Raw genomic sequence first — 110,290 nt, 5'->3', positions numbered from 1 at the left:
TCGTCGATAGCGATGCGACGCGTTTACGCGTATTGCAGGACAAATTTGATCTGCGCGTCGTGCATGGTCACGGATCACATCCGCGTATTTTGCGTGAAGCCGGTGCTGAAGATGCGGATATGTTGGTGGCGGTAACCAACTCCGATGAAACCAACATGGTGGCTTGTCAGATTGCGTATTCCCTTTTCAATACGCCCAATCGTATCGCGCGTATTCGCGCCGCTGAATACTTACGCGATGCTGAGAAGCTGTTTGTACCTGATGCCGTACCAATTGATCATCTGATCTCTCCTGAGCAGTTGGTGATCGACAATATCTACCGCCTGATTCAGTATCCTGGCGCACTTCAGGTAGTGAATTTTGCCGAAGGCAAAGTGAGCCTCGCAGTGGTTAAAGCCTATTATGGCGGACCGCTGGTCGGGAATCCTTTGTCGATCATGCGTGAACATATGCCGCATATTGATACGCGAGTCGCGGCGATTTTTCGTCAGGATCGCCCCATTCGTCCCCAGGGTTCTACGATTGTGGAAGCCGGCGATGAAGTGTTCTTTATTGCCGCGAGCCAACACATCCGCGCGGTGATGAGTGAAATGCAGCGTCTGGAAAAACCGTATAAGCGCATCATGTTAGTTGGCGGCGGCAATATCGGCTTTGGATTGGCGCAGCGCCTGGAAAAACAGTACAGCGTGAAGTTGATTGAACGTAATCAACAGCGCGCGGCAGAACTAGCAGAACGCTTGCACGATACTATCGTGTTTTACGGTGATGCCTCGGATCAGGAATTGCTGGCCGAAGAGCATGTCGATCAAGTGGATCTCTTCATCGCGGTCACTAACGACGATGAAGCCAATATTATGTCGGCCATGCTGGCTAAGAAAATGGGCGCGAAAAAAGTAATGGTGCTGATCCAGCGACGCGCCTACGTCGATCTTGTTCAAGGCAGCGTGATCGATATTGCGATCTCGCCGCAACAAGCCACGATCTCGGCGCTGCTAAGTCACGTACGTAAAGCCGATATAGTGGGCGTGTCCTCACTGCGTCGCGGTATTGCAGAAGCAATCGAAGCGATCGCACACGGCGATGAAACCACCTCACGCGTGGTTGGGCGTTTAATAGAAGATATTAAGTTGCCGCCGGGAACCATTATCGGTGCTGTGGTGCGCGGTGATGAGGTGATCATCGCCAATGATAACGTGCGCGTCGAACAGGGCGATCACGTAATTATGTTCCTGACGGATAAGAAGTTTGTGCCCGATGTTGAGCGCCTGTTCCAGCCAAGTCCATTCTTCCTGTAAAAGCTGCGGGCGAAAGCCCGCCGTGAAAATTTCGCTTAATCCATTGTTCTAATGGCAATTGCACAAAGGTTTGTTAGACTTTAGCCATTGGTCAAGGCAAGGAGATAACAATGAGTTTATTCAAAGAGTTTCGTGATTTTGCAATGCGCGGGAACGTGGTTGATCTGGCGGTAGGTGTCATCATCGGTGCCGCTTTTGGTAAGATTGTTTCTTCACTGGTCGCCAATATCATCATGCCGCCACTTGGCTTGCTGATTGGTGGCGTCGATTTCAAACAGTTTAAATGGATATTAAAACCGGCAGAAGGTGATATTCCTGCTGTGGTAATGGAGTACGGTAACTTTATTCAGACCGTGTTCGATTTCGTTATTGTTGCCTTCGCGATATTCCTGGCAATTAAAGTAATGAACAAGCTGTATCAGAAAAAAGAAGTTGAGAAAGCGGCACCTAAGCCGACGAATGAAGAGTTACTGCTCACTGAAATCCGTGACCTGTTAAAACAACAAAATCACGATAAATTATAATAAAAAAGCCGCCCAAGTAAGGCGGCTTTTTTATCTTTAAAGAAGAAGGCCTGTGATAAACTTTTATGCTTATCACAGGCCTCCCAGTTACGTCCTTTGCCATGTTTGTCTTTACGTTGATAGCTGCCCCTTCCTTTCTGATTCTTCTCAATGCGCTGCCTAAACAGTGGATCATGTAATAATGCTTCCAGTGCATTATCGTTGATTTTACCTTTTTGGTGCTGATAGCGAGTCATCTCGTCCTCCGGTTATTAACGGCGCAACTATATTCCTTCCAGCGCAAAATTCAATCCTTACTACAACAAATTTCAGGCTGCGGCTCCTCACCTCTCTCCAGAGCTTCAAGTATTGAACAGCAAGCGCTGCTATGTATGTCGCCGCAGCAGGTTTCAGCTAAACGATGCAATGAACGTTGAATCGTCTGTAGTTCGGCAATCATGCCATTCACTTCATCCAATCTTTTCGCCACTATGGCTTTGGATTCCTGGCAAGTATGATGTTCAGGATCGATGCGGATCGACAATAAACCACGGATTGACTCTAGGCTAAAGCCAAGTTGGCGACCATAACGAATAAAACGCAGCCGCTGTAAATCATCGTCGCTATAAAGACGAAAACCGCCCTCAGTGCGTACCTCATGATTCATCATCTGCTGTTTTTCATAAAAGCGGATGGTGTCTGGCGTCACATCCGCCATTTTTGCCAGCTGGCCAATCCGATACATGCTATTTCTCCCGCTGCAAATGATGATGGATGTTATCGCTATACTCGCCGCGCAAAAATTCGGTACTGATTCCGGCTTGCTGGAGTTTTATTTCTAGCAAAGCTAAGCGTTTCGACAGTTCTCGCGCCTTGCCATCGTCAGGATCCAGTTCGCGTAGCAGATCGTTTACCGCCAATGCTTCTCGACGCATTTCAAGTTCCGGAGGTAAGTAACCAGAATTTTTCAACAGCCGATATGCCGTGCGCAGTTCAACTGGCACTCCGCAGTCATCATCTAGCTGTAAAGGTGCACCTTCGCCGGGCAAATTACTCAGCTCGCCCTTTTCCTGAGCTTCACGTATGTGTTGCTCTACAAGTTGATCAATTAGCCACATAAGGGAGTTCCTGATAGGTGTATCAGCCATCAGCATAGCGAAAGGGAAGTAAATGGAAAGGAATTACGGACAATAAAAAACCCGCCGAAGCGGGTTTTTTACGATACTGCAAATTACTCTGCAGTAGCTTCTGCTTGAGCTTCTGGACGATCAACCAGCTCGATGTAAGCCATCGGAGCGTTGTCACCAGCACGGAAGCCACACTTCAAAATGCGAGTGTAACCACCGGCACGGCTCGCGAAACGCGGGCCCAGCTCGTTAAACAGTTTTGCCACGATCTCGTTATCACGAGTGCGGGCGAATGCCAGACGACGATTAGCTACGCTGTCGGTCTTGGCAAGAGTAATCAGCGGCTCAACTACGCGGCGCAGCTCTTTGGCTTTCGGCAGAGTCGTCTTAATGATCTCATGACGAACCAGAGAACCAGCCATGTTGCGGAACATAGCCTGACGATGGCTGCTGTTGCGGTTCAGTTGACGACCACTCTTACGATGGCGCATGACCTTATCCTTCTCAGTGAAACCTTAACCTGTGATCGGGTTATTCATCAGCAATGCTTGCTGGTGGCCAGTTTTCCAGGCGCATGCCCAGAGACAAACCACGTGAAGCAAGCACATCTTTAATCTCGGTAAGAGATTTTTTACCCAGGTTAGGCGTTTTAAGCAGCTCAACCTCGGTACGCTGTACCAGATCACCGATGTAGTGGATAGCTTCTGCCTTGAGGCAGTTAGCAGAGCGGACAGTCAATTCCAGATCGTCAACAGGGCGCAGCAGGATCGGATCGAATTCTGGTTTCTCTTCTTTTACTTCCGGCTGACGTACATCACGTAAGTCAACGAAAGCTTCCAGTTGTTCTGCCAGGATGGTTGCCGCACGACGAATCGCCTCTTCAGGATCGATTGTGCCGTTGGTTTCCATTTCGATGACCAGCTTGTCCAGGTCGGTACGCTGTTCTACACGCGCTGCTTCAACATTGTAGGCAATACGGTCTACAGGGCTGTAGCAAGCGTCAACCAACAGACGGCCGATTGGGCGCTCATCTTCTTCCGAATGAATTCGGGCAGAAGCCGGCACATAACCACGACCACGCTGAACTTTGATACGCATGCTAATAGATGCGTTTTCATCGGTCAGGTGGCAGATCACATGCTGCGGCTTGACGATTTCAACATCACCGTCGTGGGTGATGTCGGCTGCAGTCACAGGGCCAATGCCAGATTTATTCAAAGTAAGGATGACTTCATCTTTACCTTGAACTCTTACCGCCAACCCTTTCAGGTTAAGCAGGATTTCCAGGATATCTTCCTGTACGCCCTCTTTGGTGGAGTACTCATGAAGCACACCATCAATCTCAACCTCGGTCACCGCGCAACCCGGCATGGAAGAAAGCAGAATACGGCGCAGTGCGTTGCCAAGAGTATGGCCAAAGCCACGCTCTAACGGCTCAAGGGTCACCTTGGCGTGCGTCGAACTCACTTGCTCGATATCTACCAGGCGCGGTTTTAGAAACTCTGTCACAGAACCCTGCATTGTGTCCTCTCTTTGGTACTAAGCTTTACTTAGAGTAAAGCTCGACGATCAGGTGTTCGTTAATGTCCGCAGACAGATCAGTACGTTCAGGAATACGCTTGAACACACCTTCCATCTTAGTAGCATCAACTTCCAGCCAGGTTGGCTTTTCACGCTGCTCAGCCAGCTCCAGAGCGGCCTTCACGCGAGATTGCTGTTTGGCTTTCTCACGGATGCTTACGACATCATTCGGAGATACCTGATAAGAAGCGATGTTAACAACGCGACCGTTCACCAGGATAGATTTATGGCTAACCAGCTGACGTGCTTCTGCACGAGTGGCGCCAAAGCCCATACGGTAAACAACGTTATCCAGACGACCTTCCAGCAGGGCCAGCAGGTTTTCACCTGTGTTGCCTTTCAGACGTGCTGCTTCTTTATAGTAGTTGCGGAACTGACGCTCCAGCACGCCGTACATACGACGAACTTTCTGCTTTTCACGCAACTGGCCGCCGTAGTCAGACAGACGCGGTTTACGCGCACCATGCTGACCAGGTGGTTGTTCAATTTTGCACTTGGTATCGATCGCGCGAACGCCAGACTTAAGGAATAAGTCGGTACCCTCACGACGGCTCAGCTTGAGCTTAGGACCCAAATATCTTGCCATTTTCTTTCTCCAACTAACCTAAAAACGGGCGATTAAACGCGACGTTTTTTCGGCGGACGACAACCGTTGTGAGGGATTGGAGTCACATCAGTAATATTAGTGATGCGGAAACCAGCAGCGTTCAGAGCACGAATTGTTGATTCGCGTCCTGGACCCGGACCCTTAACCATAACTTCCAGATTCTTAATACCGTAATCTTTCACTGCTTCTGCACAGCGCTCTGCAGCTACCTGAGCAGCAAACGGAGTAGATTTACGTGAACCGCGGAAACCGGAACCACCGGCGGTTGCCCAACCCAGTGCGTTACCCTGACGATCAGTAATTGTAACGATGGTGTTGTTAAAAGATGCATGGACATGAGCCACGCCATCTGAGACTTGTTTTCTTACACGCTTGCGTGCACGAACTGGTGCCTTTGCCATTATTTACTCACCCCGATTATTTCTTGATCGGTTTACGCGGACCCTTACGGGTACGTGCATTGGTCTTAGTACGCTGACCGCGAACTGGCAGACCACGACGATGGCGTAAACCACGATAGCAACCAAGGTCCATCAGACGCTTGATGCTCAGGGTGATTTCACGGCGCAGATCACCTTCAACAACGAATTTACCAACTGCTTCACGCAGCTGTTCAATTTGTTCTTCAGACAGCTCTCTGATCTTAACATTTTCAGCAATACCCGTTGAAGCGCAGATGGCTTTAGAACGAGTTTTACCGATACCGAAAATCGAAGTTAATGCGATAACGGTATGTTTTTGATCAGGAATGTTAATGCCTGCTATACGGGCCACTATGCACTCCTATAATTAAACAAATGCGTCCCATGCTGAAAAGCCCGTTTTCAGGATACTCAAATGGTAACGCATCGACATACAAAAGATTGGCTGGCTAATCTAGCCAGCTCAACCCGACTTTGCAAGAAAAATATGTGACAATATCAGCCTTGGCGCTGTTTATGCTTTGGCTCGGCGCTGCAGATCACACGTACGACACCGTCGCGGCGAATGATTTTGCAGTTACGACATAATTTCTTGACGGAAGCACGAACTTTCATTTTTACTCTCCGTAACTTCTCAAGCACCCGAATTAACGGCCGTAGCCCTTCAGGTTAGCTTTCTTCAATGCAGACTCGTACTGACTCGACATCATCAGAGTTTGCACTTGAGCCATAAAGTCCATGATGACGACCACTACGATGAGCAGCGATGTGCCGCCAAAGTAGAATGGAACTTTCATAGCATCACGCATGAACTCCGGGATCAGGCAGATAAAAGTAATATACAGTGCGCCGATTAAGGTCAGACGTGTCATTACTTTATCGATGTACTTCGCCGTTTGCTCTCCCGGACGAATTCCCGGTACGAATGCACCAGACTTCTTCAGGTTATCTGCTGTTTCACGTGGGTTGAAGACCAACGCCGTGTAGAAGAAACAGAAGAAGATGATTGCAGTCGCATAGAGTAGCACATAAAGCGGCTGTCCTGGTTGCAAATACAGCGAAATTGTTGTCAGCCAGTTCCAACCGGTACCGCCCCCGAACCATGATGCTATGGTCGCCGGGAACAGAATAATGCTGGAAGCAAAAATAGCTGGGATTACGCCCGCCATATTCACTTTCAACGGTAAATGTGTGCTCTGTGCAGCATATACACGACGACCTTGCTGACGTTTAGCGTAGTTGACCACAATGCGGCGCTGGCCACGCTCGACGAAAATAACAAAGAACGTCACTGCAAATACTAGAACTGCAACCAACAGCAACAGAAGGAAGTGCAGGTCACCTTGCCGCGCTTGCTCGATGGTATGGCCAATGGCCGGCGGGAGTCCCGCAACAATACCTGCGAAGATAATGATCGAGATACCGTTACCGATACCTCGCTCAGTAATCTGTTCGCCCAGCCACATCAGGAACATTGTCCCAGTAACCAGACTTACAACAGCGGTAAAGTAGAATGCAAAGCCTGGATTCATTACCAGCCCCTGCATTCCAGGCATATTCGGTAAACCGGTAGCAATACCGATCGACTGGAATACAGCCAGAACCAGTGTGCCGTAGCGAGTGTACTGGCTAATCTTGCGACGACCAGCTTCACCCTCTTTCTTAATCTCAGCTAACGCTGGATGAACCACCGTCAGCAGCTGGATAATAATAGAAGCCGAAATATACGGCATGATACCCAGAGCGAAGATTGAGGCACGACTGAGAGCACCACCAGAGAACATGTTGAACATTTCAATGATGGTGCCACGCTGTTGCTCAAGCAGTTTGGCAAGTACAGTGGCATCGATACCGGGGATTGGAATAAAAGAGCCAATTCGGAAGACAATGAGTGCACCGATTACAAACAACAGTCTGCGCTTCAGTTCACCAAAGCCACCTTTGGCACTTTGAAAATCTAATCCCGGTTGCTTTGCCATCTGCTACTTATTCCTCGATTTTACCGCCAGCAGCTTCGATTGCAGCACGAGCACCTTTGGTGACACGCAGACCGCGAACCGTTACCGGTGCAGAAACTTCACCAGAAAGAATCACTTTCGCGAATTCAATCTGAACACCGATAATATTGGCCGCTTTCAGCGTATTCAGGTCAACAATACCGCCTTCAACTTTCGCCAGATCAGACAGACGAACTTCTGTCGTGATCATTGCTTTGCGAGAGGTGAAACCGAATTTCGGCAGACGACGGTACAGAGGCATCTGGCCACCCTCGAAACCGCGACGTACGCCACCGCCAGAACGAGAGTTCTGACCTTTGTGACCACGACCACCAGTTTTACCGAGGCCAGAACCGATACCACGACCCAGACGCTTAGAAGCGTGTTTAGACCCTTCGGCCGGAGACAGAGTGTTTAAACGCATCTCTTACTCCTCCACTTTCAGCATGTAGGAAATCGCGTTAATCATACCGCGTACAGCAGGCGTATCTTCACGCTCAACGGTATGATTGATGCGACGCAGACCCAAGCCAACCAGAGTCGCTTTGTGCTTAGGCAGGCGGCCGATTGAACTGCGGGTTTGTGTAATTTTAATTGTCTTAGCCATCGTGATTACCCCAGAATTTCTTCAACGGATTTACCACGCTTGGCAGCGACCATTTCCGGAGAATTCATATTGCCCAGGCCATCAATAGTTGCACGAACCACGTTAATCGGGTTGGTAGAACCATACGCTTTAGCCAGAACGTTATGTACTCCAGCAACTTCTAAAACGGCGCGCATTGCACCGCCGGCGATGATACCGGTACCTTCAGAAGCTGGCTGCATGAACACACGAGAACCTGTGTGAGCACCTTTAACAGGGTGCTGCAGGGTGCCGTGAGTCAGCGCGACGTTAATCATATTGCGACGGGCTTTCTCCATCGCTTTCTGGATCGCTGCTGGAACTTCACGCGCTTTACCGTAACCAAAACCAACGCGGCCGTTACCATCACCCACTACAGTCAGTGCGGTGAAGGAGAAAATACGACCACCTTTTACAGTTTTAGATACACGGTTTACCGCGATCAGTTTTTCCTGCAGTTCGCCAGCTTGTTTCTCGATGTTTGACATCTTAGACCTCTACCTTAGAACTGAAGGCCAGCTTCACGGGCAGCATCTGCCAGTGCCTGGACACGACCATGATATTGGAACCCGGAACGGTCGAAAGAGACATTAGTAATGCCTTTCTCAACAGCGCGCTCAGCCAGAGCTTTACCTACAGCTGCAGCGGCGTCTTTGTTACCGGTATACTTCAGTTGTTCGGCAATAGCTTTTTCTACAGTAGAAGCAGCAACCAGAACTTCGGAACCGTTCGGGGCGATCACCTGTGCGTAGATATGACGCGGGGTACGATGTACCACCAGGCGAGTAGCACCCAGCTCTTTGAGCTTGCGACGTGCACGGGTCGCACGACGGATACGAGCAGATTTCTTATCCATAGTGTTACCTTACTTCTTCTTAGCCTCTTTGGTACGCACGACTTCGTCGGCGTAACGAACACCCTTGCCTTTATAAGGCTCAGGACGACGGTAGGCGCGCAGATCAGCTGCAACCTGACCAATCAGCTGTTTATCAGCGCCTTTCAGCACGATCTCAGTCTGAGTTGGACATTCAGCAGTGATGCCGGCCGGCAGTGCATGGTCAACAGGGTGAGAGAAGCCAAGGGCCAAGCTCACAGAGTTGCCTTTAACAGCTGCACGATAACCAACACCAACCAGTTGCAGCTTCTTGGTGAAGCCTTCGGTAACACCGATAACCATGCCGTTCAGCAGCGCACGAGCAGTACCTGCTTGTGCCCAACCATCCGCATAACCTTCGCGTGGAGCGAAAGTCAGGGCGTTGTCTGCATGCTTAACTTCTACAGCACTGTTGATAGTACGAGTCAGCTCGCCGTTTTTGCCTTTGATCGAAACTTCCTGACCGCTGAGTTTTACCTCTACGCCCGCAGGAACAACGACAGGTGCTTTTGCAACACGAGACATTTTATTCCTCCGATTACGCTACGTAGCAGATAATTTCGCCACCAAGACCAGCTTGGCGCGCTGCACGATCAGTCATGACACCTTTAGAGGTAGAGATTACAGCGATGCCCAAACCAGCCATTACTTTTGGCAGCTCATCTTTTTTCTTATAGATGCGCAGACCTGGACGACTAACACGCTGAATGCTCTCTACCACAGCCTTGCCCTGGAAATACTTTAAAGTAACTTCCAGTTCAGACTTGATATCGCCTTCGATTTTAAAATCTTCAATATAGCCTTCTTCCTTCAGCACGTTGGCAATTGCCACTTTCAGCTTGGAGGAAGGCATAGAGACCGCAACTTTGTTCGCGGCCTGACCGTTACGGATACGGGTCAGCATATCCGCGATCGGATCTTGCATGCTCATCTGTGTTACTCCCGTGATTCAAATGGTGACAATTACCAGCTAGCCTTTTTAAGACCCGGGATTTCACCGCGCATTGCGGCTTCACGGACCTTGATACGGCTCAACCCAAACTTCCGCAAGAAACCGTGCGGACGACCTGTCTGACGGCAGCGGTTACGCTGACGGGAAGGGCTGGAATCACGCGGCAGACTCTGCAGCTTGAGAACGGCATCCCAACGATCTTCGTCGGATGCGTTCACATCAGAAATGATCGCTTTCAGTTCAACGCGCTTGGCGAAGAACTTGTCTGCTAATTTCACACGCTTAACTTCACGTGCTTTCATCGATTGCTTAGCCATTAAGTAACCCTACCTTACTTGCGGAATGGGAATTCAAAGGCAGCCAGCAGAGCACGGCCTTCATCATCAGATTTCGCAGTAGTGGTAATGGTAATATCCAAACCACGAACGCGATCGACTTTGTCATAATCGATTTCTGGGAAGATGATCTGCTCACGAACGCCCATGCTGTAGTTACCACGACCGTCGAACGACTTAGCAGATAAACCGCGGAAGTCACGAATACGTGGTACAGCAATAGTGATCAGACGCTCAAAGAACTCCCACATACGCTCACCGCGCAGAGTTACTTTACAGCCGATCGGATAGCCCTGACGGATTTTGAAGCCTGCAACTGATTTGCGTGCTTTGGTGATCAGCGGTTTTTGACCGGAGATTGCTGCCAGGTCAGCTGCTGCGTTATCCAGCAGTTTCTTGTCAGCGATCGCTTCACCAACACCCATGTTCAGGGTGATCTTCTCGACCCGAGGGACTTGCATGACAGAATTGTAGCCGAACTCTGTCATGAGTTTCTGGACTACTTCGTCTTTGTAGTAATCATGCAGTTTCGCCATCGTACTACTCCAAATTACTTGATAGTTTCGCTATTAGACTTGAAGAAACGGACTTTTTTGCCGTCTTCGAATCTAAAGCCTACACGGTCAGCCTTGCCGGTTGCCGCATTGAAGAGTGCAACGTTGGAAGCTTGAATAGCAGCTTCTTTTTCAACGATGCCACCTGGCTGGTTCAGGGCCGGAACCGGCTTCTGATGTTTCTTAACCAGGTTGATACCTTCAACGATGACTTTACCAGAAGTCAGGACGTTCTTTACTTTACCGCGTTTACCTTTGTCTTTGCCGGTAAGCACGATAACTTCGTCGTTACGACGGATTTTCGCTGCCATTGCTCGCTCCTTAGAGTACTTCTGGTGCCAGAGAGATAATTTTCATGAACTTTTCAGTACGAAGTTCACGAGTTACCGGCCCAAAAATACGCGTACCGATAGGTTGCTCGCTGTTATTGTTTAAAATAACGCATGCATTACCATCGAAGCGAATGACAGAACCGTCCGGGCGACGAACACCCTTCCTGGTGCGCACCACTACCGCTTTCAGGACATCACCTTTTTTCACCTTGCCACGAGGAATTGCTTCCTTGATGGTCACTTTGATGATATCGCCGACGCCTGCGTAGCGACGGTGCGAGCCACCCAGAACCTTGATACACATTACGCGACGTGCACCGGAGTTGTCGGCGACGTTCAGCATAGTCTGTTCTTGGATCATTTTAGTGCTCCGCTAATGTCAACTACTACTTCGGGACCCAAACCTCAGGTCGTTAAAAAGCCCCATAATTGAGGGCGCGGCATTATAACACCGGTTCTCGCACATGGGTAGAAAAAACGAACGGCTCAGACGAGCCGTTCGTTTTATTTTTTAGAGGAAACGGATTCTATTACAGAACCGCTTTCTCTACAACGCGAACCAGCGTCCAAGACTTAGTCTTGGACAGCGGACGGGTCTCGCGGATTTCAACCACGTCACCAATACCGCATTCATTGTTCTCGTCATGGATGTGCAGCTTAGTCGTACGCTTGATGAATTTACCGTAGATCGGGTGTTTCACGACACGTTCGATAGCAACAACTGCAGATTTCTGCATTTTGTCACTAATAACACGACCCTGCAGAGTACGGATTTTATCGGTCATTACGCCGCCTTCTCAGTCAGTAAAGTCTTAACACGTGCAACATTACGGCGAACTTCTTTCAGCAGATGGGTTTGCTGAAGTTGGCCGGATGCTGCTTGCATGCGCAGGTTAAACTGCTCACGCAGCAGGTTAAGTAGCTCAGTGTTCAGCTCTTCAACGCTTTTTTCACGCAGCTCATTTGCTTTCATTACATCACCGTCTTAGTAACAAAGGTGGTTTTGATAGGCAGTTTTGCTGCTGCCAGCTTGAAGGCTTCACGGGCCAATTCTTCCGAAACTCCGTCCATTTCATACAGGACTTTACCCGGTTGAATGAGGGCAACCCAATACTCCACGTTACCCTTACCTTTACCCATACGCACTTCCAGCGGCTTCTCGGTAATTGGTTTGTCCGGGAATACACGGATCCAAATTTTACCTTGACGCTTAACTGCACGGGTCATAGCACGACGTGCTGCTTCGATCTGACGAGCAGTCAGACGACCACGGCCAACAGCTTTCAGACCGAAAGTACCGAAGCTGACATCCGTACCTTGCGCCAGACCACGGTTGCGGCCTTTGTGCACTTTACGGAATTTCGTACGCTTTGGTTGTAACATCAGCGACTCTCCTTACTTACGGCCTTTACGCTGCTGCTTTTTAGGTTGAGCAGCCGGTTCCGGTTGTTCAACAGCAGCCATACCACCCAGGATCTCGCCTTTGAAGATCCATACCTTAACGCCGATTACACCATAAGTGGTGTGCGCTTCAGAGGTGTTGTAGTCAATGTCTGCACGCAGTGTGTGCAACGGTACGCGACCTTCACGGTACCATTCGGTACGTGCGATCTCGGCACCGCCCAAACGGCCGCTGACTTCGACTTTAATACCCTTCGCGCCCAGACGCATTGCGTTCTGTACAGCACGCTTCATAGCACGACGGAACATCACACGACGCTCCAGCTGTGAAGTGATGCTATCAGCAACCAATTTAGCGTCCAGTTCCGGCTTACGGACTTCGGCGATGTTGATCTGTGCAGGAACGCCAGCGATTTTCGCGACGACCGTACGCAGTTTTTCTACGTCTTCACCTTTTTTACCGATAACGATACCCGGGCGAGCAGTGTGAATAGTCACACGGATGCTCTTAGCCGGACGCTCGATAACGATACGAGATACAGACGCTTTAGACAGTTCCTTGGTCAGGAACTGACGGACTTTAAAATCGCTGTCCAGGTTGTCAGCGAATTCTTTGGTGTTCGCAAACCAGGTAGAGTTCCATGGTTTTACAATACCCAGGCGAATACCATTAGGATGTACTTTCTGACCCATTGCTAGTCTCCAGAGTCTCAGCGATCGGACACAACCACAGTAATGTGGCTGGTGCGCTTCAGGATGCGATCTGCACGACCTTTCGCACGCGGCATAATGCGCTTCATGCTTGGGCCTTCGTCTACGAAGATTTTCGCGACTTTCAGATCGTCGATATCAGCGCCATCGTTGTGTTCGGCGTTCGCAATGGCAGATTCCAGGACTTTCTTAACCAACACAGCAGCTTTCTTGTTGGTGTAGGTCAGAATATCCAGAGCCTGCGACACTTTCTTACCGCGAATCAGGTCTGCCACCAGGCGAACCTTCTGAGCAGAAGAACGAGCATGGCGATGTTGAGCAATAGTTTCCATCTCTTCCTCCTACTTATTTCTTCTTGGCTTTCTTATCTGCAGCATGGCCGCGATAAGTACGTGTCGGTGCAAATTCACCCAGTTTGTGGCCGACCATTTCGTCGGAAACAAAGACAGGAACGTGCTGACGACCATTATGGACAGCGATGGTCAAACCGATCATGTTAGGGAAGATCGTTGAACGACGGGACCAAGTGCGCAGGGGCTTCTTGTCACCGCTTTCCACCGCTTTCTCTACCTTCTTCAGCAAGTGCAGGTCAATAAAAGGACCTTTCTTGAGAGAACGTGGCATGGCTTATCCTCTAAAATTATTTGCTACGGCGACGTACGATAAATTTATCAGTACGCTTGTTGCTACGGGTCTTCTTACCTTTGGTCTGAACGCCCCACGGAGTTACCGGGTGCTTACCAAAGTTACGACCTTCACCACCACCGTGCGGGTGATCGACTGGGTTCATCGCAGTACCGCGAACGGTAGGACGAACACCACGCCAACGGGTTGCACCAGCTTTACCCAGTACGCGCAGCATGTGCTCAGAGTTGCCGACTTCGCCAAGAGTTGCACGACATTCGGATTCAACTTTGCGCATTTCGCCTGAACGCAGACGCAGGGTAACGTAGGAACCTTCACGCGCAACGATCTGCACGTAAGTACCAGCTGAGCGAGCAATCTGACCGCCTTTGCCTGGTTTCATTTCTACGTTATGAACGGTAGAACCCACCGGGATGTTACGCATCGGCAGGGTGTTACCTGCTTTAATCGCAGCATCAACGCCAGATTGAATCTGATCGCCGGCTTTCAGGCCTTTAGGGGCCAGGATGTAACGGCGCTCGCCATCTTTGTACAGAACCAGTGCGATGTTCGCAGAACGGTTCGGATCGTACTCAAGACGCTCAACAACTGCTGGGATACCATCTTTGTTGCGTTTGAAGTCAACAATACGGTAAGCCTGCTTGTGACCACCACCGATATGACGGGTAGTGATACGACCATTGTTGTTACGACCACCGGATTTGCTGTTTTTTTCTACCAGCGGAGCAAATGGTTTGCCCTTGTGCAGCTCTGGGTTCACCACTTTAACTACGTGGCGACGACCCGGAGATGTCGGTTTACATTTAACAACTGCCATTGTCTTTCTCCTCCGACTTACTCAGCGCCGCCGACGAAGTCCAGATTCTGGCCTTCCTTCAGGGTGACGTAAGCTTTTTTCCAGTCGCTACGACGACCGATACGCTGTCCGTGACGCTTAACTTTCCCTTTAACTACCAAGGTGTTTACGTCTTTAACTTCCACTTCGAACAGCTTCTCAACAGCAGCAACGATCTCTGCTTTGGTCGCGTCTTTAGCAACTTTGAGAACGATGGTATTGGTTTTTTCCATCGCAGTAGATGCTTTTTCTGATACGTGCGGTGCACGCACTACTTTCAGCAGACGTTCTTCACGGATCATGCCAGCATCTCCTCAACTTGCTTAACTGCTTCCGCAGTCATAACGACTTTGTCGAAGGCGATCAGGCTAACTGGGTCGATGCCCGCTGCATCACGCACGTCAACCTTGTACAGGTTACGCGCAGCCAGGAACAGATTCTCATCCAGTTCACCGGTGATGATCAGCACATCTTGCAGCGCCATGTCTTTCAGTTTCTGTACCAGCAGCTTAGTTTTAGGCGCTTCTACAGAGAACGTCTCGACAACGATCAGACGGTCCTGACGTACCAGCTCGGACAGAATGCTTTTCAGCGCGCCGCGGTACATCTTTTTGTTAACTTTTTGACTGTGGTCCTGTGGACGTGCAGCGAAGGTTACGCCACCTGAACGCCAGATCGGGCTCTTTACAGAACCTGAACGCGCACGGCCGGTACCTTTCTGGCGCCAAGGCTTTTTGCCTGAACCAGTAACTTCAGCACGAGTCTTCTGCGCGCGAGTACCCTGACGAGCACCAGCGGCATAAGCAACAACAACCTGGTGAACCAGCGCTTCGTTGAAATCACGACCGAAGGTAGTTTCGGAAACAGTCAGCGCGCTCTGCGCGTCTTTCAGTACTAATTCCATTGCTATCCCCTTACGCCTTCACAGCTGGTTTAACAATCAGATCGCACCCAGTTGCACCCGGGACGCCACCTTTGACCAGCAGCAGGTTGCGCTCAGCGTCAACACGTACTACTTCCAGGCTCTGAACGGTTACGCGCTCATTACCCAGCTGACCAGCCATTTTCTTGCCTTTGAACACTTTGCCCGGAGTCTGGTTCTGACCGATAGAACCCGGAACGCGGTGTGACAAGGAGTTACCGTGTGTAGCATCCTGGGTACGGAAGTTCCAGCGCTTAACGGTACCTGCGAAACCTTTACCTTTAGAGGTACCGGTAACGTCTACTTTTTTAACGTCAGCGAAAATTTCAACACTGATGCTCTGGCCAACAGAGAAATCTTCACCTTCGGTGCGGAATTCCCACAGACCACGGCCAGCGTCAACGCCAGCTTTAGCAAAATGACCTGCTTCAGGCTTGCTCACACGGCTTGCTTTTTTAGCACCGGTGGTAACCTGAATAGCTTGGTAACCATCGTTGTCCAGGCCTTTGACCTGAGTAACGCGGTTTGCTTCAACTTCGATAACGGTTACTGGGATTGAAACGCCATCTTCAGTGAAGATGCGGGTCATACCCACTTTTTTACCGACTAAACCAATCATTGTATCAACCTCTCAATCGCTCGATGACCTGATTAACCCAGGCTGATCTGCACGTCAACACCGGCAGCCAGGTCCAGACGCATGAGAGCATCAACGGTTTTTTCAGTTGGCTCAACGATGTCTACCAGACGCTTGTGAGTGCGGATTTCGTACTGATCACGCGCGTCTTTGTTAACGTGCGGAGAGATCAGAACGGTAAAACGCTCTTTGCGGGTTGGCAGCGGGATCGGACCACGTACCTGCGCACCAGTGCGCTTGGCAGTCTCAACGATTTCCGCGGTTGATTGATCGATCAGGCGATGATCAAACGCTTTAAGACGGATACGGATTCTTTGGTTCGACATGAGACCAAGGCTCCAAACATTTTATAAACGAAAAGAATTACTACCCGCATCCATTACGATTGATGGAGGAGTGTAATCGTTCAGCATATAACTCCCCAATTGGGAGTATTGTTAGGCGATACATAAACAGCTATCCCCTGCGATTCTGCTCGAATCGCGCCACACCAATATCGGCAGGCCCGCGCATTATACGTAAATCAGTTCAGGAAGCAACCCGTGTTGTGTTTTTAACCACATCAATCTGGTTACAGACCGAAAAAATACCCGCAGCAATCGTTTTGACTGAGCGGGCTTGCGTGACGATGGGCATATGGCTAATGTTCGTTCTGATCTTTTAATTGAGACTGAAGATAATTTTGCAGGCCGAGTTTGTTCACCAGATCGAGTTCCGTTTCCAGCCAGTCTATGTGCCCTTCCTCTTCCGTAAGAATCTCAATCATCATGTCTCTGCTGACGTAGTCATGAACCTTGTCGGCATAGGCTATCGCCTCACGCAAATCCTTTGCGCCTTCCAGTTCTAATGCCAGGTCAGATTGCAGCATTTCCGGCACGTCTTCACCGATGCGTAATCGACCTAGATCTTGCAGGTTAGGAATTCCTTCAAGAAAAAGAATACGTTCGATGTATTTGTCCGCATGTTTCATTTCATCGATTGACTCATGATACTCAACGTCATTGAGCCGGGTCAGACCCCAATTTTTGAACATACGCGCATGAAGGAAGTACTGATTAATCGCAACCAGTTCATTCCCCAGCAATTTGTTGAGATGAAATATGATTTTACTGTCGCCCTTCATTTTTGCTTCCTCCGCTTCCAACTAAATAGAGCGTAGATGCGGATGAAAGGAAGTCAAAAAAACGCGACAGTTATTGTGGGTATTAGGAAGTGCAGAATTACTTTATTAAGCTATCTCTTTGTAGAGCGGCACGTTTTGCAGTTCATCTTCCATAATTTCACGCGCAAACCGCACGCACTTGCCACATTGCTTTCCAATGGGAACCAACTGGCGCAATTGTTGAATCGATTTGGGTTGATAGCGGCGAACCACTTCGCGCAGAGTTTTATCACTCACGGCATTACACAAGCAGACGTACATTTACTGCGGACTCCCGTACAATTTATGATCAAATTGTAAATGAGAATGGTTTTTATTTCAAACGCAGCTTTTATGTGGGATTAATCGAAACGGCAAAATTCAGACATAAAAAAAGAGCACCGAAGTGCTCTTTTTCATGCTGCGATGACTGCCGAAACAGCCATCGACATTAACGCAATTAAGCGATAATTTCAGCAACAACACCCGCACCAACAGTACGGCCGCCTTCACGGATTGCAAAACGCAGACCCTGATCCATAGCGATTGGCTTGATCAAAGTAACGGTCATTTTTACGTTGTCGCCTGGCATTACCATCTCAACGCCTTCTGGCAGTTGAACGTCACCGGTCACGTCAGTAGTACGGAAGTAGAACTGAGGACGGTAGCCTTTGAAGAACGGAGTATGACGGCCGCCTTCATCTTTAGACAGAACGTAAACTTCTGAAGTGAACTGGGTATGTGGCTTGATTGAACCCGGCTTAGCCAGAACCTGGCCACGCTCGATGTCTTCACGCTTGATACCACGCAGCAGAACACCACAGTTCTCGCCTGCCTGACCCTGGTCCAGCAGTTTGCGGAACATTTCAACGCCAGTACAGGTTGATTTCACAGTGTCTTTAAGGCCAACAACTTCAACTTCGTCGCCCACTTTAACGATACCGCGCTCAACACGACCGGTAACAACGGTACCACGGCCAGAGATTGAGAATACGTCTTCGATTGGCAGCAGGAACGGCTTGTCGATTGCACGAACTGGCTCTGGGATGTAAGTATCCAGGTGCTCAGCCAGCTCAATGATCTTAGCTTCCCACTCAGCATCGCCTTCCAGCGCTTTCAGAGCAGAACCACGTACGATTGGAGTGTCGTCGCCTGGGAAGTCATAAGCTGACAGCAGGTCACGTACTTCCATCTCTACCAGTTCCAGCAGCTCTTCATCATCAACCATGTCGCACTTGTTCAGGAACACGATGATGTAAGGAACGCCAACCTGACGACCCAGCAGGATGTGCTCACGGGTCTGTGGCATTGGGCCATCAGTCGCAGCAACAACCAGGATCGCGCCGTCCATCTGCGCAGCACCGGTGATCATGTTTTTCACATAGTCGGCGTGGCCTGGGCAGTCAACGTGCGCATAGTGGCGAGACGGGGTTTCGTATTCAACGTGAGAAGTGTTGATGGTGATACCACGTGCTTTCTCTTCTGGCGCTTTATCGATCTCATCGAATTTGCTTGCCTTACCGCCGTAGGTTTTAGCCAGTACGGTAGTAATTGCTGCAGTCAGGGTGGTTTTACCGTGGTCGACGTGACCGATGGTGCCCACGTTTACATGCAGTTTGTTACGCTGAAATTGCTCTTTCGCCATGGCGATAATTCCTTACGTTGTGCCTTCATGAGTCATGAAGGCATCAGTTCACAATTTTTAAACCGTAGCTTATTTGCTACGAGCTTCAATAACGGCCTGAGCGACGTTGTTCGGCGCATCATCGTACTTCAGGAACTCCATGGAGTAAGAAGCACGGCCTTTGGTCAGAGAACGCAGCTGGGTTGCATATCCGAACATTTCAGACAGCGGAACTTCAGCATGGATCTGAACGCCAGTAGCGTTAGATTCCTGTCCTTTGAGCATACCACGACGACGGCTAAGGTCACCGATAACGTCACCGGTGTTCTCTTCCGGAGTCTCTACTTCAACCTTCATGATTGGCTCAAGCAGAACAGGTTGTGCTTTCTTAAAGCCATCTTTAAAGGCTAAAGAAGCAGCCAGTTTAAACGCCAGCTCAGAGGAGTCGACATCATGGTATGAACCGAAGTGCAGACGAACACCCAGATCAACTACCGGATAACCAGCCAGTGGACCTGATTTCAGCTGCTCCTGGAGACCTTTATCAACCGCAGGGATGTATTCAGTTGGAATCACACCGCCCTTGATATCGTTGACAAATTCGTAACCTTTCGGATTAACGCCCGGCTCCAGTGGGTACATGTCGATAACAACATGACCATACTGACCACGACCACCAGACTGCTTGGCGTGTTTACCTTCGATATCGGTAACTTTCGCGCGAATCGCTTCACGGTAAGCAACCTGAGGTTTACCGACGTTCGCTTCAACGTTGAATTCACGCTTCATGCGGTCAACGATGATGTCGAGGTGCAGCTCACCCATACCCGCGATGATGGTCTGGTTGGTTTCTTCATCAGTCCATACGCGGAATGATGGATCTTCTTTCGCCAGACGACCCAGAGCCAGACCCATTTTTTCCTGGTCAGCTTTGGTTTTCGGCTCAACGGCGATAGAGATTACCGGCTCAGGGAATTCCATACGCTCAAGAATGATGACGTTGTCTGGGTCACACAGGGTGTCACCAGTGGTTACGTCTTTCAGACCGATCGCAGCGGCGATATCGCCCGCACGAACTTCCTTGATCTCTTCGCGTTTGTTCGCGTGCATCTGAACGATACGGCCCAGACGCTCACGGTTTGACTTAACCGGGTTGAACACGGTGTCACCGGTGTTAACAACACCAGAGTAAACGCGGAAGAAGGTCAGGTTACCAACAAACGGGTCGGTAGCGATTTTGAACGCCAGTGCAGCAAACGGCTCTTTGTCATCGGAATGACGCTCAGCCGGCGTGTCTTTACCGTCGTCCAGCATACCGTTAATCGCGGTAACGTCAGTCGGTGCTGGCAGGTATTCAACTACCGCATCCAGCATCGCCTGAACACCTTTGTTCTTAAATGCAGAACCACAGGTCACCAGGATGATTTCGTTTTTCAGAACGCGCTTACGCAGAGAAGTTTTAATCTCTTCTTCGGTCAGTTCTTCACCGCCGAAGAATTTCTCCATCAGCTCATCAGAACCTTCAGCAGCGGCTTCAACCAGCTTCGCACGCCACTCTTCAGCCAGTTCCTGCATATCAGCTGGAATATCTTCGTAAACGAAGGTAACGCCCTGATCGGCATCGTTCCAGTTGATCGCTTTCATTTTCACCAGGTCAACAACACCGGTGAAACCTTCTTCTGCGCCGATAGCCAGCTGAAGTGGAACTGGGTTTGCACCCAAGCGCACTTTCATCTGGTCAACAACTTTCAGGAAGTTAGCACCCATGCGGTCCATTTTGTTAACGAACGCGATGCGTGGAACTTTATATTTGTTAGCCTGACGCCATACGGTTTCAGACTGTGGCTGAACACCACCTACTGCACAGTAAACCATTACTGCGCCATCAAGCACACGCATAGAACGCTCAACTTCGATGGTGAAGTCAACGTGTCCCGGGGTGTCGATGATGTTTACATGGTGTGGTTCAAACTGCTTAGCCATACCAGACCAGAAACAGGTAGTCGCAGCAGACGTGATGGTAATACCACGTTCCTGCTCCTGCTCCATCCAGTCCATGGTTGCTGCGCCGTCATGAACTTCACCGATTTTGTGGTTTACACCGGTGTAGAACAGAACACGTTCGGTAGTTGTAGTCTTACCGGCGTCGATGTGCGCACTGATACCAATGTTACGGTAGCGCTCAATGGGTGTTTTACGAGCCATTTGATTCCTCTGATTCTTAGACGTTCTAAGTTAAAAAAGCCCAGCAGGTGAGTCACTGGGACGCCCGCTGGGTTTATAACAACTACGTTGCTGTTACCAGCGGTAGTGTGCGAACGCCTTGTTGGCTTCAGCCATGCGGTGAACGTCTTCACGTTTCTTAACTGCAGTACCTTTGTTCTCTGCAGCATCAGAAAGTTCGTTCGCCAGGCGGAGAGCCATAGATTTATCACCGCGTTTACGAGCAGCTTCTACGATCCAACGCATTGCCAGGGCATTACGACGAACCGGACGGACTTCAACTGGAACCTGGTAGGTAGAACCACCAACGCGACGTGACTTAACTTCGACAGTCGGACGTACGTTTTCGAGAGCAACCTCGAACGCTTCCAGGCCATCTTTACCAGCGCGTTGAGCCAGGGTATCAAGCGCGGTATAGACGATAGATTCAGCAGTAGATTTTTTACCATCTACCATCAGGATATTTACAAATTTAGCCAGCAGCTCTGATCCGAACTTAGGATCCGGCAGAATTTTACGCTGACCAATGACGCGACGACGTGGCATGGAAATACTCCGTTGTTAATTCAGGATTGTCCAAAACTCTACGAGTTTAGTTTGACATTTAAGTTAAAACGTTTGGCCTTACTTAACGGAGAACCATTAAGCCTTTGGCTTCTTCACGCCGTACTTGGAGCGTGACTGCTTACGGTCTTTAACACCTGAGCAGTCCAGCGCGCCACGAACGGTGTGGTAACGCACACCTGGCAAGTCTTTAACACGACCGCCACGGATCAGGATCACTGAGTGTTCCTGCAGGTTATGACCTTCACCGCCGATGTAGGAGGTAACTTCAAAACCGTTGGTCAAACGCACACGGCAAACTTTACGCAGTGCTGAGTTTGGTTTTTTAGGGGTAGTGGTGTACACACGAGTACATACACCACGTTTCTGCGGGCAAGCTTCCAGCGCAGGCACGTTGCTCTTTGCAACTTTGCGTACGCGTGGTTTGCGAACCAGCTGGTTAACTGTTGCCATTAAATAGCTCCTGGGATTTAGCTTTTTGCTTCGTAAACACGTAATAAATCGCCTCGTATTACTACGAGGAGGCAGAATTTTAGGGCTGTGTCAAAAGGGTGTCAAGAAATAACCAGGTTTTCGCTCTTACCAGGCCACTTGTTGTGGATGCTTCGCTGTCATCGCAACGAAACCAGTATAGTCCAAACGTGCTACTTTGGTCGAAATTTGCTCAGCCAGGCCGCGCGCGCCCACATCTTCTTCTAATACCCACAGCGTAGCCGGCGATGCGCTGAGCTTGATTAACATTTGGCTGCCAGCCAAAGCGGCGCTGACGCCATCCTGCAATAAAAGTAGATCGTCGCCTTCCTGCAATAAAAGCAGCAGGCTATCGAGGTCGCATTGCCAGGGAGATTGCAACAGCGTGTAGAGCATGATCAGTTCTCAGAATCGAATAACACGATGATAGGAAGCCAGCTTTTCGCGTAGCGATGCGGCCTCCAGCACCTCAGCAGCCAACACACGTTCAGCCGTCAAACTCTGCCCGCGCGCCAGCAGCGAATCGGCGCAGACAAAACACTGGTCAATATCGTACAACTCCAGCACGCCAAAAGTCGCGATGTAGTTACGCGCCAGAATTTGCTCAGGTTGTTGGTCGCGATTGAGCTGCAGCACGCCATCCCCGATAAAGAACAGACCGATATCTTCGCTTAGCGCGCCCGTCGCCAGCACAGCATCCAGCCCTTCCCTGCCCGCGCTGCTGCCGTGCGGTGCCTGAGTAAATAGAAAAGCCACGCGGTTCATCAGAATTGCACCAGACGATCGCAGCTGAGCGCGGCTTCTGCCAATGCGCCCAAACCGCTGAGTTCAAAACCCGGCTGCAAGTTACTGCCCGCCAGTTGCAAGCGCGCGGCTTCCTGCGCGTCGGTTACGCCACGACGTAATGCTGCGGCCACGCAGATATTCAGCACGGCGCCACTTTCAGCGCGCAACTGCTGCCATTCACGCACCATATCCACCTCATCGCTGGCCGGCGCGCTCAGTTGGTTGGCGTTCAATACGCCTTCACGATAGAAGAACACGCTCTCCAGATGGTGCCCGGCCTTAATAAGTGCGCGCGCAAACAGCAGCGCGCTGCTGGCGTGTTGCGTGCCGTATGCCGGTCCGGTGACCAGCAAGATGTAGCGCATTAGCGATCCTGCCCCTGAAAATCACCGCTTTTAAACTGGCGAATGTAGAGGTAAACCGTGTGCTTGGAGATATTGAGGCGATCGGCCACCTGGTTAATTGCATCTTTAATGTCGAAGATACCCTTCTCATACATATTGAGCACGATCTGGCGATTCTTAGCATTATTCGAAACGTTACGGTCAGCGCTCACTTCTTCAATCGCGAACTCAAGCGTCTGCATCACCAGATCTTCCACCGAGCTGGCAAAGTTGACGTTGGAATCCACCTGCTGCATCTCCGGCGGCATAAAGGTCGACATAATCTGCGAGAACGGAACGTCGAGGTTCATGTTGATGCACAGCAAGCCAATAACGCGCTGCTGGCGATTACGAATCGCGATCGTGACCGATTTCATCAGCACACCGCTTTTCGCGCGCGTGAAGTAGGCTCTGGAGACATTGCTGTCGGCGCCGTGCATATCGTGCAGCATACGCAGCGCCAAATCGGTAATCGGCGAACCCACTTTACGCCCGGTATGTTCACCGTTGGCGATACGCACCGCAGAACACTTCAAATCTTCCAGCGAGTGCAGCACGATTTCGCAGTGCGAGCCAATCAGCATCGCCAGGCCATCGACAACGGCTTCGTAGGATTTGAGGATATCGTAATCTGCTTGCTCGAACGGACGTTGCTCCAGTAAATCGAAGTCAGTCAGTTCACCGGGATTGAATGGATTAGACATCGAAGACATTACCCTAAATGGCTGGAGCCTGTCTCGACAGCATTGGGGCAGACTCATATTGTGATAATTGTGCAGGCGCTAGTCTGGCAAATGTGCTGGTCTTTAGCCAGACCTTTACTCTCTTCTCCGCAATAAAAACGCCGCCCGAGGGCGGCGTGATGCAGAAAGTTAAGATTACTGTGCTTTCTGATCGGCAGCGACTGGAGCCTGTGCTTTTTCGTCCGCTTTCGGCGCGGGTTTGATGTCGAGCAGTTCAACATCGAACACCAGCGTGGAGTTGGCCGGAATACCCGGAACGCCATTTTTGCCGTAAGCCAGGTTCGGTGGGATCACCAGCTTGATTTTACCGCCTTTCTTCACGTGCTTCAGACCTTCGGTCCAGCCCGGAATCACACCGTCCAGACGGAACGACAGCGGCTCACCGCGGGTATAAGAGTTATCGAACTCAGTACCGTCGATCAGCGTCCCTTTGTAGTTCACAACCACAGTGTCGCTGTCTTTCGGCGCGCTACCGGTACCTTCTTTCTCTACCTGATACAGCAGGCCAGATTCGGTTTTCTTCACGCCTTTTTCTTTAGCGAATTTGTCAGCGTAAGCGGAACCCTTATCAGAGTTCTCTTTCGCGTCTTTTTCCATCTTCGCCTGAGCAGCACCTTTTACGCGGCCTTCAAAGGCCTGCAGGGTTTGCTCGATCTCTTGATCAGAGAGTTTGCTCTTGCCGCCAAAGGCGTCCTGAACACCCGCGATCAACTGATCTTTATCCAGTTTGATGCCCAGCTTCTCTTGTTCCTTCAGAGAGTTGTCCATGTAGCGACCCAGGGACGCGCCAAGTGCATAAGCTGATTGCTGGTCTTCGTTTTTGAAGGCAGCATTTTTCGGTGCTTGCGGCGCAGCCTGAGCGGCGTCTGCTGGAGCAGCGGCGGTTTCTGCTGCCATTGCCAGCGGTGCATTCAGCGCGAAGGCCATGGTGGTAGCTAACAATGTGACTTTAAACAGTGAATTCATCCTTTCTCCAAAACCGAAGCCTCTAACCTCGGGAATCATTGCGGACTGAGGCCCACACTATAACTTTACGTGGCAGCGGCGAACACTCCCACAATGTAATTACCCGTTCAACCTCCGACCTTTTTTGCTTCAGGAAGTTTCATCAGAGATATAGGCGTTATGCGTCGTTTCAATGCAGCATGGCGCGGAAAGGTAAAATATCAGGTGATTCTGAAGCGAAAGGCCGTAGAATCAGGCCCGAAACAGACTAACGTGCAGCACCGCAAGATGAGGAAAGATCATGCAACCAACAGAATGGGAACAACGCCTTGAGGCGCTGGAGAGCAAGCTGGCTTTTCAGGAATACACCATCGATCAGCTCAATCAAACGGTGGTTCAGCATGAGCTGGAGATGATCAGACTGCGTGAGCAGGTCCGTCTGTTAATCGATAAAGTGAAAGATAGCGCGCCGTCGATGATCGCCTCACAAGCAGAAGAAACCCCGCCGCCGCATTACTAATGTCCAGAATGGCTGCGCCACATCGATGCCGCGTTGCTGCGTCACCGTGAGATGCTCACATACTACAGTATGCTGCGCTCTCCCGATTCCTGGCGCCTTGCCTCAATGTTGCTCGCACATTCTTAGATGCTGTACATAAGAAAAGGCCACCCGAAGGTGGCCTCGCCAGCGTAACACTGATTAGTGGCTGCAGCCGCAACCGCCTGTGCCACAACCGCCCTGGCCGTGATCGTGACCATGGTCGTGGTCATGATCGTGATGATGACCATCCGCGCCATGCACGTGGCCGTGCGCCAGCTCTTCTTCGGTCGCTGCGCGAATCGCCACAACTTCCACGTTGAAGTTCAGGTTCTGACCCGCCAGCATGTGGTTACCATCAACCACTACGTGCTCATCTTCAACTTCGGTGATTTCAACCGGAACTGGACCCTGATCGGTTTCTGCCAGGAAGCGCATGCCAACCTGCAGTTCGTCAACGCCCATAAACACGTCTTTTGGTACGCGCTGTACGAGGTTGTCATCGTATTGACCGTAAGCGTCGTTCGCCGGGATATGCACGTCAAACTTATCGCCTACATCATGATTTTCCAGCGCTTTTTCCAGACCAGAAATCAGGGAACCATGACCGTGCAGATAGTCCAACGGTGCACTCACCGGTGACTCGTCAACCAACACACCGTCTTCGGTACGAACCTGATACGCCAGGCTCACCACCAGGTCTTTTGCTACTTTCATGATATCTCCTAACCGTTGAGAACTAAGATCCCGTCCCATTGGTCAATTTTGCGTGCAATAACCAACCAGAAAGGTTCAAGACTGAGGATGCCAACAAATGTGTTGTTGCATACTGCTCAGCGTTAATGGCGCCGATTGTAACGGAATTCAATCCCGCTGTAAGTTCAAGCTTAAAAAAAGCTGAGCCATTGCGCTACTCAGGATGAAAAATGCCGATCACTTGCTCATTGCTGCGAACCTGATCGCGCACCTGCTTATCCGCTTCCCGCATTTGATGACCGCACTCGACGCATTCCACCACATCAACATTGTTCTCACGCCACAATGCCAACGTGTCTTTTTCCTGGCAGTGCGGGCAAACCGCACCGGCAATAAATTGTTTACGCATACTGTTTCCTGCCGTCGTTAGTGAACGGATTAAGTAAGTATAGTTCTACTCGTCATCCCAGCCGTCAAACTGACGTTTCTCGTGCTGCATTTCGCGCTGGAAGATATCCTCCAGCTCGCGCCGCGCCTCACGCACACGCGAAACTTGCGCGCTGTCATCGTGGCTGGGCACCAGCTCACGCAGCATACGCATATCCAGACGACGGAAATGTTGCTGCGCGCGCTGCGCCTGATGCGGATGCATGCCCAGCGAGATCAGCGTTTTACGACCTAGCTCCAGCGCACTGGAGAACGTCTCACGCGAGAACAGCGTAACACCCGCCTGCAACAGTTCGTGCGCCTCAACACGTCCACGCGCACGCGCCAGGATTTCCAGCTGCGGGAAATGCTGCTGACACAGTTGCACGATGGTCATCGAATCTTCCGGATCGTTACAGGTAATGACGATGGATTGCGCATTCTCCGCGCCCGCCGCACGCAGCAGCTCCAACTCGGTGGCGTCGCCATAGTAAACCTTATAGCCATATTTACGCATCAGGCTCACCGCGGAGATATCACGCTCCAGCACGGTAATGCGCTTGTTGTTCGCCATCAGCAAACGGCCAACAACCTGACCAAAACGACCAAAGCCCACCACAATGACCTGCGGCTGATCGTCCTCAACAAAGTGCTTCTCGGCATTTTCATCGGGCTCATTAAAGCGGTGCGCCAGTAAACGATCGATGCCGTTCATCAGCAGCGGCGTGGTCATCATGGATAACGTCACCGTCACCAGCAGCAGCGGCATTTGGTCGCCGCTGAACATTTTGGCCGACGACGCCGCCGAGAACAGCACAAAGGCAAACTCGCCGCCCTGGCTTAACACACCGGCAAACTGCTGGCGCTCCGAACTGCGCAGGCCATAAATGCGCCCCAGCACATACAGCACCAGCGTTTTCACCGTCACCAGAATCAGCACGCCCAACAAAATTTCAGTGATGTGGGTATAAAGCACGCCGAGATTCAGCGCCATGCCAACCGAAATAAAGAACAAGCCCAGCAACAAACCTTTGAACGGTTCGATGGCCACTTCCAGCTCGTGGCGATACTCGCTTTCCGCCAACAGAATACCCGCGATGAAAGTACCGAGCGCCATCGACAGGCCGAGCGCATCCATAAACAGTGCCGAACCCAGTACCAGCAGCAGCGAGGCGGCAGTAAACACTTCGCGCACGCCGGATGCGGCAATGAAGCGCAGAATCGGGCGCAGCAGATAACGACCACCAATCAGCATCCCGCCGAACGCCAGCACTTTCATCCCAACTTTCAACCAGTCAACATGACCGCTGTCGCCGCCCGCCAGCAGCGGCACCAGCGCCAACGCGGGAATCACCGCTAGATCCTGGAACAGCAACACTGAGAAACCGAGCTGTCCCGATTCACTGCGGTTCATGCCTTTATCGCGCATCAGTTGCAGCGCCATCGCCGTGGATGACATTGCCAGACCAATGCCGCCAATCACCGCCGCCTGCCAGCTAAAGTCGGTCAGCCACAGCAATCCGCCGAGAATGGCGGCGGAAATTAGCACCTGAGCCGCACCAACGCCAAATATCGAACGGCGCAGCGCCCACAGTTTCGAGGGGTTCAGTTCAAGCCCGATGATGAACATCAGGAACACCACGCCGAGTTCAGAGAAGTGCAGAATCTCCTCAACGTCGCTGATGAACCCCAAACCCCACGGACCAATCGCGATACCGGCAAGCAGATAGCCCAGCACCGCGCCAATGCCGAGACGCGCCGCAATCGGCACAATCAGCACCGCCGCAACCAGATAAATCACGCCCGCCGTCAGTAACGTTTCGCCTTCCATCACACACCTCCCTGCGGCAGCGGTGAAGCCAGCCAGTCACCATACGCGCGCGCAAAATTACGCATCACTTCCGGCGTTTGTCGACGCGCCCAGTAAATCACCATCGGCGTCATCCAGTGCATGCGGCACATCTGCGCCGTCAGCTCAAACGGACGCATGATGTCACTCATCGGATAGCGATTCAGGCCGCTGGGGTGATACGCCGCTTCCGGTTCGCCGGTGGTGACCACGCTGCGCCAGTATTTGCCTTCCAGCGCATTACCATCCGGTCCGCTGGCAAAGCCGCGCGACAGCACACGATCCAGCCACTCCTTCAGGAGCGCCGGGCAGCTGTAGGTATAAAGTGGATGTTGGAATACAACGATTTGATGGTCGCGCAGCAGCTGCTGCTCATAGTGAATATCAATAAAAAAATCCGGATAGTGGGCGTATAAATCGTGCACCGTGACGTGGTCCAGTTCCATAGCCGACTGCAGCAAAACCCGATTAGCAATCGAATCCTGTGATTCCGGATGGGCGTAAAGCAGCAATATTTTGGGTGGCTGCGACATCGTTCCCCTCCAAAGCGTCGTCACGGCACAGGAATTCCGCTACCATGCTCGACGCAACAAATTTTCTCGAATTATGTTGCCGGTAAATTAACATATTCTGACGATACGGCGCTTATGATTGTCTTTTCAGCACTACAAATTCGCCGCGGCACCAATGTGCTGCTGGATAACGCAACAGCCACCATTAACCCAGGCCAGAAAGTTGGCTTAGTGGGCAAAAATGGCTGCGGCAAATCGACGCTGCTGTCATTGCTGAAGGGCGAAATCAGCAGCGATGCAGGTAACGCTACGTTCCCGAGCAACTGGGCGCTGGCGTGGGTCAATCAGGAAACCCCGGCGCTGAGCAAACCCGCGCTGGAGTATGTTATCGACGGCGACCGTGAATATCGTCAGCTTGAATCCGAATTGGCCGACGCCAACGCGCGCAACGATGGCAACGCCATCGCCCTGCTGCACGGCAAGCTGGATGCGATTCAGGCGTGGAGCATACCTGCTCGCGCCTCAAGTTTGTTGCACGGTTTGGGCTTTAGCCAGGAACAATTAATGCGGCCGGTGAGCGATTTCTCCGGTGGCTGGCGCATGCGCCTTAACCTCGCGCAGGCGCTGGTGTGCCGCTCCGATCTGCTGCTGCTGGATGAACCGACTAACCACCTCGATCTGGATGCGGTGATCTGGCTTGAACGCTGGCTGAAAAGCTACGAAGGCACGCTGGTGCTGATTTCGCACGACCGCGACTTCCTTGATCCGGTAGTCGATAAGATCATCCATATCGAACAGCAGACGATGTTTGAATACACCGGTAACTACAGCTCGTTCGAACGTCAGCGCGGCGCCAAGCTGGCGCAGCAGCAAGCGCTGTTCCAGAGCCAGCAGGAAAAAGTGGCGCACCTGCAGAAGTATATCGATCGCTTCCGCGCGCAGGCGACCAAAGCCAAGCAGGCGCAGAGCCGCATCAAAATGCTGGAGCGCATGGAATTGATTGCGCCGGCACACGTCGATAACCCATTCAGCTTCAGTTTCCGCGCGCCAGAAAGCTTGCCGAATCCGTTGCTGAAGATGGAGCGCGTTACCGCCGGTTATGGCGAACGCATTATTCTCGACGCCATCAAACTCAACCTTGTGCCGGGTTCACGAATTGGCCTGCTGGGCCGTAACGGCGCGGGTAAATCGACGCTGATTAAACTGCTAGCCGGTGAGCTCGACGCGCTGGATGGCAAAGTTGGCCTGGCGAAAGGCATTAAGCTCGGTTACTTCGCCCAGCATCAGCTGGAATATCTGCGCGCCGATGAATCACCCTTGCAGCATTTATCACGCATCGCACCGAAAGTGCTGGAGCAGCAGCTGCGCGACTACCTAGGCGGCTTCGGCTTTCAGGGCGATAAAGTCAGCGAAATCACCGAACGTTTCTCCGGCGGCGAAAAAGCGCGTCTGGTGCTGGCATTAATTGTCTGGCAGCGCCCGAACCTGCTGCTGCTTGATGAACCAACTAACCACCTCGATCTTGATATGCGTCAGGCGCTGACCGAAGCGCTGATTGATTTCGAAGGCGCGCTGGTGGTGGTCTCGCACGATCGCCATCTGCTGCGCGCCACCACCGACGATCTTTATCTGGTGCACGACGGCAAGGTCGACGTGTTTGAGGGTGATCTGGAAGATTATCAGCAGTGGCTGAGCGATCTGCAAAAGCAAGCGCAACAGGATGCCGCACCGAAGCAAGACAACGGCAACAGCGCGCAATCGCGCAAAGACCAGAAACGCCGCGACGCCGAACTGCGCGCACAAACGCAGCCGCTGCGTAAAGAGATCGAGAAGCTTGAGAAGCAGATGGCGAAGTGGCAGAGCCAGCTCAGCGACGCGGAAGCCCAGTTAGCCGACAGCGCGATTTACGATCAGAGCCGCAAAGCCGATTTGAATGTGGCGCTGCAGCGTCAGGCCGAGAGTAAGGCCGCGCTGGAAGAGGTCGAAATGGCGTGGCTGGATGCGCAGGAACAGCTGGAGCAGATGCTGGCGGGTTGAGTGTGCGCGCTGTCCCCCTCCTCGGTCCTCCCCCATAAATGGGGGAGGAAGATGCTGCCACATGTTGGTGATGAAGCTGCATGTGGCAGCATCTCCTTCCCCCGCAAGCGGGGGAAGGCCGGGATGGGGGAATGCGAGCACTATTCCATTTAAAACGGCTTATCCCCTAACACCGTCGCGCGATGCATCACCCGCCGCGCCGGATAATAATCCGCATTAGCATAGTGTTGGGTCACGCGGTTGTCCCAAATCGCCACATCATTCTCTTGCCAGCGCCAGCGCACCTGGAATTCCGGTTTGGCGCTATGCCAAAACAGGAAGTTAAGCAGCGCATCGCTCTCTTTTTCGCTTAAGCCCAGCAAACGCGTGGTAAAACCTTCGTTGACAAACAGCGCCTTGCGTCCGCTCACCGGGTGGGTACGAATCACCGGATGCTGCACCGGCGGGTTCTTTGCCACCGCTTGCTGCCAGCGCTGATGCTCTTCCTCGGTTTTGCGGTATTTGTACTCCTGAAACGACTTCTTAAAGTCGTGCTCCGCCTGCAGCCCATTCAACAGCGTCTTAAACGGTTCAGACAGCGCTTCATAGGCCGCAATGCCGGTTGACCACAAGGTATCGCCGCCGCTTTCCGGCAGCAGCTTCGAAGCCAGAATCGCAATTGCCGGCGGGGTTTGAATAAAGGTGACATCGGTGTGCCAGTTGTCATTATCCGGCGGATTATCCTGATGCGTATCCAGCACGATGATCTCTTCCACGCCTTCCGCATGCGGATAGACCGGATGGATATGCAGATCGCCAAAGCGAATCGCCAGCGCGCGCTGCTGTTCCGGGGTAATCACCTGATTGCGCAGGAACAGCACCTGATGGCGCAGCAGGCCATGATAGAGCTGTTCAAACTGGGCATCACTCAGCGGACGGCTGAGATCGACATCGCTAACCTGCGCCCCGATATTCGGGCCCAGCGCGGTAAAATTAAGACGTTCGTTCATTGCTGTTCTCCATTCCAGGGCGTCAGTCGGCGCTGCAAGGCGCGCAGACCCAGTTCTAAGCCAAAAGCAATCAGGGCAATCACGGCGATACCGGCCAGCACCACGTCGGTGGCGAGGAACTCACCGGCCGACTGCACCATAAAGCCGAGTCCCCGCGTAGCGGCAATCAGTTCCGCCGCCACCAGCGTTGACCAACCTACGCCGAGACCAATGCGCAAACCGGTGAGGATTTCCGGTAGCGCGCCAGGCAGAATCACGTAGCGCAGCAGTTGCCAGCGCGATGCGCCAAGCGCCTGCGCCGCGCGAATCCGTACCTGCTGGGCATTCTTCACACCCGCCAGCGTCGACAAGGTCACCGGCGCGAAAATCGCCAGATAAATCAGTAAAATCTTCGAGGTTTCGCCGATGCCAAACCAGATCACCATCAGCGGCAAATAGGCCAGCGGCGGCACCGGGCGATAGAGTTCGATCAGCGGATCAAGCAGGCCGCGAATCGCCGGGCTCAGGCCCATGGCGATGCCGACCGGAATCCCAATCAGCGCGGCAAAGAACAGCGCCACCAGCATACGCGCCAGGCTGGCGCCAAGATGCTGCCATAACGTGGCGTCCATAAAGCCTTGCGGGCTGGCAATCAATATTAATTTCTGCAGCACCACTTGCGGCGGCGGTAAAAACAGCGGCGCCACTAAGCCGAGCGCGGTGATAGCCCACCACAACAGCAGCAACAAGCCCACGCTGAGCAGGCTGAGTGAGAACTGGCGCGAGAACGGCCAGCGCAGTCCACGACGACGCATTTGGGTCTTCCCATCAATCACCGCACTCATATAAACGCCTCACGCTGGGAAAACACCTGATTCAGTACATATTCACGACGTTCGATAAACGCCGGATCGGATTTGATGCTGCGGCACGGTTCCCCGGCGGCGAAGCGTTGGCCGAAGTCGAGTTTTAAACGCTCCACTACGCGACCCGGTCCCGGCGACAGCAGCACCAGTTCGCTGGCGAGGAACACCGCTTCTTCGATGTCGTGGGTGATCAGCAGAATCTGCTTGCCGGTATCACGCCACAGCGTTAGCAGCAGGGTTTGCATCTGTTCACGGGTAAAGGCGTCCAGCGCGCCAAACGGCTCATCTAACAGCAGCAACTGAGGATCAGCCGCCAGCGCACGCGCAATGCCCACGCGCTGGCGTTGACCCCCAGAGAGCTGCCAGATATAACGCTGCTCTGCACCTTCCAGTCCTACTTTGCGGATCAAACGGCGTGCAATGGTATGGCGCTCCGCCTTCGCCATACCCGCCAGTTGCAAACCGAACGAAACGTTATCGATCACGTTACGCCACGGCAGTAATCCTTCATTTTGAAACACTACGCCGCGCTCAGCGCCCGGCCCTTTTACCGCTTTGCCATCCAGCGTGATGCTGCCAGATTCCAGCGGCAGAAAGCCGGCGATGAGGTTCAGCAGCGTGGTTTTGCCACAGCCGGAGGGACCTAACACCACCAGCAGGTCTCGGCTGCCCAGCTGCAGGTTGATGTCCTGCAGTGCGGGTTGTCCGGCGTAACGCGCATTGAGATGGGTGATGTTAAGCATACGGCCTCCGGTTATTTCACTAAGGGTGCAACGAAGCGCGTGGTGACGAAGCTGCTGTAATCGCTATCCGCTTCTGGCACTTTGCCCTGCTCTTTCAGGAAGCCGGCAGTATCGACAATCGCCTTGTTCACCGGCTTGCCGAGCTGCTCCACCTGCTGCTGCGCGGTGAGGTACGTGTTGCCTTTCACCAGCACCGGCACATCCGCTTCGGGTACACCACTCAGGCGCGCCAGCTTGCTCAGGTTGTCTGACTGCTTCAGCCATTGATCCGGATTGGAAATGTAAGCTTGCTGCGCTTCAACGGCGCTGCGGGCAAAGGCGGTGACGATTTCTGGATGCTGCTGCGCAAAGTCTTTACGCACCACCCACACATCGAGCGTTGGCGCGCCCCACTTGCCGACCTGCGAAGAGTCCGTCAGCACCTTGCCATCTTTCTCCAGCTCGTTGACCGCCGGAGACCAGACGTAAGCGCCGTCAATGTCACCGCGTTTCCAGGCAGCAATAATCGCCGGCGGCTGCAGGTTGACTAAGGTCACTTGCGAAGGCTTGATGCCCCAATGCTTGAGCGCGGCGAGGAAGCTGTAGTGCGTAGTCGAGATGAATGGCACGGCGATGCGCTTGCCAATCAGGTCTTTAGGATCTTTGATGGTTTTCTTCACCACCAGCGCTTCGGAGTTACCGAGCTGAGAGGCCAGCAGGAAAGCTTCAATCGGCAGCTTTTGCGTGGCGGCGACCGCCAGCGGGCTGGAACCGATATTACCAATCTGCACGTCGCCCGACGCCAGTGCACGTAACACGCTGGCCCCGCTATCAAATTTGCGCCAGTCGACGGTAGCACCGCTCTCTTTGGCGAAGGTGTTATCCGCCTGCGCCACTTTGGCTGGTTCAGCCGAGGTCTGATACGCCACGGTAACGTTGACCGCTTGCGCCTGAAACGCCATCAGGGCCAGAGCCGCTGTGACCGCCGTTATTGTTTTTTTCATTGCCATCATCGTTCACCCCAATGTGTTTTTGTCTCGGCAGTTTCTCCAGCAACAGTAATTTCATAAAGGAATTAAAAATTATCCCTAATGACGATCCGTTCTTAGATCAACATCGCGCAAGGCTATGCAAAAAGTGCAAATGGAAAGAAAAGGAAAGCGGTAAATATGTCACACGCTCACATGGCAGCTGTGATATTGATAGAGATCTCATTTTATAACTCTTTACTAACGGTCCTGAATCCATGTCGATAGAGAAAGTCGCACACCTGGCTGGCGTGTCAAAAGCCACCGTTTCACGGGTTTTGAACCAGAATCCCGGCGTGCGCCCGGATACGCGTGCCAAAGTGCTGGCGGCCATCGACATCTGCGACTATCAGCCCAACCTGCTGGCGCGCCAGCTGCGCACTTCGCAAAGCCATATGTTGTTAGTGCTGATTCCCGACATCACCAATCCGTTCTGCTCACGCGTGGTTCAGGGCATTGAAGCCGAAGCTGAAGCGCAGGGTTACCACATTCTGCTGTGTAACTCAGGATCGCAGCTGCGGCGCGAAGCGGCCTACATTGCGTTGCTCACCGGCAAAGTGGTCGACGGCGTGATCACCATGGATGCCGCCAGCAGCCTGCATGAGCTGAAAGAATTGATTGGCGATCAGCCTTGGGTGCAGTGCGCGGAATACGATCCGTCGATCGCCGCCTCAAGCGTGGCGATTGATAATAAAGAAGCGGCTTTCGAAACCGTGCGTTATCTGGCGAGCAAAGGCCGACGTCGTATTGCGCTGGTGAACTGCGATATGCGCTACCTCTATTCACATAAGCGTGAAGAGGGATATCGCGCGGCGCTGGAGCAACTGGATCTCAGCTGGTGCGGTGTGGCTTACGCCGAGAATATCACCTGCGAAGCGGGCAGTGCGGCTTTGCGCGAACTGCTCACGCAGCCGGAACCGCCGGATGCGGTGTTTGCGGTATCGGATGTGTTGGCGGTCGGCGTCATACACGCGGCGTTGGAAGCAGGTTTACGCGTGCCGGAAGATTTAGCGGTGGTGGGATTTGATGGCATCAACTTTACCAGCAGCCTGAATCCACCGCTGACCACGATTGAGCAGCCGATGAATCGTATGGGTGTGCGCAGCGTACAGCTGTTGCTGCAACGCATCCGGCAGCCTAAAGCGTCGGTGGTCAATGAAGTGTTGCCGTGGAAGCGCGTTGAACGCGCTTCCAGCTAACTTAGCGCCAAATCAGCAATACGCAGGCAGCGGTGAGCAAGCCCATCGCCAGATTGAAGATTTTCCACGCGCGTGGGCTGCGCAGCAGACGTCCAATCAGCGAGCCAAAGCCCATCCAGATCACCCCAGAAACCACGTTCACCATGAACATGCCGATGCTGATCGCCACCACCGAATGCAGATATTCGCTGCCCGCCAGGCTGAAGCTGGCCACCGCGCCGAGCGCCATCAGCCAGGCTTTCGGGTTGATCAACTGCAGCAAGCCGCCTTGCCAGAAAGGCATCTGCTTCACCGTGACAGCGTCGGTTTCCAGTTTTTCATACTCGGCGCTGGCGATTTTCCATGCCAGCCACAGCAGATAAAGGCTACCGGCAATCTTCAGGATGAGATGCAGCGAGGGATAAAACAGGATGAGGCCGCCGATGCCAAATGCCACCATTAGCAACATGACTTGCATACCAATCATGATACCAATCAGCAGCGGAATGGTGCGCAGGAAGCCAAAATTAGCACCCGAGGCGGTAAGTAACATATTATTGGGCCCGGGCGTGATGGCCGCGACCCAGAGAAAACCTAACATTGATAAAAAAAGACTCAGTTCCATGTATATTCGGGTGCTCCTCACCCAGTAAAGCGAACAACCCATCGAAGCTATCAGCGACTTATGCATCAGACAAGCCTTTACCCAAGCTATTTTGATCGCCCCAGCGGCGAGCGTTTTAAACCCCTGCGCGGATTCAGCAACGCGCATCTGCAAACGCTGCTGCCGCGTATTCTGCGGCGCCGCGTTACGTTACGTCCGCACTGGCAGCGTCTTGACCTGCCGGACGGCGATTTTGTCGATTTAGCGTGGAGTGAAGATCCGGCGCAGGCGCGTCATAAACCGCGCATGGTGATGTTTCACGGACTGGAAGGCAGCTTTCGCAGCCCGTATGCGCACGGCCTGATGCAGGCGTGTCAGGCACGCGGCTGGCTGGCGGTGGTAATGCACTTTCGCGGCTGCAGCGGCGAGCCTAATCGCTTAAAGCGCATCTATCACTCCGGTGAAACCGAAGACGCCACCTACTTCCTTCACTGGCTGCAGCGCGAATGGGGCAGCGTACCCACCGCCGCCGTCGGCGTTTCGCTGGGCGGCAACATGCTTGCTTGCCTGCTGGGTCAGCAAGGTCACGACGTGCCGATTGATGCTGGCATCGCCATCTCAGCGCCGCTGGCGCTCGAGCCGTGCAGCGGCAAGCTGGATGTGGGTTTTTCACGCTTTTATCAGCACTATTTACTGACGCAGCTGAAAAAGAACGCCACGCGCAAACTGCGCGCCTGGCCTGGCACCCTGCCGGTCGATCTCAGCCAGTTACGTGCTTTCCGCCGCTTACGCGAGTTCGATGATGCGATAACCGCACGTGCGCACGGTTTTATTGACGCCAACGACTATTATCAACGAGCCAGCGCGCTGCCGTTGCTGACTGGCGTGCGTAAACCGCTGTTGATCATTCACGCGCAAGACGATCCCTTTATGACCGATGCCGTTATTCCGCAACCTGACCAGCTGTCAGCCTCCATTCAGTATCAGCTGACGCAGCAAGGCGGCCACGTCGGTTTCGTCGGCGGCACCGTTCTTAAACCGAAAATGTGGCTGGAACAGCGCGTGCCCGACTGGCTCTCAACCTATCTGGATGTGTAATTGTGATTATTCCCTGGCAAGAACTCGAAGCGGACACGCTGGAAAACGTGATTGAAACCTTCGTGTTACGCGAAGGCACTGATTACGGCGAGCAGGAACGCAGTTTGCTGCAAAAAGTCGCCGACGTGCGCCGCCAACTTGAGCGCGGCGACGTGGTGCTGGTGTGGTCGGAACTGCATGAATCGATCAATATTATGCCGAAGGGTGAATTCCGCGGCTGATGCACCCCGCGGCAATTCGTGGTAACAATGCTCATCGCCGGACTTCACAGGGAGCTCTGTTATGTCAGCCAGGCATCCAATTATTGCCGTCACCGGTTCCAGCGGCGCCGGAACCACCACCACCAGCCTCGCCTTCCGTAAAATTTTCCAGCAGCTGAATTTGCATGCGGCGGAACTCGAAGGCGACAGTTTCCATCGCTACACACGTCCGGAAATGGACATGGCGATCCGCAAGGCGCGCGATCTCGGGCGCCACATCAGCTACTTCGGCCCGGAAGCCAACGACTTCGGCCTGCTGGAGCAGACGTTTAAACATTACGGCCAAACCGGCCTTGGCGAATCGCGCAAATATCTACATACCTACGATGAAGCCGTGCCGTGGAATCAGGTGCCGGGCACTTTTACGCCGTGGCAGCCGCTGCCGGAAAACACCGATGTGCTGTTCTATGAAGGCTTACACGGCGGTGTGGTCACGCAGCAGCAAAATGTGGCGGAGCATGTCGATCTGCTGGTTGGCGTGGTGCCGATTGTTAACCTTGAGTGGATTCAGAAGCTGGTGCGTGACACCAGCGAGCGCGGCCATTCACGCGAAGCGGTGATGGATTCGGTGGTACGGTCAATGGAGGATTACATTAACTTCATCACGCCACAGTTCTCGCGCACCCACATTAACTTCCAGCGCGTGCCGACCGTTGATACCTCAAACCCGTTTGCCGCACGCGAAATTCCGTCGCTCGACGAAAGCTTCGTGGTGATCCATTTCCGTGGTCTGGAAGGCATCGCGTTCCCCTATCTGCTGGCGATGATTCAGGGATCGTTTATTTCCCACATCAATACGCTGGTGGTGCCGGGTGGCAAAATGGGATTGGCGATGGAGCTGATTATGCTGCCGCTGGTACAGCGACTGATTGAAGGGAAGCGGATTGAATAAGCGAAGTCATTCCGTAGCGGCGCAACTTATTGCGCCGCTACAACCCGAGTTATAACTCGATCACCTCATAGCTGTGGGTAATTTCAACGCCTTTACCCAGCATGATCGCTACCGAACAATATTTTTCCGCTGACAGATCGACCGCACGCGCAACGGCTTTGTCGCTCAACGCTTTACCGCTAACGATAAAATGCAGGTTGATGTGGGTAAAAATGCGTGGCGCTTCTTCACGGCGTTCCGATGTGAGCTTCACTTCGCAATCGGCCACATCGCTGCGCCCTTTTTGCAGGATCGACACCACATCAATAGCACTACAGCCGCCCGCGGCCATCAGCACCATCTCCATTGGACTTGGCGCTTTATCACCGGAATTACCATCCATCAATACCTGATGGCCGGATGAGGATTCTCCGAGAAAGGTAAGACCTTCCACCCATTTCACTCGTGCCTGCATGATTCTTTCTCCTGAAGCGGCGGTTTTGCCGCCAGAGTACGCTTTCACCTGACAAACAGCAATCCAGAGTAATCCCCCTTCTGCTGAAGCGAGACAACACAAGACAGCTCGCAAAAGCTGTGCTACAAACAGTGCTGAAAATATTTTCGTCATTACAGACGAAGGCCGGAAGAATCAAAAGCGTAGCTTAAGAGTCCACCCGGAATAATTTTTCCTTTACTGGAAACGCTCGACGATTAAACCGCCTGACAGGGAAAAAATGCCCCCTGTGTTTTGGGCACGATTACAACAGAGGATAATAGCGAATGGTTCTCGGCAAACCGCAAACAGACCCTACACTCGAATGGTTCCTGTCCCATTGCCATATTCACAAATATCCATCCAAAAGCACGCTCATCCATCAGGGTGAGAAAGCGGAAACGCTTTACTACATCGTAAAAGGTTCCGTAGCGGTACTGATTAAAGATGAAGAAGGCAAAGAGATGATTCTCTCCTACCTCAATCAGGGGGATTTCATCGGCGAACTCGGTCTTTTCGAAGAAGGCCAGGAACGTAGTGCTTGGGTGCGTGCGAAGTCTGCCTGCGAAGTGGCTGAAATTTCATACAAAAAATTCCGTCAGCTGATTCAGGTAAACCCGGATATTTTAATGCGACTTTCGTCGCAAATGGCGCGTCGTCTGCAAGTGACATCTGAGAAAGTGGGCAACCTTGCCTTCCTCGATGTCACCGGACGTATTGCGCAAACGCTGCTAAATCTGGCCAAACAGCCAGATGCGATGACTCACCCAGACGGGATGCAAATCAAAATCACCCGTCAGGAGATTGGTCAGATCGTGGGCTGCTCACGCGAAACCGTGGGTCGTATCCTGAAAATGCTGGAAGATCAGAACCTGATCTCCGCACACGGTAAAACCATCGTCGTTTACGGCACCCGCTAATTTCTTCTCACCCACGGCGTGATGGCAACATCGCGCCGTTTCTATTTGCGATGAGCTGATGTGGCGCCGAATCATCTATCATCCCGAAGTTAACTATGCGCTGCGGCAAACGCTGGTGCTGTGCCTGCCTGTGGCTCTCGGTTGGCTGTTTGGCGATCTGCAAAAAGGTCTGCTGTTCTCGTTAGTGCCGGCCTGCTGCAACATGGCGGGACTGGATACGCCGCACAAACGCTTCTTCAAACGCCTGATTGTGGGTGGTTCGCTGTTTGCCACCGGCAGTTTCCTGATGCAAATCCTCACCGCTTACCAGATACCGCTGCCGCTGATTTTACTGGCGCTGCCGCTGCTGATTGGCGTAACCGGCGAAATCGGCCCGCTGCACGCGCGCCTGCTGCCCGCCACACTCATCGCCGCCATCTTTACGCTCAGCTTAGTGGGACGCATGCCGATATGGGTGCCGCCGCTGCTCTACATTGGCGGCACGCTGTGGTACGGCTTGTTCAACTGGTTCTGGTTCTGGCTGTGGAAAGAGCAGCCGATGCGCGAATCGCTCAGCCTGCTGTTCCGCGAGCTGGCGGATTACTGCGATGCCAAATACACCTTACTGACGCAGCTGACCGATCCGGAGAAAGCGCTGCCGCCGCTGCTGGCGCGCCAGCAAAAGGCGGTCGACCTCATCACCACCTGCTATCAGCAAATGCATATGCTGTCGGCGAGCCGCGATAACAGCCACAAACGCCTGACGCGCGCTTTCCAGGTGGCGCTGGATTTACAGGAACACATCTCCGTGAGTTTGCATCAGCCCGAAGAGGTGCAGAAGCTGGTTGAGGAGAGCCACGCCGAAGCGGTGATTCGCTGGAACGCCAAGATTATCTCGGCGCGGCTGCGCGTGCTGGCGGATGCGATTCTCTACCATCAGCTGCCGGACCGTTTTCACATGGAGAAACAGCTCGGCGCGCTGGAGAAAATTGCACGCCAGCATCCGGATAATCCGGTCGGCAACTTCTGCCTGTATCACTTCAGTCGCATCGCCCGCGTGTTGCGTACGCAGAAGCCGCTCTACACGCGTGACCTAATGGCCGATCGCCAGCGCCGTTTGCCGCTGTTGCCGGCGCTGCGCAGTTATCTGTCATTCAAATCCACCGCGTTACGCACCGCAGCCCGCTTCGCTGTGATGCTGATGTTTGGCAGCTCGCTGGCGCTGTTCTTTAACATCCCCAAACCTTACTGGATTCTGATGACCATCATGTTCGTCAGCCAGAACGGTTACAACGCCACGCGCGTGCGTATTCAGCACCGTGCGCTGGGCACTTTCGCCGGATTGCTGATCGCCGCCGCGTCGCTGCAGCTGGCGGTGCCGGAATCGATCACGCTGCTGTTTATGCTGGGGATTACGCTGGCGAGCTATCTGATCACGCGGAAATATTATGGCTGGTCGATGATTGGCTTTACCGTCACGGCGGTGTATTCGCTGCAATTGCTGTCGCTGAACGGCGCACAGTTTCTGCTGCCGCGCATGATGGATACCTTGATGGGCTGTTTAATTGCCTTCGCCGGGATGATTTGGCTGTGGCCGCAGTGGCAAAGCGGGCTGCTGCGCAAGAACGCGCACGATGCGCTGGAAGCCTATCAGGAGGCGCTGCAACTGCTGCTGGGGCCGGAACAGTCGCCCGATAAACTGGCTTATCAGCGCATAAAGGTTAATCAGGCGCACAACGCGCTGTTCAACTCATTGAACCAGGCATCGAGCGAGCCGGGCTTTAACCTGCAATATCTGAAAGATATGCGCATGTGGGTTACGCACAGTCAGTTCATCGTCGAGCATATTAATGCCATGACGATTCTGGCGCGCGAGCACACCATGCTGACATCGAAGCTAGCAGAAGGTTATCTGCAATCCTGTGAAATCGCGCTGCAGCGTTGTCAGCAGCGGCTGGCGTATGACGGTCCGGGTAACGACAGCAATATTCTGGAAGCGCCGGAGAATCTTAATGAAGGGCCGGTGACGATTGTTGAACAGCATGTGAAGCGGATCTTGCAGCACCTCAGCGTGATGCACACCATCTCTTCGCTGGCGTGGAGCCAGCGACCGCATCATGGCCGCTGGCTCAAGGTGTTACGTCCGAAAGCGGATTAAGCGGCCAGCACCTTCTCAATCGCGCTGGCGAAACGCGTCATGCCTTCGGCGATATCGGTCGGTTCAATCACCAGCGACGGCACAAAACGGATCACGTCAGTACCGGCGGTGAGAATCATCAGCCCTTCCGCGGCGGAAGCGTTGAGGATGTCACGCGCTTTGCTGGCGAACTGCGGCTTCAGCACGGCACCAATCAACAGACCTTTGCCGCGAATCTCGCTGAAGATAGCGAATTTGCTGTCGATGGCTTGCAGCGCTTCAACAAACTGCTGACGACGCGCTTCCACACCTTCCAGCACTTCTGGCGTGTTGATGATGTCCAGCGCGGTTTCAGCAATGGCACACGCCAGCGGATTGCCGCCGTAAGTGGTGCCGTGCACGCCCGGCGCCATTACTGAGGCGATTTCATTGGTGGTCAACATCGCACTCACCGGGAAACCGCCGCCCAGCGCTTTGGCGGTGGTGAGGATATCGGGCTTGATACCGTAATGTTCATACGCAAAGAGTTTGCCGCTGCGTCCCATGCCGCTCTGCACTTCATCCAGTACTAGCAGCGCATGATGTTCATCACAGAGGGCGCGCAGGCCTTGCATAAATTCTGGCGTAGCCGGCATCACGCCGCCTTCGCCCTGAATCGGCTCGACCACGATGGCGCAGGTATGGTCGTCAATCACCGCTTTCACCGCATCGAGATCGTTGAACGGCACATGCACGATATCCGCCGGTTTTGGACCGAAGCCATCAGAATATTTCGGCTGGCCACCCACCGACACGGTGAACAGCGTGCGACCGTGGAAGGCGTTATGGAAGGCGATGATTTTACTTTTAAACGGGCTGTGTTTTTTGCAGGCGTAATAACGCGCCAGCTTGAATGCCGCTTCATTGGCTTCCGCGCCAGAATTACCGAAAAACACCCGATCGGCAAAGGTCGCGGCAATCAGTTTACTCGCCAGACGCAGCGCCGGTTCGTTGGTGAACACGTTGCTGGTGTGCCACAGCGTTTCGCCCTGGGTTTTCAGCGTTTCCACCAGCGCCGGATGACAATGGCCCAATGCAGTCACCGCGATACCGCCAGAGAAATCGATATACTCTTTGCCCTGCTGATCCCACACTCGGCTGCCTTTGCCTTTTACCGGCACAAACTGCGCAGGTGCATAAACAGGCAAAATTACGTTATCGAACGTTTCCCGGGTTACCGCTAGTTTTTCCGCTGCCATTGACGACCTCATCGGGTTATTTGTTGAGCTGATGTGAAATTATAATCACAAAATATGCATAAAAAGTCACACGAAGGCAAACATAAGTTACGCGTTGAGGAAATTAGCCAGCAGCTGATGCCCTTGCTCACTGAGGATGCTTTCCGGATGGAACTGCACGCCTTCCAGCGGCAAGCTGCGATGGCGGAAGCCCATGATCTCATCCGGCTGGCCGTCGCGCAGGCTCCACGCGGTGACTTCAAACTCAGCGGGCAGCGTATCGCGCGCCACAATCAATGAGTGATAGCGGGTCACGGTAAGCGGATTATTCAGATCACGAAACACACCTTGGTTGGTGTGCTGAATCAGCGAGGTTTTGCCATGCATCACCTGGCGCGCGCGTACCACCTGCGCGCCATAGGCTTGCGCAATCGCCTGATGTCCAAGGCAAACGCCGAGGATCGGCAAGCGCCCGGCAAAATGGCGAATAGCCGCGAGCGAGATGCCAGATTGATCCGGCGTACATGGGCCCGGCGAAATCACCAGATGCGTCAGCGGCAGCGCTGCCATCTCATCCAGCGTAATGGCGTCGTTGCGCACCACACGCACATCCGCGCCCAGCTCGCAGAAGTATTGGTAGAGATTCCAGGTGAAGGAGTCGTAGTTATCGATTAGCAGCAGCATAGTAGGTCGTAGCAGTGTGTCATTGCGGCAACTGCCGCAAGAAAGGTCGCAAAAAAGCTATGTTAACACCTTCAATCTTAATACCCGCTAGCTGACGAAAAAGATTCTGATTACTCTCGCACCCAGTGCTATATTTTGGAGAGTGACTATGTCAGCTACAACGCGAGTATTCAAAACCAAATGGTTCAGTAAGCAAGCCCGTCGGCATCTTATTGGCGATAAAGAACTTTGTCGGGCAATTGCAGCAGTAAAACTGGGTTATGCCGATGATTTGGGTGGTGGCGTATTTAAAAAGCGTCTGCAGCAAAATCGCGATCGCGCCATCATTCTGGCCAAAGGGGGTAAAAACTGGATTTATACCTTTTTATTTGCCAAACAGGATCAGAGCAACCTGAGTGAAAGCGAACTTGAGGGCTTTCGTGAGCTGGCAAAACAATACTCGTTGATTTCGAATGAGGCTCTGAATCGGCTGCTCGCCGTTCGGGAGTTAGTGGAGATGTGTCATGGCCATAACGCGTAAATTTAAAAGTCCGGCTTTTGCAGCCATTCACAGCGCGGCATCCGGATTGTTTGAAGTAGATGCCATCAGCAAACAGAGCATGCGTGATTTTGATGAACGTTGCCTGGGCGATGTCGCCGCGCTCGATGCGCAGGCGATTAAGAACTTGCGCGAAAATTTGAATGTTAGTCAGCCGGTTTTTGCCCGCTATCTCAACACCAGTGTGTCAACCGTGCAGAAATGGGAAACCGGGGCTAAACGCCCCGGCGGAATCTCTCTTAAGCTGTTGTCCGTGGTGCAAAAACACGGGCTTGAAGTGTTACTGTAAAACCTTCGCCGGGCTCACCACTTTCGCAAATTGCGCGGCAAGCGGTGCCAGATCGCCGGCGACGCCCGCCGAGATCGCAGCGCGCCACGCATCGCGTTCGAGTGTTTCCCACGAAAGCTGATACCCGGCATGCAGTGCCAACTGCTCGAAGAAGATGCGCTGCGCGCGGCCATTGCCGGCGCGGAACGGATGCAGCACGAAGATCTCACAATAGTAATGTGCGATACGCGCCACGAACGCTTCCTGCTCAAGGTCAGCCAGGCCGCGCTCTTCCTCCAGCGCCTGCATCAGCGTGTTGCCCTCTTTCTCGATGTATTCGCAATGACAATACGGCGTTTCATCGCGCCAGATATCGATGGTGCGCAATTCTCCCGCCCAGCTGTAGAGATCCTGAAACAGCGTGCGATGAATATGGCAAAGACGTGGCAAACCGATGCTGCGCTGGCCAAGTTCTAACGTCGCCAGGCGCGCGGTGCTGAAAGCCAGTTCCGCTTTGCGCAGCTGGGCTTCATCATGAATATCGAGGCGATTCTTCAACACATTGTCGTTGTGCCACAAATAGGGATCGCGTACCGCTAAGCTGTTATCCACCATATTGCCTCCTCAGCGACTCGAGTCGCTCCTCAGCATGTTCGGCATCAATAAGAGCTTCGCTATAGGTATATCCGGCCAGTCGACAGCTGGCCTGGTAGCTCGCAGCACGGCGCTGCTGCCACAAAGTGGCTTTCTGTTTCTCAGTGAGTTTGCTAGTCATAGCGCCTCCGGCAAGCAATGAGCCCTAAGTATAAGCAGCAATTTTTTGCTTTGCCGGAGAGCCAATGATGCGCCATGCGAAAATGGCGCGTTTCAGAATTAAGGCAGGACTTTGGCGGAGAGGATAACAATCGGTTTTGACGGCACATTTTGGTACGGTCCCACATCTTTGGTAGGGACCTGCGCAATCTTGTCGATCACATCCTGGCCTTTCACAACTTTACCAAATACCGCATAGCCGAAATCACGCTGACCGTGATCGAGGAACGCATTATCGGCTACGTTGAGGAAAAACTGGCTGGTGGCGCTGTCTTTATCTGCGGTACGCGCCATCGAAATGGTGCCGCGCAGATTACGCAAGCCGTTGTCGGCTTCGTTCTTGATCGGCGCTACCGTTTGCTTCTGCTGCATGTCGGTAGTGAAACCGCCGCCCTGAATCATAAAGCCAGGAATAACGCGGTGGAAAATAGTGTTGTTGTAGAAACCATTGTTGACGTAATCAACAAAGTTTTTCACCGAAACCGGGGCTTTCTGGTTGTTCAGTTCGAGTTCAATATTGCCCGCAGAGGTGGTGAGCAGCACATGTGGATCGCCTTTTGCGGCGAGCGCGGCAGACGATACGGAAGAGAGCGCTAACAGGGCAACCGCCGCTGTCAAAGTACGTTTAAGCATGAAAGATTCCTTACCATGGAGAGCTAGCTCAAAAACGAGATTGATTGTAAAGAGCATGTGATCCAAGAGCCAGCGTTTTACCGATATTTACGTGGATGTTGCTATTGTCATACTTTTGCCGCCACGCAATCATTTGCGTGATGAAAATCACACTCTCAATGAAATATTTCCGCCTTGTTACACTCATTGTTTATTAAGATCACAGCAACACTTACAATTCATGACACTTTTTGCCAACTTCGTCGCTTAACAGGTTCAGAACATGACAAACCGTAATCGCATTGGCCTTACCTGGATTAGCTATTTCTCCTATGCGCTCACCGGCGCACTGGTGATCGTTACCGGTATGGTGCTGGACAATATCGCGCAGTATTTCCAGCGCCCTATTTCAGAAATGAGCAACACTTTCACATTCCTCAATGCGGGCATTTTGGTGTCGGTGTTCCTGAACGCCTGGCTGATGGTGATTGTGCCGTTGAAGCGCCAGCTGATCTTTGGCTTTGTGCTGATGATCCTCGCCGTTGCCGGCCTGATGACCAGCCACGATCTCACCGTCTTCTCGCTGTGCATGTTCATCCTCGGCGTCGTCAGCGGCATCACGATGTCGATCGGTACCTTCCTGATCACCCATCTGTACGATGGCCGTCAGCGCGGCGCACGTCTGCTGTTTACCGATTCGTTCTTCAGCATGGCGGGCACCATCTTTCCGATCATCGCCGGTATCTTACTGGCGCGCGCGTTGCCGTGGTATTGGGTTTACGCCTGCATCGGCATCATTTATGTCGCGATCTTTGTGCTGACGCTGTTCATTGAGTTCCCGGTGCTGAAAAGCGAAGCCGCTAAGCCAGGCGTTGAGAAAGAGAAATGGGGCATCGGCGTGCTGTTCCTGTCGATTGCGGCACTGTGCTACATCCTCGGCCAGCTTGGCTTCATCTCGTGGGTGCCGGAATACGCTACCAAATCGATGGGCATGGATATCGCCGCTGCCGGTCAGCTGGTAGGTAACTTTTGGACCGCGTACATGGTCGGCATGTGGGTGTTCAGCTTCGTGCTGCGCTTCTTCGATCTGCAGCGCATCCTGATGGTGCTGGCGGCGCTGGCAACCGGTTTGATGTACTGGTTCGTCACCTCCAAAGACGCCAGCATGCTGCACTGGATCATCATGACGCTGGGCTTCAGCTCCAGCGCGATTTACACCACCATCATCACGCTGGGATCGCTGCAAACCAAAGTCTCTTCACCGAAGCTGGTGAACTTCATCCTGACCTGCGGCACCGTCGGCACCATGTTGACCTTCGTGGTAACCGGCCCAATCGTGGCGCAAGGTGGCGCACATGCTGCGCTCTCAACGGCTAACGGTTTGTACGCCGTGGTGTTTGTGATGTGTGTTCTGCTCGGCTTTGTGACCAAACATCGCCAGCACGGTCACGTCACCCACTAAGTTTGACGGGCGGACCGCAGTCCGCCCTGCTCTTCAACGTTTGAAGGTTACCGCTTCTTTTCCCGCTAAATAGATCTCACTGCTGGCGGGCTGCGTCGCAGCGACCAATACACCTTTACGTACTGAATAACGCACCGGCACCTGACGCCGCACCGCATCAAATCCACTCTCCGCCGGCAGAATAATCAGACTGGCATCATTACCTGCCTCAATACCGTAATTCGCCAGCTGCAGGGTTTTGGCGCTGTTGGCGGTAATCAGCTGCAATCCATTATCAATCTGCTCGTAACCCATCAGCTGACAGACATGCAATCCCATGTGCAGCACCTGCAGCATGCTGGCAGTGCCGAGCGGATACCAGGGATCGAACACATCATCGTGGCCAAAGCAGACGTTGATATTCGCTTCCAGCAACTCTTTCACCCGCGTGATGCCGCGACGTTTCGGATAGCTATCAAAGCGCCCTTGCAGATGGATATTCACCAGCGGATTAGCGACAAAGTTGATTTTTGAGAGCTTAAGCAGACGGAACAGCCGCGACGTGTAGGCATTGTTGTAGGAGTGCATCGCCGTGGTGTGGCTGGCAGTGACGCGCTCGCCGTTGCCATCGCGGTGTGCCAGTGCCGCCACGGTTTCGACAAAGCGCGACTGCTCATCGTCGATCTCGTCGCAGTGCACATCCACCAGGCGATCGTAGCGATTAGCCAGCGCAAAGGTTTTATGCAGCGACTCCACGCCGTATTCGCGGGTGAATTCGTAGTGCGGAATCGCGCCCACCACATCCGCGCCCATGCGCAGCGCCTCTTCCAGCAACGCTTCCCCGTTCGGATAAGAGAGAATGCCTTCCTGCGGAAACGCCACAATCTGGATGTCGATCCACGGCGCCATTTCCGCTTTCACCTCCAGCATCGCTGTTAACGCGGTCAGCGTGGGATCGGAGACATCGACGTGAGTCCGCACATGCTGAATCCCGTTGGCGATTTGCCACTTCAGGGTTTGCTGCGCGCGCTGTTTCACGTCGTCATGGCTCAGTAGCGCTTTGCGCTCCGCCCAGCGCTCGATGCCTTCAAACAGCGTGCCGGATTGGTTCCAGGCGGGTTCGCCAGCGGTTTGCGTGGTATCGAGGTGAATATGCGGCTCAATAAACGGCGCGCTCGCCAGTCCGCCCTCCGCATCCAGCGCGTCAGGCTGGGCTGCAGTTTGCGGCGGCTGCGGGCGAATCTGCGCAATCTTGCCGTTGGCGATTTCGATCTGCCACAAGCCTTGCTGGCCCGCTAAGCGCAGGTTGTTGATCCACTTCAGTGACGGGTTGGCCATGCCGTACTCCTGTAAAACACAAAACCTAAAGCTAGCATGAAAAACCCTGTCACCGCGGGCACATTCCGTAGCGGTGCAATTTATTGCGCGATGAATCGTGCCGCTACGGAATGTGCGGCGAAGAAATGATTAGGTAATTATCAACCAAATAAGCCACTTAACTAATTCGTTCAAAATCAGTTACATAACTCGAAATAGGTATATAAGGGTGCGCTTGATGTATATCAATAAGTTCCAAAAGCGCCGCGCTAAGGTAGGCGCAGATACCGCAATTTTTGAGGCAAGCATGAGCAAGCACAGTGTCGTTATTATTGGCAACGGCATGGTCGGCCACCGCTTTATAGAAGAACTTATCGACAAAGATGAATCTAATCAGTTTGCGATAACCGTTTTCTGTGAAGAACCTCGCGTCGCCTATGACCGCGTCCACCTTTCCGCCTATTTTTCCCATCACACCGCCGAAGAACTCTCACTGGTTCGCGAAGGGTATTACGAAAAGCATCAGGTAAAGCTGCTGCTCGGCGAACGCGCCATCACCATTAACCGCGATGAAAAACTGATTCACTCGAATAGCGGTCGCGCGGTGCATTACGACAAGCTGATTTTCGCCACCGGCTCTTATCCGTGGATTCCGCCGATTACCGGCGCGGAAGGCAGTGATTGCTATGTCTATCGCACCATTGAAGATCTCAACGCCATTGAAGCCTGTTCACGCCGCAGCAAACGCGGCGCGGTAATTGGCGGCGGCCTGTTGGGACTGGAAGCGGCAGGCGCGCTGAAAAACCTCGGCGTCGAAACCCACGTCATTGAGTTCGCGCCGGTGCTGATGGCGGAACAGCTCGATCCGCAAGGCGGCGAGCAGCTGCGTCGCAAGATCGAGCAGATGGGCGTGCGCGTTCACACCGGCAAAAACACCCAGCAGATCGTCCATCACGCGCAAGGCGTTAAAACGCTGGAGTTTGCTGACGGCAGCGCGCTGGATGTCGATTTCATCGTCTTCTCCACCGGCATTCGCCCGCAAGACAAGTTGGCCAAACAGTGCGGCCTGCAGCTGGGCACGCGCGGCGGTATCGCCATTGACGATCATTGCCAGACCAGCGATGCGGACATCTTCGCCATTGGTGAGTGTGCCGCGTGGCAGAACCGTATTTATGGCTTAGTCGCGCCAGGGTACAAAATGGCGCAGGTCGCCAGCGATCGGCTGGTTGGCCGCGACAACGCGTTTGCCGGAGCAGATATGAGCGCCAAGCTGAAACTGCTGGGCGTTGATGTCGGTGGCATTGGTGATGCGCATGGCCGCACGCCAGGCGCACGCAGCTTCGTGTGGCTTGATGAGCAGAAAAATATCTATAAGCGCCTGATCGTCAGCGAAGATAACCGCACGCTGCTGGGCGCGGTGCTGGTCGGTGACACCAGCGATTACGGCAATCTGCTGCAGCTGGCGCTGAATAACATCGCGCTACCGGAAAATCCGGCGTTGCTGATCCTGCCTGCGGGCAGCGGCGAGAAACCGGTAATGGGCGCTGATGCACTGCCGGACAGCGCGCAAATCTGCTCCTGCTTCGACGTCAGCAAAGGCGATATCGTCAAAGCGGTGCAAGGCGGTTGCCACACCGTCGCAGCGCTGAAAACCGAAACCCGCGCCGGCACCGGCTGCGGCGGCTGTATTCCGTTGATTACTCAGGTGCTGAACGCTGAATTGAGCCGTCAGGGCATCGAAGTGAACAATCATTTGTGCGCGCACTTCCCCTATTCGCGTCAGGAGCTGTATCACCTGATTCGCGTGGAAGAGATCACATCGTTCGACGCGCTGCTGGCGAAATATGGTCAGGGCTACGGCTGCGAGGTGTGTAAACCGACGGTTGGTTCACTGCTGGCTTCCTGCTGGAACGAATATGTGCTGAAGCCACAGCTCGCACCGCTGCAGGACAGCAACGATCTGTTCCTCGGCAATATTCAAAAAGACGGTACTTACTCGGTGATCCCGCGCTCGGCCGGAGGCGAAATCACGCCGGAAGGATTGATGGCGATTGGCGCCGTGGCGCGCCAGTACAATCTCTACACCAAAATCACTGGCTCGCAGCGTATTGGCCTATTTGGTGCGCAGCGCGATGATCTGCCGGCGATCTGGACGCAGCTGATTGCTGCCGGTTTTGAAACCGGACAAGCGTATGCCAAAGCGCTGCGCATGGCGAAAACCTGCGTCGGCAGCGTCTGGTGCCGCTTTGGCGTAGGCGATAGCCTCGGCTTCGGCATTGAGCTGGAGCATCGCTACAAAGGCATTCGTACCCCGCACAAGATGAAGTTTGGCGTCTCCGGCTGCACGCGCGAATGCGCCGAAGCGCAGGGCAAAGACGTGGGTATCATCGCCACCGAGAAAGGCTGGAACCTGTATGTGTGCGGCAATGGCGGCATGAAGCCACGTCACGCCGATTTGCTGGCTGCCGATCTTGATCGCGATACGCTGCTGCACTATCTCGACCGCTTCATGATGTTCTACATCCGCACCGGCGATCGCCTGCAGCGCACCTCGCTGTGGCTGGAAAGCATGGAAGGCGGCATTGACTATCTACGCAGCGTGATTATTGATGACAAACTCGGTCTGAATACACAGCTGGAAACGGAGCTGACGCGTCTGCGCGCGGCAGTGGAATGTGAATGGACCGCGACGCTGCAGGATCCGCAGCAGCAGCGTCACTTCCGCACTTTCATCAACAGCGATCGCCGCGATCCGCTGGTACAGCACATCAACCAACGCGATCAGCATCGTCCGGCGCAACCCGCCGAGCGCATTGCGGTCACTCTGATTGAGGAGATCGACGCATGAGCCAGTGGCATTCGGTGTGTGAACTCAGCCAAATTCTGCCTGCGACCGGCGTATGTGCGCTGATCAAAGGCCAGCAGATTGCCCTCTTCCGTCCGCACGACGATGAGCAACTCTACGCCTTGAGCAATATCGATCCTTTCGCCCAGGCCAGCGTGTTGTCACGCGGTCTGATTGCGGAGCACCAGCAGGCGCTGTGGGTGGCGAGTCCACTGAAGAAACAGCGCTTCCGCCTGAGCGATGGCTTGTGTCTGGAAGACGAAGCGTGCTCGGTGGCGAGCTATCCGGTGCGCGTTCGCGATGGCAAGGTAGAGATCTGCGCCTGACAGCATTCCTTCACTTTATGAGACGTCACTATGTTTACTGACACCCTGAATAAATGCGCCGCCAACGCGGCGCGCATTGTGCGTACGGCGCAGCACAGCCCGCTGGCCTTCTGGATCAGCTCGGCGATGGCGGGCGCTTACGTTGGCCTGGCGATTATCCTGATCTTCACGCTCGGCAATCTGGTCGATCCGGCTTATCGTCCGCTGCTGATGGGCGCGACTTTCGGTATCGCTTTAACGCTGGTGATCATCGCTGGTTCCGAGTTGTTCACCGGCCACACCATGTTCCTGACCATCGGCGTCAAAGCCGGCAGCATCAAGCAAGGCCAGATGTGGTGCGTGCTGCCGCAAACCTGGCTGGGTAATCTTGTCGGTTCAGTATTCGTCGCGCTGATTTATTACTATGCGGCGGGACCGCTGCTGCCAAATGCCGGATCGCTGCTGCACAGCGCGGCGCTGGCAAAAACCACGCAGCCAGCCATAGCGCTGTTCTTTAAAGGCGCGCTCTGTAACTGGCTGGTCTGTCTGGCGATTTGGATGGCGGTGCGTACCGAAGGCACGGCGAAGTTCATCGCCATCTGGTGGTGTTTGCTGGCGTTCATCGCTTCCGGCTACGAACACTCGATTGCCAACATGACGGTCTTTGCGCTGTCGTGGTTTGGTCAGCATAATGCCGACTTCACGCTAAGCGGCATCGGCCACAACCTGCTGTGGGTGACGCTGGGCAATATGTTCTCCGGCATGGTGCTGATGGGCCTCGGTTACTGGTACGCCACACCGCAGGCGCAGCGCCCGCAGGCCGAAGCGCAAGCCGCGCCGCTCAAAACCGCATAACACTTTTTCAGCCCGCCTTGCGCGGGCTTTTTTCAGGATGAGCTATGGACTACTTTCCGCTGTTTTGCCGCCTGCAAGGCAAGCGCTGTTTGCTGGTGGGCGGTGGCGATGTGGCAGAACGCAAAGCGCGTTTGCTGCTGGACGCCGGTGCCAATTTGCAGGTTGGCGCGCTGGATTTCTCCCCCGCTTTTCAGCAGTGGGCACAACAGGGAAAGTTGACCTTACTCCCCGGCGCGTTTGACGAGCGCTGGCTTGAGGATTGTTGGCTGGTGATTGCCGCCACCGATGATAATGCGGTGAATCAGCAGGTTGGCGATGCGACTGAGCGGCGGCGCATCTTTTGCAATCTGGTGGATGCGCCGCAGGAAGCCAGCGCGATTATGCCGTCGATTGTCGACCGTTCGCCGCTGATGATCGCCGTGTCATCTGGCGGTCGCGCGCCGGTGCTGGCGCGTTTGCTGCGTGAAAAACTTGAAGCGATGCTGCCACAACATCTGGGTGAGTTAGCGTCCTTAGCCGGATCGTTGCGCAATCGTGTGAAGCGTAGCTTTAACAGCATGGCGCAGCGGCGCGCTTTCTGGGAGCGCTTCTTCGTGAGCGATCGTCTGGCGCAAACCCTGGCGAATGGTGATCGACCACGCGCCGAGCACATCGTCGAGACCTTGTTCGATGCGCCGCTGTCGCAGCAAGGCGAAGTGGTGCTGGTAGGCGCCGGGCCGGGCGATGCGGGGCTGCTGACGTTGAAAGGTTTGCAGCACATCCAGCAGGCCGATGTGGTGGTGTATGACCGCCTGGTCTCGGCGCCGATTCTTAATCTGGTCCGCCGCGATGCGGAGCGCATCTTTGTCGGCAAACAAGCCGGCAATCACTGCGTACCGCAATCGCAGATCAACCAGGTTTTACTTGAGCAGGCGCAGAGCGGCAAGCGCGTGGTGCGACTAAAAGGTGGCGATCCCTTTATCTTCGGCCGCGGCGGTGAAGAGCTGGAACTGCTGGCGCAGCACAACATCCCGTTTAGCGTGGTGCCGGGCATCACCGCCGCCTCGGGCTGTTCTGCTTACAGCGGTATTCCGCTGACGCATCGCGACCACGCGCAGAGCGTACGTTTCGTCACCGGCCATTTGCAGCAGCATGGCGAAATCGAGTGGCGCAAGCTGGCGGCTGAACAGCAAACGCTGGTGTTCTATATGGGGCTGGCGCAGGCGCCGGAAATTCAGCAGCAGCTGTTGCAACACGGCATGGATGCTGCGATGCCGGTGGCGATCGTGCAGAACGGCACCACGCCGCAGCAGCGCGTTGAGACCGCAACGCTGGCGGAACTGGCCACGCTGGCGCAGCAGTTTGCCAGTCCGGCTCTGATTATCGTTGGGCGCGTGGTGGAACTGCGTTCTCAGTTACGCTGGTTCTGAAACGGCAAAAAACTGTACAGCGCTGCGCTTTGTCGCCAGACTATGGGCCATCTTTCTCATCAATAAGGAGTTTCCATGCGCGTTGCTTCATGGGTTTGCGCGTTGTTATTGCCGTTAAGCGCGCTTGCTACCGCCGCACCGGTTACCTGGTCGAACGTGGTGGGTGAATGGCAGGTGGTGGCGGTAACGCCTAAGAAGGAAGTCGGTCAGCTGTATATCAAGAATGATCCACAGTTTATGGGCGCGCGCGTGGCGTTTAAGCCGAATGCGATCACCTGGACGCGCGGTACTGCTGAGCGCAGCATCAATCCTTCCGTCGATAACTGCAACGCTAAACCGCGCCTGAGCGCCGCCAATGGCGCGGGCCAGGATGGTGATTTCACCTTCCGTTACGGTTTCAATGTGAGTTGTGGCAACCAGGCGTGGGGACCTGCGCCGGGCGCGGTGATCAGCGTGCTGGCTGACGGTAACGCCCGCCTGTTCTGGGATGGCGCGGAACTGGCGTTACATCGCATCAAATAAAAAACGGCGGGTCAAATGACCCGCCGTTCTGTTCTATTCCGCACACCGCTTACGGCTGTGCGACAAAACCTACCGCTTCATACACTTTCTTCAGCGTTTCCTGCGCATGAGCGCGGGCTTTTGCTGCGCCATCGCGCATCACCTGATTCAGCAACTCTTCATCGTTACGGAAACGATGATAGCGCTCCTGCAGCTCGGTCAGCATGCCGGAAACCGCTTCAGCCACTTCACCTTTCAGATGGCCGTACATTTTGCCTTCGAACTCTTGCTCCAGCTGCGCAATGGTTTTACCGGTCACGCCCGCAAGAATATCCAGCAGGTTTGATACACCGGCTTTCTCTTTGACGTCGTAGCGCACCACTGGCGGCTCGGCGGAGTCGGTTACCGCACGTTTGATCTTCTTCACCACCGCTTTGGTGTCTTCCAGCAGACCAATCACGTTGTTACGGTTGTCGTCTGACTTGGACATTTTTTTGGTCGGCTCAAGCAGCGACATCACGCGTGCACCCGATTTCGGAATGAACGGTTCAGGCACTTTGAACACATCGCCGTATAGCGCATTGAAACGCTGGGCGATATCGCGGCTCAGCTCCAGATGCTGCTTCTGATCTTCGCCAACCGGCACCTGATTGGTTTGATAGAGCAGGATATCGGCCGCCATCAGCACCGGATAATCAAACAGGCCTGCGGTGATGTTTTCCGAGTAGCGCGCGGATTTATCTTTGAACTGCGTCATGCGGCTCAGCTCGCCAAAATAGGCGTAGCAGTTCAGCACCCAGCTCAGCTGCGCATGCTCTGGCACGTGCGACTGAACAAAGATGGTGCTCTTCGCCGGGTCGATGCCGCAGGCAAGATAGAGCGCTAAGGTATCCAGCGTGGCTTTACGCAGCGCGGTTGGATCCTGACGTACGGTGATGGCGTGCAGATCGACGATGCAGTAAATGCAGTGAAAATCATCCTGCATCTGCACCCACTGACGCAGCGCACCCATATAGTTGCCAATGGTCAGTTCACCGGAAGGCTGGGCGCCGCTGAAAACGATGGGTTTGCTCATGTTATGTCCTGATAATCACAGCCCGATAGCGGGCAAAAGTTCGTCAAAAGAGTCGAGAGTTAAATCGGGTTGGCTGGTAGCAATCGGCTCGCCGTAGTTGTAGCCGAATGTCATACCGATGTTCGGTACGCCTGCCGCCTGGGCCGCGAGAATATCATTGCGAGAATCGCCGACAAACAGCAATTGTCCCGGAAGCACGCCAAAATGGCCAAGGACGAGGAAAATGGCCGCCGGATGGGGCTTTTTCACAATTACGTCGTCACCGCCGATAATCTGCGTGAAGTACTCAGCAATCCCGAGCGACTTCAGCAGCGGCGCCACAAATGGCGTTGGCTTGTTGGTGACGATCGCCAACGGCAGGCCTTTCGCCTGCAAGGCCGCCAGCGTCTCTACTACCTGCGGGAACAGCGTACTGCCCGCTTCTACCGTTTGCGCGTAATATTTGTCAAACAGCGCACGCGCATCGCGTTGCTCTTCGGCATGCGGCTCGCGTCCCAGCGCCCAGGTCAGCGCGCGGGTCATCATCACGTCAGCGCCGTTACCAATCCAGGTAGAAGCCAATGCCAAACCCGGCGGCGGCAGCTGCAGATCGCTCAGCGCATGATCGATGGCTTGTGCCAGGCCCGGCGCGCTATCGACCAGCGTACCGTCGAGGTCAAACGCCAGCGCGCGGATATCAGTGAAATGAGCCATTAACTTTCTCCAGTTCGCCACGCATCTCATCGATCACTTTTTTGTAATCCGGATGACCGAAGATCGCGGAACCGGCAACAAACATATCGGCACCGGCGGCAGCAATCTGGCCGATGTTATCGATTTTCACGCCGCCATCCACTTCCAGACGAATGTTGTAGCCACTCTCATCAATCAGGCGACGCGCCTGACGCAGTTTGTCGAGCGTACCGGGAATGAAGGATTGACCGCCAAAGCCTGGGTTCACCGACATCAGCAGAATGATGTCCAGCTTATCCATTACATAATCGAGGTAGTCGAGCGGCGTCGCAGGGTTGAACACCAGACCCGCTTTGCAACCATGCTCTTTGATCAGCTGCAGCGTGCGATCAACATGCTCGCTGGCTTCCGGGTGGAAAGTGATGAAGGTGGCGCCCGCTTTAGCGAATTCCGGGATCAATGCATCCACAGGTTTAACCATCAGATGCACATCAATAGGTGCAGTGATGCCGTAATCGCGCAGCGCTTTAAGCACCATCGGCCCCATCGTCAGATTGGGAACGTAGTGGTTATCCATCACATCGAAATGGACCACATCACCACCTGCCGCCAGCGCTTTGGCCGTGTCTTCACCCAAACGCGCGAAGTCAGCAGCCAGAATTGATGGGGCCAGTAAAAATTGTTTCATCCGATTCTCCCAATTTTGTGCGCCAGCCTGAGCTGGCGTAATGCCTTGGTCGCGGACGAAACAGGCTAGCGGAAAAGCGCTAGCAGTTCGTCGACTTGCGTGCGACCACTTATGCTTCGGCTGATGGAACGCCGGGCTTTGACTATGTGTAAATCCGCATTCTGATACCACTCACGCGTGAGTACCGTATCGTGGTTTGAAATCAGTACCGGGATGCGATTTTGCTGCGAAAGCTTATTGGCTAACTCAGCCAGATGCTGCTGCTCGCGCAGACTAAAACTGTTGGTGTGGTAAGCGGTAAAATTTGCTGTCGCCGAAAGCGGGGCATACGGCGGATCGCAATAAACCACTGAGCCTTCAACGGCGTTGTTCAGAGTAACATCGTACGATTCACAGACAAAGGTCGCTTTTTGCGCCCGTTCGGCAAACCAGAGCAGCTCCGCTTCCGGGAAGTACGGCTTGCGATACCGGCCAAAAGGCACGTTAAACTCACCGCGCAAATTGTAGCGGCACAGACCGTTATAACCGTGTCGATTGAGATACAGAAACAGCACCGCGCGCTGATATTCATCTTTGCTCGCATTAAAGGCGATGCGCTGCGCGTAGTAGGTTTCTGCCGTGTTGCCTTCAGCGTTGAAAAGCTGGCGCGCGTCTTCAATGAAAGCCGCGGTACGCGTTTTGACGATGTTATACAGATTGATGAGATCACCGTTGATGTCCGCCAGGTGATAGCGGTCATAGTCGGTGTTGAGGAACACGGAACCGGCGCCGACAAAGGGTTCGATTAGACAATCACCTTGTGGCAAATGACGACGGATGTCATCGAGGAGCGGGTATTTCCCTCCGGCCCATTTCAGGAAAGCGCGATTTTTTTTCATGCTGTCGTGGTTATTACATCTTAATTATTGGCTGTGGTGGAACCGACAGCAGCTCTGCGCTTTAAACGGGGCCGCATGTTTGCGGCCCCACATCTCATTACTGGCTTTCTTTCTTCACCTGGCTAAGCGGTTTTACCCACGGATTGGCCGCACGCACTTCCGCTGGCAGCGATGCCACGGCGCGTTTCGCATCGGCTGGCGTGGCGTAAGCGCCGCTCACCAACACATACCAAGGTTCGCCGTTACGCGTGGTTTTATACACGTGATAACCGCTCAGGTTCTGTTTTCTCGCCCAGGCGTTCAGGCTCTCTTCTTTCGACGCACCGCTCAACTGCAGCGTATAGTTTCCGCCCGACGGCAACGATTTGCTGGCACCGCTCGCACTGGCAGGCGCGGGATTACGCGTCGGGGTGGTGCGGGTGTTGTTCTCTTTCACAGCTGCTGGTTTAGTGGCGGTCGGTGTTTTATGCGGCGTCAACGCGTGCGTCTCGCGTGTACCGTTGTTGCTGGTGCGCGCGGGGGTTTCTGAACGCATGGCTGGCGGCGTGATCGCTTTACCGTTGCCGCTGACTGTGGCCGGCGCGGTTGGCAGCGAGCTATTACCCTGCGCGCCTTGTGCTGCGGCATCGACAGAACCTTGCTGATTGTTCAGCGCACTATTGAGATCGCCCGGCAGCGTGACACGTTGTTGATTAGCTGGCGTATCCACAGGCGCAGCTTGCGTCGGCGTCGAGGAGACCGATGGCATCGAGATGGATTGACCATCGCTGCCCGCTGGTGCAGTTGTGCCCGCGGTGTTTTGCGCTACGCTGCCTTCAGCAGAAGGCGTGGCGTTTTGCTGGCCGCTCATGGACGTCGATCCCGAAAGGTCGATGTTCTTTTCGCTGCCACCGGCAGAAGGTGCCGCGCCATTATTTGCAGTATTGGTTGCGGGTTTCTTCTCATCTGGGCCGGTTAATGCTGAACCAATCCCCAGCACCACCAACAGCAGAACCAAAATACCAATGCCCATCATCATATGTTGACGGGAAACCGGTACTTTCACTTTCGGCGCAGAAGACGATTTGCGTGGCCGCGTCGGACGGCGGTCACTGGCGTCAGGTTTTAACTCGTCTTCCGGTTTGAACTCATCCATTTAGCCTCCTCCGTAAAACGACGCGCTTCCCACACGCCGCATCACCACTCATCACTTCTAATAATCAGGGTTTCTGGCAATCGTTAATTGCTGCCAGCACCATATCATGAGCCACACCGCCACGCACTTCAGAGCGGCCAATAGCGAGAGGCAGCACCAGACGCAGCTCGCCCGCCAGCACTTTCTTATCGCGCATCATGTGTGGCAAATAATCTTCCGCCGCCATGCTCGCCGGGCCATGTACAGGCAAACCAGCACGCAACAGCAGCGCGATAATGCGATCGGTTTCAACCGAGGTGAACTGCCCTAAACGTTCAGCGGTACGTGCGGCCATCACCATGCCAGCCGACACCGCTTCGCCGTGCAGCCAGTTGCCGTAGCCCATGTGCGCCTCAACCGCATGACCAAAAGTATGGCCCAGATTGAGCAGTGCACGTACGCCGGTTTCGCGCTCATCAGCCGCAACCACTTCGGCTTTAAGCTCGCAGCAACGACGGATGCAGTAAGCCAGGGCTTTTTCATCCAGCGCCAGCAGAGCATCAAGATTTTGCTCTAGCCACTGGAAGAATTCGCCATCAAGGATAATGCCGTATTTGATCACTTCCGCCAGACCGGACGCTAGTTCGCGCGGTGGCAGAGTGGTCAGGCAATGGGTATCCACTACGACAGACGCGGGCTGATAAAACGCCCCAATCATGTTTTTGCCGAGTGGATGGTTTACCGCGGTTTTTCCACCGACGGAGGAGTCAACCTGAGACAACAACGTGGTCGGCACCTGAATAAAGCGCACGCCACGCTGATAGCTGGCTGCAGCAAATCCGGTTAAGTCACCAATCACGCCACCACCGAGTGCAATCAACGTGGTATCACGACCGTGCGGCTTTTTCAGCAGCGCGGTGAACACCTCGTCCATGACCGCCAGGGTTTTGTACTGCTCACCATCAGGCAAAATGACCTGATCTACCTTAATGCCGGCATTGCTGAGCAGCGCTGACAGGGGTTCAAGATAGATCGGCGCCAGGGTCTGGTTTGTCACCAGCATGGCATTGTCGCCTGCTTTGAGCGGCCAAAAAGAAGCCGGATCGTTAAACAGTCCGGCAGCGATGGTGATGGGGTAACTGCGATCCCCGAGTGAGACAGTGATCTTCTCCATGATGACCGATACCTATTGCTGAGCCCTCAGGGCGCTGGATTAGTTCTTTTCCAGCATGTTGATGATCTGATTGGCCACCACTTTTGCACTCTGATCGTCAGTGCGAATAGTGACATCAGCGATCTCTTCATAAAGCGGATTACGTTCACCAGCTAGCGCTTCCAGTACTTCGCGCGGCGGTGATTCAACCTGCAACAGCGGACGCTTTTTATCACGCTGGGTTCGTGCAAGTTGCTTTTCGATGGTGGTTTCAAGGTATACGACCACACCGCGGGCGGAGAGACGATTACGGGTCTCGCGGGATTTGACTGAGCCGCCACCGGTCGCGAGGACAATGCCTTGCTTCTCGGTCAGCTCATTAATGATCTTTTCTTCACGATCGCGGAAGCCTTCTTCGCCTTCCACATCAAATACCCAGCCTACATCCGCTCCGGTGCGTCGCTCAATTTCCTGATCGGAATCGAAAAATTCCATATTGAGTTGCTGAGCCAACTGACGACCAATAGTGCTTTTGCCGGCACCCATCGGCCCAACCAGAAAGATATTGCGTTTCTCTGCCATTTTATCGGTATTACTAAGAATTCGTTGATGATACCCCGCGTTCAGCATAGCTGGCGGGACAGGAACTGAGACCTCATGAGCGTTAACAAGAGTCAGACGGAAAATTATCTCAACACTCATGGCCGTTTGGCAACCGAATAAATTGCCCCCGGCGACCTCTTAACAGGACCGGTCTGTGGTTCGCGAGACGGTAACGCACCTCCGCTGATCCGCTATATTTCGTGCTACAGGCACGCTGGCCGGGGTCATCCACTGTCATCGCTTACCGATGTAAGCACAGTGCATTCACTCATTTAACGTCTTACTGGAGCTCGAATTATTTTGGCGATATTTCTTTTGACGTCAGTATCGCTTGTGACCAACGTCATTCGGAAGGTTATTCTGCCGCGTTCCGTTACACCGTTTTGAAAATCGCTAAACCTTGTAAGCTAATTCCAGCCCTGCGTCAACGCAGTTGGCCTCACAGAACGAATTTTCCGCTTTATCCGGCAGTAAGCGCTGCTTCCCTGACCAGTCTGGGAGTAATAAAGATCACCAGCTCCTTTTTCTTCTGCTCATCAGTTTGCTGACGGAACAAATTCCCTAATAAAGGCATACCGCCCAGCCAGGGCACGCGTTTTTCGCTCTGCGTACGCTGCTGCTGGAAAATGCCGCCCAGCGCTAAGGTTTCGCCATCGCGCAGCGTCACCTGAGTCTCGATCTCCTGCTTATCAATACTCAGCACCTGGTTGTCGCCAATGTTTACACTGCGCCCTGGCAAGTTCTGGCTCAGCCGCAGTTTGAGCTGGATGCGGCCATTTCCCAGCACCACCGGCGTCACTTCCATGCCTAAAACCGCTTCCTTAAATTCAATGGCGGTGGCACCGCTGTTGCCCGATTTCACCTCATAAGGGATTTCCGTGCCCTGTTTGATGCTGGCGGTTTGCTGATGCGAGGTAAACAAGCGCGGACTGGCGATGATTTCGATTTGGTTCTCCTGCTCCAGCGCACTCAGTTCCAGGTTGAGCAGTTCGCCGCTGACCTGGCCCAGCGTCACGCCCGCGCGAAACGCCGGATTACTCACCGCAAGAGGAATCTCGAGCAGCGGGTTGCGCAACGCCTGCGTTACCACTTCTGCCGGTGACGTGCCCCAGTTAACACCTAACTCGCGCAGGTGCTCTTCATTGATGGTGACGATATGTGCCGCGAGCTCAACCTGCTCGAGCGGCAAATCCAGCGCTTTTAACCAGCGCTCGGTGTCACGCAATGCCTCAGCCGTATCGCGTAGCAGCAAACTGTTGGTGCGGCTATCGACCGTGACGCTACCACGCGGCGTCATCAACGAGCGTTCGGCTTGCAGGCTGCGGTAAATATCGCTGGCGCTGGCGTAATGCAGCGTCACGGTTTGTTGTTCCAGCGGCGTTTGCTGCTTCTCCTCCTCACGCTCCACCTTTTCCTGTTGCGCCTGCTGCTGCTGCCAGCTTTCCGGATAGACCAGCAAAACGCCCTCTTCCTGCACCACGGTGAGTTTTGCCAGCTGCGTTACCAGCGCGAGCGCGCGATCCCAGCCGACATTGTCTAATCGCAGCGACAGCCGACCTTCAACGCCCGGCGCAATCAGCAGGTTGGTCTGCTGATAATCTGCCAGCGCCTGCAAAATGCGTTCAACCGGCGCATCATCAAACGTCAGACTTAATCGGTCGTCGTTAGCGCGCAGCGGCATGCTCAGACACAGCAGCATCAGTAACGTCATCCATTTCATAAAAACCTCCTTTTATTACCCATGTGATTTGCTGTGGCGTGCAGCTTTGTGCTGCGCTCAACACCAGCATGCGCGACGTAAGCTGCAAGACTTGCCAGGGCGGCTGGGGAAAAGGCGCTTGATTATCCAGCCGATGGCTTTTGCCTTGAGGTGACACCAGCCACGCCACGTAGTGCGGCGCCGTGCCAATAATGCCCTGTAAGCGCCAGCCTTCTGGCGCAGCAACCTGCGTCTGACACAGCGTTGCTGCCAGCGGCTGGAAAGGATCGCGCGCCAGTGCCAGCGAGCTGCAGAGTAACAACAGCAAGGCGCTACTCCGCATCGTCACTCTCCAGCCACAGTTGCGTGTTCAATACGCCTTGCTCGGCTTGCAGCTGAAAGCGTTGTGGCACCGGTAATCGGGTGCTGGCTAGTTCACTAAACAGCGGCAGAAATTGCGGCCAGGCAAGCCTTAATTGCAGTTGCTGCGGCTGGCTATCCGGATGCCAGGCTTCCAGCTGATTGCCGCGCGCTGCCACGATTCGCTCCAGCGTTTGCTGAGTGCCGGTATCCTTCGTGGGTTGCTGCAGCAGGCTAATCTCGCTCTGCAACACATCAATAGCCGGAAGTGAAGCCAGCTGTTGCAACCGCTGTTGCTGCTGTTGACGCATCTGTTCCAGCTGCCGCGCTTGCGCTTCACGCATCTGCTGCTGCGGACGAAGCAGCACGATCCACGTCAGCGCAAACAGCCCCAGCGATAACGTCAAAAGTCCCAGCATGCGCAGCGGCAGCGTGAGCATCAGCCAGCGCTGCAGGAGTTCATTCATCGGCTACCTCCTGCACGCGCGCATGCAAAGCAAAACGATAGTCGCCGCCCGCTTCGCGCTTCACACCGCCCTGCTTTACGCTGCTGAACAGCGGCTGAGTCATGAGCTGATGACGAAAATCACTGACAGCCGCCATGCTCTGCGCCCGCCCTTCCAACACCAGTTGCCCTTGCCGACGTTCGAGGCGATTGAGCCACAAGGTGTCTGGCATTAACTCCGGCAGTTGCTGCCAAAAATGCTGCCAGCGCTGATGCTGATCTTGCCGTTGCAGCTGTGCCTGCTGCGCCTGAAGAAGTGATTCACGCAGCTTCAACAGCGATTGCTGCTGTTCCAGCTGTTGCTGCAGTAAGCTGAGGAGAGAAGTGATATCCATCAGCGCGTCCGTTTGTTGCTGCCGTGCAATGACGCCGCGCCACCACAGTAATGAGAGGATCAGCAAGGTGCAGACCAGCGTAAGCGACAGCAGCGAGATGCTCTGCTGGCGCCGCCGCTGCGATTGCTGGATGCGCCAGGGAAGCAGGTTGACCGCCAGCATCAGACATCCTCCGGGCGCAGCGCCAGCCCAAGCGCGATGGCAAAAATACCTTCCTGTGCAGGCAACGGCGGTTGCAGATAGTGCAGCAGCGAAAACGGCTTGCAGCGTTTAACCTGCTCCCCAGGCAAAACCTGAGTTGAGGTGCAGAATACGCTTTCCATCTGCGGGAAGGTTTCGCGCAGCTGCGCGAGGGTGAGCGGTTCAGTGGCCGCACCTGAAGTGGTGCTTTCCCCCACCAGCGTCCATAGCCAATGATCGCTAAGCGGATGAACCAATAAGTGGTTGTGGCGTAACGGCAGGCGCATGGCGATCTGCGTCAGCGCCAGGCTACTCAGCTCAAACACGTCCGGTCGCAGACCTGCCTGTTTGAGCGGCGTCAGCCATTGCGTAATCACCTCGCGCCGTGCCGCGGTAACGTAAAGCGGTGCATCCTTGCCCGGTGAGCGATAATCCAGCGACAGCGAAGCGGGTTCGACGGGAAACAGACGCTGCGCAGAAGCCGCCACATAGCGCCCCAGCGCGGGTTCACGCAGCGAGGTTTCCGGCAGCGGCAAAGTGCGTTGCAATACCAACTGCGGCGGCAGGCCAACGCGCAGTGAATAGCGCCTCGGCAGATGGCGCTGCCAGCGCCCTAACATATCCAGTAATGCAGGCGTGGTTTGCAGCACGCCGTTTCTTAACGTATCTTGCGGCAGCGTTTGTTGCCACCAGTGTCGCAACTGCCAACCATGACGTCGGCGTTCGATGCCAAGGGCACACAGTTGTCCGTTTTGGATATCCAGTCCAATTTGCCAGCGCTGAAAAGCCATACGCGCGATCTCCTTATCATTAAAAGGTCAGAGTGCTGATACCCCGGCAACTTCAAGCCTGACAGGTATATGAATGCGTCAGGCTTGTCTTTATACTACCGCGCGGTTGCTTATAAACTGCTCAAACGACAACAGATGGGAATTCTCAGGTGAAGTTCGTAAAGTATTTATTGATCCTTGCAGTGTGTTGCATTTTGCTGGGAGCCGGCACGGTTTATGGTTTGTACAAATACATAGAGCCGCAGCTGCCTGATGTGAACACATTGAAAGATGTGCGCCTGCAAACTCCTATGCAGGTTTACAGCGCGGATGGCGATCTAATCGCCCAGTACGGCGAGAAGCGCCGTGTCCCGCTGACCCTACAACAGATGCCGCCTGAGTTAATCAAAGCGTTTATTGCCACCGAAGATAGCCGTTTCTACGAGCATCACGGTGTCGATCCGGTGGGGATTTTCCGTGCAGCCAGCATTGCGCTGATGTCCGGTCACGCCTCGCAGGGCGCCAGTACCATTACTCAACAGCTGGCGCGTAACTTCTTCCTCAGCCCGGAACGCACCTTGATGCGTAAGATTAAGGAAGCGTTCCTCGCGATCCGTATCGAACAGCTGCTGAGCAAAGATGAAATCCTTGAGCTCTATCTCAACAAGATTTATCTCGGCTATCGCGCGTACGGCGTGGGCGCGGCGGCGCAGGTCTACTTTGGTAAACCTATTGATCAACTGTCGCTGAGTGAAATGGCGATGATTGCTGGGTTGCCAAAAGCCCCTTCGACGTTCAACCCGCTCTATTCTCATACGCGTGCGCTGGCGCGTCGTAATGTGGTGCTGGCGCGTATGCTGGATCAAAACTACATCACGCAGCAGCAATATAACGAAGCGCGTAACTCCCCGCTGACGGCCAGCTATCACGGCCCGGAAATCGCCTTCTCTGCACCTTACTTAAGTGAAATGGTGCGTCAGGAGATGGTGAAGCGTTATGGCGATAAAGCCTATGAAGATGGTTACAAGGTTTACACCACCGTCACCCGCCATCTGCAGGAAGCCGCACAGCAGGCGGTGCGTAACAATGTGATGGCGTATGACATGCGCCACGGCTATCGCGGTCCAACCAATGTGCTGTGGAAAGTGGGCGAAGCGAGCTGGGATCAAACCCGCATCCAGAATGCGCTGAAAAATCTGCCAACTTACGGACCGCTGAATGCTGCGGTGATCACCAGCGCCAGCGCCGATCACGCCACGGCGATGCTGAAAGATGGCAGCAGCGTTACGCTGAATATGGCCGGTGTACGCTGGGCGCGCGCTTACAAATCTGACACGCTGCAAGGCCCAACGCCGCGCAGCGTGACGCAGGTGCTGCAGACCGGCCAGCAGATTTGGGTGCGTAAAGTGAATAACGACTGGTGGCTCGGCCAGGTTCCGGCGGTGAACTCGGCGCTGGTGTCACTCAATCCAGAAGATGGTGCGGTTCGCGCGCTGGTCGGCGGTTTCGACTTCAACCAGAGCATGTTCAACCGCGCAACCCAAGCGCTGCGTCAGGTGGGTTCCAACATCAAACCTTTCCTGTATACCGCAGCAATGGATCGCGGTTTAACGCTGGCATCGATTCTCAATGACGTGCCGATTTCGCGCTGGGATGCCGGTGCGGGTGCTGACTGGCGTCCGAAGAACTCACCGCCAACGTATGCAGGTCCAATCCGTTTGCGTCAGGGGTTAGGCGAGTCGAAAAACGTGGTGATGGTTCGTGCGATGCGTGCGATGGGCGTTGATTACGCGGCGGAATATCTGCAGCGTTTCGGCTTCCCGGCGCAGAACATCGTGCATACCGAATCGTTAGCCTTAGGCGCGGCGTCCTTTACCCCAATGCAGGTGGTACGCGGCTACGCGGTGATGGCGAACGGCGGCTTCCTGATTGATCCGTACTTCATCGCGAAGATTGAGAATGAACAAGGCGGCGTGATCTTCGAAGAGAAACCGAAGATTGCCTGTCCGCAGTGCAACCTGCCGGTGATCTATGGCGATACCAAAAAGTCGGTCGCGTTGAATGAAGAGAGCGTCGAGAATGTCGCGACCTCCGATCAATCGCAGAACCAAACCGTGCCGCAACCGGAGCTGGAGCAAGTGCCTGCGCAGCCGGGTGGCGAGCAGCAGTATGCTCCGCACGTGATCAACACGCCGCTGTCATTCCTGATCAAGAGCGCGCTGAACACCAACATCTTCGGCGAGCCGGGCTGGATGGGAACGGGCTGGCGTGCCGGTCGTGACCTGAAGCGTAACGATATCGGCGGCAAAACCGGTACCACCAACAGCTCGAAAGATGCGTGGTTCTCTGGTTATGGTCCGGGCGTGGTGACGTCGGTGTGGATTGGTTTCGATGATTCGCGCGCGTTGGGTCGATCCACCATGTCAGGTGCGATACCGGATCAAATCTCCGGTTACGAAGGCGGCGCGAAGAGTGCACAGCCAGCATGGGATGACTATATGAAATCCGCGCTGGAAGGCGTGCCGGTACAGCCGCTGACACCGCCAGATGGCGTGGTCACCGTTAACATCGATCGCGGCACCGGCAAGTTGGCTAACGGCGGTAACTCGCGTCAGGAGTACTTCATCAACGGCACCCAGCCAACCGAGTATTCGGTGCATGATGTCGGCACCACCCTCATGGACAACGGCGAAAGCCACGAACTGTTCTGATCAAAAAAGCCGGCAAATGCGCCGGCTTTCTTTTTTTAATGATGATGCAATTTAGTAGCTTAAACGGCCCTGCTTCACCAGCCACTCACGCACCATAAACAGCGCGCTGACGTTACGCGCTTCGCGGAAGTCGGGTTCATCCAGCAGCGCCAGCAGATTATTTAGCGGCCAGCGATGGACAATTAGCGGCTCCGGCTCATCACCTTCCAGCTTCTCTTCGTACAAACCTTCCGCCACCACGATGTTCATCTTGCTGGAGAAATATGAGGGCGCCATGGTCAGCTTGCCCAGCGCTTCCAGTTTGGTGGCACCAAATCCCGCTTCTTCTTTCAGTTCACGATCGGCGGCTTCAAAGGCGCTTTCGCCAGGATCGATTAGCCCTTTAGGAAAGCCCAGTTCATAGCTTTCCAGACCGACGGCGTACTCCTGGATCAGGATCACGTCATCGCCAATAATCGGCACAATCATCACCGCTTCACGGTCGGAAGGTTTCATCCGCTCATAGACGCGTCGCGCGCCATTGCTGAAAGCGAGATCGACCGCTTCGATGGTGAACAGGCGGGAGCGGGCCACCGCTGCCACATTGAGGATGTCAGGTTTTTTCATTGGGGTTTTCATATCAGCCTCAAACTTAGCACAACCCTGTGAAACGTGATGACGCCAGCATACCGAAGCCAGAACTATTGTGCGACACGCAGCGTAAGTAAACTATGGTGACACACATTCACTTATGGCTGCTAACAACTTCTTGTTATCTATGCAGTTAAAAATTCACAATAAGTCAACGGTGTTGGGTTAAATTCAGAAAATACCGATATTTAGTTGAGTCATGTCTGGTTAACATCCCGTTAAGGAATGATCTAACAAACTATAATTAAATGATTTTGCGCGTTATTTTATCTGACTTTTCCCTTGTCAGAATGACATCTGCTCGCCAAAATTGACTTGTATTGATGGATTCACCGGGAGTAATTCGTTAACGTGAAGGCAGTTTTTTGGCTGGATTGAGCAAAGCATGAGCACTTATATTGTCATTCTGGCTGTCATGCTCGCCTGTTCCTTATTAGCAGGTATCGGCTATTGGTTCGCTATGCGGCATCGTCCGCCGTTGGCGAAACCACTGCCGTTTATCAGTCCGCCTAATCGCAAGCTCACCGACGAAGAACGCGCTGCCGTTGAAAAGTACATCGCGCTACTAGTGAAACAGCAGCAACACAGCAGCGCGCGATCCGCAAAGAAGCCGCGCGAACCTCAAGCGCTGACGCTCACCGCGCAAAGCAACAATGTTTATCCTGTCACCCGCTCCATCACCCGCTATGGCCTCTCCACCGACGATCCGCAGAAGTGGCGCTACTATCTCGATGAAGTCGAAGTTCATCTTCCGCCGCTTTGGGAACAGTACATAGCCGAAGAGAACCACGTAGAGCTGATCCGCACGCAAACGCTGCCGCTGGTGATTTCGCTTAACGGACATTCGCTGGTGAATTACGCGGTAGAACAACCGGCGCTGCCGCCACTGGTGCGTCCGATGTCCACTAACGCGTCGATTCGTAAAGAAGAGAGCGAGAATGTTGAGCTGCTGCAGGTACGCAAAGAGACCTCAGAAGAGTATCAGCTGTCTCGCGCCGACGGCACGCGTGAAGCGGTCGCCATCTGTTTCGCTTTCCTGCTGTTCTTCCTGAGTCTGGTGCTGCCCGGCAGCCTGATGGGCTGGATTGCGCTGCTCGGCTGCCTGATGATCGCCGTTAGCCTGTGGTTCCTCTATCGCTTCCCTGGCGCCAAAGGTTTGCGTGATGTGCATTGCCTGCGCGGTGCGCCCAAGCGCTGGGGCCTGTTTGGTGAATCCAATCAGGAGCAGAGCAACATCTCGCTGGGCATTATTGATTTAATCTATCCCGCGCACTGGCAGCCGTATGTAGCGCACGATTTAGGCCAAACCACCGACGTCGATATGTACCTCAATCGTCAGGTAGTGCGTCAGGGGCGCTTCCTGTCGCTGCAGGACGAAGTGCGTAACTTCCCGGTACAGCGCTGGCGTAAAAATCTGGTGCTGGCGTGCGGCTCGCTGCTGGTGCTGGTCATGCTATTCACCTGGATTCCTCTCAGCATGCCGATCAAACTCAGCCTTGCGTGGGTGAAAGGCACCGAGAGCATTGAAGTGAATAGCGTGGATAAGCTGAATGCGCTGCCGCTACACATCGGCGACATTTTGAAAGTGGGCGGCACCGGCATGTGTTCGGTACCGGGCAATTATCAAAGCAATCGCAGCTACGCCTACATGCCGTTCGACTGCTCGGCGATTTACTGGAATAACGCCGCGCCGCTGCCTCAGCCGCAATCGGAGATCATCGATAAAGCCTCGGCGCTGCTCGATACCACCACGCGCCAGCTGCATCCGGAAACCAATACCGATCCCAAACTCAACCCGCAGCTCGCCTCGGCGATTCAGAAATCGGGCATGATTCTGCTGGATGACTTCTCGGATTTGGTGCTGAAAACCCAGGATCTGTGCAGCCAGCAGCAGGATTGCGTACGCCTGAAAAATGCGCTGGTGAATCTCGGCAACGCCAAAGATTGGGATTCACTGATTCACCGTGCGGATTCTGGCAAGCTGAATGGCATGAACGTACTGCTGCGTCCGGTGAGTGCCGAAGCGCTGGAAAATCTGGTGAACACCGCCACCTCCAGCTTCTTCGCGCGTGAAACGCGTCGTGCGGCTGAAAACCTCAATAGTCCACCGCCGGGTGGCTTCCTGATTGTCAGTGATGAAGGTCGTCAGATGGTGATGCAGCCGCAGCCGTCGGTACCGCTGTTCGATCTTGATGCGCCTTCGCAATGGCGCGAACTGCAACGCATGTCCGGCATGCTGCTGCATACGCCATTCGCCGCCAGCGGCATCATCACCAGTATTACCACCGATGCCAACGGCACACGCCATATCGCGCTGCATAACGAGCCGGATGCCATGGCGCAATGGCGCTATTTGGGTACTACGCTGTTGATGCTGGTGCTGATTGCCAGCGCGGTGATCAACGGCTTGCTGGCGCTGCGTCGTATTCATCGCAATCGCCTGCGCATGGCGGAAATTCAGCAGTATTACGATAAGTGCTTCAACCACAATCTGAACACTATGCAGAGCGTGCGCTCGCTGTTCTGAGCCCTCTCCTTCTGTGCTACCCTGTCGCCCACTTTTTTGCGGCGAGAAAGACAATGCAGGTTACGTTTAACTGGTCAGAGATTGATACCGTGCTGCTGGATATGGACGGCACCTTGCTCGATCTCGCCTTTGATCGCCACTTCTGGCTGGAACACGTTCCGGAAACCCTGAGCCGCGAACGCGCCATCACGCTGGGCGAAGCGCATCAGCTGATTGAGCAGAAATACCAGGCCGTGGTGCATACGCTAAACTGGTATTGTCTCGATTACTGGTCGCAGGAACTGGCGCTGGATATTCGCGCCATGACGTGGGAGAAGCGCCACCGCGCGGCAATGCGTGAAGATACGCTGCCGCTATTGCAGGCGCTGCGTGCCGCAGGTAAGCGCACGATTCTGTTGACCAATGCGCATCCTTACAATCTGGATGTGAAACTGGAGCAGACCGGATTAGCTGCCCACCTTGATTTATTACTTTCCACCCATACCTTTGGATATCCGAAAGAGGATCCGCGTCTCTGGCAAGCCGTTCAGCAACACACTGCGTTTGACAGCGCGCGCACGCTATTCATTGATGACAGCGAAGCGATTCTGGATGCAGCAACACGCTGGGGCATCCGCTGGTGCTTAGGCGTCAGCAATCCGGATTCCGGTCGGCCCGATCAATCTTTCCAGCGTCATCCGGCGGTACGCGATTATCGCCAATTGTGTGAGACGCTGCGTTAAAGCAGGAGCCGCAATACCATGAAAGAGAAAGTGAGCGAAGGCGTGCGCCTCGACAAATGGCTGTGGGCCGCACGCTTCTACAAAACGCGTGCGCTGGCACGCGAAATGGTCGAAGGCGGCAAAGTGCATTACAACGGTCAGCGCAGCAAGCCGAGCAAACTGGTGGAGCTAAATGCTGAATTGACGCTGCGTCAGGGCAACGATGAGCGCACCGTGGTGATCACCGCCGTGACCGATCAGCGTCGTCCGGCCAGCGAAGCCCAGGCGCTGTATGCCGAAACCGCCGCCAGCATAGACAAGCGCGAGAAAACCGCGCTGGCACGCAAGATGAATGCCTTAACCATGCCGCACCCCGATCGCCGCCCGGATAAGAAAGAGCGCCGCGATCTGATGAAATTTAAATTGTCGGGTGATAAATAACGCGCCCCCAACGAGAGAAACACTATGTCTGCAAACGATCAACTGCACCGTTACCTGTTCGAAAACGTCGCCGTGCGCGGCGAGCTGGTCAATGTGAGCGAAACCTGGCGTGAAATCGTCGAAAATCACCACTACGTTGAGCCGGTAAAAACCTTGCTGGGCGAGCTGCTGGTAGCCACCAGCCTGCTAACGGCAACGCTGAAGTTTGACGGTGATATCACGGTGCAGTTACAGGGCGACGGTCCGCTGACGCTGGCGGTGATCAACGGTAACAACCGTCAGGAGTTGCGTGGCGTGGCGCGCGTGCAAGAAGACGCGGAGATCGCACCCGGCAGCAGCCTGAAAGAGATGGTCGGCAACGGCTATCTGGTGATCACCATTTCGCCAGAGAAAGGCGAGCGCTATCAGGGCGTGGTTGGCCTGGAAGCAGATACGCTGGCGGGTTGTCTGGAAGATTACTTCATGCGTTCTGAGCAGTTGCCAACGCGCCTGTTTATCCGCACCAGCGACAAAGGCGCAGCGGGTATTCTGCTGCAGGTGCTGCCAGCGCAAGAGCCGAGCCTGGATGATTTCAATCACCTCGCCACGCTGACCGAAACCGTGAAGAGCGAAGAGCTGATTGAGCTGCCCGCCACCGACGTGCTGTGGCGCCTGTATCATCAGGAAGAAGCCACCGTGTTCGATCCGTCGCCAGTCAGCTTCAAGTGCACCTGTTCACGAGAGCGCTGCGGTGAAGTGCTGAGCACGCTGCCGGTTGAGGAAGTGGACGAAATCCTCGCAGAGGATGGCGAAATCGATATGAATTGCGACTATTGCGGATCGCATTACGTGTTTGATGCGGTGGATATTGCCGCCATTCGTAACGCGCCAACCAACAACAGCGATCACGTGCATTAATTACCTGCCGGGCGGTTCATCCGCCCGCATTCCTGCTGAACGTATCCCTATCATTTATCACGGTTATTAGCTAAATAACGCTGACTTTAGTTTCATAAGTGGCAGATTTCTCTACTTGTCACGTTCCAGCTCGCATTTCTGACTATCTTCTCTTTTCCGCTGTGCTCAGAAGAGTACACTGCGCGCGATCTGCCCTGCGTGGCTATGCAGGCAGGCGGCAGAATCACCCCATAAAAAATATGCAGTAACAGATACCGATTAAAGGAGCAGTCACATGCGCGTTAACGGCCTGACATCGCAAGACCTCGCCTCTATGGGCATCAGCGGCACCACCGAAGTGGTGTACAACCCTGATTTCGACACCCTGTTTCAGGAAGAAACTCGCCCAGAGCTGGAAGGTTATGCGCGAGGCATTCTGACGCAGAGCGGTGCTATTGCCGTGGATACCGGCATCTTCACGGGCCGCTCGCCAAAAGATAAGTACATCGTTCGGGATGACACCACGCGCGACACGCTGTGGTGGAACGATGTCGGCAACGGCAAAAATGATAACCAGCCGCTGTCACAGGAAACCTGGCAGGCGTTGAAAGATCGCTGCACCCAGCAGCTTTCCGGCAAACGTTTGTTTGTGATCGATGCGTTCTGCGGTGCCAATCCCGACACGCGCCTCAGCGTGCGCTTCGTGATGGAAGTGGCCTGGCAGGCGCACTTCGTCAAAAACATGTTTATCCGCCCGAGCGAAGCCGAACTGGCTGACTTCAAACCGGATTTCGTGGTGATGAACGCCGCGCAGTGCACCAATCCAGACTGGCAGGCGCAAGGTCTGCACTCCGAGAACTTCGTCGCCTTCAACCTGACCGAGCGCATGCAGCTGATTGGCGGCACCTGGTACGGCGGCGAGATGAAGAAAGGGCTGTTCGCCATCATGAACTACCTGCTGCCGCTGAAAGGCATCGCTTCAATGCACTGTTCGGCTAACGTCGGCAAAGCGGGCGATGTGGCGGTGTTCTTCGGCCTGTCCGGCACCGGTAAAACCACGTTGTCCACCGATCCGGATCGCCAGCTGATTGGCGATGACGAACACGGCTGGGATGACGACGGCGTATTCAATTTTGAAGGCGGCTGCTACGCCAAAACCATCAATCTGTCTGAGCAGGCGGAGCCGGAAATCTACCGGGCGATTCGTCGCAATGCGCTGCTGGAAAATGTGGTGGTGCGCGCCGATGGCAGCGTGGATTACACCGACGGCAGCAAGACCGAGAACACCCGCGTCTCTTATCCGATCGAGCATATCGAGAACATCGTGCAGCCGGTGTCGAAAGCGGGCCATGCGAAGCGGGTGATTTTCCTTACCGCCGATGCCTTTGGCGTGCTGCCGCCGGTTTCACGCTTGACACCGGAACAGACGCAATACCATTTCCTGTCTGGCTTCACCGCCAAACTGGCCGGCACCGAGCGCGGCGTCACGCAGCCAACGCCCACCTTCTCTGCCTGCTTTGGCGCGGCGTTCCTGACGCTGCACCCAACGCAATATTCCGACGTGCTGGTGAAGCGTATGGAAGCGGCAGGTGCGCAGGCGTATCTGGTGAATACCGGCTGGAACGGCAGCGGCAAGCGCATTTCGTTGAAAGACACGCGCGCCATCATCAATGCGATTCTGGCCGGTGAGCTGGATGAGGTTGAGACTGACACCTTGCCGGTGTTCAACCTGCAGATGCCTAAAGAACTGCCGCAGGTGGATAGCGCGATTCTCGATCCGCGCCGCAGCTGGCCGACAGAAGCGGCCTGGCAGCAAGCCGCGCAGGATCTGGCGCAGCGCTTTATTACTAACTTTGAGAAATATACCGATAACGATGCGGGTAAAGCGCTAGTGCAGGCGGGTCCGCAGTTGTGATGTGAAAACCCGGTGGGCATAAATGCCCGCCGGGTATCACGCACTGTGATTGATACTCGCCACCGCCGTAGCGCTGCTGCCTTCTGGAATCGGCAACCAGGCACGAATCCGCAATCCGCCCCGGTCGCTGTCACCAATCTCCAGCGAGCCTTCATGCGCATCGATAATACGCTGCACAATCGCCAAACCGAGACCGGTGCCGCTGGTACTGCGCGCGCTGTCGCCGCGCACAAACGGCTGGAACAGATGCTGTAGCTGATCCGGCTTGATGCCCGGACCATCATCCTCCACCTGGAACCACGCGCGGTTCAGCTCCTTGCCGCTGCTGACCTTAATCCATCCATTGCCATAACGCGCCGCGTTGACCACCAGATTCGCCAGCGCGCGCTTGATCGACAGCGGGTTGATATCCAGCATCAAATCCTCGGACATCACCGCGTTCTCAATCTCGCGCTCGTAGCCGCTCTCTGCCGCCACCACTTCGCCCAGCACGCTGTTGAGGTCGGCACGCTCGGTCTGCATCTCCTGACCGGTACGCAGATAGTCGATGAACTGCTCGATAATCGCGTTGCACTCTTCGATATCTTTGTTGATCGACTCCGCCAGATAACCATCCTGCTCGCCCATCATCTCAGTAGCGAGACGAATGCGCGTCAGCGGCGTACGCAAATCGTGGCTGACACCCGCCATTAACAAGGTACGATCGTCGGCCAACTGCTTCACACCGGCCGCCATTTGGTTAAACGCCCGCGTCACCGAACGCACTTCCGACGCACCGTATTCACGCAGCGGCGGTGGAATGATGCCTTTACCGACCTGCAGCGCCGCATGCTCCAGATCCACCAGGGGTCGGTTCTGGATACGGATAAACAGCCAGGCGCCGCCAATCGCCAGCAGCATAATCGCCAGCGTGTAGCGGAACAGCGGTGAGAAGTCGCCCTGATGGATTTCGGTGAGCGGCACGCGCACCCAGATATCCGGCGACAGCCAGGTTTTCAGCCACACCACCGGCGAGTTTTTATTCACCTCGACACGGACATCGGTAGGACCGCCCAGCTGCTGGCCCATCTGCTCACTGAGGAATTCGTAATGTTGCGCCCAGCGCAAACCGCTCTCTTCCGCCGCCGCGTTGGTATACAACGAGATGCCCAGCTCACGATAAATTTCGCGTCGGAAGGCCGGTGGCACTTCCAACTGCGTTCCGTCTTCCAGCTGCAGCCGATCGGTCATCAACATACGCACTTCGTACGCGAGGACCTTATTGAACTGCTGCAAGCTGGGAAGAATGGCGAAATTGAGCACCACCAAATAGGTTGTTACCAGGCTGACGAACAGCAAGGTAACAATCAATAACAAGGTGCGGGCAAACGAACTGCGGGGTGAGAAGCGCAATCGCCTCATGCTTTGCTGCCGTCCGGAACGAATACGTAGCCAAGACCCCAAACGGTCTGAATGTAACGTGGATGCGCCGGATCTTCTTCCACCATGCGGCGCAGACGCGAGATCTGCACGTCGATGGAGCGTTCCATGGCGCTGTATTCACGGCCACGCGCCAGGTTCATCAGCTTATCGCGTGACAGCGGCTCACGCGGATGGCTCACCAGCGCTTTCAGCACGGCAAACTCACCGCTGGTCAGCGGCATTGGCTCATCTTCACGGAACATCTCGCGGGTGCCGAGGTTCAGCTTGAACTTACCGAAGGCGATAACCGCTTCTTCCTGCGAAGGCGCGCCCGGCAACTCATTGGCCTGACGACGCAATACGGCACGAATACGCGCCAGCAGTTCGCGCGGGTTAAACGGTTTTGGAATGTAGTCATCCGCACCGATTTCCAGACCGACGATACGATCCACTTCTTCGCCTTTCGCGGTGACCATGATGATCGGCATCGGGTTGCTTTGACTGCGTAAACGGCGGCAGATAGACAAACCATCTTCGCCCGGCAGCATCAAGTCGAGCACCATCAAGTGGAAGGATTCGCGGGTTAACAGTCGGTCCATTTGCTCGGCGTTGGCAACGCTACGCACCTGAAAGCCCTGCTCGGTGAGATAGCGCTCCAGCAACGCACGCAAACGCATATCATCATCGACGACCAGAATTTTGTAGTTCTCTTGCATGTTCAACTCCCAAAGGCGCCATTGCCTGAGCCAATATTGTTAAAAAAGAGGCCTCAGTGTGACAGTCATTAATGGTTTATATTCTAGCCGAAATTGTTACAAAGCATATTAAACAGCAGCTTATATTTATTTTTGACCCTGAAATGCGCTTCGCTTCGCGTTTTTTATCTGTGCTTTCAAGCCGCTTAGCGCTTATCTGAAAATTTGGCGCATTTTCTTTCTGTTACTGGTTCATGACAAAAAATCCCGCCGCCAGAGAGGCGTTCAGGGCGATTTGACTTAAGGTGATGGTGAAGAATAGGCCTGAGTTGCAGTGATGGCAGCATAAAATAGGGCATTTCTCTTGCGGAATGCGCATCTGTTTTCGGAACAATTCCCGAGCGATGAAAAACAAGGCCAGTGTTAAATTAATTCCTACAAATCAATCAGTAATCTCCTCTTTCCTCTCTTCTCTCGATCTCCGACACTGGATTCGTACCTGTTGTTATTGAGTTCATGTGGAGAGAGAAAAATGAAAAAAACGGTAATTCTGCTGGGCGCACTGGTACTGACCAGCTTCACTCAGGTTCAGGCGGCCACCAGCGCGGGCGAAGCGGCTGGCGCGCAGGCATCCACGACGGCGAAGGGTAACTCGGACGCGATCGGTGTTGGCGCTGTAGGCGCGCTGCTGGGCGTGGCGCTGGCGACCATGGGCGGCGGCGACAAAGGTGGCAGCGGTACCTCAACCACCACCGCGACCCAGGCCGGTAAATAACGCATCACGGCCGTACCGTTAATCTCTGCCATTTAATACCGCACATTTCGTCGCGGCGCGATTAATCGCGCAGTCAATTGCGCCGCGACGATGTGTGCGTTTTGCGAAATAGTGTTGAGTACTACACTAACGGCGATTACCCGTTTTAGGGCGTCTCTTTGACATAGTCGATGCTGTTCACAAACCACAACTTCTGCCCTTCAGGCGTGTTGACCACCACTTCGTCATCCACTTCTTTCTTGATCAGCGCGCGCGCCATCGGCGAGTCGATCGAGATGTACTCTTTCATCGTCTCGCCATAAATTTCATCCGGGCCAACAATGCGGAAACGCTTCACATCGCCCTGCTCATTCTCCACTTGCACCCAGGCACCGAAAAACACTTTGCCCTCCTGCTGCGGCGCGTAATCGACGATTTTCAGATCGGCGAGGCATTTGCGCAGATAGCGCACCCGGCGATCGATCTGGCGCAGCAGACGCTTGTTGTAGGTGTAATCCGCGTTTTCCGAACGATCGCCGAGGCTGGCCGCCCAGGAGACGATTTTGGTGACTTCCGGACGCTTTTCATTCCACAAATGGTCGTGTTCGGCACGCAGCTTGTTATAGCCTTCGCGGGTAATCAGTTGGGTTTTCATGACTTCAACTCGTGGTGACGGCGGTTCTTCGCAGCAAAGAGGCTAACAATAAGCGACCGATTGACCATCAGCAAGATTGCGCGCGCTGCATTCAGAAAAAGACGGATTCACGGGCCACCGGCTGGCAATTTTCGGCCTCATTCCGTATAACTGTCCGCTATTTCCAACCCTGTGTAAGCATTGTTAATGATGATGAAAGATTCACTGAGCCAGATTATCGCAGGTGAGCTGAAGGCACGCGCCGACCAGGTTGATGCTGCCGTTCGCTTACTTGATGAAGGGAACACCGTGCCGTTTATCGCACGTTATCGTAAGGAAGTGACCGGCGGACTCGACGACACCCAGCTGCGTTTGCTGGAGAGCCGTCTGAGTTACCTGCGCGAGCTGGACGATCGTCGCCAGTCGATTCTGAAATCCATCGACGAACAGGGCAAACTCACGCCTGAACTCGCCACCGCCATCAACAGCACGCTGAACAAAACCGAGCTGGAAGACCTTTACCTGCCGTACAAACAGAAGCGTCGCACGCGCGGACAGATCGCTATTGAAGCCGGTCTGGAACCGCTGGCCGATACGCTGTGGCAAGACCCATCGCAGGATCCCGAGCAGCTGGCCGCCAGCTACGTTGATGCCGACAAAGGTGTCGCCGACGTGCGCGCTGCGCTGGATGGCGCGCGCTACATCCTGATGGAGCGCTTTGCCGAAGACGCGACGCTGCTGGCGAAAGTGCGTGAATATCTGTGGAAGAACGCGCATGTGGTTTCGCGCGTGGTGGAAGGTAAAGAGGAAGAAGGCGCGAAATTCCGCGACTACTTCGATCATCACGAAGCGCTGAGCGGCGTCCCGTCGCACCGTGCGCTGGCGATGTTCCGCGGCCGCAATGAAGGCGTGCTGCAGCTGTCGCTGAATGCCGATCCGCAGTTCGATGAAGCCCCGCGTGAAAGCTATGGCGAAACGCTGATCGCCGAACACCTCAAGCTGCGCCTGAATAACGCGCCAGCGGATAGCTGGCGTAAAGCGGTGGTGAGCTGGACCTGGCGCATCAAAGTGCTGCTGCACCTCGAAACTGAATTGATGGGCACCCTTCGTGAACGCGCCGAAGATGAAGCCATCAACGTATTTGCCCGTAACCTGCACGATCTGCTGATGGCCGCGCCTGCGGGCATGCGCGCCACCATGGGCCTCGATCCAGGCTTACGTACCGGCGTGAAAGTTGCGGTGGTAGATGCCACCGGCAAGCTGGTCGCCACTGATACCATTTATCCGCACACCGGCCAGGCGGCGAAAGCAGCCACGGCTGTGGCGGCGCTGTGCGCCAAACATCAGGTTGAACTGGTGGCGATTGGTAACGGTACCGCCTCGCGCGAAACCGAGCGCTTCTTCCTCGACGTGCAGAAGCAGTTCCCGCAAATCAACGCGCAGAAAGTGATCGTCAGCGAAGCCGGTGCATCGGTCTATTCGGCTTCTGAGCTGGCGGCGCTGGAGTTCCCGGATCTCGACGTTTCCATCCGTGGCGCGGTTTCCATCGCGCGTCGCCTGCAGGACCCGCTCGCCGAGCTAGTGAAGATCGATCCGAAATCGATCGGCGTAGGCCAATATCAGCACGACGTCAGCCAAAGCCAGCTGGCGAAGAAGCTGGATGCGGTAGTGGAAGACTGCGTAAACGCCGTGGGTGTCGATCTCAACACCGCGTCTGTGGCGCTACTGACCCGCGTGGCCGGTTTAACCCGCATGATGGCGCAGAATATTGTTAGCTGGCGCGATGAAAATGGCCGCTTCCAGAATCGTCAGCAACTGCTAAAGGTGAGCCGCCTCGGGCCGAAAGCCTTTGAGCAGTGCGCGGGCTTCCTGCGCATCAACCACGGCGATAACCCGCTGGATGCCTCAACCGTGCACCCGGAAGCCTATCCGCTGGTCGAGCGCATTCTGGCCGCCACCGAGCAGGCGCTGGATGAATTGATGGGCAATGCTGGCGGTCTGCGCGATCTGAATGCCCGCGACTTCACCGATGAGCGCTTCGGCTTGCCAACGGTCACAGACATCATCAAAGAGCTGGAAAAACCGGGCCGCGATCCACGTCCGGAGTTTAAAACCGCACAGTTTGCTGAAGGCGTGGAAACGCTCAACGATCTGCTGCCGGGCATGGTGCTGGAAGGCGCCGTCACCAACGTCACCAACTTCGGTGCTTTCGTCGATATCGGCGTGCATCAGGATGGTTTGGTGCACATCTCTTCCCTTTCCGACAAGTTCGTTGAAGATCCCCATCAGGTGGTGAAAGCCGGCGATATCGTCAAAGTGAAGGTAATGGAAGTGGATATGCAGCGTAAGCGTATTGCGCTCACCATGCGTCTGGACGAGCAGCCTGGTGAAAGCAATGCCCGCGGCAGCAACCGCAGCGCAGGCAAAGAAAACGCCCGCCCGGCGGCCAATAACAAAGGTCGCGGCAAACCTGCCAGCTCGTCTGCCGGCAACAGCGCGATGGGCGATGCGCTCGCCGCGGCATTCGGTAAAAAACGCTAAGTTCCTGCCGTAAATAACGCGCGGAGAAACCCTTGTCTCCGCGCGTATCAGCTTGATAAATCTCCTCATCCAACTACGCTGAAAAAATAACCTTCCGCGTGGCCCAGCGATCCATGGATATTATCAACGCCTTAATCGATGAGATTTATCACGGCAGCTTTCCGGTCGCGGCGCGTGAACGCCTGCTTTCACACATTCGTGCCGCGCGCGATACGGCAAAACTGCCGCGCAAGGCGCACTGGGATGAGAAAGATGTGGTGCTGATTACCTATGCCGATCAATTCCGCGAACCTGAACAGCCAACCCTTGCCAGCTTCTCGCGTTTTTATCAGCAGCATCTGCAATCCACTTTCAGTCTGGTGCATCTGTTGCCGTTCTTTCCCTACTCTTCCGACGATGGCTTCTCGGTTATCGACTATCACCAGGTCAATCCGATCTGCGGCGACTGGCAGCACATCAGCGCGCTGCACAGCGAAACGCGGCTGATGTTTGATTTTGTCTGCAACCATATGTCGGCGCACAGCCGCTGGTTTCAACACTTTCTGGCGCAGGATCCGGGTTGGGATGATTTCTTTATCAGCATGCCGCCGGCGACCGATCTCAGCGCGGTGACGCGTCCACGCACCTCGCCGCTGCTCACACCGTTTGCGATGGCCGACGGCGAGACGCGCTATATCTGGACCACCTTCAGCGCCGACCAGATCGACCTCAACTTTGGCAATCCGGAAGTGCTGATTCGCATGGTCGATGTGCTGCTCGACTACCTGAACAAAGGCGCGGATTATGTGCGGCTCGACGCGGTGGGCTACATGTGGAAAACGCCGGGCACCAACTGCATTCACCTGCCGAAAACGCATCAGCTGGTGAAGCTGTTTCGCGCCATCGCCAATGAAGTGGCGCCCGGTACGGTGATCGTCACCGAAACCAACGTGCCGCACAAAGACAACATCAGCTATTTCGGTAACGGCAAAGATGAAGCGCAAATGGTGTATCAGTTTTCGCTGCCGCCGCTGGTGCTGCACGCCATTCATTCGGGATCGGCGCGTGCGCTGCGTCAATGGGCCAGCACGCTGGATTTAGGCGGTGGCACCACCACTTTCTTTAACTTTCTTGCCTCGCACGACGGCATTGGACTCAATCCGGCGCGCGGCATTTTGTCGGAAGTGGAGATTGTGGCGCTGGTGCGTGATTTAGCGCTGGAAGGCGCGCTGGTCTCCTACAAGAACAATGCCGATGGCACCACCAGCCCTTACGAAATCAATGTCACCTATTTCGATGCGCTCAATCAGCAGGACGACGACGATGACACGCGTTTGCGCCGCTTCCTGCTGGCGCACGCGATTCTGCTGTCGTTTCCTGGCGTACCGGCGATTTACATTCAAAGTATTCTTGGCTCGCGCAACGATAATGAAGGCGTGCGCGCCGCCGGTCATAACCGTGCCATCAACCGGGAGAAGTACAGCCTGCGTGAAATGGAACAGTGGATCAGCGGCGGCAACCCGCTGCGCCAACAGGTGTATGAACGCCTGAGCGCGCTGATTCAACTGCGCACGCGGCAGCCCGCGTTTCATCCCGATAATCCGATGACGCTGCTGGAAAGCGAAAATAGCCTGCTGGTGTTGCGTCGCCATCAGCCGGATAGCGATGAGGGGTTGCTGTGTGTGTTTAATCTCAGCCGTCATGAGGTGACGACACAGTTACCGCTGGCGCGGCATATGCAGGATGTGATTAGCGGGGAGAAGCTGGATGGCAGCCAGCCCTTAACGCTGGCTGCGTGGCAGTTTATGTGGCTGCGGTAAACGTCATGATCAGCTGCGTAAATTCATCGGGGTGAGAAATGAAAGGCGCATGCGCGGCTTTCTCCATCACCACCGAGGATGAAGCTGGCCAGCGTGAATCCAGTACTTCTGCAATACGACGCGGCACCAGCCCATCGAGATAGCCGTAAATACGCAGGAACGGCAGCGGTAGATCGTCGAGCGCGGCACGCAAATCGTCCTGACGCAAAATCTCTAATCCCCCTTCCAGCACCGCAACCGACGGCATCGGCTGTGATAACACCACCTCTTTCAACTGACGCGCATCCTGTCGCGCGTTCTCCGTGCCCATGGTTTGCAGCGCCAGAAAGCGCTCAACGGTGCGCTGGAAATCCGTGCTCAACTGCTGCTGAAAATTTTGCAGCGTTTCGGGCTTGATGCCGGGCCATACATCACGCGCGGTAAAACACGGCGATGAGGCAACAGTGATCAGCGCTGCAACGCGCTCCGGCTGGGTTAACGCCAGCTGGCTGGCCACCAATCCACCCAGCGACCAGCCGAGCAGCACCGCGCGGTCGGGTAACTGCGGCAACAGCTGTTGCGCCATTTCCGCTAAGGTCAGCGGCGCAAAACCTTGGCTGCGGCCAAAGCCCGGCAGATCCACCAGATGCAGGCGAAAATGCGAGCTGAGTCGCGGAACGATGTTTTGCCACACTTCGGCGTTCAAACCCCAGCCGTGCAGCAGCACAAGATCGCGATCGCCCGTGCCTGTGGTGTGCCAGTAAAGCGAACTCATCGGTTACACTCCGGAAAAGTGATAAGGAGGTCGCTATGCTACCAATCCCGGCCCTGTGTTGGCTATGCCGCCTGCCGTTGCAGATTGCCAGCCACGGTTTGTGCAGCCGCTGCGTGCAGCAAATTCCGCGGCTACCGGCACTCTGTCCCTGCTGCGGTTTACCGGCCAGTGGAATGCAGGCCTGCGGGCGCTGCCTGCGCCGCCCGCCGCCGTGGCAGAGCCTGAGCTGCGTCAGCGATTACCTGCCGCCGCTGAGCGATTGGGTGCAGCAGCTGAAGTTTTCTCGCGTAACCGCACTCAGAGTGATGCTGGCGCGGCTGATTTTGTTAAAATTGTTAACAATGCGTCGTGATTACCGGCTGCCGCGTGTAGATTTGGTGCTGAGCGTACCGCTGCATCGTCGGCGCGCCTGGCAACGCGGCTACAATCAGGCGGCGCTGCTAGCAAAACCGCTGGCTCGCTGGCTGGGCTGTGAATATTGCGAAGCGGTAAAGCGGGTGCGACAGGGCGCAGTTCAGCATTCATTGAGCGCCAGCGCGCGCAAAAAGAACCTGCGCGGCGCGTTTCGCCTTGAAATGCCGGTGCGCGGACGCCATATCCTGCTTATCGACGATGTTGTGACGACCGGAAGTACCGTGGCGGAAATTAGCCGCATCCTGCTGGCGCAAGGCGCGGCCAGCGTACACATTGGTTGCCTGTGCCGTACCTTGTAGAGCGTCGGTGTTGGGCGTATTATAACCAAGTAATTTAGTCAACTATTGAGCAATCGCCATGATCGTTATTACTGATGCTGCGCAAGAGCACTTCTCAAAATTGCTGTCCAAACAAGAAGATGGCACTCAGATTCGCGTATTCGTCATTAATCCGGGTACGCCAACCGCTGAATGCGGTGTTTCTTACTGCCCACCCGATGCAGTAGAAGCGACTGATACTGAATTTAAGTTCGAAAAACTGTCAGCCTTTGTTGATGAGCTGAGCGCACCGTACCTCGATGACGCGGAAATCGACTTTGTTACCGACAACCTCGGTTCGCAGCTGACGCTGAAAGCGCCTAACGCCAAAATGCGTAAAGTCTCTGACGATGCGCCAATGGTGGAACGCGTGGAATATCTGCTGCAAGCGCAGATTAACCCGCAGCTGGCTGGCCACGGCGGTCGCGTATCGCTGATGGAAATCACCGATGACGGCATCGCCATTCTGCAATTCGGCGGCGGCTGTAACGGTTGTTCGATGATCGACGTCACGCTGAAAGATGGCATCGAGAAAGAGCTGCTGGCAGCCTTCCCTGAGCTGAAAGGCGTGCGCGATTTGACCGAGCACCAGCGCGGCGAGCACTCGTACTACTGATTAAGCACGCGGCAGCGACCCGACGCTGCCGCGCGTTCTTCAACGCTTCCTGCGCCCGGTATTCACCGCATTCAATAAGCCCGGCACGTTTCCTCTAAACATCTTTTCGATTGTGACGCTTAACTTGCGCCGCCAGTTTGGATATTCATCTACCGTACCCGGCACGTTGACCGGTGAAGACATAGCAAGCCAGTCTTCAGGTTGCAGCCCCAGCAATGCGCTGTTAGTGCGCGCCAGATAGCGGTGGAAGCCGCGATTGAGCACCGGTGTGAAGGACAATCGGCTGGCAACGGTACCGTGGCGCGCAGGCAACGTATTCATCTGATGCAGCGCATCCAATAGCGCCTGTTTTTGTTTATCCCTTTGCCTTAGCAATGACATGTATACGCTCTCCTGGTACAAGCCCAGTTTGTGACCCAGAAAAAGATCCTCATATCTCCAAAATCCCGCCAACGTCGGCAAATCATGGGTACTGGCGCTGGCAATCGACTGCACGGGATACTCTTGCGGCTGACGATAGCTGCCATCGCCGTGCTGCTCGAAGAACAACACTTTCCACGAGAAAATGCCGCTTTTGCGCAGCAGGCTGACGATCTCTTTTGGCACCGTGCCGAGATCTTCGCCAATGACCATGCAGCGATGGCGCTGACTCTCCAGCGCCAGGATCGCTAGCAGATCCTCAACCGGATAGGCCACGTAAGCGCCTTTATCCGCGCTTTCGCCGTAGGGAATCCACCACAAGCGCAGCAGCGCCATCACGTGATCGATACGCAAAGCGCCGCAGTCACGCATATTGGCGCGCAGCAGGTCGATAAAAGGCTGATAACCGCGCGCGCGCATCACATGTGGATCGAGCGGCGGCAAACACCAGTTTTGCCCCTGCGGACCGAGGCGATCCGGCGGCGCACCGACGGAAGCGCCGAGTTTATACAGTTCCGGATCCTGCCAGGTTTCCGCGCTGCCTTGCGCCACGCCGACCGCTAAGTCGCGATATAATCCCACTTCCATGCCAAGCTGCTGGCTAATTTGACAGCAGATGGCAAACTGCTCTTGCGCCACCCACTGCAACCAACTCCAGAACTGAATCTCCTCTTCGTGTTCCGCACACCATTGCTGCACCTCCGGCAGCAAAGCGTTGCGCCAGCCTTCCGGCCAGTTAGTCCAACCCCATTCATCAGGATGCTGCTGGCTGCGTTCGGCGAGAATGCCATCAAACGCCGCCTGATAACGCAGATGGTCGCCGCCCTCAACGATAAATTGCTGGAATCCGGCATCTTCAGCGGCGCGCGGCTGAAAGCGCTGCCAGGCAAAGCGCAGCGCGGCCAATTTCAGTTTGGCCACCGTGCTGTAATCGACAAACTCAGCCGCGCGCGCCAGATCCAGCGCTTTGCGTGTTTTCGCCCTTTGCCACCAACGCTGCGCTGCCTCGCTACGCTGAAAATCCTCCAGCCGATTAACGTCGATATACAGCACGTTGAGCCAGCGACGCGAGGTTGGGCTGTAAGGACTGGCATGTTCTGGCTGTGCAGGATAAAGCGCATGCAAAGGATTAAGGCCAACGAAGTCACCGCCATTATTGGCGACGTTCTCCAGCATTTGCGCCAAATCGCCGAAGTCACCGATGCCCCAATTGTCATCCGATCGCAGCGTGTAAAGCTGTACTAACGCGCCCCACAGTTTCTCTCCTTGCTCAACTGATGCCGGGATAAAACAGCGGCGTGGCGCAATGATGATGCGAGTTTGCCACTGCTGGCGACCTTTGCGCAGCGTGAGCTGGTGATAACCTTGTGACAGACGTGGCGGCAGTGTGAGCGGTTCTCCGCCCTGCACTTCGCCGCTGAAGCTTTTGCCCTGTTCGGTTTGTAGCTGCCAGGAAAAGGTGCCGCTGCCTTGTGGCGTCAGTTGGCGCTTGCTGCGAGCGGCAAATACCTGCACCGGCGGCAGCGGTGGCGCTTTACCGGTAGGCGTTTCCATGACTGCCAGCAACGCGCGTTTGGTCTCATCGCTGATGGTTTCCGGCTCGCCGTGCGCATTAATAAAGCGCAGCGAAATGCCGGCATCCTGTGTCGCCTGGTCCAGCTTGTTGAGCGTCATCGTGTCTCCAAAATCATCAATCGTGTCTTTATCGGGCCGCCTGCCAAATCCGCTGCTGATAATCGCGAATTGAACGGTCAGAACTGAAGCGGCCGGTGTGAGCGGTATTGAGGATCGCTGCGCGCGTCCAGGCGTCCGGGTTTTTCCACAACGCTTCCACCTGCTGCTGCGCGGCGATGTAGGCATCAAAGTCGGCCAGCACCAGCCAGGGATCGCCATTTTTGGTCAGGCTTTGCAGCATCAAATCAAACGCATGCTTATCGCCCTCGCTGAACTTGCCCTTCTCCAGCTCCTTCAGCAAACCATCCAGATAAGGATTCTGTTTACGCAGCTTTTTCGGGCTGTAGCCGCCCGCCTTCAGCGCTTTCACCTCATCCACGCTGTTGCCGAAGATAAAGATATGCTTCGCGCCCACCGCTTCAGCAATCTCCACATTGGCGCCGTCCAGCGTGCCAATAGTGAGCGCGCCATTCAGCGCCAGCTTCATATTGCCGGTGCCGGAAGCCTCATAACCGGCGGTGGAAATCTGCTCGGAGAGATCGGCGGCCGGAATCATCAGCTCTGCGGCGGTGATGCGGTAATCCGGGATAAACACCACTTTGAGGCGATCGCCGACGAGTGGATCGTTGTTGATCACCTCCGCCACTTTGTTGATGGCATAGATGATATTTTTGGCGAGGTAGTAGCCGGGCGCGGCTTTAGCGCCAAACAGGAACACGCGCGGCACGAAGTCAGGGTTATCCGGGTTGTCGCGCAGCTGGCGATAGCAGTGCAGCATATGCAGCAAACTGAGGTGCTGACGTTTGTACTCATGCAGTCGCTTAATCTGCACGTCAAACAGCGCATCCGGATTGATATCAATGCCGGTCACGCGCTTGACGTAGAGCGTCAGCCGCTGTTTGTTTTGCTGCTTGATGTCGCGAAACTGCTGACGAAACGCCTTTTTGCGGGCGAAAGGTGCCAGCCACGCCAGCGCATCGAGATCGTTGGTCCACTCAACCTGCAGGCTGTCATCGATCAGCGTCGCCAGCAGCGGATTACACTGTTTCAACCAGCGGCGCGGCGTGATGCCGTTGGTCACGTTATGGAATTTGTTCGGCCACAGCAGGTGATATTCCGGGAACAGATCTTTCACCACCAGCTCGGAGTGCAGCGCCGCCACGCCGTTGACGGCGAAACAGCTCACCACGCACAGATTCGCCATGCGCACCTGACCATCAGCCACCACCGCCAGCTTGTGCCAGATCGCTTTATCGTCTGGCCACCGTTGCTTCACTATCTTTTTCAGGCGGCGATTAATCTCACGGATGATCAACATATGCCGCGGCAGCAGGTCGCGCACCAGTTTCTCATCCCAGCGCTCCAGCGCTTCCGGCATCAGCGTGTGGTTAGTGTAAGCAAAAGTGCGGCTGGTGATATGCCACGCATCGTCCCAACTCAGTTGATGCTCATCCAGCAGCACGCGCAGCATCTCCGGGATGGCGATGGTGGGATGCGTGTCGTTAAGCTGGATCACTTCGAAATCAGGCAAAGTGCGAATGGCGCGCCCGGCGAGATGATGACGCCGCAGAATATCGCCCACCGCGCAGGCGCACTGGAAATACTGCTGCATCAGGCGCAGCCGCTTACCTTCGGCATGATTATCATTGGGATAGAGCACTTTGGTCAGCTTGTCGGCTGCAATGCCTTGCTGCTCGGCCTGCAGGAACTGGCCGTTGTTAAACGCGGTGAGATCGAACGGCTGCGCGCTGCTGGCTTTCCACAAGCGTAGCGGCAGCGTGATACCGTTGCGATAGCCCACCACCGGCAAATCCCAGGCTTCCCCTTTGAGCTGAATTTTAGGTCGCCAGCTGAGGCTGCCATCGTGGTTCTCTTTGACCTTGCCGCCGAGGCCTACCTGCACATCCAGCGCGGCGTTGTAGCGGAACCACGGATAGCGATCGCGCTGCCAGTCATCCGGCGCTTCCTGCTGCTGTCCGTCGGCAAACGTCTGACGAAACAGGCCGTATTGATAGTTGAGGCCGTGGCCCATCGCAGCCTGGCCGACGGTCGCCATCGAATCCATATAGCAGGCGGCCAAACGCCCCAATCCGCCGTTACCGAGTGCCGGATCCACCTCCTCTTCCAGCAGTTCGCTCAGCTCAACCTGATGTTCCGCCAGCGCGGCTTGCACTTCGTTATACCAGCCAAGATTGAGCAAATTGTTGCCGGTCAAACGCCCCAGCAGAAACTCCATCGACAGATAGTTGACGTGGCGCTGCCCGTGTTTGGCTGGCACAGGTGGCTGCGTCGCCAGCATTTCTGCCAGCACGCGGCTCAGCGCTTGCCACCATTGCTGCGGTGTCATTTGCTGGGCGGAAGTGAGTCCGAGATGCTGCCATTGGCGGGTGAGCGCGGCGTCGAAACGTGTTTTATTGAATTTTTGCTGCGACATATCAATCCCTTCGAGTCCGTTAACGGTAAAGCCGGGCGAGCGCAAGAGGTGAATGGATAAGTAAAGCTGGGGGCGCAGAAAAAAGCGACAGGGAAATGCAGGTGCGGTGAAAAAAATCGGTGCTGATTTTTGTAGCGGCGCGATTTATCGCGCAATAAATTGCGCCGCTACGGCATTAGCAAAGTTCGAGGTGAACTTCGTGCTGTTCAATCACTTTCAGCACGCTGGCCGGCGGGCTTTGATCGGTATACATGTAATCAATCAGGCTCATATTGCCGAGGTTGACCATCGCATTACGGCCAAACTTCGAGTGATCCACCACCAGCATCACGCAGCGCGAGTTTTCGATGATGGCGCGTTTGGTGCGCACTTCGTGATAATCGAACTCCAGCAGCGAACCATCCATATCAATGCCGCTGATGCCGAGAATGCCGTAATCGAGGCGAAACTGCGAAATGAAGTCCAGCGTCGCTTCGCCCATGATGCCGCCATCGCGCGTGCGCACTTCGCCGCCGGCGATAATCACGCGGAAATCAGGTTTCGCCATCAGCAGAATCGCCACGTTGAGGTTGTTGGTGACGACGCGCAGATTATTGTGATTGAGCAGCGCATGCGCCACCGCTTCCGGCGTGGTGCCGATATCAATAAACAGCGTGGCGCCATCAGGGATCTGGCTCGCCACGCGCTCGGCGATGCGCGCTTTCTCCGCCGACCACATCATTTTACGATCCTGCCATGCGGTATTTTCTGAGCTGGACGGCAGCGCCGCCCCGCCGTGATGGCGCATGATTTTGTTCTGATCGGCCAGGTCGTTCAGGTCACGCCGAATGGTTTGCGGGCTGACTTCAAAGTGATCCACCAGCTCTTCGGTACTGACATATCCCTGACGCCGGACCAGATCGATAATGGCGTCATGACGTTGCGTCTGCTTCACATCTCTCTCCTCGGCTCGTGGCCGCTTCTTTTATTGGTGCTGCTAACGACGCGTAATCTTACGCGTATCAACAAATGCCATCGCTAAACCCACCAGCAAGCCGGTGACGTGCGCGGCGTTGGCGATCGACAGACCAAATGCGCCGTACCAGCCAATCACCAACCATACGACCGCGAAGCCAATCAGGCCGCGCTCGAGATAAATACCACTTTCGGGATCGCGCTCGCCGCGCAGCCAGCAGTAACCCATCAACGCGTAAACCACGCCCGACAAACCACCAAACAGCACGCCGCTGAACTTGGCCTGCATCCAGCCGGTTAGCAGCGCCGAGATCAGCATAATCACAAACAGCTTGCCGCTGCCGAGACGCTTCTCGACCGCACCGCCGAGATACCACCACCACATCAGGTTGAACAGGATATGCAGCAGCGAGAAGTGCAGCAGCGCATGGCTAAACCAGCGCCACACCTGGAAATATTGCGAGGAATCCGCCGGCCAAGCCAGCCACTCCAGCGCCACATCATCACCGACGATCTGCATCAGGATAAACACCGCGATGCAGGCGATCATGATGGCCATGGTGAGCGGACCTGCGCGTTCGCGAATGCTCGCCCAGATATTAGTGCGCTCGTAGCGCAAGCCACTTTCGGTGTTGCCGCTATGCCAGCTGGCCGCCTGATAGCGCGGATGGTTGGGATCGCGCACGAACTGCGCGAGTTCGTTTTCGACCCTCTCCAGCTTGCTTTCGTCATCCAACATAATGACAAAGTGGCTTTCGCGCTCAATGCGTAGCGTCACGCCGCGAGTCGCCATGTAGTCGACAAACGCCTGCGCCATGCGCGGATTATTGAACTGGGTAATGCGCATCATGCGGTGATCTCCTTCCTTATGCGATGGGCTCAGGCGTCGCCGAGGGCAACCTGCGCCGGGAATGCCGCGCGCCAGGCATCAAATCCGCCGTCAATGCTGTACGCCGCGCTGAATCCCTGGCCCAGCAGGAACTGCGCCGCGCCTTTGCTGCTGTTGCCGTGATAGCACATCACCAGCACCGGCAAAGCCTGATTAGCGTTGGCGATGAAATCCGCCAGATTATCGTTGTTCAGATGTTGCGCGCCCGCCGCGTGGCCCATCATAAAGCTCTGCGGATCACGGATATCCACCAGCTGCGCACCTTGTGCCAGATGCTCTTGCGCCTGCAGGACATTAATACACTCGAAGGTTTCCATGGTGTCTCTCATTACTTCATCACGATTAGCGCCTAGTTTAACCTGAGAACGCGCCGCGATAACCTGACAAGTCCTGTGGTTATGTGATTTTTTTCCTGTCGGAATGTTAGCTATATCACGCAAAAATGTTTTTATTCAGTTAACCGCTGGCGTAGATGTTGGTTTCCGATTATTATTACGCTCGAAAACGAACATTTTAGAACTATTCCGAACATCGGAGGAGATGACGTGGAAACCAAAGACCTGATCGTGATCGGCGGCGGCATTAACGGAGCCGGCATTGCAGTGGACGCTGCAGGACGCGGACTGTCGGTGCTGATGCTGGAGGCGCGGGATTTGGCCTGTGCAACCTCCTCCAACAGCTCGAAATTGATTCACGGCGGCCTGCGCTACCTTGAACACTATGAATTCCGCCTGGTGGGCGAAGCGTTAGCAGAACGTGAAGTGCTGCTAAAAATGGCCCCGCACATCGCTTTCCCGATGCGCTTCCGTCTGCCGCACCGTCCGCATCTGCGTCCGGCGTGGATGATCCGCATGGGCCTGTTTATGTACGATCGCCTCGGCAAACGCACCACGCTGCCGGGCAGTAAGAGCCTGCGTTTTGGCGCGGATTCGGCCCTCAAGCCGGAGATCACGCGCGGATTCGAATATTCTGACTGCTGGGTTGATGATGCGCGCATGGTGGTACTCAACGCGCAGGAAGTGGAAAAACAGGGCGGCGAAGTACGCACCCGCACGCGCGTGACCCGCGCCTGGCGTGAAGCCGGTTTGTGGATGGTGGAAGCCGAAGATATCGACAGCGGTAAAACCTACACCTGGCGCGCCAAAGGTCTGGTCAATGCGGCCGGTCCGTGGGTAAAAGAGTTCTTCGACGATGGTCTGAAGCTGAAATCGCCGTACGGCATTCGTCTGATCAAAGGCAGCCACATCGTGGTACCGCGCGTCCATCGCGAAAAGCAGGCGTATATCCTGCAAAACGAAGATAACCGTATCGTGTTTGTGATTCCGTGGATGGATGAGTTCTCCATCATCGGCACCACCGACGTGGAGTACAAAGGCGATCCGAAAGACGTGAAGATCGATGACAACGAAATCAGCTACCTGTTGAACGTGTTCAATGGACACTTCAAACAGCAGCTGAGCAAAGATGACATCGTCTGGACTTACTCGGGCGTACGTCCGCTGTGCGATGACGAATCGGATTCGCCGCAGGCCATCACCCGTGATTACACGCTGGATGTGCATGACGACAATGGCCAGGCGCCGTTGCTGTCCGTGTTCGGCGGCAAGCTGACCACCTATCGTAAGCTGGCGGAACATGCGCTGGAGAAACTGACCAAATACTACCCGAATATCGGCCCGGCGTGGACCAAAAACGCGGTATTGCCGGGCGGGGATTTCTCCGGTTCACGCGAGGATTACACCGCCAGCCTGCGTCGTCGCTATCCGTTTATCAGCGAAGGGATGGCGCGTCACTTTGCGCGGACTTACGGCAGCCGCACCGAAGAGCTGCTGGCAGGCGCGAAGAGCATCGATGATCTGGGTGAAAACTTCGGTCACGAGTTCTACGAAGCCGAGCTGCGTTACCTGGTGAAAAACGAATGGGTACGCGAGCTGGATGATGCGATTTGGCGTCGTACCAAACAAGGTATGTGGCTGAACGAAGCCGAGCAGGCGCGCATTGCCGAGTGGCTGGCGGTCAACGCACAGAAACCGGCGTTGTCGTTAGCGTCATAATCTCAGCCAATTAAAAGGCCGCTATCCTGATGGGATAACGGCCTTTTTTTATGGAAAACAGCGCGATAAATCGCGCCGCTACGAATGCGTGTACATCCCGTAGCGGCGCAATGCATTGCGAGCATTTGCCCTTATAACCCCGCATTCTCGCGGATGTACTTACGCGCTTTTACCGCATATTCGAACGGATTGGCCAGCGCCGGATCCTGCTCCGCTTCCACCACCATCCAGCCTTTATAACCGTAATCATCGAGGATTTTGAACACCGGTTTAAAATCGATCACGCCATCGCCCGGCACGGTGAAAGTCCCCTTCTTCACGCCATCCAGGAACGACAGCGATTTCTCACGCACTTCGGCTACCACGCTGTCGCGCACGTCTTTCAGATGCACGTGGAAAATACGCGGCAGATATTTGGTCAGCACATCCAGCATCGCCTGCTGTGAACCTTCGGAATAGTAGATGTGGCCGGTATCGTACAGCAGGCCAACATTCTCATTGGTCGATTCCATAAAGCGGTCAATCTCGGCTGGCGTCTGAATGCCGGTGCCCATGTGGTGGTGCAGCGTCAAACGCATGCCTTTTTTCGCGGCGATCTCCGCCAGCTCGTTGTAGCCTTCCGCGGTTAAGCGCCACTCTTCATCGCTGAAAATCGGCTTCTGCTCCAGCACCGCCAGCGTGGTGCCCTGAATACTTTTGCTCTGCTCGGAGCAACCAATCACGCGCGCGCCCATCGCATGCAGGAAATTCATGTGATTGATAAATTCGTCGATGGTTTTCGCTTTGTCGCCGTTGGCGAAGAAGGTGCTGAACCACGCGTTGCAGATCTGAATGCCACGGATATCGAGCATCGGCTTGAGAATCGCCGGATCGCGCGGATATTTGCTGCCCACTTCGCTGCCGGTAAAGCCCGCGAGCGCCATTTCACTGACGGTTTGCTGGAAGGTGTTTTCGCTGCCCAGCTCTGGCATGTCGTCGTTAGTCCAGCCGATTGGCGCGATCGCCAGTTTAACGTTGTCTTTGTTCATGTTGTTGTCCCTGATTCACAGAGGCGGCCGCTGAGCCGCCGAGGAGTATTTAGCGCACAGCACAGTTATTTGGCGTAGAAATCCGGACGCGGCGGCATGGTTACCGGCTCAATCGCACCGCTGTTCTGCGCTTTGTGGCAGGCATCGGCGGCCACGGAGGCAGCAAAACCATCCCAGGCAGAAGGTCCGGTCAGTTGGCCGTCTTTCACGTCATTAATAAACGCTTGCAGCTCAACGTCATAAGCATCAATGAAACGGTCTTTCCAATCGGTTAGCAGCGGCACGCCGAGACGCGCGTTTTTGCGCGTTTGGATCGCCGAAGGCTCCGGCAGCTTAGCGATGCCCTCTTCGCCCACCACTTCACACTGAATGTCGTAGCCGTACGCGCAGTTAACGAAGATCTCCACATCAATGCGGATGCCTTTCTGCGTTTCGAACAGCACGATCTGCGGATCTTTCAAATTGGCATGAGACTTCGAGGTGGTACGCGGGAACACCACCTGCACGGTTTTGTAGTCGTCTTCGGTCAGCCAGCGCAGCACGTCCAGCTCGTGAATCAGGGTGTTGGTGATCGCCATGTCGGTGGTGTAATTCTCGCCGACGCTCTGGTTGCGGTGCGCGCAGTGCAGCATCAGCGGCTCGCCGATTTCACCGTCGGTGATCACTTTTTTCAGCGCGCGATAGCCGGCATCGTACGGACGCATAAAGCCCACCTGCACCAGACGTTTACCGTGTTTGATCTCGGCATCCACAATGCGACGGCAACCTTCAGCGCTCAGCGCCAGCGGCTTTTCACAGAACACCGGTTTGCCGGCCGCGATTGCCGCCAGCGTAAACTCTTCGTGGGTCGGATCCCAGGATGTCACCAGCACGGCGTCAACGTCTGGCGAGTTGATCACCTGATGACCATCCTGATACACCTCGGCTTCGATATTCAGACGTTGCAGCGCCGCGCGCGCCCCTTCCACGTTGATATCAGAAACCGCCACCACTTTCGCACCCTGCAAAACGTTATTGCAGCGACGAATATGTTCCTGACCAATTGCACCGGTACCAATTACACCGAGTTTGAGCGTCATAATTACACCTGTAGAGTCGGATAAGTTAGGGTAAAACAAGGCCGGAGAGCTCCGGCCTAAAAGAGGTTTTAATACTTACGGGCTTGTTCGATATGCACGTTAAGGTTGTCGGCCACTTCTTGCGTGCGCGTTGACGTAGAGGTTTGCGCCACGCCGACGTGCCACCAGCTGAAGTATTTGTGCACCATGGTTTTTGGCAGCACTTTGATGTCGAACAGCACGGAAACGGTCTGCTTCTGCGCGTCGATCAACGCGGCTTCCAGCTGTTCCAGCGTGGTAATGCGGTAGGTTTTGCAGCCGTAACCGCCGGCGATCGCCGCGAAGTCCACCGGCACAAAGCCGCCATCCAGCTTGCCGCCTTCCGGATTACGGAAGCGGAACTCGGTGGTGAAGCTGTCCATGCCGTGTTCCATCTGCAGGTTGTTGATACAACCGTTGGTCATGTTATCCAGCAGCACCACGTTGATTTTCGCCCCTTCCTGAATCGACGTGACCAGCTCGGAGTGCAGCATCATGAACGAACCGTCGCCAACCATGACGTAGACTTCACGCTGCGGCTGCGCCAGCTTTACGCCCAGCGCGGCATTCACTTCATAACCCATACAGGAGTAGCCGTACTCAACGTGGTACGAGTTGTAATCTTTGGTGCGCCACACGCGCTGCAGGTCGCCCGGCAGACTGCCCGCTGCCGCGACGATCACCGCATCCTTTGGGAGCTGCTCGTTTAAGGTGCCCAGCACGCTGCTCTGCGTCAGCACCGATTTCGTCAGGCGCTCAAACTCGGCAAACAGCGCTTCGCGATCGGCGTGGTCGGCGATTTCCGGAATGAAATCGTCGGTGTTATAGGTGGCGGCATAGACGCGCTGCGTCTCTTTCAACAGCTTGCTTTGCGACAGCTCAATCTGGCCGCCCCAATGGTTTTCGAAACCTTGCAGCCCGCTTTCCAGCGCGGTTAAACCTTCACGCGCATCCGCCAGCAGCTGCACCGCATCCAGCTTGTAGCTGTCGAAGTTGCTGACGTTGAGGTTCAGATAGCTGACGTCCGGATTCTGGAAAATCCATTTCGACGCGGTGGTGAAGTCGGTGTAACGCGTACCGATACCAATCACCAGATCGGCCTCTTTCGCCAGCAGGTTGGCCGCCAGGCAGCCGGTTTCGCCCACGCCGCCGACATTGAGCGGGTGATCGGAAACGATGGTGCCTTTACCGGCCTGAGTTTCGGCAAACGGAATGTTGAAGCGCTCGGCAAATTTCAGCAGCGCATCACCGGCGTCGGAATATTTCAGGCCGCCGCCGACAATGATCAGCGGCTTGTGTTTGCGCGCAATCAGCGCCAGCGCATCTTCTAATTGCGCGGCCGTTGGCAAGCGGCGATCCAGACGATGCACACGTTTCTGGAAAAAGTATTCCGGGAAGTCCCAGGCTTCGCCCTGCACGTCCTGCGGCAGCGCAATCGTCACCGCGCCGGTTTCTGCCGGATCGGTCAACACGCGCAAGGCGTTGATGCAGGCAGTCATCAGCTGTTCCGGGCGGCTGACGCGATCCCAGTATTTGCTCACCGCGCGGAACGCGTCATTGGTGCTGATGCTGAGATCGTGGCTCTGTTCGATCTGCTGCAATACCGGATCCGGTTGGCGCGTGGCGAACACATCGCCCGGCAGCAGCAGTAAAGGAATGCGGTTGGCGGTCGCGGTGGCAGCAGCGGTAATCATGTTGGCCGCGCCGGGACCGACCGATGAGGTACAGGCGATAATCTGACGACGCAGCGACTGCTTGGCAAAGCCAATGGCGGCGTGCGCCATGCCCTGCTCGTTACGGCCCTGATGCACCACCAGATCGCCGCTGTCCTGCTCCAGCGCCTGTCCCAATCCCAGCACGTTGCCGTGACCGAAAATGGCAAAAATGCCTTTCACAAATTTGGTTTCAACGCCGTCAACGTTCAGGTATTGGTTATCAAGAAATTTTACAAGCGCCTGTGCCGTGGTGAGTCTGATTGTGCCCATATGCTTCTTCCTTTACATGCTGGTACCTGCGGCGAGGTACATCGCGGTTCGGGTAAAAACTGCCGTTCACGGCGCCCGCGGATTAAGTGAAACGTGAGGCGATTATAAACAAATATTTTTTTCATTAAACACGATTACAGAAGAAACATTTCATTTTGCGATGGAGATCAAATTCAGCAATGAAACGTGGGCTGCGCAAGCCGCGAAAGGGGGAAAAGTGGAACAGTAACAGGTCATTTGCAGGTCATAACGAAATTTCATTTCACTTCAGTAGCTTCCTTGATTCGCCAGCACTTTCCTGAGACCTGGCTCACAAGCCTGACTATCACTGAAACTCCCGACGATTCCAACGCCGCTTTGCGGCCTGGTCAGAGTTTTACCTGGCTCACAAAATCGTGATGGATGTTTCATTTCATATTGAATTTGGAATTTTTATTCCTCATACTGCGACCAAAGCCAATCAGGCACCTTGAGAACCCGGAAGCAAAGCGCTCGACGTTGGGCGGCAGCGCCCGCAGTGTCTGCTTATCACAGAAGGAAACAATAGGTATGAGTACACAACAGAAGCGGCTTGATGTGATTTGTATCGGACGCATCGCCGTCGACCTCTACGGTCAGCAAATTGGATCACGCCTGGAAGATATGACCAGCTTCAACAAATATCTCGGCGGGTCTTCCGGCAACGTGGCCTACGGTACGGCGATCCAGGGCCTGAAATCGGCGATGCTGGCGCGCGTAGGTGACGAGCATAACGGCCGCTTTTTGCGTGAAGAGCTGCAACGTGCGGGCTGCAATACCGATGGCCTGATTACCGATAAGCAGCGCCTGACCGGGCTGGTGATCCTTGGGATCAAAGATGAAGAGAGCTTCCCGCTGATCTTCTACCGCGACAACTGCGCCGATATGGGGCTGGTGCCGGAAGATATTAACGAAGATTTCATCACCTCTTCACGCGCGGTCGCCGTCACCGGCACGCACCTTTCGCATCCGCAAACCCGCGCCGCCGTACTGAAAGCGCTGGATATCGCCAAACGCAACGGCCTGCGCACCGCGCTGGATATCGATTATCGTCCGGTACTGTGGGGATTGACCTCACTCGGCGACGGCGAAACGCGTTTCATTGAATCGGGCGAAGTGACGCAACAGCTGCAGGAAGTGCTGCACTATTTCGATTTGGTGGTCGGAACGGAAGAAGAGTTCCATATCGCCGGTGGCAGCACCGATACGCTGACCGCGCTGAAAAATGTGCGTCAATCGAGCCAGGCCACATTAGTGTGCAAACGCGGTCCGCTGGGTTGCGTGGTGTTTGAGGGCGAGATCCCGGATAGTTGGGAACAGACCAAACTGCAGAGCGGCGTGCGCGTTGAAGTGCTGAACGTGCTGGGTGCGGGCGATGCCTTTATGTCTGGCCTGCTGCGCGGCTGGTTGAATGATGAAAGCTGGGAGCAAGCGTGCCGTTACGCGAACGCCTGTGGCGCGCTGGTGGTTTCGCGCCACGGCTGTGCACCGGCGATGCCGACCAAAGAAGAGCTGGACGATTTCCTTAGCCGCGATAAAGAGGTGAAACGTCCGGATCTTGATGTACGTCTTAATCACCTGCATCGCGTCACCACGCGTAAACAGCAGTGGCCAGAGCTGAATGTGTTCGCCTTCGACCATCGCAAACAGCTGGCTGATATGGCACGCGAAGCGGGCGTCAGCGAAGCGCGCATCCCAGAATTGAAACTGCTGCTGCTGCGTGCCGCAGAAGAAGCGGCCAATGAAGCCGGCCTGAATGAAAAGAGCGGCATCCTCGCGGATACCACTTACGGCCAGAAAGCGCTGAACGCGATTACCGGTAAAAACTGGTGGATTGGGCGTCCAATTGAGCTGCCAAGTTCACGTCCGCTGCGTCTTGAGCACGGCAACATCGGCTCACAGCTGGTCGACTGGCCAGCCGAGCACGTGGTGAAATGTCTGGTGTTCTACCATCCGCACGACAGCGCGGAACTGCGTAAAGAGCAGGATGAGCTGGTGCTCGATGTGTGGAATGGCTGTAACAAGAGCGGGCACGAACTGCTGCTGGAGCTGATTCTGCCGGAGAGCAATCCGGACCGTAACGAATCCTACTATTACGACATGCTGAGCCACTTCTACAGCCTTGGCATTCAGCCAGACTGGTGGAAACTGCCGCCGCTGTCTGCCGAAAGCTGGCAGGCAATCAGCGGGTTGATCGAGCAGAACGATCCGCACTGCCGCGGCATTCTGCTGCTGGGCCTCGATGCCCCGGAAGAGACGCTGAAAGCCGGTTTCGCCGCCGCAGCGCAAGCGCCGTGGGTGAAGGGTTTCGCGGTAGGCCGCACCATCTTCGGCCAGCCGTCACGCCAGTGGCTGCAAGGCGAGCTGGATGATACAGCGCTGGTTGAGACGGTGAAAGGGAATTACCTGCGGTTGATCGGCTACTGGCGCGCTGTGCGCGGTTAAGTGCGAAGTTAGCTGGGAAAAAGCGGCCAATTGGCCGCTTTTTTGATTGTGCTCGCTGGCCCTCATCCTCGCCTTCTCCCGCCAGCGGGAGAAGGGACCGATCCAGCAATTGTTGAGTATTGAACGCGATCCGGTGTACCGCACAAGACGGTTCCCTCGCCCGCTTGCGGGAGAGGGTTAGGGTGAGGGGAAAACCTGCATATTCTGTGAGGCATTTCATAAACCGATGAAATAAGCGTCACGATGATGTCAAACAAATGAAATTTTCCATCCATCTGGTACTATAGCGCTCATTATCCAGCCATATTTTCTTTTCTAGCGGGCCGAAGTAATGACCAATAATCCAACGCAATTAACCTTGTTACAGGACGAGATCCGTCGTCGCTATGAGACGCTGAGCAAACGCCTGAAGCAGGTGGCTCGTTATATCCTTGATAACAGTAACAGCATCGCTTTCGATACCGTTGCTTCCATCGCACAACATGCCGATGTGCCGCCCTCGACGCTGATCCGCTTTGCCAACGCCTTTGGCTTCAGCGGCTTCAACGAAATGAAACAGGTTTTCCGTCAGCACCTGATGGAAGAAACCGTTAACTATACCGAGCGCGCACGTCTGTTCCGCCAGACCGCCACTGACGACAGCGCCACTTCACCTGAGAGCCCGGCCGAAATTCTCAATGTCTTCACCATGGTGAATAGCCAGGCGCTGCAACAGCTGGCGATGCAGGTGAATCCGGACCAGCTCAACCGCGCGGTGAAAATGCTCGATGAAGCCGAGAACATCTACATCATCGGCCTGCGTCGCTCATTCAGCGTGGCATCGTATCTGGTGTATGCGCTGCGCCATCTGGAGCGTCGTGCGTTCCTGATCGACGGCCTCGGCGGCATGTTCACCGAGCAGCTGAGCATGGTGAACCCGAAAGACGTGGTGATCGCCATCAGCTATTCGCCATACGCGCGTGAAGCGGTGGAGTTGGTTGAGTTGGGTGCCAAACGTGGCGCGCATCTGATTGCCATCACCGACAGCCAGGTCAGCCCGCTGGCCGCCTTCAGCGATGTGTGCTTTGTGGTGCGTGAAGCGCAAGTGGATGGCTTCCGTTCGCAGGTCGCCTCGCTGTGTCTGGCACAGACGCTCGCCGTGTCGCTGGCGCTGAACAACAACGTGCCCAGCGAATAATCTCTTCGCAGAGTCGACCAGCTAACAAAAAAGGGCAGCCACCTGGCTGCCCTTCTTACATTGATGTGCAATCTACGAACGCGGATACTGGTCGCTGTTCACCCAGGCGTGATCCTTCTCCCAGGTAAATTTCCACAGACGTTTTGGACCCGCCATCACGTTGAGATAGTAGTTATCGTACCCGGCAATGGTTGCCACCGGATGATAGCCACGCGGCACCGTCACCACATCGCGGTTATACGGCGCCATGCACTCGTCGAGTGAACGGTCGTCGGTATACACGCGCTGCATGGCGAAACCTGGCTCAGGATCGAAACGGTGATAGTAGGTCTCTTCCAGATAGGTTTCGTCCGGGCTGTTTTTCTGGTCGTGCTTGTGGCTGGGGTACGAACTGGTCGCGCCTTCGTCGGTGTAGACTTCCACCACCAGCAGGCTGTCGGCCTCTTTATTGTCCGGCAGAATGTTGTGCACCAGACGCTGATTACGCCCTTTACCACGCTGCTCAACACCAACGTCTTCCGGCGCAATCAGTCGCGCCGGCAGGTTGCCGCTGCTCGGTGCATTACACACCGCCAGCTCAAGGTCGCTATCCGCATACACTTCCACTTCATCGTTATGCGGCACATACACCGAATAAGGTGGAATGCGTTCAAACGGCGACAGACGCTTGCCGAGATTTGGGAACTCCGCATGGCGGGTTTTCACCGATGCAAAGCCCGCTACCAGCACCAGACACAACTCTTTGTCGCCGCTACTCAGCTTCAGGCTCTGCCCTTTTTTCAGCAGATAAGCGTCGAAGCCGACATATTCCCAGCCCGCGCTTTCCGGCGTGACGTGCTGGATGCGGCCGTTACTGTCGGGTTTTTGCGCTTTCGAAATCAGAGACATCCTGTTCCTCCTTGTTGAGCGAAATTAGCCCAGCGTCGGCATGCTGAACTCAGATACGGTCTGCTGGCCGCTCGGCCAACGCACGGTGGCGGTTTTCATGCGGGTGTAGAAACGCACGCCGTCTGGACCGTGCACGTTCAGCGCACCAAATACCGAACGCTTCCAGCCGCCGAAGCTGTGGAACGCCATCGGAACCGGAACCGGCACGTTAACGCCAACCATGCCAGCTTCGACGTTTTGCACGAACTCACGCGCGGTGTGGCCGTTGCTGGTGAAGATGGCGCTACCGTTACCGAATTCGTGGCTGTTAACCAGCTGCAGTGCGCTGTCGTAATCGCTGGAACGCATGATGCTCAGCACCGGCCCAAAGATCTCTTCGCGCCAGATAGTCATATCCGACGTCACATTGTCGAACAGCGTGCCGCCAACGTAGTAACCTTCTGCATGGCCAGCAACCCGTATGCTGCGGCCATCAACCACCAGCTTCGCGCCTTCCTGCTCACCTTTGTCGATGTAGCCCAGCACTTTCTTCTGGTGCGCAGCAGAAACCACCGGCCCCATTTCATTCTCTTCGGCACCTTTCTGGATGCCAGGACCGACGCGCAGCGCTTTGATCAGCGGCGTCAGACGCGCAATCAGTTTGTCTGCGGTGTCATCACCCACGGCAACCACAACGGGCAGCGCCATGCAGCGTTCACCCGCTGAACCAAACGCGCCGCCCATAATGGCGTTCACGGTGGCATCGAGATCGGCATCGGGCATCACGATGGCGTGGTTTTTCGCCGCGCCAAACGCCTGCACGCGTTTACCGTGGGCGCTGGCAGTTTTATAGATGTGCTCCGCTACGCCGGAAGAACCCACGAAGCTGACTGCGGCGATGCGCGGATCTTTGTACAGCTGCTCGGCATCTTCGTTAGACGAATGCACCACGTTGAATACGCCATCCGGCAGGCCCGCTTCTTTCAGCAGTTCGGCCATGCGCACAGATGCAGAAGGATCCAGCGCCGGTGGCTTGAGGATAAAGGTGTTGCCGCACGCCAGCGCGATGGGGAACATCCACAGTGGCACCATCGCCGGGAAGTTAAACGGTGTGATACCGGCGACAACGCCGACCGGCTGCATCAGCGAATAGCTGTCAACGCCGGTGCCCACGCTCGGTGAGTTCTCACCTTTAATCAGATGTGGAATACCGCAGGCATACTCGATCACTTCGATACCGCGCGTCAGTTCACCCAGCGCATCGGACCACACTTTACCGTGCTCAGACACGATCAGTGCCGCCAGCTCTTCGCGGTGTTTTTCCATCAGCGCTTTAAAATTGAACATCACACGGGCACGACGCAACGGCGCGGTTTTCGACCATTCCGGGAAGGCGGCATGCGCGACTTCAATCGCCTTTTCCACTTCAGCGGCGGTGCTCTGCGTCAGTTCACGCACGACTTTGCCGGTCGCCGGATCGTACACGGGAATGGTTTCATTGCTGGCGCTGTGGGTAATTTTGCCGCCGATAAAGTTTCCTACGATAGTCATGTCGTTGCCTCTTAGATGTGAAGTTCCCTGCAGATAGCCCGTTCGAACCGCGACGCTGCGTGTGCAGGCAATACTTAAAGCGTGCTATGAAGCTATCGTAATGAAATGAATTTTTCAAATACTTCTTTTTAGAAAATTTCCTTTTAGCGGCATGGATCGCATTTTTTCCGCCTGCGCTGACAGCCGGGTGTCAATCAGCCCGTAGCGCTGCACTGCTGGTGCTAAAGGCTCACCAAACCGCTCTGCCGCTAAGCCGTTGCCCGCACCGAATTTATGTCTGAAATCCAGCTTCCCCATGCAACGCGAAACGAAATATGAAATTTTTGCGAGGCAGATCCAATATCTGATATTTCATAATTCAATAATAATGAAATAAATGTTCTCTTTGCAGCACCTAATCCGTATCCGTTTACAGGAGCCGCACATGGCCATCGATCCGACCCGTTTCTGTATTAACCGTAAAATTGCGCCCAGGCTAACGCTGGAAGCCTTCTTTCAGCTGGTGCAACGCCTGGGATTGAGCAAGGTTGAACTGCGTAATGACATGCAGAGCGGCAAGGTAACCGATGATCTCAGCGCGGCGCAGCTGCGCGCGCTAGCGGATAAATACCATATTGAAATCGTGACGATTAACGCGCTCTATCCGTTTAACCGTGCCGATGAGTCGCTGCTGGCTAAAGCCGACGCGCTGCTACAGGAAGCTCGGGCCATCGGCGCAAAAGCGCTGGTGATGTGTCCGCTCAATGAAGGGATTGAGATTTCGCCCCAGCAGACGCTGGAAGCGCTGCAGGTATTGGCGCCGCGCTTTGAAAAGTATGGCATTCAGGGGCTGGTTGAACCGCTGGGCTTCCCGGTCAGTTCGCTGCGCTCGGCGGTGCAGACGCAGCAACTGATTCAGCAAGCAAAAGTCCCGTTCAAGGTGCTGCTCGATACCTTCCATCATCACCTGTATGAGAACGCCGAAAACGAGTTCCCGCAGGAGATTGATATCAACCATATTGGTCTGGTGCATTTATCCGGCGTGGAAGATACCCGCCCAACGGCGCAACTGACCGATGAAGAACGCATCATGCTCAGCGACCGCGATGTGCTGAACAGCGTGGCGCAGGTGAAACGTCTGGAGATGTTGGGCTATAAAGGCATTTACGCATTTGAGCCGTTTGCCTCATCGCTGGAGACGTGGAATACCGCTGAGATTGAACGCCAAATTCGCTACAGCATCGAGTTGCTGCAAGCCTGAAAACGCACCCTTATCTGTGTCTAATGACACATTTTGTTAGTGTTGGCCTCGGTCGGAGGCCTTTTTTTCATACCCGTCATATTTTAAGCCATAGCTGCGTTGGCTGCCCGTGCTCACCCCAGTCACTTACGGGCGTAAGCTCCTGGGGATTCTCACGCTTGCCGCCTTGCTCTGACTTAAACTATTTAGGGTATGCCTGAGTTCAATAGCAAAATTATGCGTTCTCCTTAACCTCCACCATCGGCTCTTCCGGCATCCGCTTAATCATCCTCAGCGTACAAAACAATGCTAAACACACCAGCAGTGCGGTGAGGAAATAGACCAGCGACACGCCGGCATAACTCATGATGAAACCGGCGATCGGGCCGGTGATGCCCAGCGATAAATCCATAAACGCGGTATAGGTGGCGAGCGCGCTGCCCTGATTCTGCTGCGGCACCACTTTCACCGCCACCACGCCAATCGCCGGGAATACCAGCGAGAAACCCGCGCCGGTGAGGAACGCGCCCATCTTCGCCATCCACGGGTCGAATGAACCGGCCACCAGAAACAAGCCTATCGCTTCTACCGCAAAGCAGATACTCGCCACGCGCAAACCACCGAGCTTGTTGATGGCATTCGGAAACAGCAGACGCGTGCCGACGAACGCGGCGCTGAACATGGTCAACGCGAAGGCGGCGCCATCCCAACCTTTATCCTGATAAAACAGCGTGATAAAGGTGGCGATCACGCCAAACCCGGCGGAACCCATCGCCAGAATCAGGCCGAAACCATACACCTTGCTCAGCACGTCACGGAACGGCAGCGGCTTGGCTTTGCTGCCTCTCACTGATGCGCGCGGCAGCGCCAGCGCAATTGCCAGCACACAAATGGCAATGATGATGCTGGAAAGCAGCAGCAAGCCGCCGCTGCGGAAAATCACCACGCCGAGCGGCGCACCAATCGCCATCGCGCCATAAGTGACAATGCCGTTCCACGAAATTACCCGGCCAATATGCAGCGAACCGACGCGCGCCACGCCCCACAGCGACGTACCGGTGCCGGAAAAACTCTGTCCGATGCCGAGAATCACGCGCCCCAGACACAGCAGCACCAGGCTCAGCACGCCCTGCCCATCGCTGAGCGCCGACAGCAAAATACAGATGCCGCTCAGCAAGCATCCCACCAGCCCCAGCACCACCACTTTTTTCGGCCCCCACAGATCGGCATAGCGTCCCGCGTGTGGGCGACTGAGCAGCGTGGCGATGTATTGCAGGCTGATCACCAATCCGGCCCAGAAGGCGTTGTAGCCCAGTCCGTCATGGACAAAACCGGGCAGCACCGCCAGCGGCAAGCCGATGGTGAGATAGCTGGCAAAGTTGAACTTCACGATGGAAAGGATCAGTAAATTGAGGCGAAAACGACCGTGTTCAGGTGCGGCGGCAGGCGAGTCAGGCATGAGTGATTGCGCTCGTGGGTGACGGAATTTTTATAACAAGAGGATAACTATACGCCATTTGGTTTTATCCGCATCAGTGAAATGCCCAGTTTTATGGTCATCATTTCGTCATATCGCGCTCGTAGACTCGCCCCCAATCAAATCCCAAAGAGGATAACAATCTGATGACGCCCCTGATTTCTCAGGCGCGCGTGCGTAACGCTCACGCCTTCGCGGGAGGTGGCCGATGACGCATGCCGCGCTGCCTATTGAACTGAAAAATCTCAGATGGTCGGTGGATAACCTGACTATTCTGCACGATCTCTCCCTGACCATTCCCGCAGGCGAAATTCTGGCGCTGCTCGGCCCGAGCGGCTGTGGCAAAAGCACGCTGCTGAAACTGCTGGCGGGTTTGTTGCAGCCCACCGCCGGCGAACTGTGGATCGGCCAACGCTGCGTGGCCTCACCGCGCCACTGTGATGCGCCGGAAAAACGTAACCTTGGCATGGTGTTTCAGGATTACGCGCTGTGGCCGCACATGTCGGTGGCGCAAAACGTCGCCTTTCCGCTGCGTATGCGCGGCATGAAAAAAGCCGCCGCGCGGCAACAGGCCGATGCCGCACTGGCGCAGGTGGGCCTTGAGGATTTTGGCGATCGCAAACCGGCGCTGCTTTCAGGCGGCCAGCAGCAGCGCGTGGCGCTGGCGCGCGCGCTGGTGGCGAAACCGGCCATTCTGCTGTTCGACGAACCGCTCTCCAACCTCGACCGCGACCTGCGTGAAACTCTGGTTCACACCATGGCGGATTTGCTGCGCGCGGCGCGCATCACCGCTGTTTACGTTACGCACGATCGCGACGAAGCCAACACGCTGGCCGACCGCATCATTCACCTGGCGCAGGGCCAGATTGTTTCCGTTACTCACCTCTCAGGGGACTGCAATGCCATCTCTCAAGTCAGTTAAAACAGGAGCCATCAGCGCGATGATGTTGACTTCCGCCATCATGATCAACGACGCCCAGGCGCTGACGGTATACACCGCCGGTCCGGGTTCGCTGTCGAAAAGTCTTGCCGCCGGATTTGAAAAACAGACCGGCATCAAAGTGAATATTTTCCAGGCCACCACCGGCAAAGTGATGGCGCGTCTGGAAGCGGAACAGGCCAATCCACAGGCCGACGTGCTGATCTCGGCTTCGTGGGATACCGCCGAAGATCTGCAACAGCGCGGCTGGCTGCTGCCGTTCAACAGCGCCAACGCGGCGAAGGTGCCGAATCAGTTCAAAACCGCCAACTATGTCGCGCAGGGCATTTCCGCGCTCGGCATCGTGTGGAATACGCAAAGCAACACGCCAGAGCCGAAAACCTGGCAGGATCTCACCGCGCCCGCCTTCAAAGATAACGTCACCACGCCGGATCCGGCGCTGTCTGGCGCGTCACTCGATCTGCTGATTGGCCTGCAAAACAGCGAAGGCGAAAAAGCCTGGCAGCTGTTTGACCAGCTGAAAGCCAACGGCATGGTGATGAGCGGCCCCAACGCGCAGGCGGTGACGCCGGTGCTGCAAGGCGCGAAAGCGGCGGTGTTTGGCGCGGTCGATTACGTCACCTATAACAACATCGCGCAGGGCGAGAGCGTGAAGGTGATCTTCCCGGAAAACGGTACCGTGGTCGCGCCGCGTCCGATGATGATCCTGAAAAGCAGCCAGCACCCAGACGATGCGAAAAAGTTCGTTGATTACGTGCTGTCAGATGAAGGTCAGGAGCAAGTGGCGAAAGCCTGGCTGATGCCGGCGCGTACCGATATCAAAGCGCAACGTCCGCTGTTTACCGAGATCAAGTTATTGCCGACTAATCAGGATGGCAGCAGCGAACGATCGGCGGTGCTAAAGCGCTTTGGCGCCCTGTTCGGACAATAAGCGATGTCGCGTGCCCTGAATGGCGTGATTCTGCTGGCGTTATTGCTGCTGGTGGCGCTGCCGCTGCTGTTTATCGTGCTGCAAGCGTTGTTTCCCTACTTAGGTGAAGGCAGTTGGCGCGGCGCTTTTAGTGCTTTTCCGGCGCTGCTGGAAGATCCGCAGCTGGCAGCGATGTGGCTGGGCACGCTGAAAATCGGCGGCGGCGTGGCGCTGTGCAGTTTGCTGCTGGGCTTGCCGCTCGGCGCACTGCGCGGCCTGTTCCGCTTGACGGGCGCGGCGCTGTGGGATCTGCTGTTTCTGATCCCCTTTCTGACGCCGCCCTATATTGTGGCGCTGTCATGGACGCTGGCGCTGCAACGCAACGGGTATATCGAACAACTCACCGGCATCAACTTCGACAGCCTGCTGTTTAGCAGCAGCGGCATGATTGGCGTGATGACGCTGAACATCTTCCCGGTGGTCTATTTCGCGGTGTCGCGTTCGCTGCTGGCCAGCGGGCAACGTCTCGCCTGGGTGGCGCGCGTGCATGGCGCATCGGCGTGGCGCGGCTTCTGGCACATCACCTTGCCGCTCACCTTACCGGCATTGGCGGGCGGCGTGCTGTTGGCGTTTACGCTGGCGATTGAGGAGTACGGCGTGCCTGCGGCGCTCGGTGCGCAGGCGAAGTTGACGCTGATGACCGTCGGTATTGAAACCAAAATCGCCGACTGGCCGATCGATCTGCCTGGCGCGGCGTCGCTGTCACTGATGCTGAGCCTGATGGCGCTCACGGCGTGGCTGCTGCAGCGCAAACTGACCGGCAGCAGCGATGTGACGGCGGTTGGTGGCAAACCGGTGAGTCAGGAACTGGCGCATGCGGGACGCTTACAAATCTTAATGCTGCTGCCGTTTGCTGTCACCGTGCTGCTGGCGGTGGTGCTGCCGCTCGGCGCGATGACCCTGAGCGGCTTACTGAATACGCTCTCCGGCGGATTGCATCTGAGTAATCTGACGCTACGCCACTTCGGCGCGCTGTTCAGCCAGCAAGGCGATGCGCTGGCGGCCTTCTCCACCAGCATTGGCCTGGCGCTCGGCGCGGCGCTGCTGACCGGCGCGCTGGGTTTTCTGATCGCCTGGCGCGTATCAGAAGGGAAAACCCGTTTGCTGGCAATGATGGATGGCCTGGCGCTGCTGCCTGCGGCGATGCCCGGCGTGGTGGTGGGCGTGGGGTTGATTCTGCTGTGGAACCGCGGTTTCTGGCCGGTTTCGCCCTATAACACGATGTTTATTCTGCTGCTGTCGTACAGCTGTTTGCTGCTGCCGTGGCCGGTGCGTTATGTCAGTAGCGCGTTGCGCCAGCTGGCACCCACGCTGCAACCGGCGGCGCGCGTGCACGGCGCATCACGTGTGCAGGCGCTGCGTCTGATTGTGCTGCCGCTAGTCGCGCCCAGCTTGCTGGCGGCGATGATGATGGTGTTTGCCGTAGCGTCGCGCGAGCTGGTGACATCGCTGCTGCTGGCTCCGGCAGGCACGCAAACCGTGGCGATCTTTATCTGGCGTCAGTTCGAACAGGGCTCGGTGGGACAAGGTATGGCGATGGCCACGCTGACGCTTTGCGCCAGTTTGAGTTTGATGTTGGCGGCCACGGTGCTGATGCGGCGTCATGAAAAATAGTCATACATACCGTAGCGGCGTGATTCATCACGCATAAATAGGACCTTGATGATTAAAATTATTTAAGCTGTGATTGTGGGTTTAACTGTCATCTTATCCACATTTTTCAAAACCCATGTCCGTGCGGCATTGACCTTACACTTTAAATGGGTAAATTGTAGTTTCGACTAGGGATGATTTCTAACCGTAAGGAAACGGCATGTATCACAGTGATTTGATACTCAAGGGCATCAAAGCCGATGAGTTGATGGCGTCACAGCTTGAAAAAGCTCTTATAGGTGTAAAAGACCAGGTACTTCAGCAAGCCAGTAAAATTGGCGACGGAGCAACACGCTTGGTGTATTACACATCTTGCTTCACCGATAACTATCAAGATGTATGTGCAAAGCTAAAAGAAGAAGACTTGCGCTTCCTGGATGGCATTGCCGAAGTGGTCAAAAGACGTGACATTATCTATAGGCTGGTTCACATCTATTTTGAAGAAATTTTCAGATTCA

The 110,290-nt window shown here is 55.0% G+C and carries 123 protein-coding genes (2 of these 123 only partly in view); 37 read left to right on the top strand and 86 right to left on the bottom strand.

The genetic code is table 11. The features are described 5' to 3' along the window. Positions 1-1,295, top strand: the 3' portion of a protein-coding gene (gene trkA, locus K5Y33_RS22035; RefSeq protein ID WP_222235101.1) for a Trk system potassium transporter TrkA. The gene continues 82 nt to the left of window position 1, outside the view; 1,295 of the gene's 1,377 nt are visible here — the last part of the coding sequence; its start codon lies off the left edge, out of view; it ends in the stop codon at positions 1,293-1,295. 110 nt (positions 1,296-1,405) lie between these two features. Next, positions 1,406-1,819: a large-conductance mechanosensitive channel protein MscL gene (mscL, locus tag K5Y33_RS22030; protein ID WP_007891693.1), complete on the top strand. Its 414-nt coding sequence runs from the start codon at positions 1,406-1,408 to the stop codon at positions 1,817-1,819. Here the strand turns inward: mscL and K5Y33_RS22025 are convergent. From K5Y33_RS22025 to fkpA, 42 genes are all read right to left on the bottom strand, one after another. Beyond that, positions 1,804-2,055 carry an alternative ribosome-rescue factor A gene (locus tag K5Y33_RS22025; protein WP_222235100.1) on the bottom strand — a complete coding sequence of 84 codons (252 nt, stop codon included), beginning with the start codon at positions 2,053-2,055 and terminating at the stop codon, positions 1,804-1,806. The genes mscL and K5Y33_RS22025 overlap by 16 nt on opposite strands. 50 nt (positions 2,056-2,105) lie before the next feature. Continuing rightward, positions 2,106-2,543: a Zn(2+)-responsive transcriptional regulator gene (gene zntR, locus K5Y33_RS22020; RefSeq protein WP_101762568.1), complete on the bottom strand. Its 438-nt coding sequence runs from the start codon at positions 2,541-2,543 to the stop codon at positions 2,106-2,108. A 1-nt stretch (position 2,544) separates the two neighbouring features. Beyond that, entirely contained in the window at positions 2,545-2,916 is a 372-nt protein-coding gene (locus K5Y33_RS22015) for a DUF1992 domain-containing protein (protein WP_222235099.1), read from the bottom strand. Positions 2,917-3,029: 113 nt separating this feature from the next. Next, the gene (gene rplQ / locus K5Y33_RS22010; RefSeq protein ID WP_008104728.1) at positions 3,030-3,416 is read right to left on the bottom strand and encodes a 50S ribosomal protein L17; all 387 of its coding nucleotides are present in this window, start codon (positions 3,414-3,416) and stop codon (positions 3,030-3,032) included. Positions 3,417-3,456: 40 nt separating this feature from the next. Beyond that, positions 3,457-4,446 (bottom strand): DNA-directed RNA polymerase subunit alpha, encoded by a 990-nt coding sequence (rpoA, locus tag K5Y33_RS22005; RefSeq protein WP_007891688.1) that lies wholly within the window; start codon positions 4,444-4,446, stop codon positions 3,457-3,459. Between the two features lie 25 nt (positions 4,447-4,471). Further along, on the bottom strand, positions 4,472-5,092 hold the full coding sequence (gene rpsD, locus K5Y33_RS22000; RefSeq protein ID WP_007891687.1) for a 30S ribosomal protein S4: 621 nt from the start codon (positions 5,090-5,092) through the stop codon (positions 4,472-4,474). A gap of 32 nt (positions 5,093-5,124) precedes the next feature. Then, complete coding sequence (gene rpsK / locus K5Y33_RS21995) at positions 5,125-5,514, bottom strand: 30S ribosomal protein S11 (RefSeq protein ID WP_004160563.1); 390 nt, start codon at positions 5,512-5,514, stop codon at positions 5,125-5,127. 16 nt (positions 5,515-5,530) lie between these two features. After that, positions 5,531-5,887 carry a 30S ribosomal protein S13 gene (rpsM, locus tag K5Y33_RS21990; protein ID WP_034830736.1) on the bottom strand — a complete coding sequence of 119 codons (357 nt, stop codon included), beginning with the start codon at positions 5,885-5,887 and terminating at the stop codon, positions 5,531-5,533. A gap of 146 nt (positions 5,888-6,033) precedes the next feature. Beyond that, complete coding sequence (rpmJ, locus tag K5Y33_RS21985) at positions 6,034-6,150, bottom strand: 50S ribosomal protein L36 (protein ID WP_004160566.1); 117 nt, start codon at positions 6,148-6,150, stop codon at positions 6,034-6,036. 32 nt (positions 6,151-6,182) lie between these two features. Then, positions 6,183-7,514: a preprotein translocase subunit SecY gene (gene secY / locus K5Y33_RS21980; RefSeq protein ID WP_007891686.1), complete on the bottom strand. Its 1,332-nt coding sequence runs from the start codon at positions 7,512-7,514 to the stop codon at positions 6,183-6,185. 7 nt (positions 7,515-7,521) lie between these two features. Continuing rightward, on the bottom strand, positions 7,522-7,956 hold the full coding sequence (gene rplO / locus K5Y33_RS21975; protein ID WP_007891684.1) for a 50S ribosomal protein L15: 435 nt from the start codon (positions 7,954-7,956) through the stop codon (positions 7,522-7,524). Between the two features lie 3 nt (positions 7,957-7,959). Further along, positions 7,960-8,139 carry a 50S ribosomal protein L30 gene (gene rpmD / locus K5Y33_RS21970; RefSeq protein WP_007891681.1) on the bottom strand — a complete coding sequence of 60 codons (180 nt, stop codon included), beginning with the start codon at positions 8,137-8,139 and terminating at the stop codon, positions 7,960-7,962. Positions 8,140-8,144: 5 nt separating this feature from the next. After that, positions 8,145-8,645, bottom strand: coding sequence for a 30S ribosomal protein S5 (rpsE, locus tag K5Y33_RS21965; RefSeq protein ID WP_007891679.1), 501 nt, complete (start codon positions 8,643-8,645; stop codon positions 8,145-8,147). A 14-nt stretch (positions 8,646-8,659) separates the two neighbouring features. Beyond that, on the bottom strand, positions 8,660-9,013 hold the full coding sequence (gene rplR, locus K5Y33_RS21960) for a 50S ribosomal protein L18 (RefSeq protein ID WP_008104733.1): 354 nt from the start codon (positions 9,011-9,013) through the stop codon (positions 8,660-8,662). A 9-nt stretch (positions 9,014-9,022) separates the two neighbouring features. After that, the gene (rplF, locus tag K5Y33_RS21955) at positions 9,023-9,556 is read right to left on the bottom strand and encodes a 50S ribosomal protein L6 (protein ID WP_008104735.1); all 534 of its coding nucleotides are present in this window, start codon (positions 9,554-9,556) and stop codon (positions 9,023-9,025) included. Positions 9,557-9,569: 13 nt separating this feature from the next. Next, positions 9,570-9,962 carry a 30S ribosomal protein S8 gene (rpsH, locus tag K5Y33_RS21950; RefSeq protein ID WP_007891668.1) on the bottom strand — a complete coding sequence of 131 codons (393 nt, stop codon included), beginning with the start codon at positions 9,960-9,962 and terminating at the stop codon, positions 9,570-9,572. A gap of 32 nt (positions 9,963-9,994) precedes the next feature. Then, positions 9,995-10,300, bottom strand: a complete 306-nt coding sequence (gene rpsN / locus K5Y33_RS21945) for a 30S ribosomal protein S14 (protein WP_007891666.1) — start codon at positions 10,298-10,300, stop codon at positions 9,995-9,997. A 14-nt stretch (positions 10,301-10,314) separates the two neighbouring features. Continuing rightward, the gene (gene rplE / locus K5Y33_RS21940) at positions 10,315-10,854 is read right to left on the bottom strand and encodes a 50S ribosomal protein L5 (protein ID WP_007891665.1); all 540 of its coding nucleotides are present in this window, start codon (positions 10,852-10,854) and stop codon (positions 10,315-10,317) included. Between the two features lie 14 nt (positions 10,855-10,868). Next, on the bottom strand, positions 10,869-11,183 hold the full coding sequence (gene rplX, locus K5Y33_RS21935; protein ID WP_007891664.1) for a 50S ribosomal protein L24: 315 nt from the start codon (positions 11,181-11,183) through the stop codon (positions 10,869-10,871). 10 nt (positions 11,184-11,193) lie between these two features. After that, positions 11,194-11,565, bottom strand: a complete 372-nt coding sequence (gene rplN / locus K5Y33_RS21930; RefSeq protein WP_006120590.1) for a 50S ribosomal protein L14 — start codon at positions 11,563-11,565, stop codon at positions 11,194-11,196. A 169-nt stretch (positions 11,566-11,734) separates the two neighbouring features. Then, positions 11,735-11,989 (bottom strand): 30S ribosomal protein S17, encoded by a 255-nt coding sequence (rpsQ, locus tag K5Y33_RS21925; protein ID WP_007891663.1) that lies wholly within the window; start codon positions 11,987-11,989, stop codon positions 11,735-11,737. Then, a complete protein-coding gene (gene rpmC, locus K5Y33_RS21920; protein ID WP_007891662.1) occupies positions 11,989-12,177 on the bottom strand; it encodes a 50S ribosomal protein L29 in 189 nt (62 codons plus the stop codon). Before rpmC ends, rpsQ begins: the two co-directional genes overlap by 1 nt. After that, entirely contained in the window at positions 12,177-12,587 is a 411-nt protein-coding gene (gene rplP / locus K5Y33_RS21915; RefSeq protein WP_015962145.1) for a 50S ribosomal protein L16, read from the bottom strand. The genes rpmC and rplP overlap by 1 nt, the downstream gene beginning before the upstream one ends. A gap of 12 nt (positions 12,588-12,599) precedes the next feature. Next, positions 12,600-13,298, bottom strand: a complete 699-nt coding sequence (gene rpsC, locus K5Y33_RS21910; protein ID WP_007891660.1) for a 30S ribosomal protein S3 — start codon at positions 13,296-13,298, stop codon at positions 12,600-12,602. 17 nt (positions 13,299-13,315) lie between these two features. Further along, complete coding sequence (gene rplV, locus K5Y33_RS21905; RefSeq protein ID WP_007891659.1) at positions 13,316-13,648, bottom strand: 50S ribosomal protein L22; 333 nt, start codon at positions 13,646-13,648, stop codon at positions 13,316-13,318. A 13-nt stretch (positions 13,649-13,661) separates the two neighbouring features. Next, positions 13,662-13,940 carry a 30S ribosomal protein S19 gene (gene rpsS, locus K5Y33_RS21900; protein WP_001138115.1) on the bottom strand — a complete coding sequence of 93 codons (279 nt, stop codon included), beginning with the start codon at positions 13,938-13,940 and terminating at the stop codon, positions 13,662-13,664. 16 nt (positions 13,941-13,956) lie between these two features. Beyond that, positions 13,957-14,778: a 50S ribosomal protein L2 gene (gene rplB, locus K5Y33_RS21895; RefSeq protein ID WP_007891654.1), complete on the bottom strand. Its 822-nt coding sequence runs from the start codon at positions 14,776-14,778 to the stop codon at positions 13,957-13,959. 17 nt (positions 14,779-14,795) lie between these two features. After that, entirely contained in the window at positions 14,796-15,098 is a 303-nt protein-coding gene (rplW, locus tag K5Y33_RS21890; RefSeq protein ID WP_007891652.1) for a 50S ribosomal protein L23, read from the bottom strand. Then, positions 15,095-15,700 carry a 50S ribosomal protein L4 gene (gene rplD, locus K5Y33_RS21885; RefSeq protein WP_007891650.1) on the bottom strand — a complete coding sequence of 202 codons (606 nt, stop codon included), beginning with the start codon at positions 15,698-15,700 and terminating at the stop codon, positions 15,095-15,097. The genes rplW and rplD overlap by 4 nt, the downstream gene beginning before the upstream one ends. Positions 15,701-15,710: 10 nt before the next feature. After that, on the bottom strand, positions 15,711-16,337 hold the full coding sequence (gene rplC, locus K5Y33_RS21880; RefSeq protein ID WP_008104741.1) for a 50S ribosomal protein L3: 627 nt from the start codon (positions 16,335-16,337) through the stop codon (positions 15,711-15,713). Positions 16,338-16,369: 32 nt separating this feature from the next. Continuing rightward, positions 16,370-16,681, bottom strand: coding sequence for a 30S ribosomal protein S10 (gene rpsJ / locus K5Y33_RS21875; RefSeq protein WP_006120582.1), 312 nt, complete (start codon positions 16,679-16,681; stop codon positions 16,370-16,372). A 314-nt stretch (positions 16,682-16,995) separates the two neighbouring features. Further along, positions 16,996-17,478 carry a bacterioferritin gene (gene bfr, locus K5Y33_RS21870; RefSeq protein ID WP_101762566.1) on the bottom strand — a complete coding sequence of 161 codons (483 nt, stop codon included), beginning with the start codon at positions 17,476-17,478 and terminating at the stop codon, positions 16,996-16,998. Between the two features lie 105 nt (positions 17,479-17,583). Next, complete coding sequence (bfd, locus tag K5Y33_RS21865; protein WP_008104746.1) at positions 17,584-17,778, bottom strand: bacterioferritin-associated ferredoxin; 195 nt, start codon at positions 17,776-17,778, stop codon at positions 17,584-17,586. A gap of 178 nt (positions 17,779-17,956) precedes the next feature. Further along, positions 17,957-19,141, bottom strand: coding sequence for an elongation factor Tu (gene tuf / locus K5Y33_RS21860; RefSeq protein ID WP_110867595.1), 1,185 nt, complete (start codon positions 19,139-19,141; stop codon positions 17,957-17,959). Between the two features lie 69 nt (positions 19,142-19,210). Beyond that, positions 19,211-21,325 carry an elongation factor G gene (gene fusA / locus K5Y33_RS21855; protein ID WP_101762633.1) on the bottom strand — a complete coding sequence of 705 codons (2,115 nt, stop codon included), beginning with the start codon at positions 21,323-21,325 and terminating at the stop codon, positions 19,211-19,213. Positions 21,326-21,418: 93 nt separating this feature from the next. Next, positions 21,419-21,889: a 30S ribosomal protein S7 gene (gene rpsG / locus K5Y33_RS21850; RefSeq protein ID WP_007886246.1), complete on the bottom strand. Its 471-nt coding sequence runs from the start codon at positions 21,887-21,889 to the stop codon at positions 21,419-21,421. 96 nt (positions 21,890-21,985) lie between these two features. Continuing rightward, complete coding sequence (gene rpsL, locus K5Y33_RS21845) at positions 21,986-22,360, bottom strand: 30S ribosomal protein S12 (protein WP_006120575.1); 375 nt, start codon at positions 22,358-22,360, stop codon at positions 21,986-21,988. A 126-nt stretch (positions 22,361-22,486) separates the two neighbouring features. Beyond that, a complete protein-coding gene (tusB, locus tag K5Y33_RS21840) occupies positions 22,487-22,774 on the bottom strand; it encodes a sulfurtransferase complex subunit TusB (protein WP_222235098.1) in 288 nt (95 codons plus the stop codon). Positions 22,775-22,783: 9 nt separating this feature from the next. Continuing rightward, positions 22,784-23,143 carry a sulfurtransferase complex subunit TusC gene (gene tusC / locus K5Y33_RS21835; RefSeq protein ID WP_101762635.1) on the bottom strand — a complete coding sequence of 120 codons (360 nt, stop codon included), beginning with the start codon at positions 23,141-23,143 and terminating at the stop codon, positions 22,784-22,786. Continuing rightward, positions 23,143-23,529 carry a sulfurtransferase complex subunit TusD gene (gene tusD / locus K5Y33_RS21830; RefSeq protein ID WP_222235097.1) on the bottom strand — a complete coding sequence of 129 codons (387 nt, stop codon included), beginning with the start codon at positions 23,527-23,529 and terminating at the stop codon, positions 23,143-23,145. The genes tusC and tusD overlap by 1 nt, the downstream gene beginning before the upstream one ends. Beyond that, positions 23,529-24,251: a transcriptional regulator gene (locus tag K5Y33_RS21825; RefSeq protein WP_007886240.1), complete on the bottom strand. Its 723-nt coding sequence runs from the start codon at positions 24,249-24,251 to the stop codon at positions 23,529-23,531. The genes tusD and K5Y33_RS21825 overlap by 1 nt, the downstream gene beginning before the upstream one ends. A gap of 174 nt (positions 24,252-24,425) precedes the next feature. Beyond that, a complete protein-coding gene (gene fkpA / locus K5Y33_RS21820) occupies positions 24,426-25,256 on the bottom strand; it encodes an FKBP-type peptidyl-prolyl cis-trans isomerase (protein ID WP_101762637.1) in 831 nt (276 codons plus the stop codon). Positions 25,257-25,536: 280 nt separating this feature from the next. Here fkpA and K5Y33_RS21815 point away from each other — a divergent pair, with 280 nt between their 5' ends. Continuing rightward, positions 25,537-25,755: a protein SlyX gene (locus tag K5Y33_RS21815; protein WP_101762638.1), complete on the top strand. Its 219-nt coding sequence runs from the start codon at positions 25,537-25,539 to the stop codon at positions 25,753-25,755. Positions 25,756-25,935: 180 nt separating this feature from the next. On the opposite strand, the gene slyD is transcribed toward K5Y33_RS21815, so the two are convergent. The 4 genes from slyD to kefG all read right to left on the bottom strand — a co-directional run bounded on the left by slyD (position 25,936) and on the right by kefG (position 29,277). Continuing rightward, positions 25,936-26,490 carry a peptidylprolyl isomerase gene (gene slyD, locus K5Y33_RS21810; protein ID WP_049851962.1) on the bottom strand — a complete coding sequence of 185 codons (555 nt, stop codon included), beginning with the start codon at positions 26,488-26,490 and terminating at the stop codon, positions 25,936-25,938. Between the two features lie 193 nt (positions 26,491-26,683). Then, positions 26,684-26,878, bottom strand: a complete 195-nt coding sequence (locus K5Y33_RS21805) for a YheV family putative zinc ribbon protein (RefSeq protein WP_007892203.1) — start codon at positions 26,876-26,878, stop codon at positions 26,684-26,686. 45 nt (positions 26,879-26,923) lie between these two features. Continuing rightward, positions 26,924-28,726, bottom strand: a complete 1,803-nt coding sequence (gene kefB, locus K5Y33_RS21800) for a glutathione-regulated potassium-efflux system protein KefB (RefSeq protein WP_008101837.1) — start codon at positions 28,724-28,726, stop codon at positions 26,924-26,926. Next, a complete protein-coding gene (kefG, locus tag K5Y33_RS21795) occupies positions 28,726-29,277 on the bottom strand; it encodes a glutathione-regulated potassium-efflux system ancillary protein KefG (RefSeq protein WP_137386639.1) in 552 nt (183 codons plus the stop codon). The genes kefB and kefG overlap by 1 nt, the downstream gene beginning before the upstream one ends. Before the next feature lie 114 nt (positions 29,278-29,391). On the opposite strand from kefG, the gene K5Y33_RS21790 reads away from it, so the two are divergent. After that, on the top strand, positions 29,392-31,293 hold the full coding sequence (locus K5Y33_RS21790) for an ABC transporter ATP-binding protein (RefSeq protein WP_222235096.1): 1,902 nt from the start codon (positions 29,392-29,394) through the stop codon (positions 31,291-31,293). A gap of 149 nt (positions 31,294-31,442) precedes the next feature. Here the strand turns inward: K5Y33_RS21790 and tauD are convergent, their stop codons facing one another. The 4 genes from tauD to tauA are packed head-to-tail and all read right to left on the bottom strand — an operon-like array spanning position 31,443 to position 34,862. After that, the gene (gene tauD, locus K5Y33_RS21785) at positions 31,443-32,282 is read right to left on the bottom strand and encodes a taurine dioxygenase (RefSeq protein ID WP_110867602.1); all 840 of its coding nucleotides are present in this window, start codon (positions 32,280-32,282) and stop codon (positions 31,443-31,445) included. After that, positions 32,279-33,106: a taurine ABC transporter permease TauC gene (gene tauC / locus K5Y33_RS21780; protein WP_101762642.1), complete on the bottom strand. Its 828-nt coding sequence runs from the start codon at positions 33,104-33,106 to the stop codon at positions 32,279-32,281. Before tauC ends, tauD begins: the two co-directional genes overlap by 4 nt. Then, entirely contained in the window at positions 33,103-33,870 is a 768-nt protein-coding gene (tauB, locus tag K5Y33_RS21775; protein ID WP_137386642.1) for a taurine ABC transporter ATP-binding subunit, read from the bottom strand. The genes tauC and tauB overlap by 4 nt, the downstream gene beginning before the upstream one ends. A gap of 11 nt (positions 33,871-33,881) precedes the next feature. Beyond that, on the bottom strand, positions 33,882-34,862 hold the full coding sequence (gene tauA / locus K5Y33_RS21770) for a taurine ABC transporter substrate-binding protein (RefSeq protein ID WP_101762644.1): 981 nt from the start codon (positions 34,860-34,862) through the stop codon (positions 33,882-33,884). 233 nt (positions 34,863-35,095) lie between these two features. Between tauA and K5Y33_RS21765 the strand changes: the two genes are divergently transcribed. After that, positions 35,096-36,076, top strand: a complete 981-nt coding sequence (locus tag K5Y33_RS21765; RefSeq protein WP_222235095.1) for a LacI family DNA-binding transcriptional regulator — start codon at positions 35,096-35,098, stop codon at positions 36,074-36,076. Between the two features lies 1 nt (position 36,077). Here the strand turns inward: K5Y33_RS21765 and K5Y33_RS21760 are convergent, their stop codons facing one another. Beyond that, positions 36,078-36,680 (bottom strand): LysE family translocator, encoded by a 603-nt coding sequence (locus K5Y33_RS21760; protein WP_222235094.1) that lies wholly within the window; start codon positions 36,678-36,680, stop codon positions 36,078-36,080. Between the two features lie 60 nt (positions 36,681-36,740). On the opposite strand from K5Y33_RS21760, the gene K5Y33_RS21755 reads away from it, so the two are divergent. The 3 genes from K5Y33_RS21755 (at position 36,741) to K5Y33_RS21745 (ending at position 38,909) form a co-directional block, all read left to right on the top strand. Then, a complete protein-coding gene (locus tag K5Y33_RS21755) occupies positions 36,741-37,757 on the top strand; it encodes a hydrolase (RefSeq protein ID WP_222235093.1) in 1,017 nt (338 codons plus the stop codon). A 2-nt stretch (positions 37,758-37,759) separates the two neighbouring features. Beyond that, positions 37,760-37,978: a YheU family protein gene (locus tag K5Y33_RS21750; protein ID WP_222235092.1), complete on the top strand. Its 219-nt coding sequence runs from the start codon at positions 37,760-37,762 to the stop codon at positions 37,976-37,978. A 61-nt stretch (positions 37,979-38,039) separates the two neighbouring features. Next, complete coding sequence (locus K5Y33_RS21745) at positions 38,040-38,909, top strand: phosphoribulokinase (RefSeq protein WP_101762648.1); 870 nt, start codon at positions 38,040-38,042, stop codon at positions 38,907-38,909. A gap of 49 nt (positions 38,910-38,958) precedes the next feature. On the opposite strand, the gene K5Y33_RS21740 is transcribed toward K5Y33_RS21745, so the two are convergent. Further along, entirely contained in the window at positions 38,959-39,363 is a 405-nt protein-coding gene (locus K5Y33_RS21740) for an OsmC family protein (RefSeq protein ID WP_049851954.1), read from the bottom strand. Between the two features lie 305 nt (positions 39,364-39,668). Here K5Y33_RS21740 and crp point away from each other — a divergent pair, with 305 nt between their 5' ends. Further along, the gene (crp, locus tag K5Y33_RS21735; protein WP_003852956.1) at positions 39,669-40,301 is read left to right on the top strand and encodes a cAMP-activated global transcriptional regulator CRP; all 633 of its coding nucleotides are present in this window, start codon (positions 39,669-39,671) and stop codon (positions 40,299-40,301) included. 58 nt (positions 40,302-40,359) lie between these two features. Continuing rightward, positions 40,360-42,438: a YccS/YhfK family putative transporter gene (locus K5Y33_RS21730; protein ID WP_110867606.1), complete on the top strand. Its 2,079-nt coding sequence runs from the start codon at positions 40,360-40,362 to the stop codon at positions 42,436-42,438. On the opposite strand, the gene K5Y33_RS21725 is transcribed toward K5Y33_RS21730, so the two are convergent. Next, the gene (locus K5Y33_RS21725) at positions 42,435-43,655 is read right to left on the bottom strand and encodes an aspartate aminotransferase family protein (RefSeq protein WP_222235091.1); all 1,221 of its coding nucleotides are present in this window, start codon (positions 43,653-43,655) and stop codon (positions 42,435-42,437) included. The genes K5Y33_RS21730 and K5Y33_RS21725 overlap by 4 nt on opposite strands. A gap of 87 nt (positions 43,656-43,742) precedes the next feature. After that, positions 43,743-44,318, bottom strand: coding sequence for an aminodeoxychorismate synthase component II (locus K5Y33_RS21720; RefSeq protein ID WP_137386648.1), 576 nt, complete (start codon positions 44,316-44,318; stop codon positions 43,743-43,745). A gap of 148 nt (positions 44,319-44,466) precedes the next feature. Between K5Y33_RS21720 and K5Y33_RS21715 the strand changes: the two genes are divergently transcribed. Beyond that, positions 44,467-44,838, top strand: coding sequence for a type II toxin-antitoxin system RelE/ParE family toxin (locus K5Y33_RS21715; protein WP_222235090.1), 372 nt, complete (start codon positions 44,467-44,469; stop codon positions 44,836-44,838). After that, positions 44,822-45,145: a DNA-binding transcriptional regulator gene (locus K5Y33_RS21710; RefSeq protein ID WP_110867610.1), complete on the top strand. Its 324-nt coding sequence runs from the start codon at positions 44,822-44,824 to the stop codon at positions 45,143-45,145. The genes K5Y33_RS21715 and K5Y33_RS21710 overlap by 17 nt, the downstream gene beginning before the upstream one ends. Here the strand turns inward: K5Y33_RS21710 and K5Y33_RS21705 are convergent. From K5Y33_RS21705 to ppiA, 3 genes are all read right to left on the bottom strand, one after another. After that, positions 45,137-45,739: a putative adenosine monophosphate-protein transferase Fic gene (locus K5Y33_RS21705; RefSeq protein WP_110867611.1), complete on the bottom strand. Its 603-nt coding sequence runs from the start codon at positions 45,737-45,739 to the stop codon at positions 45,137-45,139. The two genes, K5Y33_RS21710 and K5Y33_RS21705, sit on opposite strands and share 9 nt — an antisense overlap. Further along, a complete protein-coding gene (locus tag K5Y33_RS21700; RefSeq protein ID WP_101762654.1) occupies positions 45,729-45,899 on the bottom strand; it encodes a YhfG family protein in 171 nt (56 codons plus the stop codon). Before K5Y33_RS21700 ends, K5Y33_RS21705 begins: the two co-directional genes overlap by 11 nt. 98 nt (positions 45,900-45,997) lie before the next feature. Continuing rightward, complete coding sequence (gene ppiA / locus K5Y33_RS21695; protein WP_008101803.1) at positions 45,998-46,570, bottom strand: peptidylprolyl isomerase A; 573 nt, start codon at positions 46,568-46,570, stop codon at positions 45,998-46,000. 262 nt (positions 46,571-46,832) lie between these two features. Between ppiA and tsgA the strand changes: the two genes are divergently transcribed. Then, the gene (tsgA, locus tag K5Y33_RS21690; protein WP_008101801.1) at positions 46,833-48,011 is read left to right on the top strand and encodes an MFS transporter TsgA; all 1,179 of its coding nucleotides are present in this window, start codon (positions 46,833-46,835) and stop codon (positions 48,009-48,011) included. 33 nt (positions 48,012-48,044) lie between these two features. Here tsgA and K5Y33_RS21685 read toward each other — a convergent pair whose 3' ends face one another. After that, complete coding sequence (locus K5Y33_RS21685) at positions 48,045-49,328, bottom strand: cytosine deaminase (protein ID WP_222235089.1); 1,284 nt, start codon at positions 49,326-49,328, stop codon at positions 48,045-48,047. Between the two features lie 286 nt (positions 49,329-49,614). Between K5Y33_RS21685 and nirB the strand changes: the two genes are divergently transcribed. The 5 genes from nirB (at position 49,615) to K5Y33_RS21660 (ending at position 55,243) form a co-directional block, all read left to right on the top strand. Beyond that, positions 49,615-52,155: a nitrite reductase large subunit NirB gene (nirB, locus tag K5Y33_RS21680; RefSeq protein ID WP_222235088.1), complete on the top strand. Its 2,541-nt coding sequence runs from the start codon at positions 49,615-49,617 to the stop codon at positions 52,153-52,155. After that, a complete protein-coding gene (gene nirD / locus K5Y33_RS21675; protein WP_110867613.1) occupies positions 52,152-52,478 on the top strand; it encodes a nitrite reductase small subunit NirD in 327 nt (108 codons plus the stop codon). Before nirB ends, nirD begins: the two co-directional genes overlap by 4 nt. A 30-nt stretch (positions 52,479-52,508) precedes the next feature. After that, positions 52,509-53,312 carry a nitrite transporter NirC gene (nirC, locus tag K5Y33_RS21670; protein WP_222235087.1) on the top strand — a complete coding sequence of 268 codons (804 nt, stop codon included), beginning with the start codon at positions 52,509-52,511 and terminating at the stop codon, positions 53,310-53,312. A gap of 44 nt (positions 53,313-53,356) precedes the next feature. Further along, positions 53,357-54,721, top strand: a complete 1,365-nt coding sequence (gene cysG, locus K5Y33_RS21665) for a siroheme synthase CysG (RefSeq protein ID WP_222235086.1) — start codon at positions 53,357-53,359, stop codon at positions 54,719-54,721. Between the two features lie 75 nt (positions 54,722-54,796). Next, the gene (locus K5Y33_RS21660) at positions 54,797-55,243 is read left to right on the top strand and encodes a hypothetical protein (RefSeq protein ID WP_222235085.1); all 447 of its coding nucleotides are present in this window, start codon (positions 54,797-54,799) and stop codon (positions 55,241-55,243) included. A gap of 49 nt (positions 55,244-55,292) precedes the next feature. Here K5Y33_RS21660 and trpS read toward each other — a convergent pair whose 3' ends face one another. From trpS to pilM, 12 genes are all read right to left on the bottom strand, one after another. After that, positions 55,293-56,297: a tryptophan--tRNA ligase gene (gene trpS / locus K5Y33_RS21655; protein WP_101762662.1), complete on the bottom strand. Its 1,005-nt coding sequence runs from the start codon at positions 56,295-56,297 to the stop codon at positions 55,293-55,295. A 15-nt stretch (positions 56,298-56,312) separates the two neighbouring features. Continuing rightward, complete coding sequence (locus K5Y33_RS21650; RefSeq protein ID WP_101762663.1) at positions 56,313-56,990, bottom strand: phosphoglycolate phosphatase; 678 nt, start codon at positions 56,988-56,990, stop codon at positions 56,313-56,315. Continuing rightward, complete coding sequence (rpe, locus tag K5Y33_RS21645; protein ID WP_008107883.1) at positions 56,974-57,657, bottom strand: ribulose-phosphate 3-epimerase; 684 nt, start codon at positions 57,655-57,657, stop codon at positions 56,974-56,976. Before rpe ends, K5Y33_RS21650 begins: the two co-directional genes overlap by 17 nt. A 65-nt stretch (positions 57,658-57,722) precedes the next feature. Then, positions 57,723-58,535 (bottom strand): adenine-specific DNA-methyltransferase, encoded by an 813-nt coding sequence (gene dam, locus K5Y33_RS21640; protein WP_101762665.1) that lies wholly within the window; start codon positions 58,533-58,535, stop codon positions 57,723-57,725. A 97-nt stretch (positions 58,536-58,632) separates the two neighbouring features. Continuing rightward, positions 58,633-59,670, bottom strand: a complete 1,038-nt coding sequence (locus K5Y33_RS21635; RefSeq protein WP_222235084.1) for an SPOR domain-containing protein — start codon at positions 59,668-59,670, stop codon at positions 58,633-58,635. Positions 59,671-59,734: 64 nt separating this feature from the next. Then, positions 59,735-60,823 (bottom strand): 3-dehydroquinate synthase, encoded by a 1,089-nt coding sequence (aroB, locus tag K5Y33_RS21630; RefSeq protein WP_222235083.1) that lies wholly within the window; start codon positions 60,821-60,823, stop codon positions 59,735-59,737. A 39-nt stretch (positions 60,824-60,862) separates the two neighbouring features. Beyond that, a complete protein-coding gene (gene aroK / locus K5Y33_RS21625) occupies positions 60,863-61,384 on the bottom strand; it encodes a shikimate kinase AroK (protein WP_008107887.1) in 522 nt (173 codons plus the stop codon). A 481-nt stretch (positions 61,385-61,865) separates the two neighbouring features. Beyond that, positions 61,866-63,125, bottom strand: coding sequence for a DNA uptake porin HofQ (gene hofQ, locus K5Y33_RS21620; RefSeq protein WP_222235082.1), 1,260 nt, complete (start codon positions 63,123-63,125; stop codon positions 61,866-61,868). Beyond that, positions 63,070-63,447 carry a HofP DNA utilization family protein gene (locus K5Y33_RS21615; RefSeq protein WP_222235081.1) on the bottom strand — a complete coding sequence of 126 codons (378 nt, stop codon included), beginning with the start codon at positions 63,445-63,447 and terminating at the stop codon, positions 63,070-63,072. Before K5Y33_RS21615 ends, hofQ begins: the two co-directional genes overlap by 56 nt. Continuing rightward, positions 63,437-63,931, bottom strand: a complete 495-nt coding sequence (locus K5Y33_RS21610; RefSeq protein ID WP_101762670.1) for a hypothetical protein — start codon at positions 63,929-63,931, stop codon at positions 63,437-63,439. The genes K5Y33_RS21615 and K5Y33_RS21610 overlap by 11 nt, the downstream gene beginning before the upstream one ends. Continuing rightward, positions 63,924-64,466 (bottom strand): PilN domain-containing protein, encoded by a 543-nt coding sequence (locus K5Y33_RS21605; protein ID WP_222235080.1) that lies wholly within the window; start codon positions 64,464-64,466, stop codon positions 63,924-63,926. Before K5Y33_RS21605 ends, K5Y33_RS21610 begins: the two co-directional genes overlap by 8 nt. Beyond that, positions 64,466-65,275, bottom strand: coding sequence for a pilus assembly protein PilM (gene pilM, locus K5Y33_RS21600; protein WP_222235079.1), 810 nt, complete (start codon positions 65,273-65,275; stop codon positions 64,466-64,468). The genes K5Y33_RS21605 and pilM overlap by 1 nt, the downstream gene beginning before the upstream one ends. A gap of 149 nt (positions 65,276-65,424) precedes the next feature. Here pilM and mrcA point away from each other — a divergent pair, with 149 nt between their 5' ends. Further along, on the top strand, positions 65,425-67,965 hold the full coding sequence (gene mrcA, locus K5Y33_RS21595; protein WP_222235078.1) for a peptidoglycan glycosyltransferase/peptidoglycan DD-transpeptidase MrcA: 2,541 nt from the start codon (positions 65,425-65,427) through the stop codon (positions 67,963-67,965). Between the two features lie 51 nt (positions 67,966-68,016). On the opposite strand, the gene nudE is transcribed toward mrcA, so the two are convergent. Then, positions 68,017-68,583: an ADP compounds hydrolase NudE gene (gene nudE, locus K5Y33_RS21590; RefSeq protein ID WP_101762674.1), complete on the bottom strand. Its 567-nt coding sequence runs from the start codon at positions 68,581-68,583 to the stop codon at positions 68,017-68,019. Positions 68,584-68,980: 397 nt separating this feature from the next. Between nudE and K5Y33_RS21585 the strand changes: the two genes are divergently transcribed. The 5 genes from K5Y33_RS21585 to pckA all read left to right on the top strand — a co-directional run bounded on the left by K5Y33_RS21585 (position 68,981) and on the right by pckA (position 75,055). Next, positions 68,981-71,122: an intracellular growth attenuator family protein gene (locus tag K5Y33_RS21585; protein ID WP_137386663.1), complete on the top strand. Its 2,142-nt coding sequence runs from the start codon at positions 68,981-68,983 to the stop codon at positions 71,120-71,122. A gap of 53 nt (positions 71,123-71,175) precedes the next feature. Next, a complete protein-coding gene (gene yrfG, locus K5Y33_RS21580) occupies positions 71,176-71,844 on the top strand; it encodes a GMP/IMP nucleotidase (protein WP_222235077.1) in 669 nt (222 codons plus the stop codon). An 18-nt stretch (positions 71,845-71,862) separates the two neighbouring features. Beyond that, the gene (gene hslR / locus K5Y33_RS21575; protein WP_101762677.1) at positions 71,863-72,264 is read left to right on the top strand and encodes a ribosome-associated heat shock protein Hsp15; all 402 of its coding nucleotides are present in this window, start codon (positions 71,863-71,865) and stop codon (positions 72,262-72,264) included. Positions 72,265-72,288: 24 nt separating this feature from the next. Beyond that, positions 72,289-73,161: an Hsp33 family molecular chaperone HslO gene (hslO, locus tag K5Y33_RS21570; RefSeq protein WP_192414824.1), complete on the top strand. Its 873-nt coding sequence runs from the start codon at positions 72,289-72,291 to the stop codon at positions 73,159-73,161. 274 nt (positions 73,162-73,435) lie between these two features. Further along, positions 73,436-75,055: a phosphoenolpyruvate carboxykinase (ATP) gene (gene pckA, locus K5Y33_RS21565; protein ID WP_222235076.1), complete on the top strand. Its 1,620-nt coding sequence runs from the start codon at positions 73,436-73,438 to the stop codon at positions 75,053-75,055. Positions 75,056-75,091: 36 nt separating this feature from the next. On the opposite strand, the gene envZ is transcribed toward pckA, so the two are convergent. Both envZ and ompR read right to left on the bottom strand, forming a co-directional pair. Continuing rightward, positions 75,092-76,456 (bottom strand): two-component system sensor histidine kinase EnvZ, encoded by a 1,365-nt coding sequence (gene envZ, locus K5Y33_RS21560; protein WP_101762680.1) that lies wholly within the window; start codon positions 76,454-76,456, stop codon positions 75,092-75,094. Further along, positions 76,453-77,172: a two-component system response regulator OmpR gene (gene ompR / locus K5Y33_RS21555; RefSeq protein ID WP_001157751.1), complete on the bottom strand. Its 720-nt coding sequence runs from the start codon at positions 77,170-77,172 to the stop codon at positions 76,453-76,455. The genes envZ and ompR overlap by 4 nt, the downstream gene beginning before the upstream one ends. Positions 77,173-77,683: 511 nt before the next feature. Here ompR and yjbE point away from each other — a divergent pair. After that, positions 77,684-77,926, top strand: coding sequence for an exopolysaccharide production protein YjbE (gene yjbE, locus K5Y33_RS21550; RefSeq protein ID WP_101762681.1), 243 nt, complete (start codon positions 77,684-77,686; stop codon positions 77,924-77,926). A 145-nt stretch (positions 77,927-78,071) separates the two neighbouring features. Here yjbE and greB read toward each other — a convergent pair whose 3' ends face one another. Further along, a complete protein-coding gene (greB, locus tag K5Y33_RS21545; RefSeq protein WP_101762682.1) occupies positions 78,072-78,560 on the bottom strand; it encodes a transcription elongation factor GreB in 489 nt (162 codons plus the stop codon). 192 nt (positions 78,561-78,752) lie between these two features. Here greB and K5Y33_RS21540 point away from each other — a divergent pair, with 192 nt between their 5' ends. Beyond that, positions 78,753-81,080, top strand: coding sequence for a Tex family protein (locus K5Y33_RS21540; protein ID WP_101762787.1), 2,328 nt, complete (start codon positions 78,753-78,755; stop codon positions 81,078-81,080). A 113-nt stretch (positions 81,081-81,193) separates the two neighbouring features. Continuing rightward, positions 81,194-82,879, top strand: coding sequence for an alpha-amylase family glycosyl hydrolase (locus K5Y33_RS21535; RefSeq protein ID WP_101762683.1), 1,686 nt, complete (start codon positions 81,194-81,196; stop codon positions 82,877-82,879). Here K5Y33_RS21535 and bioH read toward each other — a convergent pair. Continuing rightward, positions 82,863-83,633 carry a pimeloyl-ACP methyl ester esterase BioH gene (gene bioH / locus K5Y33_RS21530; protein ID WP_222235075.1) on the bottom strand — a complete coding sequence of 257 codons (771 nt, stop codon included), beginning with the start codon at positions 83,631-83,633 and terminating at the stop codon, positions 82,863-82,865. The two genes, K5Y33_RS21535 and bioH, sit on opposite strands and share 17 nt — an antisense overlap. A 35-nt stretch (positions 83,634-83,668) precedes the next feature. Here bioH and gntX point away from each other — a divergent pair, with 35 nt between their 5' ends. Next, the gene (gene gntX, locus K5Y33_RS21525; protein ID WP_222235074.1) at positions 83,669-84,346 is read left to right on the top strand and encodes a DNA utilization protein GntX; all 678 of its coding nucleotides are present in this window, start codon (positions 83,669-83,671) and stop codon (positions 84,344-84,346) included. 58 nt (positions 84,347-84,404) lie between these two features. Beyond that, complete coding sequence (gene nfuA / locus K5Y33_RS21520) at positions 84,405-84,980, top strand: Fe-S biogenesis protein NfuA (protein ID WP_064741235.1); 576 nt, start codon at positions 84,405-84,407, stop codon at positions 84,978-84,980. A 39-nt stretch (positions 84,981-85,019) separates the two neighbouring features. Here nfuA and malQ read toward each other — a convergent pair whose 3' ends face one another. The 5 genes from malQ to glpE all read right to left on the bottom strand — a co-directional run bounded on the left by malQ (position 85,020) and on the right by glpE (position 91,668). Beyond that, complete coding sequence (malQ, locus tag K5Y33_RS21515; RefSeq protein ID WP_222235073.1) at positions 85,020-87,074, bottom strand: 4-alpha-glucanotransferase; 2,055 nt, start codon at positions 87,072-87,074, stop codon at positions 85,020-85,022. Positions 87,075-87,102: 28 nt separating this feature from the next. After that, on the bottom strand, positions 87,103-89,508 hold the full coding sequence (gene malP / locus K5Y33_RS21510; RefSeq protein ID WP_222235072.1) for a maltodextrin phosphorylase: 2,406 nt from the start codon (positions 89,506-89,508) through the stop codon (positions 87,103-87,105). A 175-nt stretch (positions 89,509-89,683) separates the two neighbouring features. Then, the gene (locus K5Y33_RS21505; RefSeq protein ID WP_008107931.1) at positions 89,684-90,442 is read right to left on the bottom strand and encodes a DeoR/GlpR family transcriptional regulator; all 759 of its coding nucleotides are present in this window, start codon (positions 90,440-90,442) and stop codon (positions 89,684-89,686) included. A 42-nt stretch (positions 90,443-90,484) separates the two neighbouring features. After that, positions 90,485-91,309 carry a rhomboid family intramembrane serine protease GlpG gene (gene glpG / locus K5Y33_RS21500; protein WP_101762788.1) on the bottom strand — a complete coding sequence of 275 codons (825 nt, stop codon included), beginning with the start codon at positions 91,307-91,309 and terminating at the stop codon, positions 90,485-90,487. Positions 91,310-91,341: 32 nt separating this feature from the next. Further along, positions 91,342-91,668, bottom strand: a complete 327-nt coding sequence (gene glpE, locus K5Y33_RS21495; protein ID WP_101762689.1) for a thiosulfate sulfurtransferase GlpE — start codon at positions 91,666-91,668, stop codon at positions 91,342-91,344. 228 nt (positions 91,669-91,896) lie between these two features. On the opposite strand from glpE, the gene glpD reads away from it, so the two are divergent. Continuing rightward, a complete protein-coding gene (glpD, locus tag K5Y33_RS21490) occupies positions 91,897-93,405 on the top strand; it encodes a glycerol-3-phosphate dehydrogenase (protein WP_110867634.1) in 1,509 nt (502 codons plus the stop codon). Positions 93,406-93,536: 131 nt separating this feature from the next. On the opposite strand, the gene iolE is transcribed toward glpD, so the two are convergent. From iolE to iolD, 3 genes are all read right to left on the bottom strand, one after another. Continuing rightward, positions 93,537-94,433, bottom strand: coding sequence for a myo-inosose-2 dehydratase (gene iolE, locus K5Y33_RS21485; protein ID WP_110867635.1), 897 nt, complete (start codon positions 94,431-94,433; stop codon positions 93,537-93,539). 65 nt (positions 94,434-94,498) lie between these two features. Further along, positions 94,499-95,512: a Gfo/Idh/MocA family protein gene (locus tag K5Y33_RS21480; RefSeq protein WP_217549901.1), complete on the bottom strand. Its 1,014-nt coding sequence runs from the start codon at positions 95,510-95,512 to the stop codon at positions 94,499-94,501. Between the two features lie 68 nt (positions 95,513-95,580). Then, a complete protein-coding gene (gene iolD, locus K5Y33_RS21475) occupies positions 95,581-97,515 on the bottom strand; it encodes a 3D-(3,5/4)-trihydroxycyclohexane-1,2-dione acylhydrolase (decyclizing) (protein WP_192236966.1) in 1,935 nt (644 codons plus the stop codon). A 549-nt stretch (positions 97,516-98,064) separates the two neighbouring features. On the opposite strand from iolD, the gene iolC reads away from it, so the two are divergent. Both iolC and K5Y33_RS21465 read left to right on the top strand, forming a co-directional pair. After that, positions 98,065-99,978: a 5-dehydro-2-deoxygluconokinase gene (iolC, locus tag K5Y33_RS21470; protein ID WP_101762693.1), complete on the top strand. Its 1,914-nt coding sequence runs from the start codon at positions 98,065-98,067 to the stop codon at positions 99,976-99,978. Positions 99,979-100,309: 331 nt separating this feature from the next. After that, positions 100,310-101,155, top strand: coding sequence for a MurR/RpiR family transcriptional regulator (locus K5Y33_RS21465; protein WP_101762694.1), 846 nt, complete (start codon positions 100,310-100,312; stop codon positions 101,153-101,155). 72 nt (positions 101,156-101,227) lie between these two features. On the opposite strand, the gene iolB is transcribed toward K5Y33_RS21465, so the two are convergent. Together iolB and K5Y33_RS21455 are read right to left on the bottom strand one after the other, a co-directional pair. Then, the gene (iolB, locus tag K5Y33_RS21460; RefSeq protein WP_222235071.1) at positions 101,228-102,043 is read right to left on the bottom strand and encodes a 5-deoxy-glucuronate isomerase; all 816 of its coding nucleotides are present in this window, start codon (positions 102,041-102,043) and stop codon (positions 101,228-101,230) included. A 24-nt stretch (positions 102,044-102,067) separates the two neighbouring features. Further along, positions 102,068-103,573 carry a CoA-acylating methylmalonate-semialdehyde dehydrogenase gene (locus K5Y33_RS21455; protein WP_222235070.1) on the bottom strand — a complete coding sequence of 502 codons (1,506 nt, stop codon included), beginning with the start codon at positions 103,571-103,573 and terminating at the stop codon, positions 102,068-102,070. Between the two features lie 424 nt (positions 103,574-103,997). Between K5Y33_RS21455 and K5Y33_RS21450 the strand changes: the two genes are divergently transcribed. Continuing rightward, positions 103,998-104,813 carry a TIM barrel protein gene (locus K5Y33_RS21450; protein WP_222235069.1) on the top strand — a complete coding sequence of 272 codons (816 nt, stop codon included), beginning with the start codon at positions 103,998-104,000 and terminating at the stop codon, positions 104,811-104,813. Between the two features lie 214 nt (positions 104,814-105,027). Here the strand turns inward: K5Y33_RS21450 and K5Y33_RS21445 are convergent, their stop codons facing one another. After that, positions 105,028-106,251 (bottom strand): MFS transporter, encoded by a 1,224-nt coding sequence (locus tag K5Y33_RS21445; RefSeq protein WP_222235068.1) that lies wholly within the window; start codon positions 106,249-106,251, stop codon positions 105,028-105,030. Positions 106,252-106,477: 226 nt separating this feature from the next. Here K5Y33_RS21445 and K5Y33_RS21440 point away from each other — a divergent pair, with 226 nt between their 5' ends. The 4 genes from K5Y33_RS21440 to K5Y33_RS21425 all read left to right on the top strand — a co-directional run. Next, the gene (locus tag K5Y33_RS21440) at positions 106,478-107,191 is read left to right on the top strand and encodes an ABC transporter ATP-binding protein (RefSeq protein ID WP_101762698.1); all 714 of its coding nucleotides are present in this window, start codon (positions 106,478-106,480) and stop codon (positions 107,189-107,191) included. Continuing rightward, a complete protein-coding gene (locus K5Y33_RS21435; protein WP_222235067.1) occupies positions 107,169-108,140 on the top strand; it encodes an ABC transporter substrate-binding protein in 972 nt (323 codons plus the stop codon). Before K5Y33_RS21440 ends, K5Y33_RS21435 begins: the two co-directional genes overlap by 23 nt. 3 nt (positions 108,141-108,143) lie before the next feature. Beyond that, positions 108,144-109,793 (top strand): iron ABC transporter permease, encoded by a 1,650-nt coding sequence (locus tag K5Y33_RS21430; protein WP_222235066.1) that lies wholly within the window; start codon positions 108,144-108,146, stop codon positions 109,791-109,793. Between the two features lie 199 nt (positions 109,794-109,992). Then, positions 109,993-110,290, top strand: the beginning of a protein-coding gene (locus K5Y33_RS21425; RefSeq protein ID WP_110867645.1) for a hypothetical protein. The gene runs 377 nt beyond the window's last position; 298 of the gene's 675 nt are visible here — the first part of the coding sequence; the start codon lies at positions 109,993-109,995; its stop codon lies off the right edge, out of view.

Source organism: Pantoea sp. DY-17 (genome assembly GCF_019795975.1).
GTDB classification, from domain to species: Bacteria; Pseudomonadota; Gammaproteobacteria; order Enterobacterales; family Enterobacteriaceae; genus Pantoea; species Pantoea leporis.
Note: the sequence above shows the minus strand (reverse complement) of the source record. Positions and strands in the feature narration are given on the sequence as shown.

What these genes read in the sequence shown, in the direction of transcription:
- tuf (WP_110867595.1), bottom strand. Translation starts at nt 19,141, where the DNA reads ATGGCGAAAGAGCAATTTCAGCGTAACAAACTGCATGTAAACGTGGGC.
- rplV (WP_007891659.1), bottom strand. Translation starts at nt 13,648, where the DNA reads ATGGAAACTATTGCTCAACATCGCCATGCTCGTTCTTCTGCTCAGAAG.
- rpsD (WP_007891687.1), bottom strand. Translation starts at nt 5,092, where the DNA reads ATGGCAAGATATTTGGGTCCTAAGCTCAAGCTGAGCCGTCGTGAGGGT.
- rplB (WP_007891654.1), bottom strand. Translation starts at nt 14,778, where the DNA reads ATGGCAGTTGTTAAATGTAAACCGACATCTCCGGGTCGTCGCCACGTA.
- K5Y33_RS21760 (WP_222235094.1), bottom strand. Translation starts at nt 36,680, where the DNA reads ATGGAACTGAGTCTTTTTTTATCAATGTTAGGTTTTCTCTGGGTCGCG.
- slyD (WP_049851962.1), bottom strand. Translation starts at nt 26,490, where the DNA reads ATGAAAGTAGCAAAAGACCTGGTGGTGAGCCTGGCGTATCAGGTTCGT.
- tauB (WP_137386642.1), bottom strand. Translation starts at nt 33,870, where the DNA reads ATGCTTAACATCACCCATCTCAATGCGCGTTACGCCGGACAACCCGCA.
- rpmD (WP_007891681.1), bottom strand. Translation starts at nt 8,139, where the DNA reads ATGGCTAAGACAATTAAAATTACACAAACCCGCAGTTCAATCGGCCGC.
- rpsQ (WP_007891663.1), bottom strand. Translation starts at nt 11,989, where the DNA reads ATGACCGATAAAATCCGTACTCTGCAGGGTCGTGTTATTAGTGACAAA.
- rplQ (WP_008104728.1), bottom strand. Translation starts at nt 3,416, where the DNA reads ATGCGCCATCGTAAGAGTGGTCGTCAACTGAACCGCAACAGCAGCCAT.
- greB (WP_101762682.1), bottom strand. Translation starts at nt 78,560, where the DNA reads ATGAAAACCCAACTGATTACCCGCGAAGGCTATAACAAGCTGCGTGCC.
- rplC (WP_008104741.1), bottom strand. Translation starts at nt 16,337, where the DNA reads ATGATTGGTTTAGTCGGTAAAAAAGTGGGTATGACCCGCATCTTCACT.
- rpsE (WP_007891679.1), bottom strand. Translation starts at nt 8,645, where the DNA reads ATGTCAAACATCGAGAAACAAGCTGGCGAACTGCAGGAAAAACTGATC.
- rpsK (WP_004160563.1), bottom strand. Translation starts at nt 5,514, where the DNA reads ATGGCAAAGGCACCAGTTCGTGCACGCAAGCGTGTAAGAAAACAAGTC.
- K5Y33_RS21610 (WP_101762670.1), bottom strand. Translation starts at nt 63,931, where the DNA reads ATGAATGAACTCCTGCAGCGCTGGCTGATGCTCACGCTGCCGCTGCGC.
- nirB (WP_222235088.1), top strand. Translation starts at nt 49,615, where the DNA reads ATGAGCAAGCACAGTGTCGTTATTATTGGCAACGGCATGGTCGGCCAC.
- hslR (WP_101762677.1), top strand. Translation starts at nt 71,863, where the DNA reads ATGAAAGAGAAAGTGAGCGAAGGCGTGCGCCTCGACAAATGGCTGTGG.
- K5Y33_RS21605 (WP_222235080.1), bottom strand. Translation starts at nt 64,466, where the DNA reads ATGCTGGCGGTCAACCTGCTTCCCTGGCGCATCCAGCAATCGCAGCGG.
- K5Y33_RS21685 (WP_222235089.1), bottom strand. Translation starts at nt 49,328, where the DNA reads ATGGCCAACCCGTCACTGAAGTGGATCAACAACCTGCGCTTAGCGGGC.
- K5Y33_RS21790 (WP_222235096.1), top strand. Translation starts at nt 29,392, where the DNA reads ATGATTGTCTTTTCAGCACTACAAATTCGCCGCGGCACCAATGTGCTG.
- K5Y33_RS21480 (WP_217549901.1), bottom strand. Translation starts at nt 95,512, where the DNA reads ATGACGCTCAAACTCGGTGTAATTGGTACCGGTGCAATTGGTCAGGAA.
- K5Y33_RS21825 (WP_007886240.1), bottom strand. Translation starts at nt 24,251, where the DNA reads ATGTCTAATCCATTCAATCCCGGTGAACTGACTGACTTCGATTTACTG.
- tsgA (WP_008101801.1), top strand. Translation starts at nt 46,833, where the DNA reads ATGACAAACCGTAATCGCATTGGCCTTACCTGGATTAGCTATTTCTCC.
- kefB (WP_008101837.1), bottom strand. Translation starts at nt 28,726, where the DNA reads ATGGAAGGCGAAACGTTACTGACGGCGGGCGTGATTTATCTGGTTGCG.
- rplX (WP_007891664.1), bottom strand. Translation starts at nt 11,183, where the DNA reads ATGGCAGCGAAAATCCGTCGTAACGACGAAGTTATCGTGCTTACCGGC.
- secY (WP_007891686.1), bottom strand. Translation starts at nt 7,514, where the DNA reads ATGGCAAAGCAACCGGGATTAGATTTTCAAAGTGCCAAAGGTGGCTTT.
- mscL (WP_007891693.1), top strand. Translation starts at nt 1,406, where the DNA reads ATGAGTTTATTCAAAGAGTTTCGTGATTTTGCAATGCGCGGGAACGTG.
- rpsL (WP_006120575.1), bottom strand. Translation starts at nt 22,360, where the DNA reads ATGGCAACAGTTAACCAGCTGGTTCGCAAACCACGCGTACGCAAAGTT.
- K5Y33_RS21805 (WP_007892203.1), bottom strand. Translation starts at nt 26,878, where the DNA reads ATGCGTAAACAATTTATTGCCGGTGCGGTTTGCCCGCACTGCCAGGAA.
- K5Y33_RS21650 (WP_101762663.1), bottom strand. Translation starts at nt 56,990, where the DNA reads ATGGCTCATTTCACTGATATCCGCGCGCTGGCGTTTGACCTCGACGGT.
- nirC (WP_222235087.1), top strand. Translation starts at nt 52,509, where the DNA reads ATGTTTACTGACACCCTGAATAAATGCGCCGCCAACGCGGCGCGCATT.
- nudE (WP_101762674.1), bottom strand. Translation starts at nt 68,583, where the DNA reads ATGAAAACCCCAATGAAAAAACCTGACATCCTCAATGTGGCAGCGGTG.
- rplO (WP_007891684.1), bottom strand. Translation starts at nt 7,956, where the DNA reads ATGCGTTTAAACACTCTGTCTCCGGCCGAAGGGTCTAAACACGCTTCT.
- K5Y33_RS21700 (WP_101762654.1), bottom strand. Translation starts at nt 45,899, where the DNA reads ATGACTAGCAAACTCACTGAGAAACAGAAAGCCACTTTGTGGCAGCAG.
- ppiA (WP_008101803.1), bottom strand. Translation starts at nt 46,570, where the DNA reads ATGCTTAAACGTACTTTGACAGCGGCGGTTGCCCTGTTAGCGCTCTCT.
- K5Y33_RS21535 (WP_101762683.1), top strand. Translation starts at nt 81,194, where the DNA reads ATGGATATTATCAACGCCTTAATCGATGAGATTTATCACGGCAGCTTT.
- nirD (WP_110867613.1), top strand. Translation starts at nt 52,152, where the DNA reads ATGAGCCAGTGGCATTCGGTGTGTGAACTCAGCCAAATTCTGCCTGCG.
- K5Y33_RS21455 (WP_222235070.1), bottom strand. Translation starts at nt 103,573, where the DNA reads ATGACTATCGTAGGAAACTTTATCGGCGGCAAAATTACCCACAGCGCC.
- tauD (WP_110867602.1), bottom strand. Translation starts at nt 32,282, where the DNA reads ATGAACGAACGTCTTAATTTTACCGCGCTGGGCCCGAATATCGGGGCG.
- aroK (WP_008107887.1), bottom strand. Translation starts at nt 61,384, where the DNA reads ATGGCAGAGAAACGCAATATCTTTCTGGTTGGGCCGATGGGTGCCGGC.
- K5Y33_RS21435 (WP_222235067.1), top strand. Translation starts at nt 107,169, where the DNA reads ATGCCATCTCTCAAGTCAGTTAAAACAGGAGCCATCAGCGCGATGATG.
- ompR (WP_001157751.1), bottom strand. Translation starts at nt 77,172, where the DNA reads ATGCAAGAGAACTACAAAATTCTGGTCGTCGATGATGATATGCGTTTG.
- K5Y33_RS21660 (WP_222235085.1), top strand. Translation starts at nt 54,797, where the DNA reads ATGCGCGTTGCTTCATGGGTTTGCGCGTTGTTATTGCCGTTAAGCGCG.
- tusD (WP_222235097.1), bottom strand. Translation starts at nt 23,529, where the DNA reads ATGCGCTACATCTTGCTGGTCACCGGACCGGCATACGGCACGCAACAC.
- iolD (WP_192236966.1), bottom strand. Translation starts at nt 97,515, where the DNA reads ATGGGCACAATCAGACTCACCACGGCACAGGCGCTTGTAAAATTTCTT.
- zntR (WP_101762568.1), bottom strand. Translation starts at nt 2,543, where the DNA reads ATGTATCGGATTGGCCAGCTGGCAAAAATGGCGGATGTGACGCCAGAC.
- K5Y33_RS21815 (WP_101762638.1), top strand. Translation starts at nt 25,537, where the DNA reads ATGCAACCAACAGAATGGGAACAACGCCTTGAGGCGCTGGAGAGCAAG.
- K5Y33_RS21430 (WP_222235066.1), top strand. Translation starts at nt 108,144, where the DNA reads ATGTCGCGTGCCCTGAATGGCGTGATTCTGCTGGCGTTATTGCTGCTG.
- K5Y33_RS21745 (WP_101762648.1), top strand. Translation starts at nt 38,040, where the DNA reads ATGTCAGCCAGGCATCCAATTATTGCCGTCACCGGTTCCAGCGGCGCC.
- K5Y33_RS22025 (WP_222235100.1), bottom strand. Translation starts at nt 2,055, where the DNA reads ATGACTCGCTATCAGCACCAAAAAGGTAAAATCAACGATAATGCACTG.
- K5Y33_RS21740 (WP_049851954.1), bottom strand. Translation starts at nt 39,363, where the DNA reads ATGCAGGCACGAGTGAAATGGGTGGAAGGTCTTACCTTTCTCGGAGAA.
- rplD (WP_007891650.1), bottom strand. Translation starts at nt 15,700, where the DNA reads ATGGAATTAGTACTGAAAGACGCGCAGAGCGCGCTGACTGTTTCCGAA.
- rpsH (WP_007891668.1), bottom strand. Translation starts at nt 9,962, where the DNA reads ATGAGCATGCAAGATCCGATCGCGGATATGCTGACCCGTATCCGTAAC.
- fusA (WP_101762633.1), bottom strand. Translation starts at nt 21,325, where the DNA reads ATGGCTCGTAAAACACCCATTGAGCGCTACCGTAACATTGGTATCAGT.
- K5Y33_RS21440 (WP_101762698.1), top strand. Translation starts at nt 106,478, where the DNA reads ATGACGCATGCCGCGCTGCCTATTGAACTGAAAAATCTCAGATGGTCG.
- iolC (WP_101762693.1), top strand. Translation starts at nt 98,065, where the DNA reads ATGAGTACACAACAGAAGCGGCTTGATGTGATTTGTATCGGACGCATC.
- K5Y33_RS21450 (WP_222235069.1), top strand. Translation starts at nt 103,998, where the DNA reads ATGGCCATCGATCCGACCCGTTTCTGTATTAACCGTAAAATTGCGCCC.
- kefG (WP_137386639.1), bottom strand. Translation starts at nt 29,277, where the DNA reads ATGTCGCAGCCACCCAAAATATTGCTGCTTTACGCCCATCCGGAATCA.
- hslO (WP_192414824.1), top strand. Translation starts at nt 72,289, where the DNA reads ATGTCTGCAAACGATCAACTGCACCGTTACCTGTTCGAAAACGTCGCC.
- iolE (WP_110867635.1), bottom strand. Translation starts at nt 94,433, where the DNA reads ATGAACAAAGACAACGTTAAACTGGCGATCGCGCCAATCGGCTGGACT.
- malP (WP_222235072.1), bottom strand. Translation starts at nt 89,508, where the DNA reads ATGTCGCAGCAAAAATTCAATAAAACACGTTTCGACGCCGCGCTCACC.
- malQ (WP_222235073.1), bottom strand. Translation starts at nt 87,074, where the DNA reads ATGACGCTCAACAAGCTGGACCAGGCGACACAGGATGCCGGCATTTCG.
- aroB (WP_222235083.1), bottom strand. Translation starts at nt 60,823, where the DNA reads ATGGAGAAGATCACTGTCTCACTCGGGGATCGCAGTTACCCCATCACC.
- bfr (WP_101762566.1), bottom strand. Translation starts at nt 17,478, where the DNA reads ATGAAGGGCGACAGTAAAATCATATTTCATCTCAACAAATTGCTGGGG.
- rplP (WP_015962145.1), bottom strand. Translation starts at nt 12,587, where the DNA reads ATGTTACAACCAAAGCGTACGAAATTCCGTAAAGTGCACAAAGGCCGC.
- fkpA (WP_101762637.1), bottom strand. Translation starts at nt 25,256, where the DNA reads ATGAATTCACTGTTTAAAGTCACATTGTTAGCTACCACCATGGCCTTC.
- rpe (WP_008107883.1), bottom strand. Translation starts at nt 57,657, where the DNA reads ATGAAACAATTTTTACTGGCCCCATCAATTCTGGCTGCTGACTTCGCG.
- K5Y33_RS21730 (WP_110867606.1), top strand. Translation starts at nt 40,360, where the DNA reads ATGTGGCGCCGAATCATCTATCATCCCGAAGTTAACTATGCGCTGCGG.
- cysG (WP_222235086.1), top strand. Translation starts at nt 53,357, where the DNA reads ATGGACTACTTTCCGCTGTTTTGCCGCCTGCAAGGCAAGCGCTGTTTG.
- rplE (WP_007891665.1), bottom strand. Translation starts at nt 10,854, where the DNA reads ATGGCGAAACTGCATGATTACTACAAAGACGAAGTAGTCCAGAAACTC.
- rpmJ (WP_004160566.1), bottom strand. Translation starts at nt 6,150, where the DNA reads ATGAAAGTTCGTGCTTCCGTCAAGAAATTATGTCGTAACTGCAAAATC.
- K5Y33_RS21465 (WP_101762694.1), top strand. Translation starts at nt 100,310, where the DNA reads ATGACCAATAATCCAACGCAATTAACCTTGTTACAGGACGAGATCCGT.
- K5Y33_RS21540 (WP_101762787.1), top strand. Translation starts at nt 78,753, where the DNA reads ATGAAAGATTCACTGAGCCAGATTATCGCAGGTGAGCTGAAGGCACGC.
- K5Y33_RS21720 (WP_137386648.1), bottom strand. Translation starts at nt 44,318, where the DNA reads ATGCTGCTGCTAATCGATAACTACGACTCCTTCACCTGGAATCTCTAC.
- rpoA (WP_007891688.1), bottom strand. Translation starts at nt 4,446, where the DNA reads ATGCAGGGTTCTGTGACAGAGTTTCTAAAACCGCGCCTGGTAGATATC.
- rpmC (WP_007891662.1), bottom strand. Translation starts at nt 12,177, where the DNA reads ATGAAAGCAAATGAGCTGCGTGAAAAAAGCGTTGAAGAGCTGAACACT.
- rpsS (WP_001138115.1), bottom strand. Translation starts at nt 13,940, where the DNA reads ATGCCACGTTCTCTCAAGAAAGGTCCTTTTATTGACCTGCACTTGCTG.
- K5Y33_RS21710 (WP_110867610.1), top strand. Translation starts at nt 44,822, where the DNA reads ATGGCCATAACGCGTAAATTTAAAAGTCCGGCTTTTGCAGCCATTCAC.
- rplN (WP_006120590.1), bottom strand. Translation starts at nt 11,565, where the DNA reads ATGATCCAAGAACAGACTATGCTGAACGTCGCCGACAACTCCGGTGCA.
- dam (WP_101762665.1), bottom strand. Translation starts at nt 58,535, where the DNA reads ATGAAAAAAAATCGCGCTTTCCTGAAATGGGCCGGAGGGAAATACCCG.
- rplF (WP_008104735.1), bottom strand. Translation starts at nt 9,556, where the DNA reads ATGTCTCGTGTTGCAAAAGCACCTGTCGTTGTTCCTGCGGGCGTAGAG.
- K5Y33_RS21585 (WP_137386663.1), top strand. Translation starts at nt 68,981, where the DNA reads ATGAGCACTTATATTGTCATTCTGGCTGTCATGCTCGCCTGTTCCTTA.
- K5Y33_RS21705 (WP_110867611.1), bottom strand. Translation starts at nt 45,739, where the DNA reads ATGGTGGATAACAGCTTAGCGGTACGCGATCCCTATTTGTGGCACAAC.
- nfuA (WP_064741235.1), top strand. Translation starts at nt 84,405, where the DNA reads ATGATCGTTATTACTGATGCTGCGCAAGAGCACTTCTCAAAATTGCTG.
- iolB (WP_222235071.1), bottom strand. Translation starts at nt 102,043, where the DNA reads ATGTCTCTGATTTCGAAAGCGCAAAAACCCGACAGTAACGGCCGCATC.
- K5Y33_RS21635 (WP_222235084.1), bottom strand. Translation starts at nt 59,670, where the DNA reads ATGGATGAGTTCAAACCGGAAGACGAGTTAAAACCTGACGCCAGTGAC.
- envZ (WP_101762680.1), bottom strand. Translation starts at nt 76,456, where the DNA reads ATGAGGCGATTGCGCTTCTCACCCCGCAGTTCGTTTGCCCGCACCTTG.
- pilM (WP_222235079.1), bottom strand. Translation starts at nt 65,275, where the DNA reads ATGGCTTTTCAGCGCTGGCAAATTGGACTGGATATCCAAAACGGACAA.
- rpsG (WP_007886246.1), bottom strand. Translation starts at nt 21,889, where the DNA reads ATGCCACGTCGTCGCGTCATTGGTCAGCGTAAAATTCTGCCGGATCCT.
- trpS (WP_101762662.1), bottom strand. Translation starts at nt 56,297, where the DNA reads ATGAGCAAACCCATCGTTTTCAGCGGCGCCCAGCCTTCCGGTGAACTG.
- rpsC (WP_007891660.1), bottom strand. Translation starts at nt 13,298, where the DNA reads ATGGGTCAGAAAGTACATCCTAATGGTATTCGCCTGGGTATTGTAAAA.
- K5Y33_RS21715 (WP_222235090.1), top strand. Translation starts at nt 44,467, where the DNA reads ATGTCAGCTACAACGCGAGTATTCAAAACCAAATGGTTCAGTAAGCAA.
- tauC (WP_101762642.1), bottom strand. Translation starts at nt 33,106, where the DNA reads ATGAGTGCGGTGATTGATGGGAAGACCCAAATGCGTCGTCGTGGACTG.
- glpE (WP_101762689.1), bottom strand. Translation starts at nt 91,668, where the DNA reads ATGGAAACCTTCGAGTGTATTAATGTCCTGCAGGCGCAAGAGCATCTG.
- hofQ (WP_222235082.1), bottom strand. Translation starts at nt 63,125, where the DNA reads ATGAAATGGATGACGTTACTGATGCTGCTGTGTCTGAGCATGCCGCTG.
- tusC (WP_101762635.1), bottom strand. Translation starts at nt 23,143, where the DNA reads ATGAACCGCGTGGCTTTTCTATTTACTCAGGCACCGCACGGCAGCAGC.
- rplW (WP_007891652.1), bottom strand. Translation starts at nt 15,098, where the DNA reads ATGATCCGTGAAGAACGTCTGCTGAAAGTAGTGCGTGCACCGCACGTA.
- yjbE (WP_101762681.1), top strand. Translation starts at nt 77,684, where the DNA reads ATGAAAAAAACGGTAATTCTGCTGGGCGCACTGGTACTGACCAGCTTC.
- K5Y33_RS22015 (WP_222235099.1), bottom strand. Translation starts at nt 2,916, where the DNA reads ATGTGGCTAATTGATCAACTTGTAGAGCAACACATACGTGAAGCTCAG.
- crp (WP_003852956.1), top strand. Translation starts at nt 39,669, where the DNA reads ATGGTTCTCGGCAAACCGCAAACAGACCCTACACTCGAATGGTTCCTG.
- K5Y33_RS21765 (WP_222235095.1), top strand. Translation starts at nt 35,096, where the DNA reads ATGTCGATAGAGAAAGTCGCACACCTGGCTGGCGTGTCAAAAGCCACC.
- K5Y33_RS21445 (WP_222235068.1), bottom strand. Translation starts at nt 106,251, where the DNA reads ATGCCTGACTCGCCTGCCGCCGCACCTGAACACGGTCGTTTTCGCCTC.
- tauA (WP_101762644.1), bottom strand. Translation starts at nt 34,862, where the DNA reads ATGATGGCAATGAAAAAAACAATAACGGCGGTCACAGCGGCTCTGGCC.
- gntX (WP_222235074.1), top strand. Translation starts at nt 83,669, where the DNA reads ATGCTACCAATCCCGGCCCTGTGTTGGCTATGCCGCCTGCCGTTGCAG.
- K5Y33_RS21755 (WP_222235093.1), top strand. Translation starts at nt 36,741, where the DNA reads ATGCATCAGACAAGCCTTTACCCAAGCTATTTTGATCGCCCCAGCGGC.
- rpsN (WP_007891666.1), bottom strand. Translation starts at nt 10,300, where the DNA reads ATGGCTAAGCAATCGATGAAAGCACGTGAAGTTAAGCGTGTGAAATTA.
- bioH (WP_222235075.1), bottom strand. Translation starts at nt 83,633, where the DNA reads ATGAGTTCGCTTTACTGGCACACCACAGGCACGGGCGATCGCGATCTT.
- tusB (WP_222235098.1), bottom strand. Translation starts at nt 22,774, where the DNA reads ATGCTCTACACGCTGTTGCAATCTCCCTGGCAATGCGACCTCGATAGC.
- K5Y33_RS21615 (WP_222235081.1), bottom strand. Translation starts at nt 63,447, where the DNA reads ATGCGGAGTAGCGCCTTGCTGTTGTTACTCTGCAGCTCGCTGGCACTG.
- rplR (WP_008104733.1), bottom strand. Translation starts at nt 9,013, where the DNA reads ATGGATAAGAAATCTGCTCGTATCCGTCGTGCGACCCGTGCACGTCGC.
- rpsJ (WP_006120582.1), bottom strand. Translation starts at nt 16,681, where the DNA reads ATGTCGAACCAAAGAATCCGTATCCGTCTTAAAGCGTTTGATCATCGC.
- K5Y33_RS21725 (WP_222235091.1), bottom strand. Translation starts at nt 43,655, where the DNA reads ATGGCAGCGGAAAAACTAGCGGTAACCCGGGAAACGTTCGATAACGTA.
- pckA (WP_222235076.1), top strand. Translation starts at nt 73,436, where the DNA reads ATGCGCGTTAACGGCCTGACATCGCAAGACCTCGCCTCTATGGGCATC.
- yrfG (WP_222235077.1), top strand. Translation starts at nt 71,176, where the DNA reads ATGCAGGTTACGTTTAACTGGTCAGAGATTGATACCGTGCTGCTGGAT.
- bfd (WP_008104746.1), bottom strand. Translation starts at nt 17,778, where the DNA reads ATGTACGTCTGCTTGTGTAATGCCGTGAGTGATAAAACTCTGCGCGAA.
- glpG (WP_101762788.1), bottom strand. Translation starts at nt 91,309, where the DNA reads ATGCGCATTACCCAGTTCAATAATCCGCGCATGGCGCAGGCGTTTGTC.